We start from the raw sequence: 115,343 nt of genomic DNA, 5'->3' as shown, positions 1-115,343 counted from the left end.
CTGTAATCAAGAAGACGAAGACTGGTTACTCTACGGCAGCAGATGTTTTGGAACAGCTGGCAGATCAGCACGAAATAATTCCTAAATTACTTTTGTACCGTCAGTTAGGGAAGCTGCAATCAACCTATATTGAAGGCTTGCAAAAGGTGGTCCGTAAAGATACGCATAAGATTCATACACGCTTTAATCAGGCTTTAACACAGACAGGCAGATTGAGCTCAGTTGATCCCAATTTGCAAAATATCCCTATCCGTCTGGAGGAAGGCAGAAAGATACGGCAGGCGTTCGTCCCATCTCGAGAAGGCTGGAAAATGTTTGCTGCTGATTATTCGCAAATCGAATTACGGGTACTTGCCCATATTGCAGGGGATGAGAAATTGATTGCTGCCTTTAAAAATGATTTAGATATTCATACACAGACAGCAATGGATGTATTTCATGTCGAGAGAGACGAAGTCACCTCGGGTATGCGCCGGCAGGCAAAGGCTGTCAACTTTGGGATTGTATATGGAATCAGTGATTATGGACTATCCCAGAACTTAGGGATTACTCGGAAAGAAGCGAAACAATTCATCGAACGGTATTTTAAGAGCTATCCAAGCGTTAAAGAATATATGGATGACATTGTTGTTGAAGCAAAGCAAAAAGGCTATGTATCCACACTGATGAACCGTCGCCGTTACTTGCCTGATATTACGAGCAGGAACTTTAATGTACGCAGTTTTGCGGAAAGAACAGCGATGAATACACCTATTCAGGGAAGTGCAGCGGATGTAATCAAAAAAGCAATGATTGATTTAGACCATCGAATGAAACAAGAAAAACTGCAGGCCAAGCTTTTATTACAGGTCCATGATGAATTGATATTAGAAGCACCGGAAGACGAGATTGAAATCTTAAAGGAAATCGTTCCAGAAATGATGGAAAAAACGGTTGACATTTCTGTTCCGCTCAAGGTCGATTATTCTTATGGAGAAAGCTGGTTTGACGCGAAGTAAGGGGAAGGGAAAATGCCGGAATTACCAGAAGTAGAAACCATTAAAGAGACGTTAAAATTGCTTGTTCAAGGAAAGACGATTGAAAAAGCAGATGTTCTTTGGGCAAATATAATAAAACAGCCGGATGATGCGGAGATATTCAAGCATCTGCTGGAAGGACAAACCTTTCAACAAATAAAAAGAAAAGGGAAGTTTCTGCTTTTTTATCTAGATGAATATGTGCTTGTATCCCATTTACGAATGGAAGGAAAATATCGGTTGCATCAGCCGGGAGAAGAGATAGAAAAGCATACGCATGTTGTCTTCCATTTAAAGAATGGAGAGACATTGCGTTATAACGATGTTCGTAAGTTTGGAACCATGCATTTATTGGCCAAAGGGAGTGAATTCACGCAGGCTCCTTTAGCTGCGCTTGGCCCCGAGCCGTTTGAAGAAGCATTTACGACGGATTATTTTTACGAAAAGCTGAAAAAATCCTCCCGGTTTATTAAAACGGCGCTTTTGGACCAAAATCTGGTCACGGGGCTTGGAAATATTTATGTTGACGAGACGTTATTCCGTTCCGGGATCCACCCGTTAACAAAATGCAATGAACTGACCAAAAAAGAAGCGTCTGTTATTCGTTCTGCAGCCATTGAAACTCTTCAAGAAGCTGTGAAAGCTGGTGGTACGACCATCCGAAGCTACGTAGACAGCCAAGGGAATATGGGAATGTTTCAACAGGTTTTATATGTTTACGGTCAAGATAAGAAGCCATGTAAAACCTGTGGGGAAGAAATTATAAAAATGAAGGTTGGCGGACGGGGAACGCACCTATGTCTTCATTGCCAGCCGCAAAAAAAGGTGAATGTTTTATGAGTTTAGTGATTGGATTGACCGGAGGCATTGCCAGCGGGAAAAGCACGGTAGCGAAAATGTTTACAGCATTAGATATCCCGGTAATCGATGCGGATGTGATAGCGAGAGAAGTCGTGGAGCCTGGAGAAGCATCTTATAAAAAGATTATCGAGGTATTTGGCAAAGACATAGTAGGCGCAGATGGGTCGATTGATCGCCCGAAGCTGGGATCTATTATTTTTTCAAATGAAGAAAAAAGAGAACAATTAAACCAAATTGTTCACCCGGCTGTCCGCCAACGGATGCTGGCGAAAAAAGAAACGTACACAGAGCAGGGAGAAAAATGCATTGTGCTGGATATCCCGCTGCTGTTTGAAGGCAAGCTGGCTTCTTTAGCGGATAAAACAGTCGTCGTGTTTGTAGATGAAGCAACACAGTTAGAGCGTTTAATGGAAAGAAATCAGCTTCGTGAACAGGAAGCAATGGACCGGATTAAATCACAGATGCCATTAGCAGAAAAGGCAAAGCTTGCTGATGAAGTAATTGATAATAATCATTCCGTGGAAGAAAGCAAGAAGCAATTATTTGATTTGCTGAAAAAATGGGAAGTAATGGAATAGGTGAGTGAAAAGACACTATCTGAACGGTAATTTACACCGTTCAGATAGTGTTTTTTTATATCAGAAAAAGAAATGCTGAAAATGGTTCTGGAAAAAAGAAGATAAAAAAATCTTTGTCATGGTCAAAATATGTATCCCCCTGTTTAAATGGACATCCATCTGTTCCTTACAAAGGATATTCAAAAAATGTGTGAAACATTTTAATATTTAATGACACACTTTCTCTTATATGTGTTATACTAATTACAACAAAAGATAAAAAGTATAACATTTTCGGGAGGAAGATAGTGCTTATGGAAAAAACGCGTATTGCAATTACAGGTTTTGGTCGAATTGGTAGAATGGTTTTTCGTCAAGCAATGGAAGAGGAGCATTTAGAAGTTGTTGCCATTAATGCGAGCTATCCTTCAGAAACGCTTGCTCACTTAATTAAATATGATAGTGTCCATGGTCCTTTTAATGGAGAAGTGCAAGCGCTGCCGAATAAATTGATTGTTAACCGGAAGGAAGTTCTTTTGGTGAATTTCAGAGAACCGGACAAATTACCATGGGAAGACCTTGAAATTGACGTTGTTATCGAAGCAACTGGCAAATTTAACACAAAAGAGGCAGCTGGGCGTCATCTGCAGGCTGGAGCAAAAAAAGTAGTCATCACCGCTCCTGGAAAAGAAGTGGATAAGACAATTGTTATTGGTGTAAATGAAAATGATTACAATCCAGAATTAGATGATGTTATCTCGAATGCATCTTGTACAACCAATTGTTTAGCTCCTGTGGTTAAAGTAATTGATGACCACTTTACGATAAAGAACGGATTAATGACGACTGTTCATGCATATACAAATGATCAAAAGAATATTGATAATCCGCATAAAGATTTACGCCGGGCAAGAAGCTGCACGCAGTCTATCATTCCGACAACGACCGGGGCTGCTAAAGCGCTTGCAGAAGTGCTGCCTCAGACGAAAGGTAAATTACATGGAATGGCATTGCGTGTACCAACACCTAATGTATCATTGGTAGATTTAGTAATTGATATTGAAGAAGATGTTACGATAGAAGAAGTGAATGCTTTATTCAAACAAGCATCAGAAGGAAGTATGCGTGGGATTATTCAATATTCGGATGAACCTCTGGTTTCTATTGATTATACTACAAGCACTTATTCTGCAACCATTGATGGGCTCTCCACGATGGTGATGGATAATAATAAATTAAAGATTATTGCTTGGTATGATAATGAATGGGGCTACTCTAAACGTGTTGTCGATTTAGTCAGCTATGTAGGTTATAGACTGGAACAGAAAGTGCGTTTAACATCATAGAACGATAAAAAAGGGAAGCAGGCTTCTATATCAGCTTCCTTTTTCCCGAAAAGAGATTCTTATAACAGCAGAAAAACATCCGCTTGAGCGTTTATGCGGATGTTTTTCTGTCTTATACTTTAAATTTCTGTGTCTCCTCCTGCAATCCTTGAGCAGTTTCACTTAAGGAGGTGGCGACATGGGCAACTTCATTCATCGTTGCAGATTGTTCTTCCATTGAAGCGGCAATCGTGTCAATATTGCCAGACATGACCTGTGATCCGGTTGAAATTTCTGTAACGGAGGCAGAAACTTGTTCTGCGCTTGCTGAAAGCTCCTGTGAGGTTGCTGAAACCTCCTGGATTTCGTGTGTCATTCCTTGGACAGCAGTCACAATCGCTTCAAAAGATGTTCCGGCCTCAGTAATAACCTCTACTCCTTTTTGAACAGCAGGTAAAGCAGTTTGCATGGCTTTCTCCACATTTTCTGTATCATTTTTGATTTCTGTGGTTAACAGACTAATAGAGCTGGCTGATTTTTTGGATTGCTCAGCTAGCTTGCGTACTTCATCTGCTACAACTGAAAAACCTTTTCCTTGTTCACCTGCACGGGCTGCCTCAATCGCTGCATTTAATGCTAATAGATTGGTTTGATCTGTGATATCAGTAATGACCTTCGTAATATTTTCAATTTCTTCGGTTTGTTTTGCCAGTTTCAGCACAAGATCATTGACAGAAGAAGCAGATTCATTTATGTGATTCATTTGCTGCTGAGCGTCCCCGATAACCAATGTTCCATTTTGTGCGGCTTCACTTGTTTCGCTGGAAGAAGCATGAAGTGACTGCGCAGCTTCAGCAATTCGCTGAACACCCTGAGCGGTTTCTCCCATTGCAATGGAGCTTTCATTTGCGGCGTGTGCTGCAGTTTGAGAAGTTTCCGCAGTCTCCGCAGCCTGCTTCGTCACTTCTTCCGTTGTTGCAGATGCTTCTTCAGCGCTTGCTGAAAGCTCTTCGGATGATGCACCCAGCTGTTCCGCATTGTGTTGAATACGCATAATTAAGTCCGGGTATTATTTTTAGAAGCATTGAAAATTGCAGCCAGCTGACCTAGTTCATCTTTAGATTTAACAGCTATATCCTCTGCAGATAGATCACCATCACCAAATTTCCTTGCAACATCCATGACACTTACTAATGGGGCTGTGATAGAACGGCGAACATAGAACATTAAACCAATACCAATGAGTATACTTGCACCCAGAACAACGAATGAAATAACCTGGGCAGTAACAATGGCAGAGCTTATTTCGCTATCGATATTATCCATTTGTCCAGTTTGATAGATTTCCATTTCTTCAGCTGCATCAAGCATAGCAGTATTGATATCCTGTACAGTTGTATTGACGATTTCTGTCGCCTCTTCGATATTCCCATTTTCCACATCAGCTATAATATCTGGCATTGCCTCATTGAAATCATTATTCGGGGCATTAGCCTGATCCCAATATGATCTCATTTCCTCAGATGCTAAATAGCCTTGTAATTCATCTAAATTGCCGTCAAGGTCTGCAGCGACAGCTATAAGATTCTCTCTATGGATATCTTCCTCCGGTTCTAAAATCATTGAACGGGTATGGAGCGCCTGCATCGCAACATCATAGCGGATATTTTCAATTAATATAAGCTGCTCCAGGCGTGAATCCATTGCCTCCCCTACATCATTTTCAATGTTTTTCAAATTCATGATGCTGCTTCCAACAGAAACAGCCAATAAAACAATTAATACAGTAAAAGATAAATTCAATTTCTTTCCTACACTCATTAAAACATACTCCTTCTTTTTTAAAATGACATCTTTATGGATAATGGCTTTCTTAATTACTTTATCGGTTGTTGTTGAACAATATGTAATAAGTCTTTATGACTATTTCATGAGAATAATACCAAGAAATTTAAACGGGTTTATGTTCTATAAATGTCTTTTTAATGTGCTTATATTAAATCCGCAGTTTACTCTATTTTGGGAAAGTAGTTTAAATGTACAAATCATGTTAAAATAATATATACATATATGTATGTATTTATATGTTTAAAAGAATTGGAAGATACGGTAGAATAAATACGCTGCAATGCTGTTTACAGAGAAAAGAGATGCTTGTAGAATAGTTTTTTATAGCGATAAATATAGGATGTGTATGTTTATGTCAATAGGGTATAAAATGAAACGTTTTTTTAGTAATCATGCAGAAACAAGTGATCATCATATAGATGCAAGCTTAAAAACCAGATATTATAAAGCGAGTAAGAATACTGTTATTCAGGAACTAGAGACGTATTTTAATGGAAGCTCTGACTTTTCGATTCATGCCAGCTCGGAGCAGCATGGGGAGATTAGTGCTGTCAGTAAACGAGGTAAAAAAGTTTTCATTATTGCTACAGTCATTATGGTCCGGCCGTATTATACAGCGCTTGACTTTTCAGTGACTACAGAAACACCTCTCCAGATAGATTTTGGTTACAGTAATAAAATCATAAAAAGAATGTATCAGCATGTGAATGAACAATTACCATTAATAGAAGGGTAAATGAAGAAGGAGTGAACGAAATGCGTTGTTCTAACTGCAATAATAAAAATACGAAAGTGTTAGATTCTCGTCCAATTGAAGAGGGAGCAGCTATACGCAGACGCCGGGAATGTGAGAAGTGCGGATTTCGTTTTACCACTTTTGAACGGATTGAAGAAGTACCACTCATTGTTGTGAAAAAAGATGGCATGCGTCAGGAGTTTTCAAGGGAAAAACTTACCAGAGGGATTATCAGAGCTTGTGAGAAACGCCCTGTGGCGATAGATACGATAGAAAATATTGCTTTAGATGTAGAAAAGAAATTACGGAATGAAGGGAACTCAGAGGTTTCCAGTCATAATGTAGGCGAAATGGTGATGGAAAGACTTGCTGAGGTGGATGAAGTATCTTATGTCAGGTTTGCTTCTGTCTATCGTCAATTTAAGGATATAACTGTTTTCTTGGATGAGTTGAAAGAAATTATCAAGACAGATAAACAAACACAGGAAGAATAAAATAAAGGATGGGTTGAAATGAATGTAATCGGAAAAATCCTTCCTATTGATGGGTACCATGTTGTTATGGATGAACAGCCTTTCATTGATTTTAATGCATCATTGACGCATTTTTATCAGCCGTTGATTGGGGTTCAGGCAATTTCGTTATACTATACATTATTTTATGAGGTAGATTATGCGCAAAAAGCGCAGACACATCATACATTAATGACATATTTGAATTTAACGCTGGATAATATTTACCGTGCACGTATAAAATTGGAAGCTATCGGGTTATTAAAGACCTATAAACGAAGAGAGGACAACAGAGATTATTATACTTATAGTGTGCAGCGTCCTTATTCCCCCAATCAATTTTTTGGAGAACCTATGCTGTCCCAGCTATTATTACATCATATAGGAGAACAGAAATATAATGAGCTTTATGCTCGTTATGTAAAGGACAGCATCGCTTATGGGGAAGAGGTAACAGCTGATTTTAATGAAGTGTTTGATACGATTACACCTTCTTCGTCTGCTGTTCTGAATATGGAAAATGAAAAAGAAAATAGAGAAACGGATTTAATGGATTTTTCATGGATAGAACAGTCGCTTCGTCAGCGGTTTATTCCGGCTGAAAAAGTTTTACATTCTGTAAATAAAAAACTCATTTATCAGATGAAGGTATTATATGATGCAGAAAGTATAGAAATAGAAAAAGCACTTTTATGGGCACTTGATGAAGATAACCAACTGAATCAGGAAGAATTTAAATCTGCTTGCCATGATATGTTTATCTCCCGTAATAATGGACAGGCTATCCGTTTAAACGAAAAAATGGCAGCTGTTGATACACAAGTTTCTATGAAGCAGCCTGCGACAAAAGAAGAGCAGCTGATTCACGAGCTGGAGAACATATCACCAAAGCAGTTATTGGAGGATTTATCTGACGGAAACCATGCTTCGGAGCAGGATATTAAAGTAGTCCGGGAAGTGATGACTAAACAGGGGCTGCCAGCTCCTGTCATGAATGTACTGATTCATTATGTTCTGCTGCAATCCAATATGAAGCTGTCTAAAGCGTATATGGAAACCATTGCGGGCCATTGGTCAAGAGTTGGATTGAAAACAGCAAAAGATGCCATGAACTTTGCTAAACAAGAACAGGAAAAATATAAATCATCCAAAAGTAAACCAAGGAAAAGTAATAATTATAATTATAATAACAACTATAAAAAAGAAGTTGTTCCGGACTGGTTTAATAACCGGAAAAAGACACCATCAAAAAATACAACAGACAGCAATATAAGCGAACAAGAGCAGCAGGAAATTGAAGCTAAGCTGCAAAAATATTTAAATGAAAGCTGAGATGAAAAGGAGGGATAATAGGTGAAACCGATACAATCCGAATTAAAAGCATGGATGGACAAAAATGAGAACTTCAAAACCAATTACACTAGAATAAAAAATGAAATTCTAAGTGATCCCTCTGTTAAAGCATTTTTGCGTGACCATCCGGAACTGACTGACCACGATATTGAAAAGAATTTAATGCGGCTCTATGAATATAAATCACAATCGAAACAATGTGACCGTTGTGCATCTTTCGGAGAGTGCCAGAATTTGATGCAGGGTTACTCTCCGGTATTAAGTATGGATAAAAATGAAATTAGACTGAGCTATGAAAAATGTCATTCACGTATTCAGGTTGAGGAACAGGAAGCACAACAGAAGCTTTTTCAGAGCCTTTATATGCCGAAGGAGATTTTAGAAGCAAAAATGTCAGAAGTGATCCAAGATAAGTCAAGAATTTCAGCTATTGGTGAGATTATCAGCTTTTTAGAAGAAGCAAAAAGCGGGCTGCCGAAAAAAGGATTGTATCTTCATGGATCATTTGGAATTGGAAAAACCTATTTGCTCGGCGCGATAGCAAATGAGCTGAAAAAGAGAAATTACTCTACTACCTTGATTTACATGCCAGAGTTTGTCCGGGAAATAAAAGGTTCCTTTAAAGATGATTCATTTAACGAAAAGATAGATTTCTTTAAGAAAGCGGATGTGTTAATGTTAGATGATATTGGAGCGGAATTGCAATCTGCCTGGTTTCGGGATGAAGTGTTGGGCTCCGTACTGCAATACCGGATGATGGAAGGATTGCCTGTCTTTTTCTCCTCCAATTTTGATTTGAATGAACTGGAGAAAGAATTGGCAAGCACCAGAAACGGTGTGGAAGAAGTGAAAGCCGGCCGGATTATTGAACGGATTAAGCAGGTTAGCAGTGTGGTAAAAATGTCCGGTAAAAATAGAAGAGACGAATAACGATTTGAACACACATGATTCACAATCTGCCTTCATAAAAAAGATTTCCGCTCAGATACGGAAATCTTTTTTTATGAACAGGAAACGTAGGTAAAAAGCTAGAGGGTTTCATGGGGGAGTAAACCTAACAATATTGTCAGGTTAATGAATTTTATTAAATTTGATATAGATAGTAATAAAACCTGTCTAGCGGAGGAAAAACACGTAGACTCCTATGGGAAAGCGTAGTGTTTTTCCGTAGCGGCCGCACTAACCTGACAACATTGGTAATCCTGAACCCCAGAAATATACACCGTTTTCCGCAGCCCCCAAGCTCATTTCCTTTAAAGAAAACTTGCTGACTGGCAGGGTTATCAAACATGGTTTGGTTTCAACTTTTCTTATACTACATGACTTTCATTTGCTAGTCTGACTAGTTTACGCATTTTTATATAACCTTGTCCATATAATTGTAACAGTTTGTAAGTGGATGAGGGTGATATGTATTGTTGGAACTGTATTTTGAATCGGATAAAGAAGTAACGGTTTTTCGTAATCAGTTGACTCCATATAAAAAGCAGATCAGAGTACATCAACAAACAAATGCCTGGAGCAGCAGATTAAGGCTGGAAGGTGATTTAGCAGAGAAGGAGTTCATCCATGTGATAAGCTCCGTGATGGCAGAGGTTTTTATAGAAGAGCATCTTTCTGACATCATTATTGGTAAGATTACCGATAATTATTATTTTTCAGATCCGGATGAAATCAACCGTATTTATGATTTTTCTATGTGGATTTTGTTTGAAACAGATTCAGACAATCAGTATTTGCGAGAACATGTGAATACTATAAAGCTTTTGCAGGATATTTTTTTTCGTCATTTAAAAGAACATAAAAGCATTCATTTTAGTGCAATATTGCATTTTCGGCTTGCTTCCTTTTTAGAATTTGTCCACGAATGTGTCGGGAAAGCAATTGAAGAATTTAAACGGGAAGAGGATCATCAGGCATTTATAGATATGCTCCGTCATTATATCGAGAAAAAAGATCCCTGTGTTGATTTGGTTTATATCGAACAGGGAGAGAATTTTATTTTTTATAATGATAAAGGAGAAGTAATTTCTAAAGATATGCTGCGTATGTGGATGTTTCAAGCACCGTTATATGCATTGGGCCTGCATGAAAATGAATTTAATTTAAGTCCGCTTATTGCCATGTCGCCAGCAAAAATAAAAGTGTATGGAAATGATCCGGACGATCCGAAAATCATGACAATAACAAATATCTTTCAAGAAAGGGTGGAATTTGAAACGGAAGGAACTTCTATCCTGTCTCGCGGAGAATAATCCATTGGACTTGCTTTTCAAACCTGAAAGGAATATAATACGAATAGAGTTTGAAAATAAGCTGCTGAGATGAGGACAACATTATTTCCTGATTACGTACTCAGAGAGGGAAGTCATTTGGCTGCAAGCTTCCTTTCGTGAAGAAATAATTACCGCCTCGGAGCATTGCTGCTGAAACGATTGAAAGTAGGCAGTAACGTCCTATCTGCGTTAAAGATCAATGAAGCTGAGGATAAGAGGATTCGTTTATCTTCAGGAATTTGGGTGGAACCACGGCATAAAACGCTCGTCCCTTTGCATAGCGCAAAGAGATAGAGCGTTTTTTTACATTTGATAAAGGAGTTCGATGAACATGGCTGATTTAACAATTATTTTTCCAGATGGAGCTGAAAAAGCCTTTCCGGAGGGAACAACAGGAGAAGATATTGCTGCTTCTATTTCTTCAGGTTTAAAAAAGCAGGCACTTGCAGTTAAATTGGATGGAGAGCCTGTAGATTTACGCCGTCCTCTTCCAAAGGGCGGAAAAATTGAAATTATTACGTATCGTGACCAAGAAGGCTTGGAAATAGCACGTCACTCTACAGCTCATTTATTAGCGCAAGCTGTAAAACGCTTGTACCCTAATGTGCAATTAGGTGTCGGTCCAGTGATTGAGGAAGGCTTCTACTATGATATTGATATGGAGCATACCTTAACTCCGGAAGACCTTCCGAAAATAGAAAAAGAAATGAAACGGATCGTGGACGAGAACTTAGAAATAACTCGTGTAGAAGTATCTCGTGATGAAGCAAAAGCCCGCTTTGCAGAAATTGGTGATGACTTAAAATTAGAATTGCTGGATGCAATCCCTGAAGATGAAACAGTAACCATATACGAACAAGGGGAGTTCTTTGATTTATGCAGAGGAGTGCATGTTCCTTCTACCAGTAAAATCAAAGCATTTAAATTATTAAGTATTTCTGGCGCTTATTGGCGTGGAGACAGTAATAATAAACAGCTGCAACGTATTTATGGAACCGAATTTGAGAAAAAATCACAATTAGAGGAATATCTGCAAATTTTGGAAGAGCGTAAAGAAAGAGATCATCGGAAGCTTGGGAAAGAGCTTGGTATTTTCACCGTGTCGCAAAAAGTAGGACAGGGTCTGCCATTATGGCTGCCAAAAGGAGCAACTATTCGTCGTAACGTGGAGCGTTATATCGTTGATTTAGAAGAACGCTTAGGTTATGACCATGTGTATACACCTGTTCTTGGTAATGTAGAGTTGTATAAAACAAGCGGACATTGGGACCATTATCAGGAGGATATGTTCCCGACTATGGAAATGGATAATGAAGAGCTTGTATTGCGTCCAATGAACTGTCCGCATCATATGATGGTTTTCAAAAATCAACTATGGAGCTACCGTAACCTGCCTGTCCGTATAGCAGAGTTAGGAACCATGCATCGTCATGAGATGAGCGGGGCGCTTGCCGGTCTGCAGCGTGTCCGTGCAATGACATTAAATGATGCGCATATTTTTGCTCGCCCGGATCAGTTAAAAGAAGAATTTATCCGCGTGGTAGAACTGGTTCAGCGTGTTTACAAAGACTTTGGAATCGATGACTATTATTTCCGTCTTTCCTATCGTGACCCAGAAGATAAGGAAAAATATGTAGATAATGATGCCATGTGGGATAAAGCGCAGGCAATGCTGAAGGAAACCATGGAAGATATGAACTTGGAATATGTAGAAGCAGAAGGAGAAGCTGCTTTCTATGGTCCGAAGCTGGATGTGCAGGTGAAAACAGCATTAGGAAAAGATGAAACATTATCTACAGTGCAATTGGACTTTCACTTGCCAGAACGTTTTGACTTAACGTATATCGGAGAAGACGGAAAAGAACATCGTCCCGTTGTTATTCACCGTGGTGTTGTTTCTACGATGGAACGCTTTGTTGCATTTCTTATTGAAGAGTACAAAGGGGCTTTTCCTACTTGGCTTGCTCCCGTACAAGCAAAAATCATTCCGGTATCTTTGCAGGCGCATCTTGATTTCGCTAAAGAGGTGGAGGATAAATTACGCCAGGAAGGTGTCCGTGTTGAATTAGACAGCCGTGATGAGAAGCTGGGCTATAAAATACGTGAAGCACAGACACAAAAAGTTCCATTTGCCCTTGTTCTGGGAGATAAGGAATTGGAAGCAAACAGTGTGAACTATCGCCGTTACGGTGAACAAGATACAGAAACACTTCCGTTTGATCAATTTGTTGATTTTATCAAGGAAGAAATTAATCAGAAGAAATAAGCAGTAATCATGATTTTTAAAAGGGAAAAGCTATTTTCATATTTAATATGAAAATAGCTTTTTTGTGGAATAAGAAAGTATAAGCGGAGATCGCTTCGGCGAGGACAACGATGTTTTAAAGACCAAGCGGTATTCTTGGTTTTTCTTGTGAGAGAGCATTTCCACGTTAACCGTCTTACTTCTATTTTGCTAAAAACATTGACACTTCAAAATAACCGTGCTATGATTCAATAGTTGTTTAAAACAAAAGGATACAGTCCTTGACAAAAAAACGATAAAATGCTATATTATAAAAGTTAATGATATGATCTAACGACAAGCAGAAGCACCCGCTTCTCACCTGTTTGACGTCCCTGGAGGATAGTTGACTGGTTCATCACGATTCATGTTTACGAATGAGGAGATGTGTGGGTGCAAGTATGTACCGACACTTTTTTTATGTATTGAAATGACTTGTCCAGATAGATCAGTAACAAAATTTCGGAGGTGGCTGGCTATTAGCAAGGATATGAATGTTAACGAAAAAATTCGTGCAAGAGAAGTTCGTCTCATTGATTCAAATGGGGATCAGCTTGGAGTAAAATCTCGTAACGAAGCATTAGATATTGCTCAGAAACGAAACCTTGATCTAGTATTAGTTGCTCCAAACGCAAAACCACCGGTATGTCGTATTATGGATTTCGGGAAGTATCGTTTTGAGCAGCAGAAGAAAGAGAAGGAAGCTCGCAAGAAGCAAAAGGTTATTAATGTGAAGGAAGTGCGTTTTACTCCTGGAATTGGTGACCATGACTTTGAAACGAAGCTTAAAAATGCACGTAAGTTCTTGGAAAAAGGGGATAAAGTTAAAGCTGCGGTTCGTTTCCGCGGTCGTGCGATTACCCATAAAGAACTAGGGAAAGAAGTACTGGACCGTTTCGCTGAAGAAGTGAAGGATCTCGGAACAGTAGAAACAAAACCGAAAATGGAAGGCCGTAATATGTTTATGATGGTCGCTCCATTGAATGAAAAAAAATAAGCTTTTTATTGCAATGACTGGAGGAAAAAATCATGCCTAAAATGAAAACTCATAAAGGTTCAGCAAAACGTTTCAAAAAAACTGGATCTGGAAAAGTAAAAAGATCTCATGCATACACTAGCCATATGTTTGCACACAAATCTCAGAAGCAAAAACGTAAATTACGTAAGAGTACTTTAGTTTCTTCTGGGGACTATCAACGCATTAAACAAATGCTGCCAAAATAATAAATTTAGATATGTAATTGAATACAGGAGGGATTTCTTATGCCACGTGTTAAAGGTGGAACAGTTACGCGTCGTCGTCGTAAACGCGTCTTAAAATTAGCAAAAGGTTATTACGGTTCGAAACGAACTCTATTTAAAACAGCAAAACAACAGGTTATCAAATCAGGTCAATATGCTTATCGTGACCGCAGACAGAAAAAACGTGATTTCCGTAAACTTTGGATTTCTCGTATTAACGCTGCTGCTCGTTTAAACGATATGAGCTACAGCAAATTAATGCACGGTTTGAAGCTTGCTGGTATCGATATTAATCGTAAAATGCTATCTGATTTAGCTATTAATGACGAACAAGCATTTTCTCAATTAGTATCTCAAGCAAAAGAAGCTTTAAAATAATAGGAAGAATGAGAGATCGCATCCAAATTGGATAGCGATCTTTTTTTATCTTTCGAACCAAGGCGCTCAGTGTTGCAGGAAACAGAGACTTTCTTTATGATGAAAAGGTATCATTCATGAAAACAGGAGGAAGAAATGGAAAACATATCATCATGGCTTCTATATATACTTATTGCGAATACGATTGGGTTTTATTTGATGTTTAAAGATAAACAAAAGGCAAAGCAGCGAGCATATCGAATTCCTGAACGGACCTTTTGGCTGCTGGCTATTTTAGGAGGAAGTGCCGGTGTATATATTGGCATGCAGACTTTCCGGCATAAAACAAAGCATAAGAGCTTTACTATTGGTATTCCGGTATTAATCGCGATTAATATAATCAGCTTTATTAGCCTGACTGTCTATTTCTAGGGGGGGGAGTGCTTCATTTTAATGGAGCATTTTTTTAATAGAAAAACCAGCGTAATTCTTTTATCATACACAGCTCGTCTTGAAACATATATATAAATAGAAATTAAACCAGCTTCCTCAGAGGAGGGGTAGCCATGGAATACGTTGGGAATTATTTGCTGGTGATTGTTGAGATGGGAGGCGTGCTTTCTCCGCTGCTGTTTATTATTCTTCATCTCATTCGGCCCATGTTATTCTTACCAGTTGTGTTTATTTGTATTTCTGGCGGTATCTTATTTGGTCCAATTGCAGGAAGTGTTTATTCTATTATCGGGATAACAATGGCGAGTTTGCTTTTTTATATCATGGCAGGCTGGATGCCGAAATCTATTGATAAACTCATTATTTTGAAGCAGCGGTTACTTGGCAAGCATACAGAAATGACAACCGCTCAGATTACGCTGTTACGCCTTGTTCCATTTATTCATTTTCACTTATTATCTTTATGCTTGATTGAAACGAATCAAACCTTTAAAGGATATATAAAATCTTCCTTTATCTCAAACATACCTCTGGCAATTGTCTACACAAGCATCGGCGGTTGGATCTCTCAGCTTTCTCCGGTATATATCGCTGCATTTATCATCGCCTTACTCCCATCCCTGTACCTGTTAAGGAGAAAAGAGATTATTATTAAATGGCAGGAGTTTTTTGCTTCGCCAACGTCGGGTACGGAGCATCGGCATCATGGATTATCAAAACCTCTTACACCAAGTAAAACAACCAGCTCTTGAGCATAAGAGCTGGTTGTTTTAAAATAAAAGTAAGAAAAAGGGGTTAAAAGAGGTGATGTATGATATAGAACTCCCGTCGTGCTGGAATTGTGAGCATGAATTTAAACTTCGTGAGCTTGTCTGGAGCTGGAGAATGCGCTGTCCAAGCTGTAAAAAGAAGCAATTTTTAACAAAAGAAAGCCGGTTTAATACATTACTTTTCAGTCCGATTCTAATGATTGTTATTTTCATCATGAATGTATGGAACTTTTCTTGGGTGATTATTATTCCAGTAAGCTTTTGTTTATTCCTTATTTTTATGTTAATTATCCCTTATTTTTACCGTTTTACCGACAAAGAAGCTCCTTTTGTATAGAAAAATAACCAGTCCTGTCCGGGCTGGTTAGTCTTTTGTAATCTCCGTTATAATCAACTCATTAATCGGATGCTTCCACGTAATGGAAGCGTGCGGATAGTGAATTAATATTTCCTGCTCCAGAAAATACAAATCCTCTCTCGTCAATCCCCGAAGCTCTAATGGATTTTTAACGGTAACATGAATATCCACGACTTCAAAAGCATCTTCGGTGGTCCCTAAGTATTTTTCACCGATAAAAAGGCAGCCTTTATAAGTTAATTGGAAATTTTTCTTATTGTTATTTTGTTCATCTAATAAATAAAAACCCTGATTTTCCTGAGAAAGACGCAGCTTTCGCTCAGGATTTTTTAAGTATTGAATCCATGTATAAATTAATAGTGCAATTGCAATCACTAATAATATTCGAAAGAGAATGATGGCCATAATTATCTACTCCTTAGAACGTCCTGTTACCCCTTCATACGGATGAGATTCAAAAAAGTTTCAGAGAAATATTATTTTATTAAAAAAATGTTGAAATTTAATATTTCCTGCCTTTCCTGATTGTCATACTGGGATCTTCTCTGATTTTAAATCCTTATATTATTTTATTGACTTAAACTAATTCGATTAGTTATAATGTTAATAACATTAGTTGAGGTGATTAAATGATAATTAAACGATATCATAATTTATATCAAATTACTTTTCTGCCGTATCTTTTTCCAATTAACTGCTTTGTTGTAGAGCAGGAAGCAGATTTAATCTGTATCGATATGGGAGTGGGGAAGTTTGCTGATACGGTAAAAGAAATGGTTCATCAAACTGGAAAGCCATTGAATACATTAATTTTGACCCATGCACACGGAGATCATGTAAACGGGATACCCTATTTTAAAAAAGTCTTTCCTGAAGTACTGGTGGGAATTTCAAAAAGAGACAGTTATTTATTAAAAAAAGATTTTCGCTTGCAGGAAGACGAGCCGGATAAACCTGTAAAGGGAGGCTTTCCTAAAAACATTATCCCGATTGATTTTACTTTTGAAAGCGGAGAATTCATTGATTCTTTGGAGGTAATTTCGAGTCCGGGGCACACTCCGGGAGCTGTATCTTTTTTTGAACCGCAGCATCGAATGCTTATTGCCGGAGATGCATTCCAAACAAGGGGAGGCCTTGCTGTTTCCGGGGTCTTAAAGTGGCAGTTTCCTTTTCCTAAAATAGCAACTTGGGACAGGAAAATGGCTGTAGAGAGTGCAAAAAAATTACTGGATTTAAATCCCGAATTACTTGCAGTAGGACATGGTAATATGCTCGTCCAGCCAGAGGAGCAGATGAAAAAAGCGATAAAAGTTGCAGAAAGAGGCATGGAAAAATGAGAAAAAAGATAACCCAGGAAAGAATCATTGATGCAACGCTAGAAATTGTGGAAGAGAAGGGAATAGCCGGTGTAACCATAAAAAATACAGCCATACAATTAGGCATCAAGCCGCCATCCCTATATAATCATGTGGAAAATTTAGAAGACCTATTAGATATAGCAGCTAATAGGAGTATGCGGAATTTGTATGAGAAACTGCTCACAGCCAGTATTGGATTGGAAAAGAAAGAAGCGCTGTGGGCGATTGCGCAGGAGTATCGAAATTTTGCAAAAAACAATCCGGGACAATATGAATTAGCGCAAAAAGTGAATGTTTGGAATAGCGAGGAAACGAAACAAATATCTGAGCAGATTGTAGCTATCTTTCTAAAAATACTGCAAAAATATACGTTATCCGAAGAGGAAGCGATTCATTTTATTCGGGTATTACGAAGCTATCTGCATGGGTTTACGCTGTTAGAGATAAATGAAGGATTTGGGCTTCCGCAGGAGCTGGAAAAAAGCTTTACAATCGGATTGGAACTGGTTTTGACAAATTTGGAAAGCCGTTCAAATCAAGATGGTCAATGGGAATAAAAAGATTTTCTAAAAGGTCTGTGATAAAATGGAAGAGAACATGGAAGAGGAGGCGTTACGTTGGATTGGAATCAGCTATTTGATATGCAGAAGCAACTAGATACATATATTGAAAATAATCATGATTTGTCAAATGTAAATTTATTTCGTGAAAAGCATCTTGCCTTGCTGGTAGAGCTTGGAGAGCTTGCAAATGAGACAAGATGCTTTAAATTTTGGAGTACCAAACCAAGAAATAGCGGGCAGGTTATTTTAGAAGAATACGTAGATGTTCTGCATTTTTTAATGTCCATTGGTATAGAAAAGGATCTTATTTATCAACCAGCGGATAAAACACAATTGGAAGAGGACATTACCGAATCAGAATGTTTTTATCACGTATATGAGAAGGCGATTACCTACCGGGAAAACCCGGTAAATGAAAATTATCAGCAGCTGTTCAGCTGGAGTCTGCGATTAGGAAATCAGCTTGGGTTTACGGATGAGGATATCCAGCAGGCTTATTGGGAGAAAAATAAAATTAATTATGAGCGTCAGGATCAAGGTTATTAAATCTTTTCCATACGTTGGGGAAGAGTAAGCTTATAGCAAATGATTGAAAGCGGCGAGTCCTCGTGTTGTATTTGTTGTTGATGAATGCAAAACAAAGGAAATTTGAAGCTTTATTACACCAGGCAAGCCAATTTTCTTTAAAGGAGAGATTTTGAATATGGAAAAATTAGACAACACCTTAACAATGCTTAAAGATTTAACGGACGCAAAGGGAATACCAGGAAATGAAAAAGAAGTGCGTGACGTATTTGAAAGCTATATCAAGCCCTTTGCGGATGAGCTGACAACAGACAATTTAGGCAGTGCCATCGCAGTGAAAACCGGAGATGAAAATGGACCGAAAATTATGGTTGCAGGGCATTTGGACGAAATTGGCCTGATGGTTACACGCATTGATGAAAATGGCTTTTTATATTTCCAGACAGCTGGCGGCTGGTGGAATCAGGTTATGCTGGCACAGCGTGTAACGATTATGGGTTCGGATGGAGATGTGACAGGGGTTATCGGTTCCAAGCCTCCGCATGTACTTAGTCCGGAAGCCAGAAAGAAACCATATGAAATAAAAGATATGTTTATCGACATTGGTGCTACTAGTAAAGAAGAAGCAGAATCGTTCGGTGTAAAACCTGGAGATTCGATTGTTCCTTATTTTGAATTTACCCAATTAAAAAATGAAAAATTATTGATGGCAAAAGCTTGGGACAACCGTATCGGTTTAGCAATTGCCATTGATGTATTAAGGGCATTAAAAGATGAAGCACATCCTAATACCGTCTATGGAGTCGGTACGATTCAAGAAGAGGTCGGTCTGCGCGGGGCAAAAACATCCGCCCATCTGATCCAGCCGGATATTGGTTTCGGTGTCGACGTCGGCATTGCAGGAGACACACCGGGGATTGCGAAACAAGAAGCGGACAGCAAGCTTGGCGAAGGACCGCAAATTGTGCTGTATGATGCTTCCATGATTTCACATAAAGGACTTCGTGATTTGGTTGTGGATACAGCAGAGGAGAATAATATTCCTTACCAATTTACCTCGATGTCTGGCGGAGGTACAGATTCAGGCTCCATCGACTTAACGGGCAATGGTGTTCCATCTCTGTCTGTTACAGTAGCAACCCGCTATATTCATTCCCATGCAGGGATTCTTCATCGGGATGACTATGAAAATGCGGTGAAATTGCTGACAGCTGTCATAAAGAAATTAGACCGGGAAACGGTAGATGCTTTAATTAAAGCTTAATAATGATAAAAAAATCGTGCCTTTAATCAATTTAAAAGGTACGATTTTTTATCAAAGAGGGTGCTATAAGATGCCCATTATTGACAGATAGAAAAAGCTATGGTAAATTATATTTAATTAAAAAATATTTAATTAAATATAAAAGGAGTTTTTACAATGAATCCAATCCGTGGAATGCACCACGTTACAGCAATTACAAGCAGCGCAGAAAAAAACTATGAGTTTTTCACTTATGTACTCGGTATGCGATTAGTAAAGAAAACAGTCAATCAAGACGATATCCAAACGTATCACTTATTCTTTGCGGACGATGAAGGCAGCGCCGGAACAGATATGACATTTTTTGACTTTCCAGGTATTCCGAAAGGTTCTCATGGAACAAATGAAATCTATAAAACATCTTTACGTGTTCCAAGTGATGCGGCGCTCGAATACTGGGTGAAACGTTTTGATCGCCTGGGAATTGCACATACAGGAATCAAACAGCAATTTGATGTAAAAACATTATCCTTCGCTGATTTTGATGATCAACAATATCAGCTCGTTTCAGATGAGAATAATAATGGAAGAGCATCCGGTACACCATGGAAAAATGGCCCAATACCAATAGAATTTGGAATTACTGGACTTGGCCCTGTTGTGGTACGTGTGGCAGATTTCAACTTTTTCAAGCAAGTGCTGGAAAAAGTATTTATGTACAAGGAGATTGCAGACGAGGGAGCATTCCATCTATTTGAAGTGGACGAAGGAGGAAACGGCGCCCGAATCATTGTAGAGCATAATGAAGAATTGCCTCCTGCAAGACAGGGCTATGGTACCGTGCATCACGCCGCATTATGTGTGGACGAACGGGAAGATTTAGATACATGGCAGCAAAGAATAGAACAATTTGGTTTTAACACCTCTGGATTTGTGGAACGCTTCTATTTTGGTTCCCTATATACGCCAGTTGCGCCACAGGTATTATTCGAAATAGCCACCGCTGGTCCTGGATTTATGGAGGATGAGCCGTATGAAACAGTGGGAGAGAAATTAGCCTTGCCGCCATTTCTTGAGCCGCAGCGTGAACAGATTGAAAGTCAGGTAAGAGAAATCGATACGGTCCGCAGTACAAAAACCATTGAAAAAGAATATGAATAAAATAAAAAGATTCGTTTATCTGTCCATTGATAAACGAATCTTTTTTTGTACAATTTAAGAAATATATCTTAAATTAACGTTAAATCTATTTTTAAGAACGGTATGTACCCATTACTTTAGATACATAAGCTGTTGTTTCCTTAAACGGCGGAATACCCTGATGTTTATCTACGTTGCCCGGTCCGGCGTTATACGCAGCCAAAGCTAATTCTATATTTCCGTTATACCGGTTAAGCATCTGACTTAAGTATTTTGTGCCGCCTTCAATATTTTGGCGGGGATCATACGAATTCGTAACACCTAAACCTGAAGCTGTTCCCGGCATTAATTGCATTAAACCTTGCGCGCCGGCATGGCTTCTGGCGTTCGGATTAAAATTAGATTCCTGCTGAATAACAGCATTGATTAATCGTTCACTTACATTATATTTGTTTGCCATTTCCTGAACGATACCTTGATAATTTGATGCCTCCCCACTGACAGGCTGACTTGCAGCTGGCTGTGCAGAAGAAGCCATTTGTGCCATAGGAGAAGAAACAACTTCAGGATTTTGAATATTCGATCCAAAATCCTGTGCTGTTCGTTCTTCTGCCTCCCGGATTCGTTCTAAAAGCAGCTGCTGAAAAGACTTTCCGCCGAAGCCTGTATTTTCTTCCACATTTCCTGCTTCTGGAGCAGAACCTAGCATGCCTAAAGGGTTTGTAAGTTGATTCGTATTGATTTCCATTCGCATTCACCGTCCGTATTTTACTGAAAAATAGATTCTTTATCCTGCGTAATCACGATATAAAATGAATAATTATTACTAAAAATTTTTAGTTTCACGCACATTAACTAATTCTATTTTATCTGTTTTACAATTTTTAAGCAATATTATATAGAAATTATTTTCATGTTTGTTTCTCGCAATAAATTTTCGTAGAATGGATCATTTCCAATACACACGACAGCGTCACAGATACTTTGAATTTCATCCATATCATGAGAGGTATACATAATCATTTTATGGTCAACCTTCGCTCTTTGTTTCAGATAACCAGCTATTTCTTTTTTGGACCGTAAATCAATACCCACGGTCGGCTCATCCAGCAGCAGCAATTCCGGATTATGGATCAGACTGATAGCCATGTTTAATTTACGTTTCATTCCGCCGGATAATGTATGAACAGGTTCATTCCATTTAAATAGCTCCATATCCTCGCAAAGCTTTTTTAATTCTTCTTTTGAGCGATGGACCCATGAAAGTTTTTCGAAAAACATCATGTTTTCCTTCACAGTCATGTCTTCCCACAAAGCAATATCTTGAGGGACAAATCCTACAATTCTGCGAAGCTGTTTTCGATTTTTTCCGTATGTCCATTCACCTAAACGTATACTGCCTGAATTTGCTTTAGAAATTGTTGCTAAAATACGGAGCAGAGAGGACTTTCCCGCGCCATTTTCTCCAACCAAACCGATGATTTCGCCGGATTCTACCTGGAAGGATACATTTTCAAGCACCTTCTTTTTTCCGAATGATTTAGATACTTTTTCAATTTCCAGCTGCATTGCCAAAAACTCCTTTCACATACCAGACGATGAGACAAATTGGTGCTATAAATGTCCAGCCGCTCCATATCTCTTCATAAACAATCTGTCTTAACGGGTTTGCATATGCAACCCAAGGGAAATGTTTATAAACCCCATCCATGGGTAATATAATTCCGCTGATGATTATCGTTACTAAAATAATCAAAACAGCAGTTATATAATAGGGGAGCAGCTTTTTAAAAGCTAATCCTGTCAAAAAAACAAGCATACAAACCGTTACACGAAAACTGACTAGATAAACTAATTGCGATATACTAAAGCCTTCGTCATATAAAATATGGAAAATGCCCCATGTCAGCATATCTAATACAAATAACCCCATACTGTAAAGAAGGAGGTTGGACAGCAAATAGGTTGGAAAAGAAAAACGATTAAATATGAAACGGATGCGGGTTGTTGCATTTTTTTCTTTTATCAGCCAATCAAATAAAAAGAAGGTAGATAAAAGTGAAAAAACGGACCATAAGCCCCATGGGTTTTGGAATAAAGAAAACCCTTCATCGGTTTCAGTGTCTTCTCCAAGCAAAGTGAAATTAGTGAAAATCAGATTCTCACTTTCTTCAATAGAATAAATTTCATTCATTATTTCATCAAAAGAGAGAATGGATGAACTGTTTAAAGCCTCCCCTAAATCCATAATGGTATATGCTGTTTTGGCTTTTCCGCTATCCTCTTGAACAAAGGAAGCAATCATTTCTACAACCGGTGTATAACCCATAGATAAATCTGTCTGGTAACTTGTAATCAGCCGGTTGCGCTGACCAGCCTGAATAGCATCTTCATATCCTTCTTCAATAATAAATGCACTATCCAGCTCATGCGTCGCTACCATTTGTCTTGCTTCTGTTTCATTCTCTATGTCTACTACACGAATGAGATCGGAGGAATCGAGCTTTTCTCTTAACTGCATTGCCATCTCTGTTTCTTCCTCCAGTATAACTCCAACTGGAATCGAGCTTTGGTTTTGAATAAGCTCTGTACCAGAAAGAAGCAGCCAGGTGAAAAGGATAGGTGAGATTGCCCAAAATAATATAGATACAAGCTGCTTTTTCAAATGCAGCCAACGTGTCGTCAGAATATCCATCATATGCTTCTGCGCTCCTTCCAGCTTAAAAGTCCCAGCAGTATAAATAACAAAACTCCAATTAGCAGAAGGCTGGAAGTATATTCGGCATAATGTCTCCCGTTAAGTACAATTTCCTGAAGCCAGTAAAGACTGTTATAAGCATAAGAGTAGGGAAGATAATCCTGAACTCCTAATGGAAAGTATAGCGTCGGAATCAGTGCGCCGCTAAATATTATCAAAATGGATGTAAATAATATCTGTGTGAGCAGTCTTAATTTTAAAGAAGAAATAAGCACTTCAAAAATGGCCAAACAGATAATAAACCCAACTTGATACAAAATAATAAGTATGAAAGAGCGAACAATATTTTCTTGATTCAGCTCTATATTTAAAAAAGAAAGTAATGCCCAAAAGGACAGACAGGCTAACATAAGGGAGAGTACGAGCGTAACCATTATCTTAGCGAGCATTTGCCTGAGCTGTGTAGCTCCATACAAACGAATACGCTGACTAATCAATGCCGGATTTTCTTTTGTGAAAAAATAATATAACGAAAAGAGCCAGAGACTGCTGATAATAAACCAGCCTCCCAAGCTAAAATAAGCAACAGGGGAGGAACTTGCCTGATTGGACAAGGTTCGTTCCCTTATGACCTGGTCTCTGCCGACAGTATACATTAAAAACTCTTGGAACTGCTCGAAAACAAAGTCATTTCTTTCTTCATCGTCCATTTCAAATTGTTTTGCATAATAATTGATTGCCAGAATATTAGCTTGCGAGGAACGAATGTGACGGACAACGCTCTGCAGCGTTTCATTCATCATGTAGCTTTCCAGCAGCTGTTTTTTATTGCCGACGATGGGAACTTCCACAGAGTATCCTTGATATAAATCCTGAATAAAGCCTTCCGGAAAAGCGATATATGTACTTAAATTGTTTAATTCAATCTGTTCAATAGCTTCTTCCTCGGATAATTGATTGACTTCTAAAAAATCAATAAAGCCTGAGGACTGTTCTAATAATTGCACCATCATTTCTGTTTCTGTTGAATTATCTAAATCAACTAAACCTAATTGGATGGCTTCATTTTCATCCTGGGAAAAAAAACTGACAACAATCACCATCATAAGACCCGCCAACGCAAGCGGAAATATGAAAAGAAGAGGAAGTGAATACCACTTCCTCTTAAGCTGCCGTATATGATTTTTGATAAAAAGCCCAGTTTGCTTTAGAAAAATCATGATCATGCACACTCTTTTCTTTCTAATTCAGTCTTTCAAATACTGGCTTAGAGGCCAAACTGCATTAACCATTGTTCAAGCTGACTGCTGAAGTCACCTTCGAAGTATTGCTGCAGTTCTTCGGCAGACATGGCGCCGAGGTCAACGACATTTGATGTATCAACACCTTCTACCGCATCGATAACTGCACCTTCAGAATTAATGTCCATGGAAACATTTTCAACATATCCAGGGAAATCTAATGCAATATTATTGTTTGAGCTCATTTGGTCGCCATCGTAGGTAGAGTCACCAGTCCAGCCAAGATTTATTGTTTCATTTTCTACTGTGAATTGCAGTTGACGGTCAAAATCACGAGTAGACCCATCTAACGATTCATCGCCAGTATACGTACCAGCGAATTCAACTGGCATGTAGCCATCGTCAAATGAAAAGCTAAAGTTAGCATTATCTGTTACAGAGTCTCCAGTTCCTTGGAAATCTCCATCGAACGCCATCGTTACATCTTCAGATCCATCGCCCATTGTTAATGTATGGTCAAAATAAATCTGATCATCATTAAATAATTGGCCGCCGGATAAATTGAAAGTAACAGGATCTTCGTTTTCAGGTGCTAGACTGATAGAGAAGTCGCGTTGGACAACTTTATCATCAGATACCCAAAGTGTAGATTGGACGCCATCAGGGAATTGGAAGTTTTCTACTGCTTCAATGCCTTGATCCATGGCGCTGTCAAATTCTCCTAATACTTCATCAATCTGCTGTTGGAAGACTTCGGGGTCTTCTAATGGAGTGCTTCCAGCTCTTTCAAGCTGATTGCTTAAAATTTCCTGAAACTGTTCGTCACCTTTCATTTTTTCTAAAACAGAAGTGATTAGAGATTTAAATTGATCTTCAGAAAGATTCATCGTGATTTTCTCAGCGCTGATTGAATCACCATTTACTTCTACGTCTTCATTTTCACTTTCAAATGCATCGTCTGGAAGCTCATCATAAATGAACATGACATATTCATCCTGAAGGTATTCTTTCTCTTCATCTGTTAATAGCTGACCATCATTTTCAAACATCAGCTCTTCAATTCCTAGTTGCTCATTGCCTGTGAATGTGTAAGGATCTATTTCAGCCAATACACTGCCGATATCCTCATCAGAAATCTTAAGTACTTCTTCCAGGAAAGGAAGTTCTGCATACACATCAGAGCCTTCTACATAACCTGCCAGCCCATCGAAGTTCATGCCAGCAACATTTACGGATAATTCCGTAGAAGCCTGATTGTTTTCCATATCTGTCTCTGAATGGAATGCAAGCTCAGCGTTTGAAAGCATCGCTGCAATTTGCGGGTCTATATAGCCTTGATTTTCAAGTCCTTCCAGGTTTAAACCGAGGCTCACGTTTTGGGAAACAGGATTTTCCATGGATTGTTCATACCAATTATATTCATCCTCATATCGTGTTTCCATAAAATCTTGCAGTTGTTCAATTGAATTTTTCTCAGCTTGGAAATAGGTTGCTTTAGGTGTAGATGTTGTTAGGAAAAATGCAGCTGCACCACCGCCGGCGAGGACGATTACAGCAATAATAATAGCAATAATTCCTTTTGAAATTCCTTTTTTCTTTGGTTGTTCCTCATTATTTTCTACCAAAGTTCATGCTCCTTTCTTGAAACTATATTTGCGCAATTTGCACAATTTAGAATGGTCAATAAAAGCTCAGCGTATGTAGTTTTGCCAGGCTACTGTATCTTTTTCATACTATAAATTATATTCATCAGCTGAGAATTAGAATCAAAAATTTATACGATGAAAAATGACCCTAACCTGTTATAACATTAAAGAAATAAGTAGTCAATCGGTTTCAAGCCTTGGTTCTTAAGACTAAATATCGACTGAGCTTGATTTCCTATTCCCTAAATAGGATAAAAATAAACAGGCTGGAAGCAGTTTTTGTCAAAACATGCTGTCTTTTATTCTACTATTTTCTACGGAACGAAACAGGAAAAGGTTTCAAAGTTTGCTAAATTTGTCGAATTATATGTTTTAAAAATCAAGTGGTGTTCTTGTTTTTTCTCGAAAAAACAAGAAAGTATATAAAAAATGCTGAATATATCCGCTCCAATGGGTTTCATTGAGGGAGTAATCTTCAATGTTGTCAGGTTCATACGACCGCTGCGACGGGTTATGGTGGGGTGAGTAATCGCAACCCCAGAAAAACACTACGCTTTCCATAGGCCCCGAGCTCATCTCCTTTAAAGAAGACTTGCTGATTGGCAAGCCGACAGGCGCAGACAGAAGCAAAGTCGCACTTATGCCCTGCGGGTGAAAAGAAGACTTGCTGATTGGCAAGCCGACAGGCGCAGACAGAAGCAAAGTCGCACTTATGCCCTGCGGGTAGAAAAAAAGAAGTACGCTTTTTTTCTGCGGGGTCTTCCCACTGGGACTGCGATTACTCGTCCCACCGAAAACCATTGCGATTACTCGCCCCATCAAAACCGTCACTAGAATTTGCGTTATTTCCTTGTAAAATAGCAAATAAAATATAATTCCACTTAGATGGGAGCGGATGTTGTCGACTCCTGCGGGAAAAGCAACAGGTAGACCTGAGCAGGAAGCGTTTTTCTTACCGTGCGGCTGAACGTTGCCCGCGGAAATCGACTTCCCGCAGCGGACATCTCTTTGGCAAGAACACCGATATTTTAAAGACCAAGCGGTATTATTGGTTTTTCTTAATGGATTAAAATTTTTGAAACATCCTAAAAAGCATGCCGGCTTCTCATTCAGAGAGCGGCATGCTTTTTAGGATGACATAATAAAGATATAACTGATGTCAATTAGGATAAATCGCTTTGAATTCCATCCTCTAAGGAAGATATCATTTCCTGTTTTTTACTTTCATCTGAATGATTCCAAATCAATTCAAAAAGAACCCCGAGACCAGGAAGCATTTTTTCTTCTCCATTATTAATGGCATCCACAATGGTTGCTTCTAATTGTTCTTGATTATTATTTGATATGTTAGCGTAAATTGCTTTACGGATATTTAAATCCATTCCTGTTCACTCCTTTAATTGTGATATTAAAAGTAGTTTGACCATAAGTTGTGAATTTATGTATGATGTAGTTAGAATTTAAAATTGGATAGGATGAATAAAGTGATTACATCTGTGAAGAATGAGAAAATAAAGGGTTTAAAAAAGCTGCACCAAAGAAAATATAGAAAGCAAATGAATGCATTCTTGGTTGAAGGGGAGCATTTAATAGAAGAAGCGCTGACGAGCGATTGGGAAGTAAAGGAGCTTATTGTTTCCGAAGAGGTTGCTGTGCCGGATATGGCAAAGCATCTTCCTGTTACTGAGGTCACCAAACAGGTGTTTAAAGAACTTTCTTTTACTGCTTCGCCTCAAGGGATGATGGCTGTCGTTGAAATAAAGAAAGAAGAAGCAGTGAACGGAGAGGTAGTTGTTTTATTGGATGCAGTCCAAGACCCGGGGAATGCAGGGACAATCATACGTACTGCGGACGCTGCGGGTGCAGATGGAATTATCCTTGGCAGCGGTTGTGTCGATTTGTATAATGATAAAGTGATTCGTGCCACACAAGGGTCCATTTTCCATTTACCAATTATACATGCTGATCTGGAAGAGAAGCTGTTGCGGCTGAAAGAAGCTGATTACCGTGTTTGGGCTACAGCATTAGAAAAAGCGGAGAATTACAAAGATCTCCCAATCCCGCAAAAAACAGCGCTTATTTTTGGGAATGAAGGAGCCGGCGTAAAGGAATCCTTGTTGGAAAAAGCGGATGAACGGGTAACCATTCCCATCCTCGGAAAGGCAGAATCATTAAATGTCAGCATCGCAGCAGGCGTGTTGCTATATTATTTAAAGAATTAACCTTGCAATGCAGCGATAATTTTTCTATAATAACTGTAATACATCATAAAGTAAATGATACGTTCTTTTGTTATGAAAAGAACAAACAACTAAACGCAATGAAAGAGCAAGTAACTGCCTGTATAAATGATTTAGGGAGGAGATGCCTTGACTGGAAGCATTTCTATCATGTCGGCAATTACGTTTCACTCTGGAGCGGACACTTGGACCATATCAAAATGTAAAGGTGATTCGGACGCCATCCGTTATGAGGCAAGAGTTGGATTGGATAGGTTTATCCAGTCAACAAGGGTGGTACCGCGACCATATAGCTTCGTCCCTTTTTGGGAGACGGGGCTTTTTTATGTTTAAAAAAGTCCATCAAACACAGGAAATGATTAAAAGGAGGTATTTCGGACGATGAAAGAAGAATTGCAGGCGATAGAGCAGGAGGCTCTCGCAGCTATTGAAAAGGCAGAAAACAGCCAGGCTGTACAGGAGATGAAAGTGAAATACTTAGGAAAAAAAGGTTCTCTGACGACCGTTCTTCGCGGTATGGGAAAGTTATCAAAGGAAGAACGCCCGGTTATCGGCGAGCTTGCTAATAATGTTCGGGAATCCATTACAGAGGCATTGGAAGCTAAAACAGAAAAATTAGAAAGAGAAGCTTTAAATGAGCAGCTGGAAACAGAAACCATCGATGTGACACTGCCTGGAAATCCGGTTCATGTCGGCGGCAGACATTTATTAACAAGCATTATGGAAGAAATTGAGGATTTGTTTATCGGCATGGGCTATGAAGTGAAAGAAGGGCCCGAGGTAGAAACAGATTATTACAATTTTGAGAAATTAAATTTACCGAAAAACCATCCGGCGCGGGATATGCAGGACACCTTCTTTATTACAAATGAATTGCTTTTGCGTACACAGACCTCACCTGTGCAGGCACGTACGATGGAAGCATATCAAGGAAAGCGCCCAATCAAGATGATTTGCCCGGGCAAGGTGTATCGCCGGGATACGGATGATGCGACACATTCTCATCAATTCAGACAAATCGAAGGGTTAGTAGTAGATAAAAATATTACCTTGAGTGATTTAAAAGGTACATTAGATGTGTTTGCGAAAAAAATGTTCGGGAAAGACCGCGAAATCCGTTTGCGTCCATCTTTCTTCCCATTTACAGAGCCCTCTGTTGAAATGGATGTATCCTGTAAGGTTTGTAATGGAAAAGGGTGCTCGGTTTGTAAGCATACCGGCTGGATTGAAATCCTGGGCGGCGGAATGGTCCATCCACGTGTATTGGAAATGAGCGGTTATGATTCCACTGTTTACAGCGGGTTTGCATTCGGAATGGGACAGGAGCGCATTGCGATGTTGAAATATGGTGTGAACGATATTCGTCATTTTTACACCAATGATGTCCGTTTCTTATCACAATATCATCAAGCGTAAGAGAAGAAGGAGGAGAGTACATGCTTGTTTCATATAATTGGTTACGAAACTATGTCAATTTAGATCATGTAACACCAGAAGAATTAGCAGAAAAAATAACACGATCCGGGATTGAAGTAGAGGGAGTGGAATATCTGGCCCCTGCTGTAGAAAATATTGTCGTGGGATATGTGAAATCCTGTGAGAAGCATCCGGATGCAGATAAATTAAATCTTTGTCAAGTAGACGTCGGGGAAGAATCCCTGCAAATCGTCTGCGGGGCGCCGAATGTTGGAGAGGGTCAGAAGGTTGCTGTTGCAAAACCTGGGACTAAGCTTCCAAATGGGATGAAAATCAAAAAAGTTAAGCTGCGCGGAGTGGAATCAAATGGGATGATTTGTTCCCTGCAGGAGCTCGGATTGGATGAAAAATACATTCCTACCGACGTCGCAGAAGGGATTTTTGTTTTTCCAGAAGATGCAGAGGTTGGTACACCTGTACAGGAGCTGTTAAATCTAGATGATGCGGTGTTAGATTTAGATGTTTTAGCGAACCGTCCAGATGCATTAAGCATGCTTGGTGTAGCGTATGATGTAGCAGCTGTTTTAGATCAGCCAATCCATTTACCAGATGAAAACCTGAATGCAGATGAATCTATCCAGGCTGAGGATTATATTGATGTGAAAATTGATTCCATTGAAAATAACCCATATTACGGAGCATTTGTTATAAGAGATGTGGAAATTAAGCCGGCGCCACTATGGATGCGGAATTATTTAATGGCATCTGGTATCCGTCCGATCAACAATGTTGTAGATATTACTAACTTTGTATTATTAGAGTACGGACAGCCGTTACACGCGTTTGACTATGACCGGTTTGGCTCCAAAGAGGTCGTTATCCGACAAGGAAAAGAAAACGAGACAATGATTACCTTAGATGATCAGGAACGTCAATTAAATGAGAAGAATCTTGTTATTACGAATGGCAAAGAGCCGGTTGCTTTAGCCGGGGTCATGGGTGGCGCAGATTCTGAGGTGACCGATGAAACCACGAATATCCTGCTGGAGGCTGCTTATTTTGATGCCGCTTCTGTTCGCCATACGGTCAAACAGACCGGCCTGCGCAGTGAATCCAGCACGCGTTTTGAAAAAGGGGTTGACCCAAATCGCGTGAAACGCGCCGGTATCCGGGCATGCAGTCTGCTTCAAAAATATGCTGGCGGAAAAGTAGCAGCTGGTGTTGTAGAAGTAGATGAATTGGATAAATCGGAGAAGTCTGTGACCATTACAACTTCGAAAGTGAACCAGCGATTAGGAATGGAGTTAGATGAAAAAGACGTGACCTCTGTCCTCGCACGGCTGCAATTTGAATTCAGTAAAAATGGAGAAGAAATTGTTGTTCAAGTTCCAACGCGCCGTCTGGATATATCTATTTTTGAAGATATTTTAGAAGAAGTTATTCGTATTTATGGTTATGATCATCTGCCATATACGATTCCGCAAGGCTGGGTACAGGCAGGAGGATTAACAGATGTCCAATTGCTGCAGCGGGAAATCAAAAATTACTTATCCAGCGCCGGATTGATGGAAACATTAACCTACTCCTTAACAAATAAACAGGATGCATCGCGATTCCTGACACCTGATATGGAGGAAGGGACTGCTAATACAGTCGGTTTAGCAATGCCGATGAGTGAGGAGCACAGCCATCTCCGCCTAAGTCTTATTCCAGAGATGCTTCGCGTACTCCAGCATAATGTAGCGAGAACACAAACAGATTTAGCGTATTATGAAATTGGAAAAGTATTCATTTCTGAAGAAGAGCAGATAACCAAACAGCCGATTGAGAATTTGCATGTTGCCGGCGCGTTAACTGGTTTATGGCATAATCACCCATGGCAGCAAGAGAAGAAGCCGGTTGATTTTTATGTAGCAAAAGGAATCGTGGAAGGCTTATTCGCACATTTAGAATTAGATGTTACCTTTGTACAGACTAAAATGGAAGATATGCACCCGGGACGTTGTGCAGAAATCAGATTAAATGGCAAAGGAATCGGCTATGTCGGCCAAATTCATCCGCTTGTTGCCAAAGATTTTGATGTAAAGGAAACCTATGTTTTTGAAATAAATCTGGAATCTGTATTTTCTGTACATCAAGCAACACCTTCCTTTACGGATATTCCGCGTTATCCATCTGTAACAAGAGATATCGCCTTTATCCTGGATAATGATGTTCCTGCTGGAGAGGTTCAGGCAGTGATTAAGGAAACAGGAGCTCCGTTAGTAAAAGAAGTCTCTATATTTGATGTATATCAGGGAGAGCATATGGAAGAGGGCAAAAAATCTGTAGCTTATCGTCTTCTGTATCAGGACCCAAGCCGTACGTTGAAAGATGATGAAGTGGAGACATCTTATCAGGCGGTTGTTGAAAAAGTAAATAATCAATTTGGATCGTATGTCCGTTCCTGATCATGATATAAAAAGCCGCTGGCACAGATTTTGAAGCTGTGCCAGCGGCTTTTAGCGTAAATAGACTTGATTTATTTATCAGGATTTACCGTCAAAGAAAGCTGCCAATTAACAGGAGTCAGATTTTCCTGCTTTAAAATAGCGTTTGTTTTTGAAAAGTGACGGCACCCGAAGAAACCCCGGTGTGCAGATAAAGGGCTTGGATGTGGCGCTTTTAAAATATAATGCTTATCGGTATCGATCAACTCTATCTTCTTCTGTGCTGCTGCGCCCCATAATAAGAAGACAACCGGGTGATCCTTCTGATTTAAAGCATCAATTACTTGATTCGTGAACCGCTCCCAGCCTTGATTTTTATGAGAATGTGCTTGATGTGCCCGGACAGTCAAAACATTGTTAAGCAAGAGCACCCCTTGATCAGCCCATTCTTTCAGATAACCATGGGAGGGAATCTTGAAATCAACATCAGCTGCCAGCTCTTGATACATATTTTTTAAGGAAGGAGGCACTGGCACACCAGGCTGTACGGAAAAGCTCAGGCCATGTGCCTGATTAGGGCCGTGATAAGGATCCTGACCTAAAATGACGACCTTCACTTCCTGGAAATCTGTAAAGCGAAGAGCATTAAAAATATCGTACATATCCGGATATATCGTGTGAGAACCGTATTCTGTTTTTAGAAATTCCCGCAAGTGTTTATAGTAGTCTTTTTCAAATTCTTGCTCTAAAACTTGTCCCCAATCGTTTTTTAAAGGTATATTCATTGTAGCACCTCATTTAGTGTAAATATTTCTTTGCTTTATTTGTATTGGCAAAATGAAGCTTAGCAACATGTCCCAGCTGCTGTTCGCCATGAGCTTTTATATAATTGGCTGCTGCCTTATCCACTTTACCGGACGCACCTTTTGGTAAGGTAATGCCTGCTTCTTGGGATAATTTATCCATTGCTGTTACGAACCGGGCTCTGGCTAAAATAGAAGCAGCAGCAACATTAATTGAATGGCTTTCTGCTTTTGTAATAAAAGTAGTTTTTTCATGAAGCTTTAATGCTTCTGATTGCAGATAGCGTTTGTAAACGGCAGGCTCACAAAATTGATCAATGACGATTCCATCATAATCTGTACCATCTAATTTTTTAATTAATTTGTCAATGGCATGATGATGCAGCATTGCTTTCATCTTCCCCTGCGACCAGCCTTTAAGCTGCAGGCGATTATATTTCTCATTCTCCAGTTTAAGGATGGTATATGAAATAGGAAGCTGTATGATCTCTTGTGCAATACGGTGGATGGCGTCATCTTTTAAGTGTTTGGAGTCTTCCACACCCAGCTGCTTTAATTGAACTTGCTGCGCTTTGTCTGCAAAAACAGCCGCAACGGTTATCGGTCCAAAATAGTCGCCGGTTCCTGACTCATCGGACCCTATATGACTTTTTTGAAAAATAGCTGTGTCCACACTTGAAGAGGGCTTCGCTTTAGCTGCTTGTGTCGAAGCAGATGCATCCTTCCATTGGGTGCTTTCCTTCTCTGGCTGGCTGCCCTGAAAGAGAACCTTCCCAGAATGATATGCTGTGATGACAGCATAAGGTGTTTTTGCCCGGAAAACAGCCCCCTGCGGTGTTTTTTGTAAGTAAGTATGATAATGCTTTTTCATTTGTTTGATTTTATCAGCAGATGTTGTTAATACTTCTTGGCCCAAAGCTTCATTCCTCCAATCATCGGATACCTAAGACTATAGCAAATATAACGGGATTTTGAAATACTTCTTTTTCCGCAAAGTTCATGTTAATATATACTAGAATCAACGTTACACAGGAGGAAGTTAAAATGACAGACAATGAAAAACAGCGCGTAACAGTTGAAATATACAATCGGACATACCATGTTATCGGAACGGAATCAGAACGCCATGTTCAGCTAGTGGCTAATTTAGTTGATCAAAAAATGAATGAAATTCATGATGCCAATAAACAATTAGATACAGCCAGCTTAGCAGTATTAACGGCTGTGAATACAATGAACGATTATTTAAAACTAAAAGAGGATTATGCAACACTTTTAGGTTCATTACGAAAGAAAGAGGACTAACAAACATGATTAACTTAATTATAATTATTCTTCTATTATTTGGGATTATGATGGGATTAAAAAGAGGATTTGTTCTTCAGCTATTTCATTTAACAGGGTTTATTGTTGCTTTTATTGTAGCAGTAATGTACTATAACCCGGTTGCAGAAAGACTTTCCTTATATATTCCTTATCCAGACCTCTCAGGTGATGGAGCCTGGTCAGCGTTTTTAGAAAACCTGCCAGTCGAATCGGCATTTTATAATGCGATTTCCTTTGCGCTTATCTTTTTTGCGGTGAAATTTATTCTGCAGATTATTGCTTCTATGCTGGATTTTGTGGCGGCAATACCCATCATCAGCTTTATCAATAAAATTTTAGGAGCCGCGCTGGGGTTTGTTGAGATATATCTCATCAGCTTCATTATTTTATATATCCTGGCGTTAACGCCTGTCGGCGGAGTGCAGGAAGCAATCCAAGGTTCTTCTCTGGCAATGCGGATTATTGAACAGACACCATATTTCTCAGATCGTATTTTTGAATTATGGTTTAACTTGACAGAATCTCTGACCAAATAATATAACAGGTCATTAGCAAGTATAGAAAGCAAAACTGACTCAAACTAACATGGATAGCTTGAGTCAGTTTTATCACGGCATGAGTGTCCGTAATTCGCCCTAACTATATATGGAACAATTATTTTAATATGTATGGGCGAAAACGGTCACTTCATCTCCTGATTAACTAACCTTCCGTGGAAAAGGAAAAATCTCCACGGAAGGAAGTTTCGTTTTATGTAAATAGTGACAGAATAGGGTGAAAGAAAATGAATAAGAAAGATATCATTCGTTTGCTGGAGAATATAGCTGTTTATATGGAGCTGAAGGGAGAAAATCCATTTAAAATAAGCGCTTATCGAAAGGCTGCGCAAGCGATTGAAACGGATGACCGCAGCTTAAATGAGATAGATGACTTTACAAAGATGAAAGGGATTGGAAAAGGAACTGCAGCAGTAATTACCGAGTTTATCGAAGCTGGACATTCAGAAACCTTAGCGGAATTGGAGAAAGAAGTACCGGCCGGGCTTGTACCGTTATTAGATTTGCCAGGTTTAGGCGGGAAAAAATTATCCAAGCTCTATCAGGAGCTGGGCGTCATAGATGCGGAAACGTTAAAAGAAGCTTGTCTGTCTGGAAAGGTAGAAGAGTTACCTGGATTTGGAAAAAAATCTGTAGAGAAAATCGTTGCAGCAATCGAGGATGCGGGGAAGAGACCGGAACGGCTTCCGGTAGCAATGATGCTTCCGATTGCTGAGAAGATAGAAGCTTACCTGGAGGATATTCCGGGTATTGTCCGTTACTCTCAGGCAGGGAGCATCCGGCGTATGCGTGAAACTGTAAAGGATCTTGATTTTATCATTGCTACGGATGATGCAGGCGAGGTAAAAGAAGCTTTAATCGCACTGCCTTCTGTCAAAAATGTTATTGCAAGCGGAGATACAAAGGTTTCTATCACTTTAGAAGAAGCTTATGATATCAATGTTGATTTTCGTATGGTTTCTGACGGGGAATTTGCTTCTACTTTACATCACTTTACCGGTTCAAAGGATCATAATGTAGCTATGCGGCAATTGGCAAAGTCGCGCGGTGAAAAAATCAGTGAATATGGTGTAGAGGTGGAAGAAACAGGAGAGACGCTCCAGTTTGAAACGGAAGAAGCCTTTTTTAATCATTTTGATCTGCATTTTATTCCTCCGGAGGTTCGTGAAAATACAGGAGAAGTAGACCTGTTTACAGAGGAACAGAAATTAATCCGGCTATCCGATATTCGCGGAGATTTGCATATGCATACCACCTGGAGTGATGGAGCACAGTCTTTAGACGAAATGGCTGAAAAGGTAAAAAGTATGGGCTATTCCTATATGGCGATTACAGACCACTCTAAATACTTGCGCGTAGCAAATGGATTAAATGAAGAACGCCTTCGTAAGCAGCGTCAGGAAATTAATGCATTAAATGAAAAGTACGCTGATTTCCATATCTTTTCGGGTGTGGAAATGGATATCCTGCCAGATGGCAGCTTAGATTTTGAGGACGACTTTCTTAAAGAAATGGACTTTGTTATTGGTGCGATACATTCCAGTTTTCAACAATCGGAAGAGGAAATCATGCACAGGCTGACTAACGCCTTAGAAAATCCATATGTTTCGATTATTGCTCACCCGACAGGAAGACTAATCGGAAGAAGAGATGGATATAAAGTGAACCTGGAAAAATTGATTGAAAAAGCAAAAGAAACAAATACCGCATTAGAAATTAATGCTAATCCCAATCGCTTAGATTTATCCCACGAATGGGCTAAAAAAGCGCAGGAAGCAGGCGTAAATCTTGTCATTGATACTGATGCGCACAACTATCAGATGCTTGAGCATATGCAATATGGCGTAGCTACAGCCCGAAAAGGATGGATCAAACCGTCCACGGTAATCAACACATGGACAAAAGAAGAATTAGCCGCATTCTTTAACCAGGGGAAATAAGTGAGCCAGTGTTCTCATACGGAAACTGGCTCAAAGCATAGATTTTAATTTTTAATAAAAGAGGGGTTAAAATGAACGAACGTGTATTAAAAACGCTTGAATTTCACCGCCTTGTTGAAAAGGTTCGTGATCAAGCAGAAACCTCTATAGGAAAGGATTTAGCATCTAAGATACAACCCAAGTCGACGCTTGATGAAGTGGAGGAACTCCAAGCGCAGACAGACGAAGCCGTTCAAATTTTCCGGCTGAATAAAGTGATTCCTTTAGGTGGTATATCTGATATACGACCGAGTGTGAAACGCAGTGCAATAGGGAGCATTCTTTCGGCGGATGAGGTTTTACGCATTGGGGATACGTTATATGGAGGCAGACAGGCCAAAAGTTTTTTAGAACAGGTCGAGGATGTAGAAATACCAATTCTTCAATCTGCCGCAGCAAATATTATCGCAATCCGGGATTTAGAACAGCATATTAACAGCTGCATCGATGATCATGGCCAGATAATGGATGGTGCTTCATCAGCTTTACGTTCTATCCGCAGCTCTATACGGACATATGAAAGCAGTGTCCGCAGCAAGTTAGAAAGCTATACACGCTCTAACAGTAAAATGCTTTCCGATTCGATTATCACGATTCGGAATGATCGTTATGTTTTGCCGGTAAGACAGGAATACCGTGCTGCCATTGGCGGAATTGTCCATGATCAGTCATCATCCGGTCAGACATTATTTATGGAGCCAAAAGCGGTAGTGGATATGAATAATAAATTACAGGATTTATTTTCTAAAGAAAAACAAGAAATAGAACGGATTTTAAAGGAACTCAGCAGGCACATCGCTTCCTATGAACAAGAGCTTTTAAATAATGTCTATTGGCTTTCGGAAATTGATTTTATCAGCGCCCGGGGAAAACTTGCTCAAAAAATGCATGCGGTAAGACCTAAAATGAATATACATGGTTATATAAAGATGCAGCAGGCAAGACACCCATATATTCCAGATGATCACGTTGTTCCAAATGATGTGGAAATGGGCCAGGACTATCAGGCAATTGTTATTACAGGACCAAATACAGGCGGAAAGACGGTTACTTTGAAAATGGTTGGGCTTTGTACATTGATGGCTCAATCGGGTTTACAGGTACCCGCACTCGATGGCTGTGAAATGCCGATATTTGATGAGGTTTTCGCTGATATAGGTGATGAACAGTCGATTGAACAAAACCTGAGTACCTTTTCCTCTCATATGACAAACATTGTGGAAATTATGAAGCATGTCACGGATCAGTCGCTGGTTTTATTTGATGAATTAGGCTCTGGTACAGATCCGCAAGAAGGAGCTGCTTTAGCAATGTCGATCCTGGATGAGGTGCTTTCTAAAAATGCAAGTGTTATTGCGACGACCCATTATCCGGAATTAAAAGCTTATGGATATAACCGGACGCAGGTGGTCAATGCTTCTGTAGAATTTAATGTAGAAACATTGCGGCCGACCTACCGGTTACTAATTGGCGTTCCAGGACGAAGCAATGCATTTGACATTTCGAAGCGGCTAGGGCTTGACGGAAATATCATTAATCAAGCGAAGCAGCTGATTGGTGTGGATTCTCACCAAGTAGAAAATATGATTGCTTCCTTAGAACAATCCCATACAGAGGCAGAGCGAGACTATGAAAAAGCGCATCAGGTACTGGAAGAGAGTGAAAAACTGCATCAAGAATTAACAAAAGCAATGAACCGATGGGAAGATAAGAAGCAAAAGATTTATGAAAAAACGGAAGAGAAGGCTGAAAAAGCGTTGCTGAAAGCGCGTCAGGAAGCAGAAGAAATTGTGCAGATGATGCGCAATATGAAAGACCAGTCTGGCATGAAGGAACATGAGTGGATTGAAGCCAGAAAGATGCTTGACGAGGCAATGCCGAATCTAAGCAGGGATAAATCAGCTGTCCAGCCTGAGAAGAAACAAGAGCAGAGCGAGCTGAAGCCGGGAGACGAGATTAAGCTGCTCACCGTAAATCAGCTCGGCGAGGTTGTTGAAAAGGTAAATGACAGGGAATATATGGTGCAGGTCGGCATTATGAAAGTAAAAGTAAAACGGTCTGATTTAGAGCTTGTCAAGAAGAAGAAAAAGAAGCAGGCTGAGCCAGTGGCCACGGTTAGAGGCAATAATCAGCATGTGAAAACAGAATTGGATTTACGCGGCGAACGTTATGAGGACGCGATGCACAAGCTGGAGAAGTATGTGGATGATGTATTGCTATCCGGTTACGCTCAAGCATCTATTATTCATGGGAAAGGGACTGGCGCCTTGCGAAAGGGTGTTCAGGAATTTGTGAAGCGGCATCCGCATATTAAAGGCTCAAGGTCAGGCGAAGCAGGAGAAGGCGGAAGCGGCGTTACAGTTATTCGCTTTGAATAAGTAATCGAATTAAATGTTTTGTAAGATCGGAAAAAGGGATGGATTTAATATTGGCAACAAATCCCTTTTTCCAAATGAAGGAGCGAGAAAAATGGAAGGCTTTTGGGAAAATATTTTAGTAATCACTGCAGCGAGGTATAGTGTATTTATTTTATCCACTCTGCTCTTTTTAGCAATTGCTGAACTGGTAACCTCCTATAAAAACTGGGAGGAAATAAAAAAAGGGAATCTGGCCGTTGCGATGGCTACCGGAGGAAAGCTATTCGGCATAGCCATGATTTTCAGATTCTCCATTGAGCATAACGATAGTTTAATGGTATCGATGGGCTGGGGGATTTTTGGTTTTGTATTATTAATAGCAGGATATTTATTTTTTGAATTTTTAACTCCATTTATGAAAGTGGATGAAGAAATCGGCAACGGCAATAAGGCTGTCGGCTTTATCTCGATGGTCATCTCTGTCGGGTTAGCCTATGTTATCGGAGCAAGCATCGTTGGTTAGGAGGGCAATGAGTGATATTTGAACGTTTAGCAAAAATATTAATGGCAGTTGGAATTATTTTTTTCATCGTAGGATTGGTTTATTTATTTCTCTAAATATTAGATAATATTTTCAAAGTTAGCAATTAACCGTTATAATAGGTATAGACTAAATTGAAGGAGGAATGATTTATGTTGGAAAAAAGGGCTTGGCATGATCGCTACCCTGAGGATTTACCTAAAACACTGGAATATGATAAGTGCGCTCTGTATCAATATTTAATTGATGCGGCGAAGCATCACGGAGAAAAGAAAGCGCTTTACTTCATGGGTAAGGAGATGACTTATAAAGAGCTGTATAAAGAGGCGAAAAAAACAGCGAATTATTTGCAATCTATTGGAATCAGAAAAGGAGACAGGGTTGCTATTTTTTTGCCAAATACTCCTCAAACGGTGATTAGCTACTATGGTATCCTGATGGCAGGAGCAATAGCTGTTCCAACAAATCCGCTTTATACGGAAAGAGAATTGATTTTTCAAATGAATGATGCGCAGGCTAGAGCAATTATTTGTTTAGATATTTTACTTCCGCGTGTAAACAGCGCCCGTTCACATACGACATTAGAGCATGTTATTGTAACCGGCATCAAGGATTATCTTCCTTTCCCTAAAAATATGATTTATCCATTTATACAGAAGCGAGAATACAATTTGGTGGTGAAGGTAGAGCCCAGCAATGATACCCATGTATGGAAAAAGATGATGGAGCACTCGGTTGCTGATTATTTAGAATCCCCTATTAATCCGGAAGAAGACCTTGCACTTTTACAATATACCGGCGGGACAACAGGCAGTCCTAAAGGAGTAATGCTGACGCATTATAATTTAAGTGCCAATGTGCAAATGTGCGAAACATGGCTTTCGCGCAGCGAAGAACAAAAAGGTCAGGATGTAGTTCTAGGTATTCTTCCATTCTTCCATGTATACGGGATGACAGCTGTGATGAACTTTGCGATAAAAAAAGCCTCCAAGATTATTCTGATACCAAAATTTGATGCGGGTGACTTATTAAAAGTAATAGATAAACAGAAACCTAATCTTTTTCCAGGCGCCCCAACGATTTATATCGGTCTGTTAAACCACCCGGAATTAGAGAAATATGATTTATCCTCTATAGATGCGTGTATTAGCGGGTCAGCCCCATTGCCAGTTGAGATTCAGGAGCGCTTTGAAAGAATTACCGGTGGAAAGCTGGTTGAAGGATATGGATTAACAGAAACTTCCCCTGTAACACATGCAAATTTTGTATATGCTGAACGTATTAACGGCAGTATCGGCGTCCCTTGGCCGGATACAGATGCTAAAATTGTTCAAATGGGTGAAGCGGGATTAGAAGAAGTTCCGGTTGGAGAAATCGGCGAAATCGCTGTAAAAGGACCGCAAGTAATGAAAGGGTATTGGAATAATGAAGAAGAGACGGCGAGTACCCTGAAAGATGGCTGGCTTTTGACCGGCGATTTAGGATATGTTGATGAATCCGGGTTTTTCTATGTCGTGGACAGAAAGAAGGATATGATTATTGCAGGCGGTTTTAACATTTATCCAAGAGAAATCGAAGAGGTTTTGTATGAGCATGAAGCTATCCAGGAAGCGGTAGCAGCAGGTATACCGGATCCATACAGAGGAGAGACAGTAAAGGCTTATATTGTGTTGAAAGAGGGAGCGGCTCTTACGGAAGAAGAGTTAAATGAATATGCAAGAAAACATCTCGCAAGCTACAAAGTCCCGAGAATTTATGAATTCCGTGATGAATTGCCAAAAACAGCAGTCGGGAAAATCTTAAGAAGAAAACTGATTGACGAAGAGAAACAGAAACAAGAAGCAGCATCTGTTTGAGCCTCGTGCTCTTTTTTTCTTTTCCAAAGCAGCTTGACAGGTAATTTAATTAAGCAGAGAATCGGAATGTATTTATATCGAAAACGTTTTAAATAAAACAGCTTTTCATTGACATTAAACTTCAAGAATTGTATATTAAAAATATGAATGACCATTCACTCATTTTTAATTATGTAATCAAGGAGTAAATCATGAATAATCAAAAACCAAAATATCATCAAATTATTGAAGCTGCTGTAAAAGTGATTGCCGAAAATGGATACCATGGGTCACAGGTTTCCAAAATAGCAAAGGAAGCGAATGTTGCTGACGGTACCATTTATTTATACTTTAAGAACAAAGAACATATTCTTGTTTCTTTATTCGAAGTGAAAATGGGAGAATTTATCGATCAAATAGCAAAAGCAATCGAAGAAAATGATTCTGCTTCTAATCAGCTGTATACCTTAATAAAAATGCATTTCACGCAGCTGTCTTCAGATTATTATTTAGCTATTGTGACCCAGCTGGAGTTAAGACAATCAAATATTTCTTTAAGACTGCAGATTAATCAAGTTTTGAAGCCTTACTTAACCGTGATTGACGGTATTATTCAAAAAGGAATGGAGCAGCAGCATTTTAGAGAGGATTTGAATATTCCTCTGGTCAGGCAAATGATTTTCGGTACACTTGATGAGATTGTTACGAATTGGGTGATGAAGGAACAGAAATATCATCTTGTTGACATGGCGCCTGAGATTCATAGAATGCTCGTTAGTGCTTTAACTTCAAAATAAACAGATAATGAAATATAAAAAAGAGGTGATTGATTTGTCCGTTTTGGAATTAAAAGTAGAGGAGAAGGTTGCTTATTTAACAATCAAAAGCCCTCCTGCTAATGCATTATCTTCTAAGCTGATCGCAAAATTAGATGAACTGTTAACACAGATTGAACAAGAAGGGGAAGCCAAAGTGGTTGTCCTGCAGGGAGAAGGCAAGTTTTTCTCAGCTGGGGCAGATATTAAAGAATTTACCGCTCTTCAAGAGGCATCAGAGTATGAAACTTTAGCTAAGGACGGCCAGAACATTTTTAACAGGATAGAGCATTTTCCGCTTCCTGTTATTGCATCCATACATGGCGCTGCATTAGGCGGAGGATTAGAGCTCGCAATGGCTTGTCATATAAGGTATGCAACGGCTGATGCCAGAATAGGGCTTCCAGAGATGAATTTAGGCATTATTCCTGGTTTTGCCGGTACACAGCGTTTGCCGCGATATATAGGTAATGCCAGAGCATATGAGATGATTTTAACCGGAGAACCGATTTCCGGAAGGCAGGCGGAAGAATGGGGGCTTGTTAACCGGATTGTGGAAGAAGATGAGCTGGAAAATGAAGTTCGTCAATTAGCCGGAAAAATTGCTGCTAAAAGCAAGCCTGGAATCAATCGGATTATGCAATTGATTCCTTATGCAAATACAAGCCAATTTGCAGAAGGAGCTGACAGGGAAGCGGGCTTGTTTGGTGAAATTTTCGGGTCATATGATGCGAAAGAAGGTGTAAGCGCTTTTAAAGAAAAAAGAGCAGCAAACTTTCAGGATAAATAGATTTTCTGGCGGTTCCCAAATTACTCGAATGATAAGAGGATGAAGTATTATTGACTGCTTTTTAAACATACATTCTAGTTTGTGACAAGGAGGAAAAAGAATATGAATATTTATGTATTATTGAAAAAAACGTTTGATACAGAGGAAAAAATTGCTGTTCAAAATGGGAAAATTGAAGATGATGGTGCAGAATTCATCATTAATCCTTATGATGAATATGCAGTAGAGGAAGCGATTGTACAAAGAGATAAGCATGGCGGAGAGGTCACAGTGGTTACCATTGGTGACGAAGACTCTGAGAAGCAGCTTCGGACAGCTCTTGCTATGGGAGCGGACAAAGCAGTTCTAATTAATACAGAAGAAGATTTGGAAGAAGGAGACCAGTTTACAACTGCCAAAATTTTAGAAGCATTTTTTGAAGACAAGGAAGCTGATTTGATTTTGGCAGGGAATGTTGCTATTGATGAAGCAAGCGGTCAGGTCGGTCCGAGACTTGCCGAGCTTTTGGGAATATCCTGCGTTACAACGATAACGAGCCTGTCTATCGATGGGGATACTGCTTCGATAGAAAAAGACGTTGAAGGAGATGTTGAAATCATCGAAACCAGCCTTCCTGTACTAGTTACTTGTCAACAAGGCTTAAATGACCCGCGTTACCCTTCACTGCCGGGAATTATGAAAGCGAAGAAAAAACCGCTTGAAGAATTAGAAATCGATGATCTGGACCTAGATGAGGATGACGTAGAAGCAAAAACGAAAACAATCGATATTTATCTTCCGCCTGAAAAAGAAGCAGGTAAAGTGTTAGAGGGAGAGGTAGCGGATCAGGTGAAGGAATTGGTATCTTTATTGAAAAATGACAAAAAGGTACTTTAAGAGAAAGTTTGTATGATAATGCAGCTGATAGTGAAAGGGGATAATAATAATGAGCGATAAATTACTAGTGATTGGTGAAGTAAGAGATAATGATATAAGAAATGTTTCCTTTGAGGCAATTGCAGCGGCGAAGCAAATTGATGCGGATGCTGAAATTGTGGGTGTTTTATTCAGTGATAGTGATTTAACCAGTGCAGGTGAAGAACTAATTGCTTATGGGGCGGATAGTGTTGTTACAGTCACGCACGACAATTTGAAAACGTATACATCAGAAGGGTATGGACAGGCGGTTTTAGAAATTATCGATGAATTATCTCCAAAAGGAATTGTCATGGGGCATACCTCTATTGGAAAAGACCTGACACCAAAGGTTGCAAGCAGGCTGTCAGCAGGACTTATCTCTGACGTAGTAGACATTGAAAAAAATGGCGATGACAATGTATTTATTCGTCCTATCTATTCTGGAAAAGCATTTGAAAAGAAGACATTTGCAGATGATTTTATATTTGTAACGATTCGCCCGAATAATATAGCTGCTCTTGAAAAAGATGCTTCAAGATCTGGCGAAGTAAATACCAAGGATATAGATATTAAAGATTTACGTACCATTGTGAAGGATGTTGTCCGAAAAACCTCGGAGGGGGTTGACCTCTCAGAAGCAAATGTTATTGTAGCAGGCGGAAGAGGAGTGAAAAGTGCAGAGGGATTTAAACCGCTTTACGAGCTTGCAGATGTACTGGGAGGTGCTGTAGGTGCATCCAGAGGTGCCTGTGATGCTGACTATTGTGATTATGCGCTGCAAATTGGGCAGACCGGAAAAGTGGTAACTCCTGATTTATATATTGCGGTAGGTATTTCCGGTGCAATTCAGCATTTAGCCGGAATGTCTAATTCCAAAGTAATTGTTGCTATAAATAAAGATGCTGAATCAAATATCTTTAATATTGCTGACTATGGAATTGTTGGTGATTTATTTGAAGTCATCCCGCTGCTTATTGAAGAAATTAAAAAAGTAAAGGCATAAAGGAAATAAAAGGTCTGTGAGAAATGCTGAGACACAGGCCTTTTGAAAGTAATTTTAATCAATTCAAGCAAACTATTAGGAAGTATACTTATACGATGATATACTCATACTAAGCTTATGATAAGCTGCATGATGTTTTAAGGAGGTAAAAATAATGGCAATTAAACATGTAACGGATCAAAACTTTACAGACGAGACATCAAAAGGTCTTGTACTTGCAGACTTTTGGGCTCCATGGTGTGGACCTTGTAAAATGATTGCTCCTGTTTTAGAAGAAATTGATGGAGAAATGGAAGAAAAAGTACAGATCGTCAAATTAGATGTGGATGAAAACCAGGAAACAGCTGGGAAATTTGGTGTAATGAGTATACCGACACTTCTTTTATTCAAAGATGGAGAAGTGGTAGACCAGGTTATTGGTTTCCAACCTAAAGAGGCATTAACAGATTTAATTAATAAACATGCCTGATAAAGTCACGTTTTCGTTCTGTGGTGATACCTTATCACAGAACGGATTCTTTGATTTCTATTAGAAAAAAGAGAATCCCTTTGTCATCAAGCAGATGAAAAGGGATTTTCTGATGTATAAAGGGCTGGTTATAGATGAAAGAAGCAATTGAAAAAAAGTTGGCTATTCTTCCAATGCAGCCTGGCTGTTATTTAATGAAGGATAAGCATGGGACAATTATTTATGTAGGAAAATCTAAAAAGTTAAGAAATCGCGTTCGTTCTTATTTTCGCGGGGCGAATGACAGGAAAACGCAGCGTTTAGTCCAGGATATTGCAGATTTTGAATATATGGTTACGTCATCAGAGATTGAAGCACTTATTTTAGAAATGAATTTAATAAAAAAATATGATCCTAAATATAATGTAATGCTGAAGGATGATAAATCGTATCCTTATTTGAAGATTACATCTGAGCGGCACCCGAGGTTAATTGTCACAAGACAGTTAAAAAAAGATAAAGGAAAATATTTTGGTCCTTATCCTAACGTGATTGCGGCAAGGGAAACCAAAAAGCTTTTAGACCGAATCTATCCGCTCAGGAAATGTAATAATCCTCCCGGCAGACCGTGTCTTTATTATCATATGGGGCAATGCTTAGCCTGTGGTAAAAATCCGCCTTCTAAAGAAACGTATCAGCAAATTGTTCAAGAGATAACCTCCTTTTTACATGGTGGGTTTAAGGATATTCGCAACCGTTTGACAAGAGAAATGACAGAAGCAAGTGAAGTGCTGAATTTTGAAAGAGCAAAAGAACTTCGAGACACTATCCAATACATCGATGCAACGATGGAACAGCAAAAAATGGCTGCTAATGATTTAGTGAACAGGGATGTTTTTGGTTACAGCTATGATAAAGGCTGGATGTGTGTACAGGTTTTCTTTATCCGGCAAGGAAAGCTGATAGAACGCGATGTCAGTATATTCCCATTTTATGATAATGCGGAAGAAGCAATCGTCAGTTTTATTGCACGATTTTATTTGCAGGAAAACCATCTGAAGCCAAAGCAGGTATTAGTTCCGATAGGCATTGATGATGAGATATTGGAAAAATTACTTGAAGTCAATGTCCATACACCGCTTCGTGGCAGAAAAAAAGAAATGGTAGAATTAGCTGAAAAAAATGCAAAAATCGCTTTGAACGAGAAATTTCAATTAATTGAGCGGGATGAGGAAAGAACCTACCAAGCAATGGAGGATTTAGGAGATTACTTAAATATAGAGACACCTCGCCGGATTGAAGCGTTTGATAATTCGAATATTCAAGGAACAGATCCTGTATCGGCAATGATTGTTTTTGAGGATGGAAAACCGAATAAAAAAGAATATCGCAAATATAAAATCAAAGATGTCAAGGGACCAGATGATTATGAAACCATGCGGGAAGTAATACGCAGACGTTATACAAGAGTACTTCGCGAGGAGCTTCCTTTACCTGATTTAATTATTGTTGACGGGGGAAAAGGCCAGATGACATCAGCATCAGATGTGCTGGAAAATGAACTTGGTTTAAGTATTCCGCTTGCTGGACTTGCTAAGGATGACCGGCATAAAACCAGCGAATTATTATATGGGGAACCTCCAGAGGTCATTCCGTTAAAACGCCAATCGCAGGCCTTTTATTTAGTGCAGCGGATACAGGATGAGGTGCACCGCTTTGCCATTACCTTCCACAGGCAATTAAGAGGAAAAGGACTGTTTCAATCCGAGCTTGACCGTATCCCGGGGGTTGGAGCGAAGCGGCGCAAGCTTTTATTGACGCATTTTAAATCAGTAGAAGAAATTAAAAATGCCTCTTTAGAAGATATGCGTAAAATTGGCATACCCAAAAATATAGCTACAGAGGTTATCGGACATTTAAAGAAGCAGGAAGCAGAACAAAACGATCGTGAAATCGAATAAGTTTCGCGATCGTTTTGTTCAGTTTTAAAGATTATTAATCCTGTATATAAACCGTAAATTCAACTTGTTTCAGGCGACGGTGAACAGATTCAAGGCATTCACAATCTACGTCTTCCAGCTGCTGCAGCGCCTCTGCTATTATTCCGGCTTCTAAACGGAAATCGGTCTCCATATTTGATTTTAATTTCGCAACAATTGTATCGGATAGAAGGTAAAAGGTTTTTACGTTCTTTTTATCTTTTACTAAATCCAGGGTCCCTAAACCCATTTTTTCAAAAAATAAACTTAAATCTTCCAGACTGCTGAACTCAAATTTCCGTGCCAGATTTCTGCCTAAAAAATAAAGAAGTGTATCTTTTTCTTCCCCAAAAAGCTCCGGCAGACCAATATAGCGTAAAATATCATATCCCGCGCCGTCACTATATAATTGCTCTAACTCAGTTACATCTAATTTTTGATTGCTGCCATACTTTGACACTATTTTCATCCTTTCCTTCACGTCTCGCTCGTGTTACATGTCTATGGTTATTATGTATTGTTGTCTGTTGATTAGCAAGTATAGGAACTAGATAATTTAACTTTACTTGCGTGTTCATACAGGTCTCAGCCTGAGCAGGAAAAGGGGACTCCTTCACCGCCTGTCGTCCGGTCATTCGGTTATTTTTCCTGTCAGCTATATTTCGAGATTTTTGAACACTGCCATTAAATTAATAGATTATCCAAGAGATTAACATCATCTGGAACCGCAAACGAAGTTAAATATCTCTATTATAATAACATTCTCTGCGACTTTTCTAAATCTTTTTCTTGGTTTTCGTATGGTTTTGTTTCATTTTGATGTAAAAACGGCGATTATCTTATAGAATGATGCAATAATATAATTCAATTTCTCATGTAATAGACTCAACTATAGCACCTAAGAATAAGCATATATATCTTGTTGTTTCAGGATTATCAAGTTCTTCTTTATTGTGCTTGCTTTTTAGTTAAATCTGCTTTTTTGAACTAATGATAGTGCATAGCTCCGCTCCGTCCCCATGGAAAACAAAACAGTCCGCCGCAGCGGTATTTTACACTCCACCTTCTATTCTTTGTCAAGGGTGTTTTCGAAGGAACGGCCAACTCCTGTTTCTATGGAAATGAAGTTTCTTTTTAAGGTGCGAAAGTTGAGTAATAGAGATTTTAATAAATACTTTTCATTTTCTTAAAGAAGCCGGTCGGGAATTCTTGACGCTTTACAATGTAAGAAGTACAATAATAGATGTTATTGGCTGTACTATAAAAATAAATATTTACAATTTTGTAAAGCGCTTTATTTTTATAGTATACATATTATAGGGATTACGTTTCAAAAGGGGGGTAAACATGGCAGAACAACGTGAGTTCTTCTTTAGAAGACTACATTCGCTGCTGGGAGTTGTGCCGATTGGTATTTTCCTAGTACAACATTTATTTATCAATCATCTTGCTGTGTATGGAGAAGAAGTATTTAATACAGCAGCTGGTATTATGCACGAATTACCATTTGTATTGCTGCTGGAGACATTAGTAATCTATCTACCAATTTTGTTCCATGCGATTCTGGGTGTTTATATTGTTTTTACATCTAGATACAGTACACGACGTTATGGATTCTTCCGTAACTGGATGTTCGCACTACAGCGGGTTACTGGAATTATCCTTGTTATCTTCATTGCATGGCACGTATTTGAAACACGCGTTCAGCTTGCTTTAGGAAATGTGGATATCAACTATAGCTTGATGGAAGGCATCCTTTCCAGCACGCCGATGTTTTGGTTCTATGTGGTAGGGGTTCTTTCGGCTGTATTCCACTTCGCAAATGGATTGTGGAGCTTCATGGTAACATGGGGTATTACACAAACACCGAAATCACAGCGCATTTCTACGTATGTGTGTCTGATTGTATTTTTAGCAGTCGGCTATCTAGGTATAAGATCATTACTTGCATTCGCATATGGTGTATAAATAGTAATGGAATGAAAGAAGGAGTGAGCTAACGAATGAGTAAAAAAGTTGCTGTAGTCGGCGGCGGTCTGGCCGGTTTGATGGCTACGATCAAAGCCGCTGAAGCAGGAGTAAATGTAGATTTATTTTCTATCGTACCTGTAAAACGTTCTCACTCTGTATGTGCACAGGGCGGTATCAATGGAGCTGTTAATACAAAGGGAGAAGGGGATTCTCCAGATTTGCATTTTGATGATACAGTTTACGGCGGAGACTTTCTCGCCAATCAGCCGCAGGTAAAAGCAATGTGTGATGCTGCACCAGGTATTATACATATGTTTGACCGTATGGGAGTCATGTTTAACCGTACGCCGGAAGGGCTATTAGATTTCCGACGTTTTGGCGGTACGCAGATGCACCGTACAGCATATGCAGGGGCAACGACAGGACAACAATTATTATATGCATTAGATGAGCAGGTTCGCCGTTATGAGGTGGAAGGACTGGTCACTAAATTTGAAGGCTGGGAATTCCTTGAAGCGGTTATTGATGAAAACGGTGTAGGAAAAGGAATTGTGGCTCAAGATGTGAAAACACATGAAATTAGAGCATTTCGTTCAGATGCAACCATCTTTGCAACTGGAGGACCTGGTATCATTTTCGGGAAATCAACAAATTCCATGATCAATACAGGCTCTGCAGCAAGTAAGCTTTATTTGCAAGGTGCAAAATATGCAAATGGAGAATTTATCCAAATCCATCCGACTGCTATTCCGGGAGATGATAAACTAAGATTAATGAGTGAATCAGCTCGTGGGGAAGGCGGACGAGTTTGGACGTATAAAGATGGAGAACCTTGGTACTTCCTTGAAGAAAAATATCCGGCATATGGTAACCTTGTTCCTCGTGATATCGCAACACGTGAAATTTTTGATGTTTGCGTAAACCAAAAACTTGGTATCAATGGGGAAAACATGGTTTACCTTGATTTATCGCATAAAGATCCAAAAGAGCTTGATGTAAAACTCGGCGGAATTATTGAGATTTATGAGAAATTTGTCGGTGAAGATCCTCGTAAAGTGCCGATGAAAATCTTCCCTGCAGTTCACTATTCCATGGGTGGATTATGGGTTGATGAGAAGCAAATGACAAGCATTCCTGGAATTTTTGCTGCAGGTGAATGTGATTATTCACAGCATGGCGGAAATCGCCTGGGTGCGAATTCCCTGTTATCCGCAATCTATGGCGGTATGGTGGCAGGTCCAAATGCTATTGAATATATTGATGGGCTGGAGGAGCATGTGGAAGAGCTTCCGGATGAACTCTATCAATCTCGTGAAGAAGCAGAACAAAGCGATTTTGAAAAGCTGATGAATATGCAGGGAACAGAAAATGCATATCAAATCCATAAAGAGCTTGGAGACTGGATGACAGATAACGTAACAGTGGTACGTGAAAATGAAAAGCTGTTAAAAACGGATGAGAAAATCGTCGAATTGATGGAGCGCTGGGAAAATATCAATATTAATGATACGACCCGCTGGAGCAACCAAGGAGTTATGTTCACCCGTCAATTAAAGCATATGCTTCAATTAGCACGAGTGATTACCATTGGTGCATATAACCGGAACGAAAGCCGCGGAGCACATTATAAACCGGAGTTTCCGGAACGAAATGATGAGGAATGGTTAAAAACAACTGTTGCTGAATACAATGCGGAAAAGAATGAGCCTGTATTTAGTTATGAAGATGTAGATATTTCCTTGATTCCCCCTCGGAAACGAGATTATACAACAAAACATTAGAAAGGAGTAAACGAAATGGCTGAACAAAGTAAAGTTACCTTTATTATAACTAGACAAGACGGTCCGGACGCTGCTCCTTATGAGGAAACGTTTGAGATACCTTATAGACAGAATATGAATGTTATTTCTGCTTTAATGGAAATCCGAAAAAATCCTGTAAACAGCAAAGGAGAGCAAACCACACCAGTCATGTGGGACATGAACTGCTTAGAGGAGGTTTGCGGCGCTTGTTCAATGGTTATTAATGGAACAGCAAGGCAGTCCTGTGCGGCATTGGTTGATCAGCTGGAGCAGCCTATCCGTTTAGAGCCGATGGCCACATTCGATGTTGTCCGTGACCTTATCGTCGACCGTGATCGCATGTTTGAAGCTTTAAAACAAGTAAAAGCATGGATTCCAATCGACGGTACGCATGATTTAGGTCCTGGACCGCGCATGCCGGAGAATAAACGCCAATGGGCATATGAGCTGTCTAAATGTATGACATGCGGTGTTTGTCTGGAAGCTTGTCCGAACGTAAATGACAGTTCCAATTTCATTGGTCCTGCTGCTATTTCCCAAGCACGTTTATTTAACGCGCATCCAACTGGTGAAATGAATGCCAGTGACCGTTTAAACGGTTTAATGGAAGACGGCGGAATTGACGGCTGCGGAAATTCTCAAAACTGTGTACAAGTTTGTCCAAAAGGAATTCCTCTGACAACTTCTATCGCAGCAATGAACCGCGCGACCAATATCCAAGCATTTAAAAACTTCTTTGGAAGCGACACAGCACTTTAATAGGTGATGGATAACAAGCGAAAAACCCTAACCACTAATCCGGTCAGGGTTTTTCTTCAACTGAAAATGAAAACGTTTTAATTAAAAGATAGAGATTGATATAAAATTGTACAAGAGAGAGGAAAAAGTTGTATGCCCCGTATTCCTTATATTGAAGATTTTTCGGCATGGGAGAAAGATTTTTCTTTCTATATCCCTATATCTGTCCGATTTTCTGAAACAGATATGTATGGTCATGTGAATAATGTTTCCCCATTTATTTATTTTGAAGAAGCGCGTATTGCCTATTTAAACAGTATCGGTTTTTTATCAAAGGATATGCGTCAAAAAGACGGAATTATTGTTGCTGATTTGCAATGTAATTATCTGAAGGAGCTCTATTTTGGCGATGATATTCGTGTTTATGTAAAAACAGCATCTGTCGGCAATACTTCTTTTGATATTCACTATAAGGTGATGAGAGAAGAGGAGGCCATCCTGACAGCTCGAGGAAGGCTAGTTTATATTGATACAGAAAAGAAAGCCCCAAAAAAGCTGTCTGATGCATTAAAGCAGAAGCTGCTGGAGACATGATCTATATTAATCGCGTTCAAACTAGATGGACACGAAGAGAATGAATAGCCAGGCTGAACGTCTAAATAGAAAAAGCTGGATGGATGATAGTTTTTTATCGTCCATCCAGCTTGCGCATTATTTAGCTCTTCTGTTTTCGCTGCTTTCAAAGAGCTTTCTTAGTTTTTAATTCCTTTCTTCTAGTTAGTAGCTAATTTTTTCTAAATGAATTTAAACTACTACTGAAGCAAGAACTTTTTGAATATCATAAATATTAGTGTCTTTCTTAAATGTTTTAGAAACAAGCGGATTGACTCCGCCTGAAATCTATATTTTAAGTTCCGCATCCATATCAAAATGTCCGGCAGTCTCCACGCTGAAATGGGAGATGCTTTTATACAGTATGGAATGATATTCTGTTTTCTTGCCGGTTAAACCTTGTTTGTCAACCAAAATCAGACGTTTATTGGTGAAAATAAATAAATCACGAATAACTTTAAAAGCTGCGCTTACTTCTTCCCCTTCAATAAATAATTGCTCGTATTCTTTCATGATTTCCTTTTCATCTACGTTTGAAGCATTTCCCATTAAACCATCTAAAATTCCCATCATTTCGTCCCCCAGTTTTATAGTTTATTTATTATACTTTTGTTTCTTCATAGCCATATCTGTAATGTATGTAAAATATTTCTCTAATTCTTTCATTTCATCCGAGCCCATTGCCTCCCATCGATCAATTTCGTGGAATCTCGAACACTCCACCCTATATTCTTTAATCAAACGACTGATTTCCGAGATTGGATTGAATTCATTTTCTAAATTTCTATTATCTGTCCTGCCTAGCAGGTAGTCCACACTTACTTCGAAATAGTCAGCTAATTTAACTACTAAATTATAATCTGGTGTTCTTGTTCCTTTTTCATAAGCAGTATATGCAGGGCGAGTGACACCAATAATAATTGATATTTCTTGTTGGGTATTTTTCTTTTCATTCCTTAATGCTGCTAATCTTTGATTAAGCATTTATTTTTATCCTCCCTATAACTATATTTTACAGTAACAATGTGTTACTTGAAATGGAATGTAACAAATAGCGACTATTCATATAAAAATCTATAAAAAAGTAACAATATGAAACTGTAATCAATTGTAACCTTAATAAGGGAGACGTGAAAAACTAAAAAAGTCAAAATACATTTCTTGAAAGCCTGTAGCAGCAAATTTAGATGTTGGATAGGAATAGAAAAGAAATGGTTTAATAAATAGGTGAGATATTCTCTGGAGCTAAAGAAAAATGAAAAAGAAATGCAGAATAAGGAAAGGATATTCCTATTCATATGTAATGTAATTTAATTAATTTAAGAAAATTTTTTAGTTATAAAAAAGATAAATACTATCTATTACTATTTGATTATATATGGTAAAATTTACTTATTACATATACAGGGGTGATCAATATGTCAAAAGAAAGAAAGCGTGTTTTGAAAAAATGGCAGTTTTTTCTAATCGCGATAATCGCAGCCGCAGCAATTTTAAGCGGTTGCGGGGATGAAGGAGAGGCAGCAGAAGAACCGGATCAAGATGAAATGAATAATGAGGAGGAGACTAAAGAAGCAGAGGAAGAAGCTGCCGAGGAGGAAGAGTCTGAAGAAGCAGAAGAACTTGCTGAAGCGGAGGAGCTTGAAGAAACGGAAGAAATAGAGGAAGAAACGGTTGAAGCGGAGGAGCCTGAAGAAGCAGAGGAGAATCCGGCTGAAGTGGAGGAATCCGAAGAGGCAGAAGAGGATCTGGCTGAAGTGATAGAACCGGAAGAAGTTGAAGAAGAACTTGTTGAAGAGGAAGCATCTGGAGAAAGCTTCTCTCAACAAAATGCAGTGAGCGCAGCTGGCGATTATTTAAATTTTACAGCTTTTTCAGAAAGCGGTTTGATAGAACAACTGGAATTTGAAGGATTTACAAATGAAGAAGCTGTTTATGCAGTCAATCAATTGGATGCAGATTGGCAAGAACAAGCAGTTTTATCGGCAGAGGATTATATAGCATTTACTAGCTTTTCAGAAAGCGGCTTGGTAGAACAGCTGGAATTTGAAGGATTCAGCAATGAACATGCGGTGAATGCAGTCAGTCAATTAGATGTAAATTGGCAGGAGCAAGCAGTATTAACAGCAGAAGATTATTTGTCTTATTCCAGTTTTTCCAAAAGCGGCTTGATTGATCAGCTCGTGTTTGAAGGGTTCAGCAATGAGCATGCTACGTATGCTGCAGAGCAAGTAGGCTTTTAAAAAGATAAATAGTATAAAAGTCACCCTGAAAATAGGGTGGCTTTTTCTTATATAAAATCTGAAGGGGCAGATTTATTATGCGGCGAGCATTTGATTGTTAAACCTTTCATTACTTTTAAAAATAAAAAGTCTGAGCTCTTTTTTCAAAGCTCAGACTAAAAAGCACCTTCATATAGCCTTAGTTTATACCTGTAAGGAATGACGATAAAGTATACGATTGTATGGTGAGTCCTGCCGTAGCATCTCACCACTGAATGCATGTATTGATTTGAGTTCAAAACAAAAATAGAATAAAAAAGAAAATAAATGTATTTTGATCTCGAACGACATGCTGGTGTATCATTTTTTCTTTTTTGTGTGTTTACAGTTTTAATTCGCCCATGCGAAGCAATTCAACAACAGCCTGTGAACGGCCTTTTACCCCCAGTTTTTGCATCGCGTTTGAAATGTGGTTCCTCACAGTTTTTTCTGAGATGAATAGCTCTTGGGCAATCTCTTTTGTTGTTTTATCTTGTACCAATAGTTCAAACACTTCTTTCTCGCGTTTGGTCAGCAGCTGCTTCGGTTTATACCCATTATCCTTCAAATGTTACCCCCTCCTTGCTTTATAGAACTGCATCATGAAGGGAAATTATTTAGTCGATATAGCTTATGAAGGCTGAAACAAAAGAGTGCGTACATTTTTAAAGGTATTTGCCTTGGACGGCTTTAAAAAAGTTTTCAAGAAGCGATTTTTAGTTTACTATGTAATACAAGCAGCAAGAAAATGACTTCATAACCATTGCTATTTAATTAGTGTTAAAATACCAGGAGCAATTCTTACTTTTAGGGGGTATCAATGTGGAAAAAAATAAAGAATTGGAAAAGAATAAAGATGTAGAAGCAGTGAATAAAATGGAAAAACAATTAAGGTATATTTCTGGCATGATTAAACAAAATGGCAGGAAAATATTACATCATTATCCGATTACTTCGCCGCAGTTTATTGCCTTGCAGTGGCTGCTGGAAGAAGGAGATTTGACCGTTGGCGAATTGTCGAACCGTATTAGCCATGCATTTAGTACGACGACAGACTTAGTTGACCGTTTAGAGAAAAATGAATTAGTAGAGCGTGTCCGTGATACAAATGACCGGCGCGTGGTGCGCATCCATCTTCTGGAAAAAGGGAAGCATATTATTGAAGAAGTAATCCAAAAACGTCAGGAATATTTGCAGGATGTTTTATCTTCATTTTCAGATGAGCAGAAAGAAACGTTGAATGATTTGTTAGGCTTTTTGCATGATGAAATGAAGCAAGTTAATGAGAAGTAGCAATAGCAAAAAGGGAGAGAGCGCTTTGGAACAGCCAATTGGTGTAATAGATTCAGGAGTGGGCGGGTTAACGGTTGTTCATGAACTAATGAGACAGCTGCCTAAAGAGCCGCTTATTTACTTAGGAGATACAGAAAGATGCCCATACGGACCGAGAACGAAAGAAGAGGTAAAACAATTCACATGGGAAATGGTCCGTTTTTTACTTAAAAAAAATATAAAAATGCTTGTGATTGCTTGTAATACGGCAACCGCATTTACAATAGAAGAGTTACAAGAAAAATTGGATATTCCGGTTATTGGCGTTATCAAGCCTGGCGCGAGGGCTGCAATCAAATCTACGGAGAATAATTATATCGGTGTAATTGGAACAGAAGGAACGGTGCAGAGCGGTGCATATAGTTATGCACTACGTCAAATCAAGTCTGATATTGAGGTTATTTCTTTAGCTTGCCCTGCTTTTGTTCCGATGGTGGAAAAAGGGATCCTGGACGGGCCGGAAGCAAAACAAGTAGTGGAAACAACCCTGGTGCCTATTTTAGAGCATGATCAAATGGATACATTGATTTTAGGCTGTACGCATTATCCACTATTAAAGGATACTATTCAAGCGGTGGCAGGAGAGAAAATTACTGTTATTTCTTCCAGTGAAGAAACGGCAAGAGAGACGAGTACAACATTAGATATTCATCAAATTGCGAATGGCGATGACCCGATGCCGCCCCATGAATTTTATGCGACAGGAGATTTGAATATTTTTATCGAAATCACACAGAAGATTTTTAAAGATAGTAATTTTGGTGTGCTGACAATTAAACATGCAGATTTGCGTCATGTTTAATCTCAGTAGCTTTAACTCCTATGCAGATGAGAGTGAATCTTTGCATAGGAGTTTTTTCTCACAGCTGCATATTAACCTGACAACATTGCTGCGATTATTCGCTCCATCGTAAAGAGCCATGCGTCGAAACCTCCACTGATTAAAGTTTCAGTTTATGTGGTCTTTTTTCAGATATAAAATGAAACTTCCTTTATAAACTATCTAAATCATGGTCTATTTCTCGGGGTGGGCTCGTATGATTAATAGTACAAACCATCTTGGGAGGTAGTTGCATGAGTAAAATGATAATCCGATTAATCGTGGCTTTTGGAATATTAGTCTTGTTGGCAGGATGTTTTAAAGGAGAACAGTCATCAAAAGAGGTGGATCCTCCGCAAAATGCAGAAGCAGTAAATGGGGAAGAAACAGCAGATGATGAAGCAGCAAACGAGGAAGATGCTGCAGCTCCTCCTGAGGAAGCAGAAGATACGGTTTCTAGAGAGTTGTATTTAATTGATTCAAACGGGATGGTTGCCTCACAAATGATTGAGCTTCCAATTCCTGAAACAAATCAAGTGGCGCAGCAAGTTATTGAATATATGGTTAAAGGCGGTCCAATCACTCCAATGCTGCCAAACGGCTTCCAAGCTGTGCTTCCGGAGGATACAGAGGTCCTTGGCATTGATCTTCAAGAAGACGGTACAATTGTCGTAGATTTATCCGGAGAATTTTCCGATTATGAAGCAGCATCTGAGCTTCCTATTTTAGAAGCTGTTACACACACGCTGACACAATTTGAGAATGTTAATAAGGTCAAGCTTCGGGTGGATGGAGTCGATTTAAAGGAAATGCCAGTAAATGGTACACCGATCAATAATGGTTATACACGGGCAAAGGGAATCAATTTGACCAATAATGATACATTAGACTATTTTAACAGTAGTCCAGTTACCATGTTTTATCCGGTAGAACAGGAAAATAACCGTTATTATGTTCCTGTTACACAATATGTCGAGATGGATGATGAAAATGATTTAACAGGCGTTGTGAATGAACTGGTAGACGGTCCAGGCTATCAAAATCATGTTGTGAATGTTTTTAGCCCGGAAGCAGCCTTGACAGCAGATCCGGTTATAGAGGAAGGAGTTGTCCATCTGACATTTAATGAAGGTATCCTGATGGATTCCGAGCAAAATATTATCTCAGATGAAGTGATGGAGACTATGGTCAGAACGTTAACGCAGCGGCCAAACATCGATGCGGTAAATGTTCAGGTTGAAAATGTGGATGAAGTATTTAATGAAAATGGAGAGCCTTATTCTGCACCGGTGTCAGCAGATATATATACACCAAGTGAAGAATTATAAAAGGATTGCAATGTGCGATGAAGCATCTGGAGAGCAGTTTACCTGTTCTTGAGGTGCTTTTTTCTTTGAACGGATAATTTGAAGATACATACTTCTTTTAACAGCATTCTCATGTTTCTTTTTTCGAAAATATGATAAGCTATGTAATGTGAAATAAGGAGGAAAATAGATGGAAAGACAGGATAATCGAAAACCAAATGAATTGCGGCCGATAAAAATAACACCGGGCTATATTACACATCCGGAGGGGTCTGTATTAATTGAAATGGGCCAGACAAAGGTTATTTGTAATGCGAGTATTGAAGATAGAGTGCCGCCATTTATGAGAGGCCAGGGAAAAGGATGGATTACAGCGGAATATGCAATGCTGCCGCGTGCAACAGAGCAGCGTAATATTCGTGAATCTTCTAAAGGAAAAGTGAGCGGCAGAACGATGGAGATTCAACGTTTGATTGGACGAGCACTACGTTCAGTTGTTGACCTTTCCAAAATCGGGGAACGGACCATCTGGATTGATTGTGATGTTATTCAAGCGGATGGCGGAACTAGAACAGCTTCCATTACAGGTGCTTATGTCGCTATGGCAATTGCACTTCATCAGCTTGTTGAAAAGAAAGTGCTGAAGGAGCTTCCTTTAACTGATTTCTTAGCGGCAATTTCAGTTGGTGTATTGCCTGAGGGATGTGAGGTACTTGATCTGAATTATCAGGAAGACAGTACAGCGGATGTCGATATGAATATTGTGATGACTGGTAAAGGGGAATTTGTAGAACTGCAGGGAACTGGAGAAGAAGCTACATTTAGTCCAAAGCAATTACAAGCGATGCTCGGTTTAGGTGAGCAAGGTATTCAGGAATTGATCAGCCAGCAGAAAGAAACGCTTGGCTCTATTGCAGATTTGGTTAACCAAGACTGATTTCATTGGGGGAGATACCATGAAGAAGATTATTATTGCAACAAAAAATAAAGGAAAAGTAAAAGAATTTAGAGATTTCTTTGCTCCTCATCATATTGAGGTAGTTTCCCTGCTTGATTTAGACGAGGACATTCCAGATATTGAGGAGACAGGGGAGAGCTTTGTAGAAAATGCAGCTATCAAAGCGGAGCAAATTTCTAATCGTTTCCAAAAGACAGTGCTGGCTGATGATTCAGGGCTGGTTATTGACAGTTTAGAAGGAAGACCCGGAGTGTATTCCGCCCGTTATGCCGGCGAACCGACAGATGATCAAGCGAATATTGATAAGGTTCTGGAGGAAATGAAGGAAATTCCTGAAGGCGAACGCGGAGCCCGCTTTGTCTGTGTCTTAGCAATTGCTCAGCCTGGTCAGGAGCCGTTGTTTGTAACTGGGTATTGTGAAGGTCATATTCAAACGGAACAGAGTGGAGAAAATGGTTTCGGCTACGATCCTATTTTTGTACCGGAGGGTTATGAAAAAACAATGGCAGAGCTGGATCCGGCTGAAAAAAATCAAATCAGCCATCGGAAAATAGCGATGAATCAATTGGAACAAAATATACATTTGCTCTAAGGAATAAAGAGGAGGAGTATAATGACAAGCGTACTGATTACAAGTGACAGTCACGGGTTGACGAAAGAACTGGAAGAAATGACGGAAAAGCATGCTGCAGATTTATACATCCATTGCGGTGATTCGGAGCTGGATTTTGATGCGGCAGAGTTGAGCGCTTTTTATAAAGTTGGAGGAAATTGTGATTTTGATTCGCTTTATCCAGAACAAGAAATGTTAGATTTAAATGGTCTTCGTTTCTTTGTAACGCATGGTCATCTTCACCAAGTGAAAGGAAGCTTGACCAACCTATCCTATGCAGCAGAAGAGTATGCTGCAAATGTCGTATGCTTTGGTCATACCCATATTGCCGGTGCTCAAAAAATGGGGAATCAATTATTTATCAATCCAGGGAGTATTCGTATGCCTAGAAATCGTGTGGAAAAAACATACGCTGTTTTAAGCTGGGAAAATACAGATGAAGTGCAGGTAGACTTCTACACTTTAAAAGATGGAAAAATAGAAGATATGAGCTATCGTACTTCTTTGTAAAACGAAACTTCATACATTGATAATGTTATGGACGACTCTCCGTGATAAATAAGATAAAAGCAGTTCATATTTTTCTGAAAAGAGAATGTGAACTGCTTTTATTGCTTTCACTAGAGAATTTTCAAGCTGTTTTTCCCTTGTGTACCGAGGGTTTTCGTCATTTTTATGAAGCCGAGAAATAAAAATTAAAAATCTGTTGACAAAAACTTCTATCCCACATATAATATTACTTGTCCGTTAAAAACGGTGCACATCATTTCATACATAAAACACGGTAATTGCGGGTGTAGTTTAATGGTAAAACCTCAGCCTTCCAAGCTGATGACGAGGGTTCGATTCCCTTCACCCGCTCCATCATGTCCCAGTAGCTCAGCAGGATAGAGCAACAGCCTTCTAAGCTGTGGGTCGCAGGTTCGAATCCTGCCTGGGACGTAAACAGTTTAAAAAGCTCAAAACCTCAATTAATAAGGTTTTGAGCTTTTTTGGTTTCTAGAAAAAGATAATTGGCTCTATATTAAAAACTGGGCTTGCAGGGATATGAATAAATTCAGTTAAGAAAGAAACTAGCTGACGTTATTTTTCGGGTGCAGCAGCTTACATCTATATCACGAATGATTTATAATGCATAGATTTTGATGAAGTGCCTAAAATGAATTTAACTATCTTTTGCAAATTAATATAGACCCGCTGCTTTTTTAAGGGTAACATGATAATGAGACAGGAAGGTTAAACCTGCTGCAGATATAATCTGAAAAAAATAGTTTAAATAGTGCAGGATAGGGTATAACAGATTTGAAGAAAATTTTTGGAAACCCAGAATAGAGGTGAACAAATGAAAGATAGTGCTAAAGTGATATTATTTCCGAATACGAAAAAACAATTGGAAGAAGAAGGTTTGCATGCATTAAAGGAAAAAAGGTACAAAGAGGCATTAGATAAATTAAACAGTCTGATTGCATATCATGAAGGAAGCCATGAAATATACATTGGTAAATTAATGTGTTTGATGGAATTAGGAAAGTATAAGGATGCAGAGCAGCTCAGTGAAGAACTGCTGGCCAGAAAAGACGCACATTATTATCATTACTTCCATATTTATTTAACCATTCTTTTTCAAACAAGCCAGTATCAGCATTTGATGGATTTGTTAGAAATAGAATTTGAGCATAATATGATTCCTGACATGCTTCAAGAGCCTTTTCAGCAGTTATATGAAATGAGCGGCAATATGAAGATTGGGATCGATGAAGATAATGCCGTCAGTTTTATGAAAGAACTTAAGGAAGCTGTAAGGGATGATGATTATCTGAAGCAATGGAATATCATTGATAACCTTCGGCGGATACAGGCAAATCCGGAGGAAGAAAATATCAGACTGCTTGAAAATCCTCAAGTGCATCCTGTTATTAAAACTGCTTTATTAGAATGGTTCAAAGAAACAGGCGTAGAAAGATCTGTCTACATACATAAATTTGAGGCAATGATGGTTACTCAGCCGACGGAATTGATCCAGATATCTGAAGAGAAAAGCTATATAGCTATAACGGAAGAATTAGAAAAAAGGGCAGAAGCCAATCCATCTCTATTAAATTTGATTGAGCAGCTTGTATATCGATACTTTTACGTGACTTATCCATTTACACCGAAAGAGAGTGATATGTTTTCTTTTGCAGAAGCCGTCTATATTCTTGGAAATGACTATTTACAGCTGGATTTGCAGCTGGACGAATTGAATGAAACTGCCCAATCATGGATAGAGTCTATAAAAATTTGTAACTCGCTTTATTTAAGTATCATTGAAGAGTAGGTAGTAAAATGCTTGAAACACAAAAGATATGTGTTATAATGAGGTGGTTGTAAATCAGGAAAAATGATTGATCAAATGAATAATGAAATGCAATGATAGATTTGATTTTGGAGGGAATAATAATGACAACAAAATGGGAAAAACAAGAAGGTAATAAAGGAGTATTAACGTTTGAAGTATCTGTTGAAGACTTTGATCAAGCGTTAGACCAAGCGTTCAAAAAGGTATCGAAGGATGTTCAGATTCCTGGTTTCCGTAAAGGGAAAATTCCACGCAGTATTTTTGAAAAACGCTTTGGCGTAGAATCTCTATATCAGGACGCAGTAGATATTGTACTTCCTAGTGCTTATTCTAAAGCAGTTGATGAAGCTGAGATTTTCCCAATTGCACAGCCTTCTATCGACATTGATCAGATTGAAAAAGGACAACCGCTTGTTTTCACTGCGGAAGTAGAAGTGAAACCAGAGGTGAAACTTGGTGAATATAAAGGTTTAGAAGTGGAAGAAAAATCTGTAGAAGTAACTGATGAAGATGTAGAACAGGAAATCGAAAATCTTCGTGAACGCCAAGCAGAATTAGTTGTAAAAGAAGATAGCGAAATCGAAGACGGCGATACTGCTGTTATCGATTTTGAAGGATTCAAAGATGGCGTTGCTTTTGAAGGCGGACAAGGTGAAAATCATTCACTGGAAATTGGTTCCGGACAATTTATCCCTGGCTTTGAAGAACAATTGATTGGTAAAAAAGCTGGTGATGAAACAGAAGTAGAAATCACTTTCCCTGAAGAGTACCATGCGGAAGATTTAGCTGGTCAGGACGCAGTCTTTAAAGTGAAAATTCATGAAGTAAAAGCAAAAGAATTACCAGAACTGGATGATGAATTTGCAAAAGATGTTGATGAAGAAGTAGAAACACTTGATGAATTGAAAGCAAAAAAACGTGAAGAACTGGAAACAAACAAAAAACAACAAGCTGAAAATGAACAGCGTGAAGAATTACTTCAACAAGCTTCAGATAATATCGAGGTAGAGATTCCAGAAGCAATGGTAGACACAGAAGTAAATCAGATGGTTCGCGAATTTGAACAACAGCTTCAAATGCAAGGCATGACATTAGAAATGTACAGCCAATTCTCAGGACAAGATGAGAATGCTTTGAAAGAACAAATGCGTGAAGATGCTGAAAAGCGTGTAAAAACTAACTTGACGTTAGAAGCAATTGCTGAAGCTGAAAATCTTGAAGCTACAGAAGAGGATATCGATGCAGAGCTTGAAAAAATGGGCTCTATGTACGGAGTTGAGAAAGAACAGCTTCTACAAATGCTTGGCGGTTCCACAGAAACATTAGAAAATGATTTAAAAATGCGTGCTGCAATTGAATTCTTAGCTGAAAACAGCAAAACAAAATAATTTTTATAAACAAGTGAAAAAAGAGGATAAATAAGACAAGGTGCGCCGAGAGACGTGCCTTGTCTTTCCTGTTAATTAGGACAGTGTCGAATAAACGAAGATTTTGTCAAAAGCGGTATTTGTTCCAGGATATAAAGTATACTATACAGATGGAATTGCAAATAGTTGACATTTAAAAGAATTGATTCATACTGTATAGACACACTTATCATAGGATTATCTTTAGAAAATATAAAAAGTATATTGTTTTGTATTTCTATTTGTATCTGATATGATGAATTATAAAGCTGACTGCTAATCCGATACGGCACATGTAGGAGTGAATGAATATGTTGAATTTAGAAGCCGGGATGGGACAATCAAATTGCTCTTTTTGTGGGAAGAACGAAAAAGAAGTTCAGAAATTAGTAGCTGGCCCTGGCGTTTATATATGTAACGAATGTGTTAGGAAAGTCTCAGAGATTGTTGAGGAAGGCGGCGAAAAGTAATGTTTAAATTTAATGAAGAAAAAGGACAATTAAAATGTTCTTTTTGTGGCAAAGGCCAAGAACAAGTACGAAAGCTGGTAGCTGGTCCCGGTGTTTATATATGTGATGAATGTATTGAATTATGCACAGAAATCGTTGAGGAAGAGCTTGGCACCGAGGAAGGCATGGAAATGAATGAGATTCCAAAGCCAAAAGAAATCTGTGATACACTTGATGATTACGTAATTGGTCAAGATAAAGCCAAAAGAAATCTTTCTGTAGCAGTATATAACCATTACAAACGTGTTAATTCCGGCATGCATAATGGGGATGTAGAAATCTCTAAAAGTAATATTGCCATGATTGGGCCTACAGGAAGCGGTAAAACACTCTTAGCTCAAACATTAGCAAGAATTATTAATGTACCATTTGCAATGGCTGATGCAACATCATTAACAGAAGCAGGATATGTAGGAGAGGATGTAGAAAATATTCTTCTCAAACTGATCCAAGCTGCTGATTATGATGTAGAAAAAGCAGAAAAAGGAATCATTTATATTGATGAGATTGACAAAGTAGCAAGAAAATCTGAAAATCCATCGATTACAAGAGATGTTTCCGGAGAAGGCGTACAGCAGGCGCTTCTAAAAATCTTAGAAGGAACAGTAGCAAGCGTACCTCCTCAAGGTGGAAGGAAGCATCCGCATCAAGAATTTATCCAAATCGATACAACCAATATTTTATTTATTGTCGGCGGTGCATTTGACGGTATTGATCAAGTAATCAAGCGTCGTATAGGTAAAAAAGTAATTGGTTTTGGTGCAAATGAAGAGCAGGAAGAATTGGATACAGCACAATTGCTGTCTAAAGTTCTTCCGGAAGATTTATTACGCTATGGTTTAATCCCAGAATTTATTGGACGTATTCCGGTAATTGGCAGTCTTACTCCGCTGGATGAAGATGCCCTGATTGAAATTTTGACTAAACCAAAGAATGCACTTGTTAAACAGTATCAAAAGCTGTTTGAAATTGATAATGTCGAGCTTGAATTTGAACAGGATGCGCTTATCGAAATTGCTAAGAAAGCTATTGAACGGAAGACTGGTGCACGCGGACTTCGTTCTATCATAGAAGGAATCATTGTAGATGTTATGTTCGACCTTCCTTCTAGAGAAGACGTAGAAAAATGCATCATTACAAAGGACACTGTTATCCAGGAAGATGGAAGTCCAAAACTTGTTTTCCAGGACGGTACCGTTCAAGAAGGAAATGAGAAGTTACCAAAGGAAAGTGCATAAGCATAAACGGTTGAGGAATGCAGATTCTGGTCAGAATCTGCATTCTTCCTCTTTTCTGCTGGTATAGGACGTGCTTTCAGTAAAATCTTCTTTTATCACGATGCCCGATTGGCGAAACTCCTGATGAATAAATGTTTCGTTTTATAAAATGACTATAATAATCATAGATACCTGAATACTTGTTTATAATAAAAGAAGGTATGATGGTGTTTACATTTTGTTGATTTTTTTTTACACTTAGAAAGAGCCTTACAGAGAAAATACATAAAAAATGAAAATAGGGGGTGAATGTATGACAGCAAACTATTTAAAAATGCCGCTGCTGCCTCTGCGGGGGTTGATTGTGTTTCCGTCGATGGTATTACACCTTGATGTAGGAAGGGATAAGTCTATTGCTTCTTTGGAACAAGCTATGTTAGCTGATCAATACATATTTTTAGCTTCACAGAAAAAAATGAATTCAGATGATCCGAGTTCTGCTGACATCTACAATATTGGAACCGTTGCAAAAATTAAACAGATTACGAAGCTGCCGAATGGAACACAACGAGTACTTGTAGAAGGGTTCTATCGGGCGGAGGTTATTCGTTATCTGGAAGAAGAAGAAAACTTTATTGTAGAGGCAGAAGAAAAAGAGGAGATTGTTGGAGACAGCTATGAAACTGAAGCTTTAATGCGTACGCTGCTTGAACAATTCCAACAGTACATAAAGGTTTCACGTAAATTAACGGATGAAACATTTGAAACCGTTGGCGATATTGATCATCCGGGCCGCTTAGCGGATATGATTACCTCACATCTTTCTTTAAAGCTGGATGACAAGCAGGAGATATTAGAATGCTTTGATGTCACGGAAAGAATACATAAGCTTCTGGATATTATTGCGGATGAGCGGAAGATTTTATCCATTGAAAAGAAAATCGGTCAAAAGATTAAAACTTCCATGGAAAAAACTCAGAAAGAATATTATTTAAGAGAGCAATTAAAGGTGATACAAAAAGAATTGGGAGACCGTGACGGCAGAACTGGCGAATTGGAACAGCTCAGAACAAAAATTGAACAGTCTGATATGCCTGAAAGAATTACCACCGTTGCGATGAAGGAATTAGGACGTTACGAAAAGGTCCCGCAGTCATCTGCTGAAAGCTCTGTCATCCGAAATTATATTGAGTGGCTTGTTGCGCTTCCATGGCAAACCAAAACAGAAGATAATATTCAAATGAAGAAAGCTGAAAAAGTGTTAAATGCAGATCACTATGGATTAGAAAAGGTGAAGGAACGCATTTTAGAATACTTAGCTGTTCAAAAGCTTACTAATACGATAAAGGGGCCGATTTTATGTCTGGTCGGACCGCCTGGAGTCGGGAAGACTTCTCTAGCGAAGTCGATTGCCAACGCAATCGACCGGAATTTTGTCCGTATTTCTTTAGGCGGCATTCGGGATGAAGCGGAAATTCGCGGACATCGCCGAACTTATATCGGCGCCATGCCGGGAAGAATTATGCAAGGAATGCGGCGGGCTGAAACGGTTAATCCGGTATTTTTATTAGATGAAATTGAGAAAATGTCCAATGATTTTCGGGGCGATCCTTCTTCAGCTATGCTGGAGGTACTGGATCCAGAACAAAATCATAACTTTAGTGATCATTACATTGAAGAGACCTATGATTTATCTAATGTATTGTTTATTGCTACTGCAAATAACATCAACAGTATTCCAGAGCCGTTATTGGATCGGATGGAATTAATCTCTATCCCGGGGTATACAGAGGTTGAAAAGCTGCATATCGCGAAACGTCACCTTATACCAAAACAAATTAAAGAAAATGGACTGACTAAAAGTAAAATACAAATTCGTGAGTCTTCTATCATGAAATTAATCCGCACATATACGAGGGAGGCAGGCGTCCGCGGTTTAGAAAGACAAATTGCGACGCTTTGCCGGAAAGCGGCTAAAGAGCTTGTCTCTGATGAAAGCAAGGACAGGATTATTATAACCGATCGCATTGTAGAAGAATATCTGGGCAAGCCGGCATACCGATATGGATTGATTGAAGAGGAAAATCAGGTTGGAGCGGCAACAGGGCTTGCATATACAACAGCTGGCGGAGATATTTTATCGATAGAGGTAACGCATTATCCGGGGAAAGGGAGCCTAAAGCTGACTGGTAAACTTGGCGGCGTTATGCAGGAATCGGCGCAAGCTGCGTTTAGCTATGTGCGTTCTCGTACAGAACAGTTGAATATAGAACCCGATTTTTATGAAAAATACGATATTCATATCCATGTTCCTGCCGGTGCAACACCTAAAGATGGTCCGTCAGCCGGAATTACCATTGCAACAGCCCTCGTATCTTCCTTGACAGGGCGTCCTATCAAAAGAGAAGTAGGAATGACCGGTGAAATTACACTTCGCGGGCGTGTCTTGCCTATTGGCGGATTAAAAGAAAAAGCATTAAGTGCACATCGCGCCGGATTGACGACGATTATTCTTCCGGAAGATAATGAAAAAGATATAGAAGACATTCCAGAAAGTGTCCGTGAGGGGCTTCAGTTTATCCCGGTGAAGCATTTAGATGAAGTATTAGAAATCGCGTTGGTAAAGGAGGATGAACCAAATGAAAGTTAATCAAGCAGAAATTGTAATCAGTGCTGTCAGTGAGAAGCAATATCCGCAGGAGCAATATCCTGAGTTTGCGCTGGCTGGCCGTTCAAATGTCGGAAAATCTTCCTTAATCAACAAGCTGATTAACCGGAAAAACTTGGCAAGGACTTCTTCCAAGCCGGGAAAAACACAAACGTTAAATTTCTATCTGATAAATGAATCTCTTTATTTTGTCGATGTTCCGGGTTATGGATATGCACAGGTATCTAAGAAAGAACGGGCAAAATGGGGCGGCATGATGGAAGAGTATTTTAAAAACAGAGAACCGCTCCGGGCTGTTATTTTAATTACTGATTTACGCCATGAACCGACGACTGATGATGTTCAGATGTATGATTATTTGAAGTTTTTTGAGCTTCCGGTCATCGTAATCGGGACAAAGCTGGATAAAATCCCAAAAACAAAGAAGGACAAGCATATTAAGCGATCTAAGAAGGTTTTAGAAATAGATCCAGATGATATTTTTATTCCTTTTTCCGCAGAAACCGGCGAAGGCAAGGATGCGGTTTGGGGAGCGATAAAATCTTTTATCGCGGAGGAGCGTCCGTAAAACTTCCGCCTGAGTGAAGTTTTCTTATAAGAGAAGATAAAATAAGGATACAGCCAGAAATTAAAATTTCTGGCTGTATCCTTATTTGCGTTTGAGCATAAACATACCTAAGAGAATAAGCAGAATCGGCCAAAATCGTTCTAAGAGCGAAACAATCGGTTCAAGCCAGCTGGTGTATATAGAAAGCTGTTCCGAAAAAAGAAATAGCAGGCCTAATAAAATAGAGAAAAGACCTAAGAAAAATCCTTTTTTTGTTTTGGTATAACGGATAATAAAGGCAAGTCCTATAATAATGAAATAAACAGACCAGTCATCGATCCAAAAAGAGTAATGTTTGACTCCATGAAGATGAATGCCGATTCCAAAAAGTAATGTACCTATAAATAAATTCTGGTATGTTTTTGTTGTATAGCTATGAATGATGATACCAATTCCAATTACAATCAGGAAAGATTGCCATGAATAAAGGTCAACAAAAAAAGGAACCCGAAGCTCCCGCAGTAAAAGAAAAATACCGATTCCGATACATAAATAAGCAAGCAGTGAATGCTTTCTTTTCATCGAAAAACCTCCCAAATGTCTCTGTTTCTGTGCTGCAAATGATGATACCTGTTGTAACAGACACCCCCTTAAAAAGCAAGTACATTGTCTCTTAAAGTGAGTTCCTTGCTATAATGGGTCAGTTATGTTACATTACAGTCGGAATAAGTTGTTGCAGCGGTCGTTTTTATTTAGCTGGAATGAATCATTTTATCATACATATCTTTATGTTACGTACGAATTGTTTCAGATTCTGTTCACATTTTAGCACGAAAAGCACTTCATGACATGTTATAATGATTATTAGATAATAATCATAAAAAGTTTGAATCATTTAATCATAATGGGGGTAGTACGGTGCATATTTTAAAGGTTGGTTTTAATTACAAAACAACCCCTGTAGAAATTAGGGAAAAGTTTACATTTAATGAAGAAAAATTGTCAGAAGCAATGATTGTATTGAAGGAACAGAAGAGTATTCTGGAAAATGTAATTGTTTCAACATGTAATCGGACGGAAGTATACGCAGTTGTTGATCAGCTTCATACTGGCAGATATTATATTAAACAATTTTTAGCAGATTGGTTTGGAGAAGAAAAAGAAACCTTTTCAACTTACTTGCACATTACGGAGGATGATGGTGCAATGGAGCATTTGTTTCGCGTGACGACTGGACTCGATTCCATGGTTCTTGGCGAAACACAGATTCTTGGCCAGCTGAAGCAGGCTTTTTCAAAAGGACAACTGGCAAATACAACGGGTACCATTTTTAATGAACTGTTTAAGCAGGCCATTACATTCGGGAAGCGGATGCATAAAGAGACAGGTATCGGTGAACATGCTGTCTCCATCAGCTATGCAGCTGTGGAATTAGCAAAAGAAAAGTTCGGAGACTTGAGTAATAAGCATGTAGCTATTTTAGGCGCCGGTAAAATGGGCGAATTAGCAGCGAAAAACATTCAAGGTGCTGGAGTAAAGGATATCACTGTCATTAATCGCACACAGGAGAAAGCAAAAATGATGGCAGAGAAATTTGAAGCTAAGGTTGCCGGGATGGATGAACTATCTGTTGTATTAGAAGAAGCGGATATCCTGATTAGTTCTACCGGTTCAGAGTCTGTTGTTTTATCAAAAGAAGATATTGAAAAGGTACAAAGTAAACGGCAGGATAAAGAACTATTCTTAGTAGATATTGCGGTTCCCCGGGATATTGATCCGGAAATTGCTGAAGTTAATCAAGTTGCTTTATTTGATATTGATCACCTGCAGAATATTGTGGATGAACATCTGGAGTCTCGAAAAGCAGCAGCAGAACAAATTGAAATATCCTTAGAGGAAGAAATTGTCCAATTCAAGGAATGGATGAAAACATTAGGTGTTATCCCGGTTATATCTGCTCTAAGACAAAAAGCGCTATCTATCCAATCCGAAACAATGCAAAGTATTGAACGGAAAATTCCAAGCTTAACGGATCGCGAGAAAAAAGTGCTTAATAAGCATACGAAAAGTATTATAAATCAGTTACTGAAAGAGCCGATTACGCAGGCGAAAGAATTGGCAGGTGCTGAGCAGGCAGATGAGGCGTTGCAATTATTTATTGATATTTTTGGGATTGAGAATGAGGTAAGAGAAGAATTTGCGAAACAGCTGAAAAAGAATGATGCATTCACCAAATTTACGCAAGAGGAAGCCTCCTCATTCAAGGTTATTGAACGAGTAACCACTGCCTAAGCAGGATGGATTCATTCTGTTTACATCATTCACATCCAACCAGAAGGTCATTTCATTTACTTTCTGGTTGCTTTTTATTGTAGAAGAAACCTGGAAAGGTCGAGGAGGACACATCATGCGAAAAATAATTGTTGGTTCGAGAAAAAGTAATTTAGCCATGACACAAACGAAATGGGTTATTGATCAGCTGAAAAAAGCTGGTGTAGAAAATGAATTTGAGATTAAAAAGATTGTTACAAAGGGAGACCAAATCCTGGATGTAACCCTATCGAAAGTTGGTGGAAAAGGTCTGTTTGTAAAAGAAATTGAAAAAGCGATGTTTGACAAAGAAATTGATTTTGCCGTACACAGTATGAAGGATATGCCTTCTTCTCTTCCAGAAGGGCTGGAGATTTCCTCTATTCCTGACAGAGAAGACCACCGCGATGCTTATATTGCGAAAAATAATATCAAATTAGCAGACCTGAAAGAAGGCTCGATTATCGGCACAAGCAGCTTACGCAGAGGGGCACAAATTCTTGCAGCCAGACCAGATTTAGAGATTAAATGGATTCGTGGAAATGTGGAAACACGTATCCGAAAATTAAATGAGGAAGACTACGATGCCATTATCTTAGCTGTATCCGGTTTGAAGCGGGTTGGTTTAAGTGAGAATCTGATTACAGAATACCTGGATCCGGAAATCTGTGTACCTGCTGTAGGACAGGGTTCGCTTGCCATTGAAAGCCGTGAAGATGATACAGAATTAAAAGAAATCGTTCAAAGGATCCATAATGAATATACAGCCAAAACAGTATTAGCGGAACGTACTTTCCTGCATTTATTAGAGGGAGGGTGTCAAGTTCCAATCGGCGGCTATGCTTATTTAGATGGCGAAGAAATCGTCTTAACTGCTTTAGTAGGAACCCCTGACGGAAAAACAATCCTGAAAGAAGTCGTCCGCGGTAATGACTCTGTTCAAGTTGGTAAGCAGGCGGCTGAAATATTAATAAATCAGGGAGCTAAAGATATCGTTGACCGTGTCAAAGAGGAGATGGAATAATCATGGGAAAGCCGCTTCACGGGGAGCGCATATTGATTACGAGAGAAGAGACAAAAGCTGCTGAAATGGCTGACAAAGTCACGAAGCTGGGCGGTAGTCCAGTTATTGTCCCAATGATTGAAATAAATTTTCCAGAAAAACTTGAGGATACTGCTATACTGGAACGCCTCTCGGATTTCAGCTGGGTATTCATGACAAGCGCTAACGGTGTGGATGGTTTTTTTCAGCTGCTCCGTAAACAGCAGATAACGTTTCCGGAAGGATTGAAGATAGGAATCGTCGGCAAGAAAACAGAAAAGGTATTGCATCGATATGGTTATGCTGCTTCCTTTGTTCCGGAAACCTTTGATGCGCAGGCGATGGCAGAAGCGTTTATCTCTTTTTACACATCGGATAAGCCGGTGCTGCTGATACGGGGTAATTTATCAAGGCCGACGCTTCCAGAAAAGCTAAAAGAAGCCCAGATTGCTTATGAAGCATTGGAAGTGTATGAGACAACGTATTGTGTGGAATCAAAACAGAAGTTGAATCAAGAGCTTCCAACTGTTGATTATATAACGTTTACAAGCCCATCAACAGCAGAGGCGTTTGTACAATTAGCGGAATGTATACCGAATAATGCAACCTATATTTGTATCGGTAATACGACGGAAGATAAGGCAAGGGAATTAGGGATTCCTGATGTATATACGTCCATACCATATACAACAGATGCGATGTTGGATTTAATTTCAACGATTGCAAACGAAAGGAAGATAAATCATGAGTGAATTCACATTTGACAGACATCGGCGTTTGCGTTCATCCGTTTCGATGCGCGCACTCGTTCAAGAAACACACTTACGGGCAACGGATTTTATTTATCCGATATTTGTTATTGAAGGAGAAGACATCCGTAATGAGGTTTCGTCAATGCCGGGAGTTTTCCAGGTTTCTTTTGATCATTTATTGAAAGAAGTGGAGGAAGCGTATCAATTAGGAATCCGTTCGCTTATTTTATTTGGCGTGGTAGAAGAAAAGGATGAAATCGGATCCGAGGCTTTTCATGATCATGGAATTATTCAGGAAGCAACAAGAATCGTGAAACAGGCGTATCCGGAAATGCTTGTTGTTGCGGATACCTGTTTATGCGAGTATACCTCGCATGGACATTGCGGCGTGATTGAAAACGGAGATGTAGCCAACGATGCTTCTCTGGAGCTGTTAGCTAAAACAGCTGTATCTCAAGCAAAAGCAGGTGCCGATATTATTGCTCCTTCCAATATGATGGACGGATTTGTAACTGTCATCCGCCATGCTTTGGATGAAGCCGGTTTTCACCATATTCCGATTATGTCCTATGCGGTGAAATATGCTTCCGCTTATTACGGTCCTTTCCGTGATGCAGCAGACAGCACACCTCAATTTGGAGACAGGAAAACCTACCAGATGAACCCGGCTAACCGTTTAGAGGCAATTCGTGAAGCGAAATCGGATATTAAAGAAGGCGCTGATTTCTTAATTGTCAAACCGAGCCTGTCTTATATGGATATTATGCGGGAAGTGAAAGATAATTTTGACGTGCCCGTCGTTGCATACAACGTGAGCGGGGAGTATTCCATGATTAAAGCGGCTGCTTTAAATGGCTGGATTGATGAGAAAAAATTAGTAACAGAAACCCTGCTATCGATGAAACGTGCAGGAGCAGACTTAATTATTACCTATTTTGCAAAAGATGTGGCAAAATGGTTGCAAGAAGATAAATAAGGGAGGAAGAGCATGGTAAACACAAGATCAGTAGATGCATACAAAGAAGCTGTTGATTTAATGCCCGGCGGGGTAAACTCTCCGGTACGTGCATTTAAATCAGTGGGGCTTGATCCGATTTTTATGGAAAAAGGAAAGGGCTCTAAAATTACCGATATTGACGGCAATACGTATATTGATTACGTACTAAGCTGGGGACCGTTAATTTTGGGACATGCAGATGAGCGTGTGACGAAAAGTTTAAAGGAAGTTGTTGAAAAAGGGACAAGCTTTGGAGCACCTTCATTATTAGAAAATCAGCTGGCTAAGCTCGTTATTGACCGTGTTCCATCGATTGAAATGGTTCGGATGGTCAACTCTGGGACAGAAGCAACGATGAGTGCGATTCGTCTGGCGCGGGGTTATACAAACCGGGATTTGATTATTAAATTTGAAGGAAGCTATCATGGCCATGGGGATTCCCTGCTGATTAAAGCCGGCTCTGGTGTTGCAACACTTGGTCTTCCAGACAGCCCGGGGGTACCAGAAAATATCGCTAAGAATACCATTACCGTTCCTTATAATGATGTAGAGAGCTTAAAGCTTGCTTTTGAGCATTATGGTGATAAAATCGCAGCGGTGATTATGGAGCCTGTATGTGGAAATATGGGAGTCGTGCCTCCAAAAGAAGGCTTCTTACAGGCTGTACGCGATATTACCGAGCAAAATGGTTCGTTGCTTATCTTTGATGAGGTAATGTCAGGCTTCCGCGTCGGTTATTACAGTGCGCAGGGACATTTTGATGTTACGCCTGATTTAACCTGTCTGGGTAAAGTCATCGGCGGCGGTCTTCCTGTCGGCGCATACGGCGGAAAACGGGAAATTATCGAACAGATTGCACCGACTGGTCCAATTTATCAAGCCGGTACATTATCCGGTAACCCGTTAGCCATGACAGCGGGCTATGAATCGTTAGCTTCCTTGACAGAAGCGTCTTATGAAGAAATTAATAAGAAAGTAGACCGTCTTACAGAAGGGTTCCGCCAGGCGGCAGACAAATATGATATACCGCTTCATATTAATCGTGCCGGTTCCATGGTCGGTGTATTCTTCACAGATCAGGAAGTCGTTGATTTTGAAACGGCGCAATCCTCTAATTTAGACTACTTTGCGCAATATTACCGTGCGATGATTGAAGAAGGCGTATTTTTACCGCCATCTCAATTTGAAGGATTATTCTTATCTACTGCACATACAGATGAGGATATTGAAAAGACAATTGAAGCGGTGCATACTGCTTTTTCTAAGATTGAAAAATAATGATAAAGAGAAAATAAAAGAGAAATCCATGCGGGTTTCTCTTTTTTACTGACAGAATATTACTTTCTCAAATTCAAGTGGAGGTCATACAAAGATGCTGTTTCAAAATAATAAGCTAACTGTTCGTGAATTAACAAAAGAGGATAATTATTTACTGGCAAAGTGGCTTTCCGATCCGGCAGTTCTTCAATTTTACGATGGGAGAGATAATCCATTTGATTTAGAAAAAGTGAATGAAAAATTTTATCCGCTTCAAGACAATGTAGTCAGATGTATCATAGCTTTTGATAATATTGAAATCGGTTATATTCAATATTATCTATTAAATGTAGACACGAGAAAAAAGTATGGTTATTTAAATGATAATAATGTTATTTAGGGAATAGACCAATTTATAGGAGAAACGCAATACTGGGATAGAGGTATTGGCAAACTCCTGATCCAGTCTATGGTTGCTTATTTAATGAATACGAAACATGTAAATAAAGTCGTCATGGACCCCCAAGCCTGGAATAAAAGAGCGATTCGCTGTTACGAGAAAAGTGGTTTTAAGAAAATAAAATTACTTCCTTGCCATGAACTGCACGAGGGCGAGTATCGGGATTGCTGGTTAATGGAATACCCGGAAACAGAGTGATTTCTTGAAGCGCGTTTAACATAAACGATACCCCTGCTTTTCTTGTTTGCTTTAAACCAATCTTCCTCCTTAGCATATTCCAATGTTTCTTATCATATAAATGATAACGAATGATTCGCATCTGGACTGTTTGCGAGAGGAGGAATACATTTGTCAGTAGATTCTAATTCATTTGTTTTTGAACTGGAAGAATCACTGTTTTTTGAAAAAGGACAGGAAGTAGAAGAGCTCAGAGGAATTTCCATTGAACCAGAAATAACAATCGAATCATTAGATAACTATATTTCTATCCATGGCAATCTTGAACTGCAGGGAGAATATCAAAAAGTAAATGGTGAAGAAGAAGGAGAAGAGATTTTTGACTTTGATCAAATTCAGGCTAAGCGTTATGTCGAAAGTATTAGAGAGGTAAATGGACTGTATGTATTCACCCATAAATTTCCTGTAGATATATCTGTGCCGCCTCATCGGGTGAATAAAATAGAAGATGTCACGGTACAAATTGAATCCTTTGATTATGATTTATTAGGTGCAGATAGTTTAAAAATTACTGCTGCAGTTGAGATTCAAGGGATTTTACAGGATGAAGCATATCGTCCGTCAGAAGAAAATTGGGAAACAGCAGAAGCGGATCAAGAACAGGTAGGAGATACATTTTCCTTCGAAATAGAACTTCCGGAAGAAGCATTGACCCGCAATGAACAAACGATATCGGAAAATCAGCAAAAATTAGAAGAACTGCTAGCGTCAGAAGAAGAAATTAAACCGGAAGTTGAACCGATATTGGAAGAAAGCCCCCCGGAAGAAGCATTAATTCGTAATGAGCAAGCGATATCGAAGGATCAGAAAAAAATGGAAGAACTATTAACATTGGAAGAAAGCTATTCAGAAGAGGAGCCAGAAGATGACCCGGATCGATGGAAAGTAAAGTCACAGCCTCTTTCTGAATATTTCGAGTCTCTTTCGAAAGGAAAGGCTTCAGAGGATGAGTCGGAAGAAGAAGAGCAGGTGGAAGAGGTATTAGAGGCTGAGGAAGATATGGAGATGACAGGGGAGGAGCCAGGCTGGGATGTCGCTGATGAATCCGAGGTGATTGATTATATAGAAGATACCTTCTATCCAGATACACCCAGGGAGGAAGAAATACTGGTGGCTGAAGAACCGAAAAAAGAGGAGGAACGAACAGAAAGCGAATCGTTACTATCTCAGATTTTCCGCGAAGCAGACGAGGATCATTATGCCAAAATGCGTCTGTGCATTGTTCAGGAGAATGATACGATCGATACCATAGCAGAACGGTTTGCAATCAGCCCGCTGCAATTAATCAAGCATAATCAATTAGAAGAAGAATTAGAAGTAAATGAAGGACAGCTGCTTTATATTCCGTCTAAACAATAAATAAAGACTCTGCACAAATAATGAATAAGATTATTTGTGCCGGAGTTTTACATAATCTATGTTTTTAATTATTTTATGCAGGTTAATATTCAGATGTAATGCAGATTTGATATACACGAGCAATTTCAAGTTTACAAATAAGGGGTGACATGTGGTGAATATATGGAAGAAGGTCCTGGAAGCATATCATATCTATCCCGTCAGTATTGAAAAACAGACAGAGCGTGTTGTAAAAGTATTTGACGGTATGCAGGAATATGCTTTGAAGCGCAGTTTTTTAACAGAACAGACGATGGAGAATTGGCAGCATGTCTACCGTATTGCTCGTGAAAAAAATGTGACAGAGATTTTACCTGTGTATTTAACCCGGGACAATGCATTTTTTCATAAGGAGGAAAATTTTTACTATTATTTAACACCTTGGATTGACTCTCCGGAGGTCACAGATTCCGCGTATAACATTGAGCGAACATTGCAGACACTTGCACAAATTCATAAAAAGACAAGGCAGACCAGCCGTATTAAATCTGATCGTCTCAAAGAATCCTTTCAAGGGTTTTCAAGCTTTTGTAAACAATCCTTAGATCAGCTCCATGCCCGTGTCACCGATTATGAAAGCAGAAAATATATGTCGCCGTTTGAGCTGCTTTATTGCACGCATTATAAAGGGGTTTGCCATGCTGTAGGGCTGCTGCAAGATAAACTGTATCAAATCTATGGAGAGGAAGAAACGGAGATTTTATGGTCTTCCAGCTTATGTCATCAGCGAGTCGACGATACGCATTCAAAGGGGGGCTATTTAATTAATTGGGAATCAGGAGGATTCGAGCATCCGGCACGTGATTTATCACATTATTTCCGGGGCTTGACAGGAGCTTATAACCAGCCTGAGGAAACAATACAGCAGGCATTTACGGTCTATCAAAAAACAAATCATCTGACTGTAAAGGAAATGCATCTTGTTTCTGTCTATTTGTTAAATCCATCATTCTATTTAAGTGTACTTAAGAATTATACAGACCGCCGCACAAAGAAATCGATGGTTAATCAGGTCAAAGAGCTGCAGCAGCAATTCCGCCGTTTAGAATTTGGGATGAATTGGGTGGAGTTTATTCAAGAAACATATGAGTCCAAAGAAGAACAGCCAGACTAAATCCATTGCATGTAAAAAGAAAGGGCAAGGCCAATTAGTACAGCTAGTATTAAAATATCAAATGCTGTTGGTATTAAAAGCGTTCGGATAATCTGAAAGACCAGAATTGGTGTGACGCAGGCTTCTACAACGAAAATACATTTTCTGGCCCAAAGCGGTATACGATAACGATAATAACGGGACATTTATTTCCCTCCTTTTTTGAATGAAGTGTGACTTCAGGAATGATATATAATATGTTATGTATAAATGCTCGAAAAGTGTGTCAATAATATAGATACACTTTTTAATGAACTGGGAACAAGCCTATTTATCGGTAAATATATGAAAATCTAGTTGACGTTCTTAAGCGGAAACGATAAAATAAATGTTACTAAGAAAACATACGAATACGTGGAAGAGAAGTAGTAAAGAGTAAACGCTCTTAGAGAGGGAAATCCTGTGCTGAAAATTTCCCGGGAAGGTTGTTCTTGAAGTCGTCTCTGATGTAGAATCTCTGAAAAATGAAGTAGGAGGTTCCGGTTGTCAGCCGATATCCATGACCTTGAGTGTGCTTTAATGAAGCTGCAGCAGCTTTTATTGATCAGCAAACAAAGGTGGTACCACGGAAATATACCTTTTCGTCCTTTATGTATAAGGATGAAAAGGTTTTTTTAGTTGAATGAATGAAGGAGGTTTTTTAACATGTCAGATAAACAAAATCAGCTTCCTCCTAAATATAATCCACAAGAAGTGGAAGCAGGAAGATATCAATTTTGGTTAGATGGGAAGTTTTTTGAAGCAAAAGATGATCCGGAGAAGGAGCCGTATTCCATTGTGATTCCGCCGCCAAATGTAACAGGACGATTGCATTTAGGGCATGCATGGGATACCACGATGCAGGATACAATCACACGTATGAAGCGTATGCAGGGCTATGATGTATTATGGCTTCCTGGAATGGATCATGCGGGGATTGCTACCCAGGCGAAGGTAGAAGCAAAATTAAAAGAATTGGGAACCAGCCGCTATGAGCTTGGACGGGAGAAATTTCTTGAAAAATCCTGGGAGTGGAAAGAGGAATATGCAAGCTTTATCCGCTCGCAGTGGGAGAAACTTGGACTTGGATTAGACTATTCCCGGGAACGTTTCACGTTAGATGAAGGTTTGTCTGAAGCTGTTCGGGAGGTATTTGTCCGTCTTTACGAAAAAGGATTGATTTATCGCGGCGAATATATTATTAACTGGGATCCCTCCACGAAAACAGCTCTTTCTGATATTGAGGTGATTTATGAAGAGATTCCAGGGAAATTTTATCATATGCGCTACCCGATAAAGGATAGTGATGAAACAATTGAGATTGCGACAACCCGGCCGGAAACTATGCTCGGTGATACGGCGGTTGCGGTGCATCCAAAAGATGAACGCTATCAGCATTTAATCGGAAAAACGGTTATCCTGCCGATTGTAGGAAGAGAAATGCAAATTGTTGCAGATGATTATGTAGATATGGAGCTTGGCTCCGGAGCAGTTAAAATTACACCTGCTCATGATCCGAATGACTTTGAGATTGGGAACCGTCATAATCTAGAGCGTGTGCTTGTGATGAACGAAGATGGTACCATGAATGAAAATGCAGGGAAGTATCAGGGATTAGACCGTTTTGAATGCCGGAAGCAGCTGGTTAAAGACCTGCAAGAGCAGGGTGTGCTCTTTGAAATCGAAGAACGTCCGCATCAGGTCGGGCATTCGGAGAGAAGCGGTGCAGTGGTAGAGCCTTACTTATCTACACAATGGTTTGTAAAAATGGAGCCGTTGGCAGAATCAGCTTTGAAGATGCAGGATTCTGACGCGGAAAAAGTCAACTTTGTACCAGAGCGATTTGAAAAAACATATTTCAACTGGATGGATAATATCCGTGACTGGTGTATTTCCAGACAATTATGGTGGGGGCACCGGATTCCGGCCTGGTACCATAAAGTAACAGGTGAAATTTATGTAGGTAAAGAAACGCCGGAGGATGTTGAAAACTGGGAGCAGGATGAGGATGTATTGGATACATGGTTCTCATCTGCCTTATGGCCGTTCTCTACCATGGGCTGGCCGAATGAAGAATCCGCTGATTTGAAACGTTATTTCCCTACCAATGTTTTGGTAACAGGCTATGATATTATTTTCTTCTGGGTATCCCGGATGATTTTCCAATCAAAGGAATTTATGAATGAACGTCCATTTGAGGATACATTGCTGCATGGCTTAATTCGTGATGCTGAAGGAAGAAAAATGAGTAAATCCCTGGGGAACGGTGTAGACCCGATGGATGTCATTGATAAATACGGTGCCGATTCGCTGCGTTATTTCTTAATGACTGGTTCTACACCTGGTCAGGACCTGCGTTTTCATTGGGAACGAATCGAGTCTACCTGGAATTTTGCCAATAAAGTATGGAATGCCTCCCGTTTTTCTCTGATGAATATGGAAGGGTTCCAGTATGAGGATATTGATTTAACAGGGGACTTAACGGTTGCAGACAGATGGATTTTATCCCGATTGAATGAAACAATTGACCATGTAACGAGAAATGCAGATAAATATGAATTTGGCGAAGCAGGAAGATATCTCTACAACTTTATTTGGGATGAATTCTGTGATTGGTACATTGAAATGGCTAAGCTGGCGCTGTATGGTGAAGATGAAGCCAAGAAAAATACAACCCGTTCTGTATTGGCACATGTATTAGACCAGACGATGCGTATGCTGCATCCGTTTATGCCTTTTATTACAGAGGAGATCTGGCAGCAGCTTCCGCATGAAGGAGCATCTATTACAGTCAGCGAATGGCCAAAAGTAAATCCGGCATTTGATGATAAAAAAGCAGTTTCTGAAATGCAGCGCTTAGTTGCTATTATCAAATCTGTACGTAACAGCCGGGCAGAGGTAGATACACCGATGTCTAAGCAAATTGAGATACTTATCTCCGCAGAAAATGAAGAGCTTGTGCAGGAATTAGAAAAGAATCGGGAGTATTTAGAGCGTTTCTGTAACCCGAGCTCTCTGCAAATTGCAGAAGATATTGCAGCACCGGACAAAGCGATGACCTCTGTTGTGACAGGTGCAGAAATCTTCCTTCCTTTAGAAGGCCTGATTGACTTTGATAAAGAAATCGCACGTTTGGAAAACGAACTCGCTAAATGGAACAAAGAAGTAGAAAGAGTGCAGAAAAAGCTCTCTAACCAAGGCTTTATCAGCAAAGCACCAGAATCCTTAGTGGAAGAAGAAAAACAAAAAGAAAAAGATTATCTGGATAAACAGGCGAAAGTAAAAGCCCGTTTAGCAGAATTAAAACAGTAATTAAAAATGCTATGAGACAATTTCTCATAGCATTTTTTCTTTTATATACGTTACATATTCTTCTAATATATTGATATCGCTGAGTTTGCTCAACGTACGCGAACCAACGGCGTCTTCAATTTCATTAAATATAAATTCTCCATTTTCCGTGAACATAAAATCAATACCGGCAAGGCCGAAATCATAAGCATTTATAATTGTTTGAACGATACTTTTTTCTGTTTCATTTAACGTATACAGAGATGCTGTTCCGCCAAGAGAGTAGTTTGCTCGAAAATCGTTTAAGTTCTCACGTAAAACAGCTGCTATAATCCTTGTACCAATCACGAACACGCGTAAATCCTTGCCCGGCTGAATATGTTGAGAAGACTGAAGTACATAGTCTTCGGTCAGGCTCTGGCGGTATGCTTCCCATTCTTTTTGGCTATGAAGCATCGCAACCTGCTTTCCTCCTTTCCCATTAGCTGTTTTGGCAACAAAAGGGAAGTTAAAAGGCAAGGAGGGAGGGGCTATCTTTCCGGGGAAAAAATAGGTTTCCGGAACAGGAATACCTAGTTGCTGGATAGCGAGATAGCCATATGCTTTATGATTAAATGTTTCTGAGATTATAGAGTGATTAAATACGGTAATTCCCATTTGTTCTAATTGTTTATTGAGCAGAGGTTCCATTGTCCGGATAACTGCGAAATCTGCATAGATTTCTTCTCCATTCGCATAGATAACCTGTTTATTTTGATTTATGCCAATCGATAGATCTTCCCTGATCAATAATCTGAGATAGATGGATTGCTTTTTAGCTTCATCTATAAACCAGTCGATATAGCTTTTATTTCTTATTGAATCTGCTTTCGTATATATCAGCCATCCATTCATCGGGAAAGCTCCTTTTTTATATAAGTTATCATGTAATCAGCGGCGTTGACGCCCGTACACTCATAAAGATTGCGGATATGTGCATTCGCATTTATTTCACAAATCAGCAGTTCACTGTCTTGGCCAAACAATAAATCGACACCGGCAAAATCAGCTCCAATGGCTTTAGCTGCTGCTACAGCCAGCTTTTCTGTATTCTCATTAAGGGGAAAGGGCAGCATTTTGCCTCCATTAGTTACATTTGCCCGAAAATCTACTTCGTTTTGCCGTTCCACAGCAGTTATCGCTTTGTCACCAACTACCTGAACGCGAATATCCCTGCCTCTGCTTTCCTCTATATAACGCTGAAATACGAAGGGGCGCTCGCCAATATTCGAGATAATATCTGTTAAGCTCTGTTGATTGTCGATTAAATGAACCTGTTCACCAAAGGAGCCATATGCTTCTTTCACAATCAGCGGAAATCCAAAATGATTGATTATTTCCTGGATATAGTCGGATGGCAGATTATCTGCATGATATTTTTTAGGAGCAATAACCGTTTCCGGAATAGGAAGCTGATTTCTCATGAGCATTTGATAGGTGTAGATTTTATCGTCGCTGATTTCGATAGCAAGTGAACTATTAAAGACACGAACCCCCAACTGCTCCAGCTGTCTTGCCAGATAAATATCCTTGTCGATAAAAAAAGCAAAATCAGGCAGTTTATTATGGTTTGGTATAGGTGACACCGTTCCATTTTTCGGGCATAATAAAGTTAAAACCGCATCATTTTTTAAACAAATGGTTTTCATTTTTTGTTTTGCAGCGGCTTCTTCAATCATAGTTGCATAATCGATAAATTTATCCGTTGCGATACTTCCATTAATAATAATCCAGCCAGTATAATTCAAAGTTGTACATCCTTTCTGCTAAAGGGTGAAAATTTAGCTATTGGTCAATTTCTCCTGATAACCTTAAGGCAGTCACTGAGGAGATGAAGCGGCCACTTCCCTGTATAAAAAAAATTTTTAGCTGTATGTAATATAGCAGGGAAAAGCACAGACGCTTATGCTGTGATAATTAGTATACGATGAAATAGATAAAGGAGGAAAGAAAGATGCGTACGAACATCCATGAATTTTTTGAAAAACGTCAGCAGCTTGGTGTACAGCCTGGACTAGACCGGATAGAAGCATTATTAGAAGCTTTAGATCATCCGGAGAAGAAGTTTACTTCGGTCCACATTGCCGGTACAAACGGAAAAGGGTCCACAGGAGCTTTTTTGCAGGCTGCTTTAAGAGCAAATCGTTATCGGATTGGAACCTTTACATCACCGAGTTTAAACGGTTTAACCGGGTTTATCCTTTACAACGGGGAATTTATTTCAGAAGATGTATTTGCAGAGTTGTTTGAGGAAATAGAACCGGTCATTGAACAAATGGATCGAGAAGGCAAACCGCCAAGCCATTTTGAAATTATGACAGCAATGGCATTTTTATATTTCTCCAGAAATGTTGATATAGCTATTATTGAAGCTGGTATGGGCGGAAGAGACGATACGACCAATGTGATACAACCAGTTTTATCCATTATTACCACGGTTTCCAAGGACCATACTGCTTTTTTGGGAGATACACTTGTGGAAATCGCAGCGCATAAAGCTGGAATTATAAAACCTCATACTCCGATTATAACAGGGGTAGAGGGAGAGGCACTCACTCCAATTGTTAATGAAGCAAATAAAAATAGAGCAGTATTATATCGTTTTGGGATGGACTTTACGATGGAAAATATCCAGATAGATGAATTTGAATGGAAAAACCTTGGCTCACGTTACCGAGTAAAGCTTCGGACAATTGGATTACACCAGCATCATAATGCTTCCGTAGCGATACAGGCGTTAAAAGTGTTAAAAAATCGATTCGGTCATCTGGATATGCACACGTCCATCGAAGCAATCCAAAAAGTGACCATCCCCGGCAGAATGGAAAAGATTCATGATAACCCGTTTATTCTAGTAGATGGTGCTCATAACGAAGCAGGAGTAAGAGCTTTTATTAAAACTGTGAGAGCTATTTATCCAAGAAGAAAAGTACATGTACTGTTTGCAGCTTTTAAAGATAAGGATATAGAAGAAATGCAGCGTCTGCTGGCAGATGTCTTTCCAAACTTATATATAACATCGTTTGATCATCCCCGGGCAGCTGCCCTAACCGATTATCCGCTGCAAGATAAGGGAGAGCAGGTCGAGGACTGGCAGGCATGGATGAAAGAAAAAATAAAAACGTCAATGGCACCGATCCTGATAACAGGTTCCTTTCATTTTGTTGATTATATCCGTTCTTTTGTGAAGTCACTTGAAGCGTCTGAATAGAGGGAGGATTATTAAGAAAATTGTAGAACGATTATAATAGATAGTGTCATGATTCGCCTTACTTTTTACAAGGGCTGTGCTAGAGTGAAACAAAACTGGCACTGGAGGGCTGGATGAATGACAAAACATAAACTGCATAGAATAAAAGATACGAAAGGTACTTGGACATACAAAGTCCATACATCCTCCAAAGATGATAGTGCAGAAAGAACATCGGCAGCAACGCTGGAGAACGAACCAGAAGAAACAGACATCACCACGCTGACAGCCGTTAAAGGCACGAATAAGGGGAAATTAAAAAGAAATCCTGTATGGAAAACAATCCTGATTAGTGGGGGAAGTGCTGTGCTTGTCGGTACCTTGATTGGTTTTTTAATTTTCCGGATGTTTCTGCAGGTTGATACACCGACAAGTGCTGAAAATCCATCCCAAACAACCCCAGCGGTAACGCCGGCAGAAAAAGAAGAAGCCAGTCCAGATGTTATTGCTGTCACACTCGCTTCGTTAGAAACCTATATCCTTCAAGCAGGTGTTTTTTCAGATCAAGAAAATGCTGACCCATTAATCGCCAGCTTGAAGAATTTAAATATTCCATCTGTATTTTTTGACAGGGATGGGGAGTTTTATCTAATGGCAGGAGTTGCATCGTCAGAGGATGCTGCACAGGCTCTTGCTGCATCCCTTTCCGATAATCAAGCAGAGCTTTATGTGAAGGCATGGGGAACGCAGACAAAGGACATAGAAATGACCGAAGCAGAAAGGGAATGGATCACAGCGTTTCAAGCTTTTTTTGAGGAGCAGCTTCAGCAGACAGAGTCCAATCAGCCGATTCCTGAGGAAGAGATAGCTGCTCTAGTGGACAAGGCTCCTGCAGAGACTGTGGCGATTGATGAATTATTAAGCAGCATAACCGAAATGCAAGGAGAGCCTTCTTTTTACCAATTGTTGACCTGGATGAAAATCTATGACGAATTATAGGGAGCAGACGTTATAAAACCCTTAGAAAGCTGGATTGAGATGCCCGCTTTCTAAGGGTTTTATAATGAACTGCTGATTTTACATAAAATTTATTTTTATAGTAGTACAAGGTTATCAAAACAACAATTTTTTATTAGAAAACAACGATTATTACTAGATAATTCTTATTGAAAATGGATAATTGTCAAGTTGTAGGAAAAGTGTGTTCTCGCTATGATATAAAGGAAACTTCATTCAGCGAAAGTTTTATCTCCGTTGAAGAAGGAACAAAGGCTAAGTTTACGCCGTCTCCGGGACATTTGTGACCAACAGCCAGTTGAACTGCAATAAATAAACGAAAGGCGGGATACCCGTGGCAAAACCAATTTTTATACGAGATTTACCTACAGAAGACAGACCGAGGGAGCGTTTGTTAAAGCATGGAGCGGATAAGTTGAGCAATCAGGAAATACTTTCTATTCTAATCGGCAGCGGCTCTAAAAATGAACCTGTCCAATTACTAGCAGACCGTATTTTGATGCATTTTGAAGGAATTAAACTGCTAAGAGATGCCACCGTGGAAGAATTGACAGCGATTAAAGGGATTGGAACGGCAAAAAGTTTAAATATACTGGCTGCCATTGAGCTTGGAAAGCGAATCAGCAGCTATAAGCCGGTGGATGCCTATGTAATCCGCTCTCCAGAAGACGGCGCGAATTACGTTATGGAAGAGATGCGTAATTTATCACAGGAGCATTTTGTAGCGCTTTTTTTAAATACTAAAAATCAAATCATTCACCGGCAGACTATCTTTATCGGTTCGTTGAATGCTTCTATCGTCCACCCCCGTGAGCTGTTCCGGGAAGCTGTAAAACGGTCAGCCGCCTCCATACTAGTTTGCCATAACCACCCCTCCGGAGATCCAACCCCCTCACAAGAAGATATTCTTGTTACAAAGCGTCTTGTCGAATCTGGAGATATCATTGGAATAAAGGTTATTGATCATTTAGTTATTGGGAATGAGTGTTTTGTTTCATTAAAACAAAAAGGATACTTATAAATACTATCTATTTTAGCGTTTTTTTCGTATAATTATATTTGGAATTAATTTTCAGCGCCATTTTTCGGAAAATATAAAAGTGGCGCTTCTTAGAATTGTATAAAGTATCACTCCATTCTGCAGGGCGGTTCTTTTCATCCCCTGCAAACGAAGCTTTACTGCGAAAGGAATACATTCTAGAGTGCTGATATAAAACGAAATTGCCTTCCAAGGGAATTTTACGGATGGCTATCCGTGATAGAGGAACAGCTAAAAATTAATATTTGATGGAAGAACGGAAAGGATGAAATTTATGGGGATATTTAACTTTTCACAGGATTTAGGAATTGATTTAGGAACAGCAAATACATTGGTTTATGTAAAAGGTAAAGGAGTTATTGTCCGGGAGCCTTCTGTTGTAGCTAAAAATTTGGAGACTGGGGCCGTCGAGGCTGTTGGAAGTGATGCAAGAATGATGATTGGGCGTACACCCGGAAATATTTCTGTTGTCCGCCCGATGAAGGATGGGGTAATTGCAGATTACGATACTACTTCCATCATGATGAACTACTATATGAAAAAAGCAATGAAGAAACGTTCTCTTTTTGCTAAGAAACCTAATGTAATGATTTGTGTTCCATCTGGCATCACCATGGTGGAGGAACGGGCAGTTATTGATGCAACGAAGCAAGCCGGTGCGAAAGAAGCCTATCCGATTGCAGAGCCCTTTGCAGCGGCAATTGGAGCAGGGCTTCCTGTCTGGGAACCGACAGGAAGTATGATCGTTGATATCGGCGGAGGAACGACGGAAATCGCTGTTATTTCATTGGGAGGAATTGTAACGAGCAGCTCCATTCGAATTGCAGGAGATGATATGGATGAAGCGATTATCTCTTACATAAGAAAAAAATATAACCTAATGATTGGAGAAAGATCCGCTGAATCGATTAAAATGGATATAGCAGCAGCGAAAAAAGGCATTGTTGGAGAAGAACGGGATATTAGAGGGCGTGATTTGTTGACGGGATTGCCAAAAACAATTACAGTTACATCGGAAGAAATTTCTGGAGCTTTGGATGATAATATTGATGCAATTGTGAATGCTGTCAAAACAACATTGGAAAAAACGCCGCCAGAATTATCGGCTGATATCATGGATAGAGGAATCGTCTTATCCGGAGGCGGTGCTCTATTAGAAAATCTGGATAAAGTCATTAGTGATGAAACGAAAATTCCTGTATTTGTTACAGAGGAACCATTGGAAAGCGTGGCAATTGGAACTGGAAAATCACTAGATTACATCGAACAATTCCGTTCAGCTCCGAGTGTGTCTTCACGCGCGTTAAATTAATAAGTAGGTGTTTGTATGAATTTTTTTCGAAGCAAGAAATTATTTATAATCCTTATCGGATTTATTGTACTCGTCGTATTAATAGGATATTCTCTAAACAATCGCGGACATTTAAACGTTGGTGAAAAGATTGTCAGTGATGCCGTGGGGTGGGTGCAGAATGTTGCACAGGCTCCAGTAACGTTTGTCACTGATATTGCTTCCAATATCAGTGATTTCAAGACAACATATGAAGAGAACCAGGTATTAAGGGAGCAGCTTTCTCAACAAAAAAGTGTAGCCTATGACCTGCAAAATCTGGAAGAAGAAAATGAAGAGCTGCGTTCCATGATTGATATGACGGAAACAGCTCGAGACTATGAACCAATCTATGCAACAGTGATTGCCCGTTCGCCGGAGCAATGGGTTAATCAGGTAACCATTAATCGCGGAGAGAATGACGGGGTACAGGAAAATATGGTTGTGCGTACAGCTGAAGGAATGATTGGAAAAGTGCTTCATACATCAGGGGGTACGGCCACGGTACAATTACTGACAGGTTTTGACGAGTTCAACCGTGTTTCTGCAACTGTATTGAGAGAAGACGACAGTGATATTTTTGGAATGATAGAAGGGTTCGATGAAGAGACAGAGATGCTCTTATTCCGCATTATTGAAGAATCGGATACAGATATCGAGGAAGGAGATACCGTATATTCCTCAGAACTTGGCGGAGAGTTTCCTGCTGGCATAACCATTGGTGAAGTAAATGAAGTAGTTGCCGACCAATATGGATTGACCAGAATCGCAATGGTCGAACCGGCGGCGGATTTATTTGACATCCGCAATGTTATTGTTGTGAACCGTTCTATTGACCAGCCGGAAGACGATGTTGAAGAAGGGGATGACGAGTCTTGACTAGACGTGTGATATTCCCTTTGATTCTGTTCGTCGTCATGGTACTCAGCGGCGTGGCTTTAGAGCTTTTACCTCAACAGTTATTAATGGGTACATATATGATTGTGCCGCACTGGCTGTTTATTATGCTCATTTACATTGCCATATTCTACGACCGTAATGATACTTATTATGCTGTTTTATATGCACTTATTTTTGGATTGCTTTTTGATATTGTGTATACAGGTATTTTAGGTGTTTATATGTTTTCTTATGCACTGGTAATTTACATTGTCCGCGGTTTAAAGAAAATGCTGCAAGGTAACTTTTATGTGCTGTTAATCCTTTCCGCTTTTGGAATAGCTTTGGCTGATCTAAGTGTCTATACGGTTTTCACTGTGATTGGATTAGCAGATATGCCGATAGAAGTATACTTATTGAATCGATTAGTGCCTACTATTCTTTTGAATCTTTTATTCCTGGTATTAATCTATCCGCTAATAATAAAACCGATACGGAAATGGGGAAGAGAATTAACCTGATCTGACCGTTTGAAATAAATCTGTTCAAACGTATATTTATGAAAGAGCGGCGGACTCTGCTCAGTCAGTAATCTGCTTTTATGCTGGCTGTAGAAAAAAGAGGTGAATATATCGTGCAAGAAACCAAACCGACCATCACGATTAAAGGGACAAGAGATGGTTTGATTTTATTTATAGATGAAAATTCTTCTTTTGAAGAAATTGTCCAAGATTTAATCAAAAAGCTTGATGAAAGCAGCCCGAAAAAAGAGGAACCTGTAGTTTCTGTAAAAGTAAAACTCGGACACCGTTATTTAACCGAGGAACAGCGCAATCAATTAAAGAAAATTATTGAAGAGAAGAATCGTTTCCAGATTGAAGCAATGGAATCCGAAGTTATACCAATCAAAGATGCAAAAACTTGGCTGGATCAGAGTAAATTAAAAGTAGTTAACCAGATTGTCCGATCTGGACAAGTTCTTGAAACAGAAGGCGATTTGCTGCTGATTGGTGATGTGAACCCTGGAGGCAGAGTAAGAGCCAGAGGAAACATCTATATCATGGGGAACTTATTAGGAATTGCACATGCTGGCACAGAAGGGGACCAAGAAGCTTTTATAGCTGCTTCTTATATGAAACCGGCACAGCTTCGAATTGCAGAATATATCAGTCGGGCACCTGATTATGAAGCAGATGGAGTATACATGGAATGCGGAATCATTGATCCGGATCAGAACAAGATTGTAATTGATTCTATCAAAATACTTTCTAAACAGAGAAAGGTGATTAGCGCATTTGAGAGGAGAATGAATAATGGGTGAAGCGATTGTAATTACATCCGGGAAAGGTGGAGTTGGTAAAACAACGACAACTGCAAATATTGGGACATCTTTAGCATTAATGGATAAAAAAGTTTGTTTAATCGATACAGATATCGGCCTTCGTAATCTCGATGTAATTATGGGGCTGGAAAATCGTATTATTTATGATATTGTTGACGTTATTCAGGGACGCTGTAAGCTGCAGCAGGCTTTAATCAAAGATAAACGTTTTGATTACCTTTCTTTACTTCCTGCCGCACAGACAAGCGATAAGTCATCTGTCACCACAGAGGGAATGAAAGAGATCGTGACAGAATTAAAGCAAGAATACGATTATATCATTATTGATTGTCCGGCAGGTATTGAACAAGGCTTTCAAAATGCCATTGCTGGTGCGGACAGAGCGATTGTAGTCACAACACCTGAAAATTCCAGTGTACGCGATGCAGATCGAATTATCGGATTGATTGAAAAAGAAGATATGATCGAACCGCCGAGACTCGTCATTAATCGAATCCGTAATCATATGATGCAGAATGGCGATATGCTCGATGTAGACGATATTGTTCAGCTCTTAGCAATTGATTTAATTGGGATTGTAGCGGATAGTGAAGAAATGATTAAAGCTTCTAATAAAGGAGAACCCATTGCGCTGCATCCAAATTTTAAATCCTCTATCAGCTATCGCAACATAGCCAGAAGGATTTTAGGCGAAACCGTTCCGCTTCAGTCGCTCGAGGAAGAAAAAAGTTTTATGCAAAAGGTAAAAGCATTCTTTAAAATATAATAATCTTATAAATAAAACATCCGCTGCGGAAGTACCGTGGCGGATGTTTTATTTATTCAGTAGCCAGTAAAAGCTTCTCCAATCGTTTTTCGATAAGGTCTCTCATTAAAATAGAAATCCAAGCATTCATTATCCTCCACAGAAATGCGTTCTCTATCAGGGTATTCAATATAAATAGTATGTTTTTTTTCACGATGAAACCGGGCTAATACATCCAAAAAGCTATCTTGAGGAGAGGCATAAATCGGTTGGATAGCACGTACAAAATGTCCGCTCTCATATCTCTTTAAAAGGAAACGGATAAATACATAAAAGCGATATTTCCATTCTTTTCGATTTTCATGTATTAAAAAGAGCCAAATAAGAAAACTGCTCAGTGTAAATGGAAAGAAAAGAAGCTGAGCGAGAATAATCAGGGCACAAATTACTAAAGAGCTGATGATAGTTACATAATACGCCTTTTTAAAGGTTAAGAAAGTAGTTAAAGCTAAGAAAACAAGTTTTCCGCCATCCAGCGGCCAAATAGGCAGCAAGTTAAATAAGAGGATGATTGTATTATAATAAAGAATTAATCCGTAGTAATAGTCTGGTATCATTCCAAAGGAAAATGCGCTATAAAGGAAGCCAAATATGAAAACTTGTACCATCGGACCTGCCAGTATAACAATTACTTCTTCACGGACGGGGCGAGTCCCGTGTTCATCTGTCTTCATGACGCCGCCGAAAGCCCAAAGAATAATAGCGGAAATTCGCCATTTAAAGGAAGAAGCAGCAATATAGTGCCCTAATTCGTGAAGAAAAACAAGGCTGAATATAATAGCAAGTTCAGTAAAAGAACCTGTTAAAAAGGAAATGACAAAGAATATCCAAAGAATCGGATGTAGATGAATAAGCTGTACGGAATTTTTAAGGCTGTTGATCAACCAGAATCACCTGCTCAGGATCAATATATTGGTTTTCTTGCTCAATTGCGAAAAAAACAGATGAACTTTCGCTTTCCATTTCCATTCCTGAGGTTCCCAGAACTTGCCCATTGGCAATATGCTGATATAAATGAACCTCGATGGAATCTAAAAAGCCATATTGTGTCGTGGTTCCATCTGCATGCTGAATCTTGACTGTTTTTTCTGTGGAACGGTCGTTGCCGGCAAACACAACAATACCTTCTTGGACAGCTGCTACATTTTCTTCTCCCTCCGGTTCAATATAGATGCCTTGCCCATTTTCATGGAAATGCTCTGAAATGATGCCGTTGACTGGAAGATACCCTGCATCGTTGGTTACTTCTTCTGAAACTGTACTCGGCCTGAATGACAGGGGAGCACCAAATGCATCAGAATACCATGCATTTACTTTTGCAAAAGGAAATTGATTCGTTAAAGTGGAAGTAAGCCACTCTTTAGGCTGTTGCATAAATGGCCTGTCTATTTCTGTAACGAATGCGGTCCCCAGAAACAGTGAAACGGACAAAAGAGCCTTCACAGCAATACTGGTAATACGGGAATTGTTCTCAGGACTTGCTGAATTTGTATGGCTGGCGGATATAGAAGGATAAAAACCGTGAGACTCTTCCATTTCCGGTAACGCGTTACTTTGCAGATAATCTTCTTGCTGGCTCCGATTTGTTCGATTTAATCCTTTTGCTTTTTGACGCATTTCAATGGCTTTGCGAATTCTTTTTAAGTTTTTATCCATACATCTCACAATCCTTTATAGCGTGGTGTGATTCATTATATGTGGAACAAGCTGTATATATGAGTAAATGGAAGAAAGATAAATGACAGACTGTGCAGGCTGAAGATGATTGATATTTATCCCTTTATCAACGGATATATCGCAGTGTAATTAAAGGTAAGGTTCTTGCAGAAGGATGCATTATTTTATATAATTTGAAAGACACTCCGTCTAAATGGACGAATATAAAGGTATTTTTTAAAAAAGGTTGACAATGAAACCTGTAAAATGATAAGATTTATCTGTTATGCAAAGTAGCACCCGTGCTACAACCGCGCAGAACAGGTTTTAAAACTGCTGTCTGCAGTACCTGAATGGCGAGTCTGAGTTTAAAGAGGAGGTGCATATAAATGTACGCAATTATTGAAACTGGTGGTAAGCAAGTTAAAGTAACTGAGGGACAAGAAATTTATGTAGAGAAAGTTACTGGTGAAGTGAATGACACGGTGACTTTTGAGAAAGTCCTATTCGTCGGCGGAGACGATGTGAAGGTTGGTGCTCCATATGTGGATGGCGCATCTGTAACAGCTAAGGTTGAAAAACATGGCCGTCAAAAGAAAATTGACGTTGTGAAGTTCAAGCCTAAAAAGAACTATCATCGTAAACAAGGTCATCGTCAACCATATACGAAACTTGTAATCGATAAAATCAGCTTATAAGGATCTGTTGTTCATAATGATTCAGGTAACGGTTTTTCAATCTGACAATCAGGTTACAGCATTTAAACTTACTGGACATGCAGAGAGTGGTCCTTATGGGTATGATCTTGTCTGTGCAGGAGTTTCAGCTGTGACATTTGGTGCTGTGAATGCAATTATGAAGCTATGTGAGACAGACCTCGATATTGATCAGGGAGCTGACGGCGGTTATCTTGCTGTGAAGCTTCCAACAAATATAAGCTCCGAAAAACTTGAAAAAATACAGTGGCTGGTAAAAGGGATGATTGTCTCTTTAGAAACCATTGAAGAAAGTTATGGGGAGCATATTGAACTGAAATTTTCATAAGGAGGTGCATTTTCATGTTACGTCTTGATTTACAATTTTTCGCATCTAAAAAAGGTGTAGGTAGCTCAAAAAACGGTCGTGATTCAGAATCAAAACGACTTGGATCTAAACGTGCTGATGGACAGTTTGTAACTGGCGGTTCTATCCTTTATCGTCAACGCGGTACAAAAATTTATCCAGGTGAGAATGTTGGCCGCGGCGGGGATGACACGCTTTTTGCTAAAATCGATGGTGTTGTGAGATTCGAACGCTTCGGTAGAGATCGTAAAAAAGTCAGTGTTTATCCTGTAGCTAAAGAAGCATAATGCTCGGATAACAGTATAGTTAAGAAACGAACAAGACAGGCTGTCGAGATAATCTCTCGGCAGCCTTCTTTGATTTCTAAAGTATAGCCGGATTCTGCTGTTTACGGCTCTATACTGAATGTGGTGGTGTCCTCCGTTCCATCGCCAGATGGAACGGAGGCAAAAAAATACACTCCTTTTCCTCTCTCTGATAACCTTGAGTTGTCGAGACAAAAGGAATGGGAGAGGAAAAGAGTGCAACATCATTTTATCACAGAGTTATTAGGAATTAAAGATACACATGTAGATGTGTGGGATATCAGAGAAGAAGAAAGTTATTTGATTGCGGAATTATTCACGAAACAGCGTATGCAGAAATGTCCTTGTTGCGGGAAAAGAACGAAACGGATACACAGTTACCGCTGGCAAAGCATCCAAGGACCAGTGTTAACGACAAAAGAAGTTCATATATCTCTGCGAAAGAGACGTTATATTTGTATGTCGTGTCACCACACATTTTATGAGCGTCTCCAAATGATCCATCGGTATCAACGGTGTACGGCGAGTGTGCAAACGGCAGCGATGATGCATGCCGCTGTAAGTTCCTTTCGTACAGCGGCGCTGGTAACGGGAGTAACAGTGAATCGTGTGTTACGGTGGTTTGATCAGAAGGAACTGCCCACCAGCAAAGTGTTACCGCGAGTCATTGCGATCGATGAGTTTAAAGGCGACGCAGATGGAGAGAGGTTTCAATTGAATGTGGTCGATGTGGAGAACCGAAGAATTATCGATATCTTGCCAGATCGAAAAGTGGAGACCATTGAAGCGTACTTAAATTCCTGCGATACAGGTAAAGTGGAAATGGTAGTAATGGATTTATCTCAAGCGTTTAAACAAGCGATTCGAAAAGCGCTGGGAAACCCATTGATTATCGCTGACCGTTTTCACTTTATGCGTCAGGCCTACTGGGCTTTGGATGAGGTCCGCCGTGAAGTTCAAAAGCAATTGCCCAAGAAAGATCGAATTCGAATGAAACGCTCCAAAAAACTTCTGTGGAAATCATGGACAACCTGTTCGGATGATCAGAAGAAGAAAGTCCAGGAATTATTAAAGATAGATCTCCGTTTAAAGGAAGCCTATGATTTAAAGCATGAACTGGATACGTGGTTTAAGGAAAGTGATGCGCACAATGCCACAGCGGGATTAGAAGCATGTCTGGAAAAGTTGAATGCATCCAGATTAGAAGGATTTCATCGTGTCGCACGTACATTTAAAAGATGGCAACAAGAAATTCTGCATTCTTTTATGTATCCTTTTAATAATGGCTACATAGAAGGCGTTAATAATACGATTAAAGTATTAAAAAGATTATCTTATGGAATTAAACAGTTTGATCGAATGAGAAAGAAAATTCTATGGCAACAAGAGGTAAAGCTTGTGTTAAAGCAAGCTTATAAATAAAGAGGTGGAGGAATGATATTCCACCACCACATTTGACATAGAACCCTGTTTACGACTTTTGATTTCCTCTGATTTCTGCTATACTCAATTTTAATGAGGTGAAGGAATGGACGAAAAGGAGACAGTTGGTTTAATCCAGAAGTATCGACATGATCTAATGAACCGATTACAAATTGTTTCCGGTTATTTGAGTATGGGAAAAGCAGATAAAGCAAAAAAGAATTTAGATGATGTAATCAAGTTTTATGAAGAGGAACGAAAACTGATGCGGTTGAATGCTGATGCATTTATGATCTGGGTATTGCGGTTTCAGGATAACTACCCTTCTTTTGCATTAACCTATCGTATAGATTTGCTGGAATCAATGGAAAAATCCATTGACGGGCAAAAGCTTCTCTCTGCTTGTGAAGCATTATTAGCTGTTTTATCAGATGCTGCAGAAGCGTTCCATGTGCACGAACTCTTTCTCCATATGAAAGAAAAAGAAACCCATTGGGAAATCGGGATGAACATAAATGATGTCGTACTTGAGAAAATAAATATGAATAACGTAGAAAAACAATATGGGATTTCTATGACGAATGAAAAAGAACAAACAAGCTTTAATTGGAAAATAGCAAAGGAAGAAAGAGGTGAATAGCCATGTTTGTTGATCAGGTAAGTGTCTATGTGAAAGCCGGAGACGGCGGTAATGGACTTGTTGCATACCGCAGGGAGAAATATGTTCCAAAAGGCGGCCCCGCAGGTGGAGATGGCGGTAATGGAGCGGATATCGTCTTTAAGGTAGATGAAGGTTTAAATACATTAATGGATTTTCGCTACAATCGTCATTTTAAAGGTAAACGCGGTGAAAACGGAATGAGTAAAACCCAGCACGGTAAAAATGCTGCTGCTTATGTGATTCCAGTACCACCCGGAACAACTGTAATCGATGAAGATACAGAAGAAGTAATAGCCGATTTAACAACTCACGAGCAAGAGGCTGTTATCGCAAAAGGCGGACGGGGAGGAAGAGGTAACACAAGGTTTGCCAGTCCGCGTAATCCAGCTCCCGATATGGCAGAAAACGGTGAACCGGGGCAGGAGCGTAATATTAAAGTAGAGCTGAAGCTGATTGCTGATGTGGGATTGGTCGGTTTTCCAAGTGTTGGAAAGTCTACATTATTGTCTGTCGTCAGTGCGGCTAAGCCAAAGGTTGCTGCTTATCATTTTACAACGATTGCTCCAAATCTGGGTGTTGTGGACACAGGAGACCAGCGCAGCTTTGTGATGGCCGATTTACCCGGTTTAATAGAGGGCGCCTCCCAGGGGGTTGGATTGGGCCATCAATTCCTGCGCCATGTGGAGCGTACAAGAGTTATTGTTCATGTGATTGATATGGCAGGGACAGAAGGACGCGACCCTTATGAAGACTATATTAAGATTAATGAAGAGCTGGCGGCGTATGATAAGAAGCTTTTAACAAGACCGCAAATCATCGCTGCCAATAAAATGGACATGCCGGGTTCAGAAGAGAATTTAGCAGGGTTCAAAGAAAACCTTGGGGAAGAAGTTCTGATATATAAAATTTCAGCTGTTACCAAGGATGGTCTGAGAGATTTATTATTTGCAGTGGCAGATAAGCTGGAAGAGATTCCAAAATATGAGCCAGAGATAGAGCAGGCGGATGAAACGGTTGTTTATCGTTACCAGAAGGAAGAGGATCCTTTCCATATCACAAGAGATCCGGATGGTGCATACGTACTCTATGGACATCGAATCGAAACATTATTTAAAATGACTGATTTCCAACATGATGAAGCTGTTCAGCGTTTTTCACGCCAATTAAGAGGAATGGGTGTAGATAAAGCGCTTCGTGAGCGCGGAGCACAAGACGGTGATACGGTTCGGCTGTTAGATTATGAATTTGATTTTATTGAATAGATTTTAATTTTCAGTTCCAAGCGCCAAAAACGAAGAAATAACACATGAGCCCCGGCGGAAAAACTTAGCAGCCTGCAAGCCTGCAGGTGCGGACAGATCAAAGTTAAACCGCTCTAAATGAACAGGGGCTCAAGTTTCGGCGTTGTTTAACAGGTGCTTTGCATTTTTCTATTTAGGAGGAAATGAAGTTGACGAGTATTGGTTATTTAGGCCCCAAAGGAACATTTACAAAATTAGCAGTAGATGCAACGTTTAACGGAGAACATAAAGAAGCTTTTAAAACAATCCCAGAATGTATCGATGCCGTAGATAAAGGAGAAATTGATATTGGAGTTGTTCCGTTAGAAAACGCTATTGAAGGAACTGTACAATTGACGGTGGATTATTTGATTCATCAAGTGCGAATCCCTGTAGTGGGAGAAATCGTTGTCCCGATTCAACAGCATTTATTGGTGCGCAGTGATATAGTTCAAAAAGAATCCGATATAGAAGAGGTACATTCGCATAGTCATGCTATTGCTCAGTGCCATCAATATTTGCACCAGAATTTACATAATGCCAAAATTGCTTTTACTTCCTCAACGGGGAAAGCGGCTGAAATCGTAAGCAATTCTGATCAGCCCATTGCAGCTATCGGAAATCGGGCAGCAGCTTCAGAGTATGGCTTGGAAATAATGAAAGAAAATATTCATGATTATCCAAATAACCATACCCGATTCCTGGTCCTTTCTCACCAGCCGGAGAAGGTTAAAATCAAAAGCGAAGCCAAGGGTGATAAAACAACGCTTTTAATTACGCTGCCAAGTGACCAGGCAGGAGCACTGCATCAAATTCTTTCTGCCTTTGCGTGGCGTAAATTGAATTTATCTAAGATTGAGTCCAGGCCTACGAAAACAGGATTAGGCAATTATTTCTTTATTATTGATGTGAATCAAGCCTATGATGACGTTCTTCTTCCCGGTGTAAAGGCTGAACTGGAAGCATTAGGATGCCAGGTTACAATTTTGGGATCATATTCTGTTTATGATATCTTATAAGTTAAAAGTCCTGTCCCTATTTGAAGTTTAGAAGTGATAACAGCGATAATATAATATTTTAAAATAAAAGATAGGTAACAATTTGCAAACAGAATATAGGAGAACAAAAGAAAAAAGTGCTGAGTGATTACGCCCAGCACTTTTTTCTTGCTTATATACCTTTTGTATCGTCTTTTTGCTTTTCTCTGTACGTTTCTAATTTTTTCTCATATTCCTCTGGCGATGTTTCCAGATAAGTTTTCACCCGCTGTTTGTTCGGTGTAATCGTTAGCCCCAGGAATTTTCTTTCTTCATTAGCAATTTTGAAGAAGGATATAACCAGCAATATGACTACAATACTAAATGGCAGAGCAGCTGTTATCGCAGCTGATTGTAATGCGTCAAGACCAGTTTCTCCTCCCGCTAATAAAAGAATAAATGCAATAGCTGATAAGGAAACTCCCCAAACAATTTTCACTCTTCCAGGCGGTGTCAGAGACCCGAAGGAGGTTTGCATTCCTAAAACGAAAGTTGCCGAGTCGGCAGAGGTTATAAAGAATATGGATACAAGCAGAATCGCAATAATTGATAGTATCACGCCCATTGGAAGTTCGTTGAAAATTCCAAACAATTGTGTTTCGGGCGGCATATCAAATATATGTGGAGTACTTTGACCGATAGAGATGCCAGTGACTCCAAATACGCTGAACCATATAATACCTATTACTGTAGGAACCAGCAATACAGCAAGAATAAATTCACGTACTGTACGACCCTTGGAAACACGTGCAATGAAGATTCCCACAAACGGGCTCCAGCTCATCCACCAGCCCCAATAGTAAATCGTCCAGTCGGACATCCAATCACTTTTTTGCTGATTCAGCGGTGCGACATCTAAAGCATTATATACGAAATTTTGCAGATAGCCGCCAGTGCCGGAGGTCATAATATTCAAGATTAAAATAGTCGGTCCGACAATTAATATGATTAGAAATAAAATTCCGGCCAATACCATGTTTGCATTACTTAAATATTGGATTCCTTTGCTTAAACCGCTCCAAGCGCTGATTAAGAACAGCACTGTTACCACAGCTATAATAATTGCTTGTACGAATATGTTATTAGGTATACCGATTAAGTAGTTTAAACCGCCATTAATCTGCAAAGCACCTACACCAAGTGAGACGGCAACACCGATTACGGTTGCAAAAACTGCAAGAACGTCTACCACGGTGCCCAATGGTCCATCAACGCGATCGTGGAATATCGGGCGTAATGCTTTGGATAAAAGTCCAACTTCCCCTCTTCTAAATTGAGAATATGCGAGTGCCAATGCTACAACACCATATATAGCCCATGCATGGAAGCCATAGTGTAAGAAAGTAGAGCGCATCGATTCAAGCATCGCTTCGTTCGTCTCTGGATCCGCTGTTGGCGGAGCAAGATAATGCGAAACAGGCTCAGACGCACCATAGAACACTAACCCAATTCCCATCCCGGCACTAAATAACATAGCAAGCCAAGAAACGGTATTGAATTCTGGTTTATCTTTTGGTTTTCCTAACTTTAACGTTCCGATTGGACTGAAAATAAGAAAAATACAGAAGAAAACGAGGATGGTTGTAAGAATCATGTAATACCAGCCAAAATATTCTGTAATCCAATCTGATAAATTACCTGCAATGTTTCCAAATCCTTCTGGAAAAACTGCTCCAAGTATTACTAAAATGCCAATAACAATAGAGGCGTAAAGAAAAACGTTAGACATTTTTCTTTTTGATGAGTTTTTACTCATAATTTGCTCCTTCCCGTATTTAAAACAATCCTAAATACAAATTTGAATTTTGTATTTTATAGACTTTCATATCCTAACAAGGAACCATCATAAAATCAACTGCAATCTGGATAAAAATAAAGCGAAAGCCTTATTGTACAGCGGTAAGAATGGATTTTAAATTTTATTAAGCTTCTTGTTTCAGGATATCCCCTTATATCTATATACCTCTATAAGATAAAAGAAAACATTTTTATATCAAAATGCGCCTTCAACAGAATAAATGAACTGTCCAATGAAAAAAGAAAACCATTTTTAAGGTGCCTGTTGTTTGCAGGTTCTGTTCAGGCGGACAGCCCGGGATAAAATAAAACGGTACAAGAAAAAGCGCTGAGTTATTTTCTTCCCAGCACTTTTTAAGCATCTAATCAGTGTTCAAAAATCTTTCATAACAGAACCTGTCCCTAAGCATGCAACAGCACAGAGTCTGACGGAGAAGCAAGCTGAGAGGCGTCCACAGAATTTAATTTGTTTGCATACTTATTTACCACGGAGAACCGTCCGTAAAACTCCCGCTGAGTGAAGTTTTATTTTATATTCCTTTGGTATCGTCTTTTTTCTTTTCCCGGTATGTTTCTAAATTCTTTTCGTATTCCTCTGGGGAATTTTCCAGATATGTCTGCATTCTTTTTTTGTTAGGAGTTATAGATAAACCTAAAAATTTCCTTTCCTCGTTAGCAACTTTAAAGAAGGATATCACCAGCAATATAACCACGATGCTGAATGGCAAGGCAGCGGTTATTGCGGCGGACTGCAGTGCATCGAGGCCATTTTCTCCGCCTGCCAAAAGAAGGATATATCCAATGGCTGATAATGCAATCCCCCAAATAATTTTTATCTTCCTATCTGGAGTTAAAGACCCAAAGGATGTTTGCATCCCTAAAACGAAAGTTGCTGAATCCGCAGAAGTTATAAAGAATATGGTTACGAGCAGAATTGTAACAATGGATAAAATGGTGCCCAGCGGCATTTCATTGAAAACTGCAAATAATTGCGTTTCCGGGCCCATATTAAAGATTTGCGGAGCACTTTGGGCAATCGAAATACTTGTAACGCCAAATACACTGAACCATAAAATACTAATGATTGTAGGAACAAGCATTACAGCCAAAACAAATTCTCGAATTGACCGGCCTCTGGAAACACGGGCGATGAAGATGCCGACAAATGGACTCCAGCTCATCCACCAGCCCCAATAATAAAGCGTCCAGTCAGCCATCCATTCACGCTTTTGAGCATTTAGCGGCGCGACGTCTAAAGAATTATACAAAAGATTTTGCAGATAGGAGCCTGCTCCGCTTGTCATCATATTTAAGATTAGAATAGTTGGTCCAACAATTAATATAGTAAGAAAGATGATGCCGGCTAACACCATGTTTGCATTGCTCAAATATTGAAGCCCTTTATTTATTCCGCTCCAGGCGCTGATAAGGAATAGCACCGTTACAATAGCGATAATGATCCCCTGAACGATTGAGTTATTAGGCACACTGAACAGGTAGTTTAACCCGCCATTGATTTGTAAAGCTCCGACACCGAGCGATACGGCAACACCAATTACAGTTGCAAAAACGGCTAATACATCTACGACAGTGCCGAATATACCGTCCACACGATCATGGAATAATGGACGCAGGGCTTTAGATAATAGTCCGACCTCTCCTTTTCGAAACTGGGAATATGCGAGAGAAAGAGCAACTACGCCATATATCGCCCAGGCATGAAACCCATAATGTAAAAAAGTGGAGCGGATCGACTCAAGCATCGCGGCATTGGTTTCTGGATCTTCTGTAGGTGGAGCAATATAATGTGAAATTGGCTCAGAGGCACCATAGAACACTAATCCAATCCCCATCCCGGCACTGAATAACATGGCAAGCCAAGAAATTGTATTGAATTCTGGTTTATCTCTTGGCTTCCCTAATTTTAAAGTTCCTATAGGACTGAAAATAAGAAATAAACAGAAGAAAACAAGAATCGCAGTAAGAATCATGTAATACCAGCCAAAATAGTTCGTGATCCAGGAGGATACGTTTCCGGAAATTTGTCCGAATTGATTTGGAAATACTGCACCAAGTATCACTAAAATACCTACAACAATAGAGGCATAAATGAAAACATCAGATATTTTCCTTTTTTTAGAGGGGTTGCTCATAATTTTCTCCTTCCAGTATTTAAAAAATACCTACAATGATTTTTATTATTTTTTAGAATCCAGTTTCCTAAGCAAGCATAAAAAATAATCTCTGCCATGAACGACTCATCTCAGACGCTATAACATTTACGGCCAGCATGAAAACAGACTCCAGACTAAAACAAAACCTATGATTGGAGCGTGTCCAAATAAATACCCGACACAAGAAACGTTATTTAAACGATGCTTTCTCTGGTTAGTATGTACAAATCAGATTGAAACATTTATGGATATGGACACTATTTTGACAGGTCGTCTCTTCTGTGAGGAATATGAAATAAAAAATTTGGCATATTTCTTTATCAATATAAAATGCTGGATTGAAAGCTTGAAAATGAACAAGCATGTAACCATACATGTGCAACTTTTTTCTGTTTCATGCATATGCTGATATAGAGCATTAGCCCATTTCAATCATGAAAGGGAAAGGAGTTCGTTATTTTTGAAAATACACATTGTGCAGCTTGGAGATACGTTGTGGAAATTGGCTGAGAAGTATAATGCTTCTTTTGAGGAATTAAAAAAGGTAAATTCACATTTGGCTGACCCGGAGAAACTAATGCCTGGAATGAAGATCAAAATACCCGGATCAAAAAAAGCGGTACAAAAAAGTACATCTAAAAAAGAAGAGACAGCACCACTATCTAAGGAAGAAAAGAAATCCAAGAAAGAACAAATGACGCCGGTTTCCAAAGAAGAGACAAAAACAACCAAGAAAGAACAAAAAAAACCGGTGCAAAAAGAAGAAAAGAAAAAAGAAGAGCATCCTTATAAGCATAAAACACCGACACCAATTGCTGTTTTAAAAGAGGATGATCAAAAAGAAAAGAAAAAGGAACAATTTGAAGCAGTGATGCCCAAAATGCCTCAAATGCCACAGGCGCCTGCTATGCCTATTTTAGAAAAGGAAATGAAAACAGAAAAGAAACCAGCTAAAATGCCAAAGCCGCCGAAGCCTAAAGAACATAAGCAAGAAAAAACAGCACCAGCTAAAGAGCAGCAGCCAGCAAGTAAGACCGAACCGCAAACACAAGCGCCAGAACAGCAACAGCCTGTATTTGACTTTGATTCTTACCAGCAGCCGGCAGCGATGCCTTGTGAACCTATGCCGTTTTTACCGCAGATGATGCCAGTATTTTATATACCTTGTCCGCCAATGCATCCGCCGGTACATCCGTATCACCCGTATCCTGTTCATCCGGGAATGCAGCATGGATTTTCAATGATGCCGCCGACGGGAGACTGCGGCTGTGGAGGACAGCAACCACTACCGCCGATGCAAGGGAACTTTACCCCAATCCCGGCTGGTTTTAATGAATCACAGTTTGAAGCAGCTCCTCAGCAGTTTCAAGAAATGATGCCTTATCAGCAGCCGTCTGTAAATGAAGCAAGTCAGCAAACGCCGATGCCTGAGTCTTATCAGTCAGTAACGAACCGAGCATTGCATTCTAAACAACAGTCCGATAATGATAAACCGTTGTCTTCTAATAAAGCTAATCATCTGCCAACATCAGCATCATTTTTGGAGCAGCCACCGGAACAGAGTCCGAAATTCTCTGAAAATCGACACTATTTTCAGCCTCATCAGACGCCGTTATCTAATTCACATGGAAATACATTCTATCCAAAGCCGCCATTTTTTCCGGAACAGCCTGACGATAAACATGATTCCAGCTCGTAAAAGTTTTGATAAAAAAGGTGTAAAAAATCCTTCCTTATCCATACTAAAGTATAAGGGAGGATTTTTATTATGTTTAAAATACAATATATAGTTTATGCAGTGTTCACCATGATAATATTAACAGGCTGTTCAGATACCGATACAGCTACAGAAAAAAATGCAGGCAATGACCAATCTGTTCAGCCAATTCATTATGAGGAAAACAGAAACCGAACAACCTCGGAGAATGATGCTGAAAAGCAAACAAAGGCCCCGTCATTAGAGAATTTTGACCGGGAAGAATCAGCTGCATTTCAAAAATTGGTCAGCGAGCATGTTGATGCAGAAGATGTTCGGATTGTTACAGGAAGAGATCGAGTGGTTGTTGCTGTTCAAATGAAGAAAGGGACAGATCAGCGTGATTTTGAAGAAATAAGTGAGGAAATCGAACAAATTCTGGATACAGATAAACAGCTTTTTATCTATAATGATGTGGCAAAGTGGGAGCAAGTTAAAGATTTTTATGCACGTGATGAAGCAAACCAAATGGGAGAAGATATGGAACGTATGTTTGAAAATCTGTTCGAGTAGCTAAGGAAAAAAGACGGTTTTCCTTTTCTGATGGGACTTTTTTTGATATAGTAAAAAAAGAGTTTCGAGAGAGGAGTATGTCTAATGGCTGGACATTCCAAATGGAAAAATATACAGAAGAGAAAAAATGCACAGGATGCAAAAAAAGGTAAAATTTTTATGAGGCATGCGAAGGATATCTATCTTGCTGCGAAAAGCGGCGGCGGAGATATGGATACCAATGCTGCTTTAAGAACAGCTGTGGATAAAGCAAAGGCTGATAATATGCCTAATGATAATATAGAGCGAAATATAAAAAAAGCAACCGGCACGCTGGATGGCGCCACCTATGAGGAAATTACCTATGAAGGCTACGGCCCCGGCGGTGTTGCGGTTATTGTAAATGTGTTAACAGATAATAAAAACCGTACTGCGGCTGAAATCAGACACGCTTTTAAGAAAAATGGCGGAAATCTTGGTGAAAATGGAAGTGTATCTTTTATGTTTGATCGTAAAGGCTACATTGTCGTTGAAAATGAAGATGATACTATCGATGAAGATACGATGACTTTAGATGCACTGGAAGCCGGTGCAGAAGATGTCAGTATAGAGGATGGAGCTTATGAAATCTATACGAGCCCCGAGGATTACCAGGATGTTGTCTCTTATTTGGAGGAGCAGTCTTATAAGTTAGCTGATGCAGAAGTCACTTTCATTCCGCAAAATTATAATTCTTTATCTCCGGAAGATGAAGAGAAGATGATGAAGTTAGTGGATGCATTAGAAGAAAGTGAAGATGTTCAAGATGTTCATCATAATCTGGAGTCGAATGAATAAACTTCTATTTAGGATAAATAGAAGTTTATTCATTGATTCTGTTTAAAGAGGATGTTCAAAAAGTCCATAAAAAATGACACGGCGGGGAAAAGATTTTTTGCTATGAACACCTACGTTCTGGCACATTATTAGACGACCTGTTCTTATTTATTGGTCTTTATGAACACGCACTTAAAATAAAGGGAGCTCAATATGATTGCATATATAAAAGGAAAGCTTACGACGATAAAAGATAATGCTGTCATTGTGGATGTACATGGGATTGGGTATGAGCTGATTTGCCCCAATCCCTACGTATTTGAACCGGAAATGAATCAGCAAGTCCAAATACATACGCATCATCATGTCAGAGAAGATGCACAAATTTTATTCGGCTTTCGGAATACAGATGAGAAATATTTATTTACGAAGCTTATTTCAGTGTCAGGCATCGGTCCTAAGGGAGCTTTGGCGATTTTAGCCGGCGTGAATATTCAAGGCTTTATTGCGGCGGTTGAAAATGAAGATGAAAAATTTTTAACAACCTTTCCAGGGGTCGGAAAAAAAACAGCGCGCCAGATTATTTTAGACTTAAAAGGAAAGCTGGTTCATGATTTTGCAATAGAAAATACAGAGGAACAGACTTCCGGAGAAGCAGCAGGCACTAGCGGGCGTGAAATTGTGTCTGAAGCATTGGATGCCTTAAAATCATTAGGCTTTACCACAAGTGAGCTGAAAAAAATCACACCGCAGCTGAAATCAGATAAGACGCTCACGAATACAGACGAGGTTATTCGCAAAGCATTTAGTCTGTTAGCAAAATAATAGAAAGGAGTGTTCCTTTTGGATGAACGTATGATTGACGGAAACCTGCATGATGAGGATGTGTCGATAGAGCAAAGTTTAAGGCCGTTACAGCTAGAGGACTACATTGGTCAGCCAAAGGTAAAAGAAAATTTAAGTATTTTTATCCAAGCAGCTAAAATGCGTGAAGAGCCGCTGGATCATGTATTGCTGTTCGGGCCGCCGGGGTTAGGTAAAACGACACTGGCTTCTATTATTGCTAATGAGATGGGTGTGCAATTCAGGTCTACTTCTGGCCCGGCAATAGAGAGAGCCGGAGATTTAGCAGCAATTCTATCTTCTTTGGAGCCTGGAGATGTATTATTTATTGATGAAGTGCATCGTCTCCCGAGATCTGTGGAAGAAGTGCTTTATCCTGCTATGGAAGACTTCTTTATTGATATTGTAATTGGGAGCGGGCCAAGTGCGCGCAGTGTCCGGATTGATTTGCCGCCTTTTACACTGGTAGGAGCAACAACACGATCTGGGCTCTTGAGTGCGCCGCTGCGTGACCGGTTTGGTGTACTCAGCCGTCTGGAATACTATGATGTGGCGGATTTACGTCAAATTGTTATGCGTACAGCCGATATATTCCATATGACGATTTCAGAAGATGCGGCTATAGAGATTGCCCGCAGATCGAGGGGAACGCCGCGTATTGCAAACCGTTTATTAAAAAGAGTACGTGATATTTCACAGGTAAAAGGAGAAACAGAAATTAGCTTTGAAACGACCAGACAGGCTTTAAAAATGCTGCAGGTGGATGACGCCGGTTTGGATCATATTGATCATAAATTGTTAACGGAGATTATAGAAGGCTTTAATGGCGGGCCAGTCGGGCTGGATACCATTGCGGCAACGATTGGTGAAGAATCGCAGACGATTGAAGAAGTATATGAGCCGTATCTGCTTCAATTAGGTTTTATCCAGCGTACACCCAGAGGGAGAAAAGTAACACCCAAAGCCTATGAACATTTTGGAATACCAATGATAAACGGGGAAGAGTAATGGGTAAATTATTTATTATTGCTGGAATCGTGCTAATTATCATCGGCTTGATTTGGACCTTTATCGGGAGGCTGCCGGGTGATTTTACGTTTCAAAAAGGAAATATGACCTTTCATTTTCCGTTAATGACTTCTATTCTTGTTAGTGTCATATTAACGCTGATTTTATTTATTATCAGCAGATTTAGATAGGTTTTAATGATAAGAGGAAAGTAAGGGATGGACATGAATATTGAAGATTTTGATTTTGATCTGCCTGAAGAATTAATTGCGCAGACACCGCTGAAGGATCGGACTGCATCCAGGCTTTGTGTGCTGGATAAACAGACAGGCCGAATACAGCATCAGCATTTTTCAGATATAATAGATTACCTTCAAACTGGAGATTGCCTTGTTTTGAATGATACAAAGGTGTTGCCTGCCCGCCTGTATGGTGTAAAAGAAGATACAGGTGCGAAGCTGGAGGTTCTTTTACTGCATCAGGAAGAAGGCGACAGTTGGGAAGTGTTAGTAAAGCCGGCGAAAAAAGTAAAAAAAGGGACAGTCATTGATTTTGGAGATGGGCTGTTAAAGGCTGTTTGCACAGGCACGAAAGAACATGGCGGACGTACAGTCGAATTTTCTTACCAGGGTATTTTTTATGAAATATTAGATGAACTTGGAGAAATGCCATTGCCGCCATATATTAAGGAGCAGCTTTCTGAAAAAGACCGTTATCAGACGGTTTACGCAAAAGAAAAAGGATCTGCTGCTGCTCCGACTGCCGGTCTTCATTTTACCGATGCATTATTACAGCAGATAAGGGAAAAAGGCGTCCAGATTATTTTTATTACGCTTCATGTTGGTTTGGGGACATTTCGGCCGGTAAGTGTTGATTCTGTTGAAGAGCATACGATGCATAGTGAATTTTACCGTATGTCCGAAGAAGCGGCTGACACTTTGAATCAAGCCAAAGTAGAGGGCAGAAGGATTATTTCAGTAGGAACCACCTCCACTCGGACACTGGAAACAATTGCCCGGGATTATGATGGTTCCTTTGCAGAAACGAGCGGCTGGACAGATATTTTTATTTATCCGCCATATCAATATCAGGCGATTGATGGATTAATTACAAATTTCCACCTTCCCAAATCAACACTTATTATGCTTGTAAGTGCTCTGGCCGGGAAAGATGAGGTGCTTCATGCATATCATGAGGCTGTAAAAGAACGTTATCGTTTCTTTAGTTTTGGAGATGCGATGCTAATTATCTAGCCTAACGAGGTATAAATACGTTATGATATGTTTAGGCTGAAGAAAAGGGAAGATAAATGATGACACCGATAACGTATGAATTAATAAAGACAGATAAACAGACAGGGGCAAGACTTGGCCGTGTCCATACACCGCATGGCTCGTTTGATACGCCTACTTTTATGCCGGTGGGGACACTGGCAACAGTAAAAACAATGAGTCCGGAAGAATTGCATTCGATGCAGGCAAATATTATCTTATCGAATACCTATCATTTATGGCTGCGCCCCGGAGAAGATATTATTGAAGAGGCTGGCGGCCTGCATAAGTTTATGAACTGGGATAAAGCCATTTTAACAGATTCAGGCGGTTTTCAAGTGTTCAGCTTAAGCGATATGCGTCAAATCGAAGAGAAAGGTGTACACTTCCGAAATCATTTAAATGGAGAGAAGCTGTTTCTTTCACCTGAAAAAGCAATGCATATTCAAAATGCATTGGGATCAGATATTATGATGGCATTTGATGAGTGTCCTCCGTATCCGGCGACCTATGATTATATGAAGTCATCTGTTGAACGGACCTCCCGATGGGCAGAGCGCTGCCTGGAGGCGCATAAGCGTCCGGATACCCAAGGTCTTTTTGGTATCGTTCAGGGCGGTGAATATGAAGAATTACGAAAACTAAGCGCTCAAGATTTAGTTTCTCTTGATTTTCCCGGCTATGCAATTGGCGGATTATCTGTTGGGGAGCCAAAAGATGTGATGAATCATGTCTTGGAATTTACTACACCTCTATTGCCGTCGAATAAGCCAAGATATTTAATGGGAGTCGGTTCCCCGGATGCACTGATCGATGGGGCGATTCGTGGCGTAGATATGTTTGATTGTGTTCTGCCGACCCGGATTGCCAGAAATGGAACGTGCATGACTTCAAACGGCCGATTAGTAGTTCGGAATGCGAAATATGCACGTGATTTTTCACCGATAGATGAGCATTGCGACTGTCATGTTTGTAAGAATTATACAAGAGCTTACATCCGACATTTAATAAAATGCAATGAAACATTCGGATTCCGACTTACGACTTATCATAACCTGCATTTTCTGTTAAAATTAATGGAGCAAGTCCGAACTGCTATAAAAGATGATCGACTTGGTGATTTCAAAGAGGAATTCTTTGAACAATATGGATTGAATCAAGAGAATCCAAAGAACTTTTAGGAAGGAGTTGGAACATATGGAAATGGTTACACCTATTTTATGGATCGTACTTATGTTTGCTATTTTTTATTTCTTACTTATTCGTCCGCAGCAAAAGCGTCAGAAGCAAGTAAGAGAAATGCAAGATAGCCTGCAAAAAGGTAATGAAATCATAACAATCGGTGGATTACATGCGAAAATCCATGCGATTGACGAAGGCACCATTGTGTTAATTACTGAAGAAGGTACAAAATTAACATATGACCGTTCAGCAATCAGAGAAGTAAAACAAAACGCATAATCAATGAAAAAAGCTAATGAGTAACATTCATTAGCTTTTTTTTATGGATTACTATCGTTTACGAATCAATTTTCTTCAGCCGGACTTGAAAAGTTAACCCCGATAATCCCGCCTAATATGGCTGCAATCAGATAAAACCCGTGATACATTGCTTGTGTCCATGTAAAACCCTGCTGGTAGCCGAGAAATTGCACCAGAAAAACAAATCCGGTAAATCCTAAACCAACCAGTACTCCTAAAAGCCAACCCTTTGCTTTTCCTTTTAAACCAGTAATTATTCCGCAGGTGAATAAAATAACCAGACCAATGACAAAGGTTGCCCATGATAAAGTTGATTCTGTCATGTCCACGAATTTTAATAACAAGCCCAATGCAAAGCTCGTGAGAAAAAGTAAAACGAATAATATAATCCAACCGTAGAGTAAGGATGTCCATTGAATTTTTACCATTGATTCATCTCCTCTGAGTTTGTCCCTTAATTAAATTTATGCCCGGACATTTTATTTAGAAGAAATATTTATAGGAGAATGACAGATAAATTCTCTAAATTTATTTCTTTTTAGAGAAAAACGGCAGCTGTCTTAATTCTTCTTTTCGAATAAATCGTAATAGAATCAGCAATATCATATAAATTAGAGCAATAATGATGAGCAGCAGGATAAACGAGATTAAAGTTGTATCGGCTGTGTAAAATTGGTTTTTTATATAAAACGTCAGCAGGAAAGTAGTTCCGCATAAAATAATCATGCGGATAATCTCCTTCCAGGCAGGAAAATAATTTATTTCCTTTTTTAATACCATAATATGGAGAAAAGTAACGAGAACAACATTTGCGCAGATAGCGATTGCTGCTCCTTGGATTCCTAAATTGGAACTGGTTGCCAGCAGTATCATCGCTCCGAATTTTAAAATGACTCCAATCAATGAGTTCCACATTGCCGGCCGGGCTAAATCAAGTGCTTGCAGTGCTGCCTGCAATGGGGCTTGAATATATAAAAATAAGAAAAAAGGTGCCATAATAATCAACAACGGGGCAGCGGAATCCGAACGATACATAAGATTTAGCAGATCAGCAGCGAATAAAGTCATTACAATGGTGGCTAATGCCCCTGAAGCAAAGGAAATTCGGATGGATTGGTGAATACGGCTATGAATCAGTTCCTTTTGGTTCTTGGCAGCAGCTTCCGAAATAGAAGGAACAAGTGCTATTGACAGGGAGCTTGTTATAAAAGTCGGTAAAAATAATAAAGGCATGGTATAGCCCATTAATTCTCCGTATTGTTTCGTTGCAACAGCTGTAGTTACTCCAGCCAGCGCAAGAGATTGGACAATAATGATTGGGTCGAGAAAATTAGAAATCGAACCAATCATTCTGTTCCCCAGGGTAGGCATAGAAATAGATAATAGTTCTTTTGCGGTTTCTTTTCCGGATAAAACTGTTTCTGTAAAGTGTTTGCGTATTTTCAGCTTTCTTTTTTGACGAAATTTTCGAATCATGTATAAGAGAGAAGCGAATTCACCAATAATAATACTGAACATAGCGCCTGCCGCTGCATATTCCACCCCGTAAGGTAAAAGGATATATATGAATATACCGACGAAGGCAATCCGTACAACTTGTTCAAGAACTTGTGCGATACTTTGCGGCTTCATATTCTGTTTTCCCTGGAAATATCCCCTTAATACTGCGGAGACAGCAGCTATAGGGATAATCGGGCTAATCACCACTAGAGGAAGCAGTACACGTTTGTCCGTGAATAAGGTATCCGATAAAATGGGTGCTGCGAGAATCAAGATGACAGTAAACAGGATACTTGCACTTAAAGTTATCGCAAGGGAGACGGCAACGATTTGTTTTATTTTTTTCGAATCATTTTGAGCATCTGCTTCGGCTACACGCTTGGAAATAGCCACAGGAAGACCGAATTGCGTCAGCGTCATTACCAGAAATAAGGTAGGCAAAGCCATCATATAGAGACCGACACCTTCTTCACCCATAAAGCGTGCGACGACCATACGGTTAATGAAGCCCATAAAACGGGTCAGCATCCCGGCGATAATTAGAATCAATGCTCCTTGGATAAAGGATTGTTTTGTCATTTGTGTTGCCCCGCCTTCTCAAAAAAATAAATTTGATATACAATGATATATATGCTGTATAATGGACAAACCATGACAGTTGAATAAAAAAGTCGTACAATAAGAAAGTACTTCATGGTGATTAACAAGGATGCTTAAGAAGAAATGGTGGGATGAAATGGACAGCCGACATGTAGACACATGGAAAGAAATGATTTATCCGGCACTGAAAAGCAAACAAGAAGAATTAGAAATGCTAGGTTATGAACAAGCGACTCCAGAGGGCGTGTGGAAGTGTCTTTGTGTAAAAATCTGGAACGGAGAACCGGAAAAAAGGTTACATGAAATCGTTCAAGATATTTTTCATTTGAAATCATCTGTTTATTTAAGCTATTTAACGATTCAATCCTATGAAAATGATGATTTAGCCGCTTCAATCGAAGCACTTATAGGCAATTCACCAGATAACGGGTAAATAATACTCGTTTGAACACGTATGAAATGGTTGATATATGAAGGAGGAAGTGCAAACGATGAAAAAAAGAGGCAGAATCGTTGCCTTTTTTCTTGTCATCGCAATTTTGGCAGGAGTAATTGGAACAACGTTTAGTAATCTGGCAAGCAATGTGAACCTTGGCTTGGATCTGCAGGGAGGCTTTGAGGTTTTATATGAAGTAGAGCCTGTTGAAGATGGTCAGGAGATTTCAAGTAGTTTACTGGAAGGGACGGTCCAGACGCTGAATGACCGGGTGAACCGACTGGGAATAAGTGAAGCGGTTATCGATATAGAAGGAGATGACCGGATTCGAGTGCAGCTTGCAGGTGTTGACAACCAAGCTGAAGCAAGAGAATTGCTGTCTACATCCGCACAATTGTCTTTCAGGGATGTTGATGATGAAGAATACCTTGATGGATCTGATATTGTAGAAGGAAGCGCCAGTCAGGATTATAATCCGAATACCAATGCGCCGATTGTTACCTTGCAATTACAAGATGCATCTAAGTTCGGTGAAGTAACCGAAGAAATTAGCCAAATGACAGATAACCGTTTAGTAATCTGGATGGATTATCAGGAAGGTGAGGATTCTTTTTCAGAAGAGGTGACGAAAGAAGATCCTAAATTTGTCTCTGCGCCGGCAGTAAGCGAGCCCATTCATTCTCGTGATGTCATGATTGAAGGAGACTTTACGGTAGAGTCGGCTCAGCAAATGGCAGATATCATTAATTCTGGTTCACTGGATGTACATATGAATGAAATTTTCTCTACATCTGTAGGTGCACAATTCGGCGAACAGGCATTAAATGAGACAGTTATTGCAGGACTGATTGGGATTGCTTTAATCGTTCTTTATCTCTGTGTAGTTTATCGCTTCAGCGGGATTATTGCTTCCATTAATTTGGCTGTATATGTATTCTTAGTTGTATTGATTTTTGAATTACTGAATGGCGTATTGACATTGCCGGGAATAGCAGCCCTGATTCTGGGAGTAGGAATGGCAGTTGATGCGAACGTTATTACGTTTGAACGTATTAAAGAAGAGCTGCGTGCCGGCAAGTCGGTGAAAGCTGCCTTTCAATCTGGAAATAAAAGCTCTTTTGTAACGATTTTAGACGCTAACATAACAACCTTAATTGCAGCTGCTGTGTTATTTATATTTGGGACAAGTTCTGTTAAAGGCTTTGCAACGATGCTGATTATCAGTATTTTAGTCAGCTTTATCACTGCAGTATTTGGCACAAGGGGACTTCTGGCTTTATGGGTCCAAAGCGGCTTCTTGAAAAAAAGAAAGACATGGCTTGGTGTCAATAAGAATCAAATCAAAGATATTGCAGAGGGCGAAGAAGCAGAGCCGACCGTTTTAGGAAAACAGGTTAACTTTACAAATCATCGCAGGAAGTTCTTTGCTGTAAGCTTAATACTTGTAATTATTGGAGCTCTCGTTATTGGCATCTTTCGAATTAATCCGGGTGTTGATTTTACAAGCGGCTCGCGAATAGAAGTAGTAGCTGACCAAAGCTTGACAGAAGAAGAAATAGAATCGGAATTTGCAACGCTTGGTTATGAAGTCAGCTCCGTGAATTTATCAGGTGAAAATAACGATATCGGAGTTGTCCGGTTTGACACGGTTCTTGACGAAGGGGAAGTGGATACCGTACAGCAGCACTTCCTGGAAATCTATGATCATGAGCCTAGTGTGAGTGTTGTATCACCAATTGTCGGTCAGGAGCTTGTGAAAAATGCAATCTATGCAGTTGCTATCGCATCCATATTTATTGTTGCGTACATTGCCATACGTTTTGAATTCTTCTTTGGGGTTACAGCAATTATTGCCCTCTTGCATGATGTCCTGTTTATGCTGATGGCTTTCAGTATCACGCAAATTGAATTTGATGTCACCATTGTAGCGGCAATTCTGACGATTATCGGTTATTCCTTGAATAATACGCTCGTTATTTTTGACCGAATCAGGGAAAACATTCGTCAGGAGAAAAGAGTCAAATCCTTTAAGAAGCTTGCAGAAATTGTGAATAAGAGTATTGTTCAATCATTTATCCGAACAATGAATACATCGATCACTACTATTATTGCTGTTGTTGCGTTCCTAGTACTTGGAGCTGCGTCTATATGGGCTTTTGCTTTCGCTCTCTTAATTGGATTGATTGCCGGAACTTACTCTTCTCTATTCCTTGCTTCCCATATCTGGTTAGTATGGAGAGGCAGAAAAGTGAAGGATAAGCCGGTAGACTTTAGAAAGAAAGAACGAGTGGAAGGACCGCAAGTATAAATACCTTAGAGTGCGTATTCAAAAAGCCCGAAGTACGGACACTC

At 39.5% G+C, this 115,343-nt stretch carries 115 protein-coding genes, 2 tRNA genes, 1 pseudogene and 3 other annotated features (1 of these 121 running past the window's edge); of the genes and pseudogenes, 92 read left to right on the top strand and 26 right to left on the bottom strand.

Features of this window, described 5'->3' with window-relative positions; genetic code table 11:
- The 4 genes from polA to BN997_RS18750 form a co-directional block, all read left to right on the top strand.
- Positions 1-998: the 3' portion of a DNA polymerase I gene (polA, locus tag BN997_RS18765; RefSeq protein ID WP_042534516.1), read on the top strand. Its footprint begins 1,639 nt before the window's first position; only the last 998 of its 2,637 coding nucleotides appear in the window; the start codon falls outside the window, past its left edge; the stop codon is at positions 996-998.
- Between the two features lie 12 nt (positions 999-1,010).
- Positions 1,011-1,856: a DNA-formamidopyrimidine glycosylase gene (mutM, locus tag BN997_RS18760; protein WP_042534514.1), complete on the top strand. Its 846-nt coding sequence runs from the start codon at positions 1,011-1,013 to the stop codon at positions 1,854-1,856.
- Positions 1,853-2,455 (top strand): dephospho-CoA kinase, encoded by a 603-nt coding sequence (gene coaE, locus BN997_RS18755; RefSeq protein WP_042534512.1) that lies wholly within the window; start codon positions 1,853-1,855, stop codon positions 2,453-2,455. The genes mutM and coaE overlap by 4 nt, the downstream gene beginning before the upstream one ends.
- Before the next feature lie 293 nt (positions 2,456-2,748).
- On the top strand, positions 2,749-3,780 hold the full coding sequence (locus BN997_RS18750) for a glyceraldehyde-3-phosphate dehydrogenase (RefSeq protein ID WP_042534510.1): 1,032 nt from the start codon (positions 2,749-2,751) through the stop codon (positions 3,778-3,780).
- A 112-nt stretch (positions 3,781-3,892) separates the two neighbouring features.
- Here the strand turns inward: BN997_RS18750 and BN997_RS22360 are convergent, their stop codons facing one another.
- Positions 3,893-4,813, bottom strand: coding sequence for a methyl-accepting chemotaxis protein (locus BN997_RS22360; RefSeq protein ID WP_052485085.1), 921 nt, complete (start codon positions 4,811-4,813; stop codon positions 3,893-3,895).
- Between the two features lie 2 nt (positions 4,814-4,815).
- The gene (locus BN997_RS22355; protein ID WP_052485084.1) at positions 4,816-5,580 is read right to left on the bottom strand and encodes a HAMP domain-containing protein; all 765 of its coding nucleotides are present in this window, start codon (positions 5,578-5,580) and stop codon (positions 4,816-4,818) included.
- A 379-nt stretch (positions 5,581-5,959) separates the two neighbouring features.
- Here BN997_RS22355 and BN997_RS18740 point away from each other — a divergent pair, with 379 nt between their 5' ends.
- The 12 genes from BN997_RS18740 to BN997_RS18685 all read left to right on the top strand — a co-directional run bounded on the left by BN997_RS18740 (position 5,960) and on the right by BN997_RS18685 (position 15,927).
- Positions 5,960-6,343, top strand: coding sequence for a hypothetical protein (locus tag BN997_RS18740; protein ID WP_042534508.1), 384 nt, complete (start codon positions 5,960-5,962; stop codon positions 6,341-6,343).
- 20 nt (positions 6,344-6,363) lie between these two features.
- Positions 6,364-6,837 carry a transcriptional regulator NrdR gene (gene nrdR / locus BN997_RS18735; protein ID WP_042534507.1) on the top strand — a complete coding sequence of 158 codons (474 nt, stop codon included), beginning with the start codon at positions 6,364-6,366 and terminating at the stop codon, positions 6,835-6,837.
- A gap of 18 nt (positions 6,838-6,855) precedes the next feature.
- Positions 6,856-8,187, top strand: a complete 1,332-nt coding sequence (locus BN997_RS18730; protein WP_042534505.1) for a replication initiation and membrane attachment family protein — start codon at positions 6,856-6,858, stop codon at positions 8,185-8,187.
- Between the two features lie 21 nt (positions 8,188-8,208).
- Positions 8,209-9,138 carry a primosomal protein DnaI gene (dnaI, locus tag BN997_RS18725; RefSeq protein ID WP_042534503.1) on the top strand — a complete coding sequence of 310 codons (930 nt, stop codon included), beginning with the start codon at positions 8,209-8,211 and terminating at the stop codon, positions 9,136-9,138.
- A gap of 485 nt (positions 9,139-9,623) precedes the next feature.
- A complete protein-coding gene (ytxC, locus tag BN997_RS18720; RefSeq protein WP_042534502.1) occupies positions 9,624-10,463 on the top strand; it encodes a sporulation protein YtxC in 840 nt (279 codons plus the stop codon).
- Positions 10,464-10,815: 352 nt separating this feature from the next.
- Positions 10,816-12,750, top strand: a complete 1,935-nt coding sequence (gene thrS / locus BN997_RS18715; RefSeq protein WP_042534500.1) for a threonine--tRNA ligase — start codon at positions 10,816-10,818, stop codon at positions 12,748-12,750.
- Positions 12,751-13,061: 311 nt separating this feature from the next.
- Positions 13,062-13,193 (top strand) — a sequence feature (ribosomal protein L20 leader region).
- Between the two features lie 65 nt (positions 13,194-13,258).
- Complete coding sequence (gene infC / locus BN997_RS18710; RefSeq protein ID WP_042534499.1) at positions 13,259-13,765, top strand: translation initiation factor IF-3; 507 nt, start codon at positions 13,259-13,261, stop codon at positions 13,763-13,765.
- Between the two features lie 32 nt (positions 13,766-13,797).
- The gene (gene rpmI, locus BN997_RS18705) at positions 13,798-13,992 is read left to right on the top strand and encodes a 50S ribosomal protein L35 (protein ID WP_042534497.1); all 195 of its coding nucleotides are present in this window, start codon (positions 13,798-13,800) and stop codon (positions 13,990-13,992) included.
- Between the two features lie 39 nt (positions 13,993-14,031).
- On the top strand, positions 14,032-14,388 hold the full coding sequence (rplT, locus tag BN997_RS18700; RefSeq protein ID WP_042534495.1) for a 50S ribosomal protein L20: 357 nt from the start codon (positions 14,032-14,034) through the stop codon (positions 14,386-14,388).
- Between the two features lie 135 nt (positions 14,389-14,523).
- Positions 14,524-14,799 (top strand): DUF1294 domain-containing protein, encoded by a 276-nt coding sequence (locus BN997_RS18695; RefSeq protein ID WP_042534493.1) that lies wholly within the window; start codon positions 14,524-14,526, stop codon positions 14,797-14,799.
- Between the two features lie 134 nt (positions 14,800-14,933).
- Complete coding sequence (locus BN997_RS18690) at positions 14,934-15,572, top strand: TVP38/TMEM64 family protein (RefSeq protein ID WP_042534491.1); 639 nt, start codon at positions 14,934-14,936, stop codon at positions 15,570-15,572.
- Between the two features lie 55 nt (positions 15,573-15,627).
- Positions 15,628-15,927 (top strand): TIGR04104 family putative zinc finger protein, encoded by a 300-nt coding sequence (locus BN997_RS18685; protein ID WP_052485083.1) that lies wholly within the window; start codon positions 15,628-15,630, stop codon positions 15,925-15,927.
- Between the two features lie 27 nt (positions 15,928-15,954).
- Here BN997_RS18685 and BN997_RS18680 read toward each other — a convergent pair whose 3' ends face one another.
- Positions 15,955-16,353: a hypothetical protein gene (locus BN997_RS18680; RefSeq protein ID WP_042534489.1), complete on the bottom strand. Its 399-nt coding sequence runs from the start codon at positions 16,351-16,353 to the stop codon at positions 15,955-15,957.
- Positions 16,354-16,577: 224 nt separating this feature from the next.
- Between BN997_RS18680 and BN997_RS18675 the strand changes: the two genes are divergently transcribed.
- From BN997_RS18675 to BN997_RS18655, 5 genes are all read left to right on the top strand, one after another.
- Positions 16,578-17,285 (top strand): MBL fold metallo-hydrolase, encoded by a 708-nt coding sequence (locus BN997_RS18675; RefSeq protein ID WP_042534487.1) that lies wholly within the window; start codon positions 16,578-16,580, stop codon positions 17,283-17,285.
- On the top strand, positions 17,282-17,863 hold the full coding sequence (locus BN997_RS18670) for a TetR/AcrR family transcriptional regulator (protein WP_042534485.1): 582 nt from the start codon (positions 17,282-17,284) through the stop codon (positions 17,861-17,863). Before BN997_RS18675 ends, BN997_RS18670 begins: the two co-directional genes overlap by 4 nt.
- A gap of 60 nt (positions 17,864-17,923) precedes the next feature.
- A complete protein-coding gene (locus BN997_RS18665) occupies positions 17,924-18,415 on the top strand; it encodes a dUTP diphosphatase (RefSeq protein ID WP_042534483.1) in 492 nt (163 codons plus the stop codon).
- A gap of 157 nt (positions 18,416-18,572) precedes the next feature.
- The gene (locus BN997_RS18660) at positions 18,573-19,658 is read left to right on the top strand and encodes a M42 family metallopeptidase (protein ID WP_042534482.1); all 1,086 of its coding nucleotides are present in this window, start codon (positions 18,573-18,575) and stop codon (positions 19,656-19,658) included.
- Positions 19,659-19,814: 156 nt separating this feature from the next.
- Entirely contained in the window at positions 19,815-20,798 is a 984-nt protein-coding gene (locus BN997_RS18655; RefSeq protein ID WP_042534480.1) for a ring-cleaving dioxygenase, read from the top strand.
- 91 nt (positions 20,799-20,889) lie between these two features.
- On the opposite strand, the gene BN997_RS18650 is transcribed toward BN997_RS18655, so the two are convergent.
- The 7 genes from BN997_RS18650 to sspI form a co-directional block, all read right to left on the bottom strand.
- Positions 20,890-21,525 (bottom strand): lytic transglycosylase domain-containing protein, encoded by a 636-nt coding sequence (locus BN997_RS18650; protein WP_052485082.1) that lies wholly within the window; start codon positions 21,523-21,525, stop codon positions 20,890-20,892.
- Positions 21,526-21,671: 146 nt separating this feature from the next.
- Positions 21,672-22,346: an ABC transporter ATP-binding protein gene (locus tag BN997_RS18645; RefSeq protein WP_042534478.1), complete on the bottom strand. Its 675-nt coding sequence runs from the start codon at positions 22,344-22,346 to the stop codon at positions 21,672-21,674.
- A complete protein-coding gene (locus BN997_RS18640; RefSeq protein ID WP_042534476.1) occupies positions 22,330-23,475 on the bottom strand; it encodes an ABC transporter permease in 1,146 nt (381 codons plus the stop codon). Before BN997_RS18640 ends, BN997_RS18645 begins: the two co-directional genes overlap by 17 nt.
- Positions 23,472-24,695, bottom strand: coding sequence for an ABC transporter permease (locus BN997_RS18635; RefSeq protein ID WP_042534473.1), 1,224 nt, complete (start codon positions 24,693-24,695; stop codon positions 23,472-23,474). The genes BN997_RS18640 and BN997_RS18635 overlap by 4 nt, the downstream gene beginning before the upstream one ends.
- Positions 24,696-24,742: 47 nt before the next feature.
- Positions 24,743-26,341 carry a DUF6583 family protein gene (locus BN997_RS18630; RefSeq protein ID WP_042534472.1) on the bottom strand — a complete coding sequence of 533 codons (1,599 nt, stop codon included), beginning with the start codon at positions 26,339-26,341 and terminating at the stop codon, positions 24,743-24,745.
- A gap of 393 nt (positions 26,342-26,734) precedes the next feature.
- Positions 26,735-27,163 carry a hypothetical protein gene (locus BN997_RS18625; protein ID WP_139089142.1) on the bottom strand — a complete coding sequence of 143 codons (429 nt, stop codon included), beginning with the start codon at positions 27,161-27,163 and terminating at the stop codon, positions 26,735-26,737.
- 362 nt (positions 27,164-27,525) lie between these two features.
- Positions 27,526-27,744 (bottom strand): small acid-soluble spore protein SspI, encoded by a 219-nt coding sequence (sspI, locus tag BN997_RS18620; RefSeq protein WP_042534468.1) that lies wholly within the window; start codon positions 27,742-27,744, stop codon positions 27,526-27,528.
- A gap of 102 nt (positions 27,745-27,846) precedes the next feature.
- Between sspI and BN997_RS18615 the strand changes: the two genes are divergently transcribed.
- The 4 genes from BN997_RS18615 to pheT all read left to right on the top strand — a co-directional run bounded on the left by BN997_RS18615 (position 27,847) and on the right by pheT (position 32,468).
- Positions 27,847-28,584 carry a TrmH family RNA methyltransferase gene (locus BN997_RS18615; RefSeq protein ID WP_042534465.1) on the top strand — a complete coding sequence of 246 codons (738 nt, stop codon included), beginning with the start codon at positions 27,847-27,849 and terminating at the stop codon, positions 28,582-28,584.
- Positions 28,585-28,731: 147 nt separating this feature from the next.
- Positions 28,732-28,935 carry a hypothetical protein gene (locus BN997_RS18610; protein WP_042534463.1) on the top strand — a complete coding sequence of 68 codons (204 nt, stop codon included), beginning with the start codon at positions 28,732-28,734 and terminating at the stop codon, positions 28,933-28,935.
- Between the two features lie 48 nt (positions 28,936-28,983).
- Positions 28,984-30,018 (top strand): phenylalanine--tRNA ligase subunit alpha, encoded by a 1,035-nt coding sequence (gene pheS / locus BN997_RS18605; RefSeq protein ID WP_042534461.1) that lies wholly within the window; start codon positions 28,984-28,986, stop codon positions 30,016-30,018.
- Positions 30,019-30,038: 20 nt separating this feature from the next.
- Entirely contained in the window at positions 30,039-32,468 is a 2,430-nt protein-coding gene (gene pheT, locus BN997_RS18600; RefSeq protein ID WP_042534459.1) for a phenylalanine--tRNA ligase subunit beta, read from the top strand.
- 71 nt (positions 32,469-32,539) lie between these two features.
- Here pheT and BN997_RS18595 read toward each other — a convergent pair whose 3' ends face one another.
- Entirely contained in the window at positions 32,540-33,232 is a 693-nt protein-coding gene (locus tag BN997_RS18595) for a uracil-DNA glycosylase (protein WP_042534457.1), read from the bottom strand.
- A 13-nt stretch (positions 33,233-33,245) separates the two neighbouring features.
- Positions 33,246-34,166 (bottom strand): ribonuclease HIII, encoded by a 921-nt coding sequence (rnhC, locus tag BN997_RS18590; protein ID WP_042534455.1) that lies wholly within the window; start codon positions 34,164-34,166, stop codon positions 33,246-33,248.
- A gap of 128 nt (positions 34,167-34,294) precedes the next feature.
- Between rnhC and zapA the strand changes: the two genes are divergently transcribed.
- The 12 genes from zapA to uvrC all read left to right on the top strand — a co-directional run bounded on the left by zapA (position 34,295) and on the right by uvrC (position 47,759).
- On the top strand, positions 34,295-34,555 hold the full coding sequence (gene zapA, locus BN997_RS18585; RefSeq protein WP_042534454.1) for a cell division protein ZapA: 261 nt from the start codon (positions 34,295-34,297) through the stop codon (positions 34,553-34,555).
- 5 nt (positions 34,556-34,560) lie between these two features.
- Entirely contained in the window at positions 34,561-35,112 is a 552-nt protein-coding gene (locus BN997_RS18580) for a CvpA family protein (protein WP_042534452.1), read from the top strand.
- 248 nt (positions 35,113-35,360) lie between these two features.
- Positions 35,361-37,073: a DNA polymerase/3'-5' exonuclease PolX gene (gene polX / locus BN997_RS18575; RefSeq protein ID WP_042534450.1), complete on the top strand. Its 1,713-nt coding sequence runs from the start codon at positions 35,361-35,363 to the stop codon at positions 37,071-37,073.
- A 71-nt stretch (positions 37,074-37,144) separates the two neighbouring features.
- Positions 37,145-39,490 carry an endonuclease MutS2 gene (locus BN997_RS18570; RefSeq protein WP_042534448.1) on the top strand — a complete coding sequence of 782 codons (2,346 nt, stop codon included), beginning with the start codon at positions 37,145-37,147 and terminating at the stop codon, positions 39,488-39,490.
- Positions 39,491-39,581: 91 nt separating this feature from the next.
- Positions 39,582-39,992: a DUF350 domain-containing protein gene (locus tag BN997_RS18565; RefSeq protein ID WP_042534446.1), complete on the top strand. Its 411-nt coding sequence runs from the start codon at positions 39,582-39,584 to the stop codon at positions 39,990-39,992.
- Between the two features lie 170 nt (positions 39,993-40,162).
- Complete coding sequence (locus BN997_RS18560) at positions 40,163-41,866, top strand: long-chain-fatty-acid--CoA ligase (protein WP_042534444.1); 1,704 nt, start codon at positions 40,163-40,165, stop codon at positions 41,864-41,866.
- 191 nt (positions 41,867-42,057) lie between these two features.
- Positions 42,058-42,642, top strand: coding sequence for a TetR/AcrR family transcriptional regulator (locus tag BN997_RS18555; RefSeq protein WP_042534442.1), 585 nt, complete (start codon positions 42,058-42,060; stop codon positions 42,640-42,642).
- 34 nt (positions 42,643-42,676) lie between these two features.
- Positions 42,677-43,450 (top strand): enoyl-CoA hydratase, encoded by a 774-nt coding sequence (locus tag BN997_RS18550; RefSeq protein ID WP_042534440.1) that lies wholly within the window; start codon positions 42,677-42,679, stop codon positions 43,448-43,450.
- A gap of 102 nt (positions 43,451-43,552) precedes the next feature.
- Complete coding sequence (locus BN997_RS18545; RefSeq protein ID WP_042534438.1) at positions 43,553-44,326, top strand: electron transfer flavoprotein subunit beta/FixA family protein; 774 nt, start codon at positions 43,553-43,555, stop codon at positions 44,324-44,326.
- Between the two features lie 49 nt (positions 44,327-44,375).
- Entirely contained in the window at positions 44,376-45,350 is a 975-nt protein-coding gene (locus BN997_RS18540) for an electron transfer flavoprotein subunit alpha/FixB family protein (RefSeq protein ID WP_042534436.1), read from the top strand.
- A 154-nt stretch (positions 45,351-45,504) separates the two neighbouring features.
- Complete coding sequence (trxA, locus tag BN997_RS18535; protein WP_042534434.1) at positions 45,505-45,819, top strand: thioredoxin; 315 nt, start codon at positions 45,505-45,507, stop codon at positions 45,817-45,819.
- Between the two features lie 134 nt (positions 45,820-45,953).
- A complete protein-coding gene (gene uvrC, locus BN997_RS18530) occupies positions 45,954-47,759 on the top strand; it encodes an excinuclease ABC subunit UvrC (protein WP_042534433.1) in 1,806 nt (601 codons plus the stop codon).
- A gap of 34 nt (positions 47,760-47,793) precedes the next feature.
- On the opposite strand, the gene BN997_RS18525 is transcribed toward uvrC, so the two are convergent.
- Positions 47,794-48,237, bottom strand: coding sequence for a DUF2507 domain-containing protein (locus BN997_RS18525; protein WP_244882405.1), 444 nt, complete (start codon positions 48,235-48,237; stop codon positions 47,794-47,796).
- A gap of 887 nt (positions 48,238-49,124) precedes the next feature.
- Between BN997_RS18525 and BN997_RS18520 the strand changes: the two genes are divergently transcribed.
- The 4 genes from BN997_RS18520 (at position 49,125) to BN997_RS18505 (ending at position 52,882) form a co-directional block, all read left to right on the top strand.
- Complete coding sequence (locus BN997_RS18520; RefSeq protein ID WP_042534431.1) at positions 49,125-49,745, top strand: succinate dehydrogenase cytochrome b558 subunit; 621 nt, start codon at positions 49,125-49,127, stop codon at positions 49,743-49,745.
- 35 nt (positions 49,746-49,780) lie between these two features.
- On the top strand, positions 49,781-51,529 hold the full coding sequence (gene sdhA / locus BN997_RS18515; RefSeq protein WP_042534430.1) for a succinate dehydrogenase flavoprotein subunit: 1,749 nt from the start codon (positions 49,781-49,783) through the stop codon (positions 51,527-51,529).
- Between the two features lie 15 nt (positions 51,530-51,544).
- A complete protein-coding gene (gene sdhB / locus BN997_RS18510; RefSeq protein WP_042534429.1) occupies positions 51,545-52,309 on the top strand; it encodes a succinate dehydrogenase iron-sulfur subunit in 765 nt (254 codons plus the stop codon).
- Between the two features lie 132 nt (positions 52,310-52,441).
- The gene (locus BN997_RS18505) at positions 52,442-52,882 is read left to right on the top strand and encodes an acyl-CoA thioesterase (protein WP_042534428.1); all 441 of its coding nucleotides are present in this window, start codon (positions 52,442-52,444) and stop codon (positions 52,880-52,882) included.
- Positions 52,883-53,092: 210 nt separating this feature from the next.
- On the opposite strand, the pseudogene BN997_RS18500 reads toward BN997_RS18505, so the two are convergent.
- Together BN997_RS18500 and BN997_RS18495 are read right to left on the bottom strand one after the other, a co-directional pair.
- Positions 53,093-53,470: pseudogene (locus BN997_RS18500) on the bottom strand (PH domain-containing protein).
- Positions 53,471-53,494: 24 nt separating this feature from the next.
- Positions 53,495-53,884, bottom strand: coding sequence for a helix-turn-helix domain-containing protein (locus BN997_RS18495; RefSeq protein WP_042534427.1), 390 nt, complete (start codon positions 53,882-53,884; stop codon positions 53,495-53,497).
- 434 nt (positions 53,885-54,318) lie between these two features.
- On the opposite strand from BN997_RS18495, the gene BN997_RS23390 reads away from it, so the two are divergent.
- A complete protein-coding gene (locus BN997_RS23390) occupies positions 54,319-55,143 on the top strand; it encodes an Ltp family lipoprotein (protein ID WP_052485081.1) in 825 nt (274 codons plus the stop codon).
- A gap of 361 nt (positions 55,144-55,504) precedes the next feature.
- On the opposite strand, the gene BN997_RS18485 is transcribed toward BN997_RS23390, so the two are convergent.
- Positions 55,505-55,729 (bottom strand): helix-turn-helix domain-containing protein, encoded by a 225-nt coding sequence (locus tag BN997_RS18485; protein WP_040981732.1) that lies wholly within the window; start codon positions 55,727-55,729, stop codon positions 55,505-55,507.
- Positions 55,730-56,037: 308 nt separating this feature from the next.
- Between BN997_RS18485 and BN997_RS18480 the strand changes: the two genes are divergently transcribed.
- The 14 genes from BN997_RS18480 to yihA all read left to right on the top strand — a co-directional run bounded on the left by BN997_RS18480 (position 56,038) and on the right by yihA (position 68,897).
- A complete protein-coding gene (locus BN997_RS18480) occupies positions 56,038-56,454 on the top strand; it encodes a MarR family winged helix-turn-helix transcriptional regulator (RefSeq protein ID WP_175297093.1) in 417 nt (138 codons plus the stop codon).
- Between the two features lie 25 nt (positions 56,455-56,479).
- A complete protein-coding gene (racE, locus tag BN997_RS18475; RefSeq protein WP_042534426.1) occupies positions 56,480-57,295 on the top strand; it encodes a glutamate racemase in 816 nt (271 codons plus the stop codon).
- Positions 57,296-57,567: 272 nt separating this feature from the next.
- Complete coding sequence (locus tag BN997_RS18470; protein ID WP_042534425.1) at positions 57,568-58,641, top strand: GerMN domain-containing protein; 1,074 nt, start codon at positions 57,568-57,570, stop codon at positions 58,639-58,641.
- A 169-nt stretch (positions 58,642-58,810) separates the two neighbouring features.
- Positions 58,811-59,557, top strand: coding sequence for a ribonuclease PH (gene rph, locus BN997_RS18465; protein WP_042534424.1), 747 nt, complete (start codon positions 58,811-58,813; stop codon positions 59,555-59,557).
- Positions 59,558-59,576: 19 nt separating this feature from the next.
- The gene (locus BN997_RS18460; protein WP_042534423.1) at positions 59,577-60,170 is read left to right on the top strand and encodes an XTP/dITP diphosphatase; all 594 of its coding nucleotides are present in this window, start codon (positions 59,577-59,579) and stop codon (positions 60,168-60,170) included.
- A gap of 21 nt (positions 60,171-60,191) precedes the next feature.
- Positions 60,192-60,701: a metallophosphoesterase gene (locus BN997_RS18455; RefSeq protein WP_042534422.1), complete on the top strand. Its 510-nt coding sequence runs from the start codon at positions 60,192-60,194 to the stop codon at positions 60,699-60,701.
- Positions 60,702-60,981: 280 nt separating this feature from the next.
- Positions 60,982-61,055, top strand: a tRNA-Gly gene (locus tag BN997_RS18450).
- Positions 61,056-61,059: 4 nt separating this feature from the next.
- Positions 61,060-61,133: transfer RNA gene (locus tag BN997_RS18445), tRNA-Arg, on the top strand.
- Between the two features lie 400 nt (positions 61,134-61,533).
- Complete coding sequence (locus tag BN997_RS18440) at positions 61,534-62,508, top strand: tetratricopeptide repeat protein (protein ID WP_042534421.1); 975 nt, start codon at positions 61,534-61,536, stop codon at positions 62,506-62,508.
- 122 nt (positions 62,509-62,630) lie between these two features.
- Positions 62,631-63,917 (top strand): trigger factor, encoded by a 1,287-nt coding sequence (gene tig / locus BN997_RS18435; protein ID WP_042534420.1) that lies wholly within the window; start codon positions 62,631-62,633, stop codon positions 63,915-63,917.
- Positions 63,918-64,246: 329 nt separating this feature from the next.
- On the top strand, positions 64,247-64,405 hold the full coding sequence (locus BN997_RS22760) for a ClpX C4-type zinc finger protein (protein ID WP_139089140.1): 159 nt from the start codon (positions 64,247-64,249) through the stop codon (positions 64,403-64,405).
- The gene (gene clpX, locus BN997_RS18430) at positions 64,405-65,682 is read left to right on the top strand and encodes an ATP-dependent protease ATP-binding subunit ClpX (protein ID WP_042534419.1); all 1,278 of its coding nucleotides are present in this window, start codon (positions 64,405-64,407) and stop codon (positions 65,680-65,682) included. The genes BN997_RS22760 and clpX overlap by 1 nt, the downstream gene beginning before the upstream one ends.
- Before the next feature lie 292 nt (positions 65,683-65,974).
- Positions 65,975-68,311 (top strand): endopeptidase La, encoded by a 2,337-nt coding sequence (gene lon / locus BN997_RS18425; RefSeq protein WP_042534418.1) that lies wholly within the window; start codon positions 65,975-65,977, stop codon positions 68,309-68,311.
- A complete protein-coding gene (gene yihA, locus BN997_RS18420; RefSeq protein WP_042534417.1) occupies positions 68,301-68,897 on the top strand; it encodes a ribosome biogenesis GTP-binding protein YihA/YsxC in 597 nt (198 codons plus the stop codon). The genes lon and yihA overlap by 11 nt, the downstream gene beginning before the upstream one ends.
- Before the next feature lie 81 nt (positions 68,898-68,978).
- On the opposite strand, the gene BN997_RS18415 is transcribed toward yihA, so the two are convergent.
- Positions 68,979-69,458 (bottom strand): LiaF transmembrane domain-containing protein, encoded by a 480-nt coding sequence (locus BN997_RS18415; protein WP_042534416.1) that lies wholly within the window; start codon positions 69,456-69,458, stop codon positions 68,979-68,981.
- A 336-nt stretch (positions 69,459-69,794) separates the two neighbouring features.
- Here BN997_RS18415 and hemA point away from each other — a divergent pair, with 336 nt between their 5' ends.
- The 9 genes from hemA (at position 69,795) to ysxE (ending at position 78,443) form a co-directional block, all read left to right on the top strand.
- Positions 69,795-71,168 carry a glutamyl-tRNA reductase gene (gene hemA, locus BN997_RS18410; protein ID WP_042534415.1) on the top strand — a complete coding sequence of 458 codons (1,374 nt, stop codon included), beginning with the start codon at positions 69,795-69,797 and terminating at the stop codon, positions 71,166-71,168.
- 115 nt (positions 71,169-71,283) lie between these two features.
- A complete protein-coding gene (gene hemC, locus BN997_RS18405; RefSeq protein WP_042534414.1) occupies positions 71,284-72,210 on the top strand; it encodes a hydroxymethylbilane synthase in 927 nt (308 codons plus the stop codon).
- A 2-nt stretch (positions 72,211-72,212) separates the two neighbouring features.
- A complete protein-coding gene (locus BN997_RS18400; protein ID WP_042534413.1) occupies positions 72,213-72,980 on the top strand; it encodes a uroporphyrinogen-III synthase in 768 nt (255 codons plus the stop codon).
- Complete coding sequence (gene hemB / locus BN997_RS18395; RefSeq protein ID WP_042534412.1) at positions 72,973-73,956, top strand: porphobilinogen synthase; 984 nt, start codon at positions 72,973-72,975, stop codon at positions 73,954-73,956. Before BN997_RS18400 ends, hemB begins: the two co-directional genes overlap by 8 nt.
- Before the next feature lie 12 nt (positions 73,957-73,968).
- Positions 73,969-75,255, top strand: coding sequence for a glutamate-1-semialdehyde 2,1-aminomutase (hemL, locus tag BN997_RS18390; RefSeq protein WP_042534411.1), 1,287 nt, complete (start codon positions 73,969-73,971; stop codon positions 75,253-75,255).
- A gap of 94 nt (positions 75,256-75,349) precedes the next feature.
- Entirely contained in the window at positions 75,350-75,634 is a 285-nt protein-coding gene (locus tag BN997_RS23785) for a hypothetical protein (protein WP_306432730.1), read from the top strand.
- A 3-nt stretch (positions 75,635-75,637) separates the two neighbouring features.
- Positions 75,638-75,892 (top strand): GNAT family N-acetyltransferase, encoded by a 255-nt coding sequence (locus BN997_RS23780; protein WP_306432737.1) that lies wholly within the window; start codon positions 75,638-75,640, stop codon positions 75,890-75,892.
- 150 nt (positions 75,893-76,042) lie between these two features.
- Positions 76,043-77,290 carry a stage VI sporulation protein D gene (gene spoVID, locus BN997_RS18380; protein WP_042534409.1) on the top strand — a complete coding sequence of 416 codons (1,248 nt, stop codon included), beginning with the start codon at positions 76,043-76,045 and terminating at the stop codon, positions 77,288-77,290.
- A gap of 154 nt (positions 77,291-77,444) precedes the next feature.
- Complete coding sequence (ysxE, locus tag BN997_RS18375) at positions 77,445-78,443, top strand: spore coat protein YsxE (RefSeq protein WP_042534407.1); 999 nt, start codon at positions 77,445-77,447, stop codon at positions 78,441-78,443.
- Here ysxE and BN997_RS18370 read toward each other — a convergent pair.
- Entirely contained in the window at positions 78,440-78,628 is a 189-nt protein-coding gene (locus BN997_RS18370) for a hypothetical protein (protein WP_042534406.1), read from the bottom strand. The two genes, ysxE and BN997_RS18370, sit on opposite strands and share 4 nt — an antisense overlap.
- A 200-nt stretch (positions 78,629-78,828) precedes the next feature.
- Positions 78,829-79,074 (top strand) — a binding site (T-box leader).
- Between the two features lie 53 nt (positions 79,075-79,127).
- Here BN997_RS18370 and BN997_RS18365 point away from each other — a divergent pair.
- On the top strand, positions 79,128-81,773 hold the full coding sequence (locus BN997_RS18365; protein WP_042534403.1) for a valine--tRNA ligase: 2,646 nt from the start codon (positions 79,128-79,130) through the stop codon (positions 81,771-81,773).
- 24 nt (positions 81,774-81,797) lie between these two features.
- On the opposite strand, the gene BN997_RS18360 is transcribed toward BN997_RS18365, so the two are convergent.
- Together BN997_RS18360 and BN997_RS18355 are read right to left on the bottom strand one after the other, a co-directional pair.
- Positions 81,798-82,646, bottom strand: a complete 849-nt coding sequence (locus BN997_RS18360; RefSeq protein WP_042534402.1) for an ATP-grasp domain-containing protein — start codon at positions 82,644-82,646, stop codon at positions 81,798-81,800.
- Entirely contained in the window at positions 82,643-83,539 is an 897-nt protein-coding gene (locus BN997_RS18355; protein ID WP_042534400.1) for a RimK family alpha-L-glutamate ligase, read from the bottom strand. Before BN997_RS18355 ends, BN997_RS18360 begins: the two co-directional genes overlap by 4 nt.
- 206 nt (positions 83,540-83,745) lie before the next feature.
- On the opposite strand from BN997_RS18355, the gene BN997_RS18350 reads away from it, so the two are divergent.
- The 8 genes from BN997_RS18350 (at position 83,746) to minD (ending at position 91,354) form a co-directional block, all read left to right on the top strand.
- The gene (locus tag BN997_RS18350) at positions 83,746-85,002 is read left to right on the top strand and encodes a bifunctional folylpolyglutamate synthase/dihydrofolate synthase (RefSeq protein ID WP_042534398.1); all 1,257 of its coding nucleotides are present in this window, start codon (positions 83,746-83,748) and stop codon (positions 85,000-85,002) included.
- 117 nt (positions 85,003-85,119) lie between these two features.
- Entirely contained in the window at positions 85,120-85,980 is an 861-nt protein-coding gene (locus BN997_RS18345; RefSeq protein WP_042534396.1) for an SPOR domain-containing protein, read from the top strand.
- 352 nt (positions 85,981-86,332) lie between these two features.
- Positions 86,333-87,019, top strand: a complete 687-nt coding sequence (gene radC / locus BN997_RS18340; protein WP_084612981.1) for a RadC family protein — start codon at positions 86,333-86,335, stop codon at positions 87,017-87,019.
- A gap of 292 nt (positions 87,020-87,311) precedes the next feature.
- Complete coding sequence (locus tag BN997_RS18335) at positions 87,312-88,349, top strand: rod shape-determining protein (protein WP_042534394.1); 1,038 nt, start codon at positions 87,312-87,314, stop codon at positions 88,347-88,349.
- 15 nt (positions 88,350-88,364) lie between these two features.
- Positions 88,365-89,246, top strand: coding sequence for a rod shape-determining protein MreC (gene mreC / locus BN997_RS18330; protein WP_042534393.1), 882 nt, complete (start codon positions 88,365-88,367; stop codon positions 89,244-89,246).
- On the top strand, positions 89,243-89,767 hold the full coding sequence (gene mreD, locus BN997_RS18325) for a rod shape-determining protein MreD (RefSeq protein WP_042534391.1): 525 nt from the start codon (positions 89,243-89,245) through the stop codon (positions 89,765-89,767). Before mreC ends, mreD begins: the two co-directional genes overlap by 4 nt.
- Before the next feature lie 113 nt (positions 89,768-89,880).
- Entirely contained in the window at positions 89,881-90,567 is a 687-nt protein-coding gene (gene minC / locus BN997_RS18320; RefSeq protein WP_042536291.1) for a septum site-determining protein MinC, read from the top strand.
- Positions 90,560-91,354 (top strand): septum site-determining protein MinD, encoded by a 795-nt coding sequence (gene minD / locus BN997_RS18315; RefSeq protein ID WP_042534389.1) that lies wholly within the window; start codon positions 90,560-90,562, stop codon positions 91,352-91,354. The genes minC and minD overlap by 8 nt, the downstream gene beginning before the upstream one ends.
- Positions 91,355-91,410: 56 nt before the next feature.
- On the opposite strand, the gene BN997_RS18310 is transcribed toward minD, so the two are convergent.
- Together BN997_RS18310 and BN997_RS18305 are read right to left on the bottom strand one after the other, a co-directional pair.
- Positions 91,411-92,277 (bottom strand): M50 family metallopeptidase, encoded by an 867-nt coding sequence (locus BN997_RS18310; protein ID WP_052485080.1) that lies wholly within the window; start codon positions 92,275-92,277, stop codon positions 91,411-91,413.
- Positions 92,261-93,049: a M23 family metallopeptidase gene (locus tag BN997_RS18305; RefSeq protein WP_042534387.1), complete on the bottom strand. Its 789-nt coding sequence runs from the start codon at positions 93,047-93,049 to the stop codon at positions 92,261-92,263. Before BN997_RS18305 ends, BN997_RS18310 begins: the two co-directional genes overlap by 17 nt.
- Positions 93,050-93,348: 299 nt before the next feature.
- Positions 93,349-93,423, top strand: a sequence feature (ribosomal protein L21 leader region).
- A 15-nt stretch (positions 93,424-93,438) separates the two neighbouring features.
- Between BN997_RS18305 and rplU the strand changes: the two genes are divergently transcribed.
- The 7 genes from rplU to pheA all read left to right on the top strand — a co-directional run bounded on the left by rplU (position 93,439) and on the right by pheA (position 98,798).
- Positions 93,439-93,747: a 50S ribosomal protein L21 gene (gene rplU, locus BN997_RS18300; protein ID WP_042534385.1), complete on the top strand. Its 309-nt coding sequence runs from the start codon at positions 93,439-93,441 to the stop codon at positions 93,745-93,747.
- Positions 93,748-93,763: 16 nt separating this feature from the next.
- On the top strand, positions 93,764-94,093 hold the full coding sequence (locus tag BN997_RS18295) for a ribosomal-processing cysteine protease Prp (protein WP_042534383.1): 330 nt from the start codon (positions 93,764-93,766) through the stop codon (positions 94,091-94,093).
- A 14-nt stretch (positions 94,094-94,107) separates the two neighbouring features.
- On the top strand, positions 94,108-94,398 hold the full coding sequence (rpmA, locus tag BN997_RS18290) for a 50S ribosomal protein L27 (RefSeq protein WP_042534381.1): 291 nt from the start codon (positions 94,108-94,110) through the stop codon (positions 94,396-94,398).
- Positions 94,399-94,632: 234 nt separating this feature from the next.
- On the top strand, positions 94,633-95,838 hold the full coding sequence (locus tag BN997_RS18285) for an ISL3 family transposase (RefSeq protein ID WP_042529866.1): 1,206 nt from the start codon (positions 94,633-94,635) through the stop codon (positions 95,836-95,838).
- A 106-nt stretch (positions 95,839-95,944) separates the two neighbouring features.
- On the top strand, positions 95,945-96,478 hold the full coding sequence (locus tag BN997_RS18280) for a Spo0B domain-containing protein (RefSeq protein WP_042534379.1): 534 nt from the start codon (positions 95,945-95,947) through the stop codon (positions 96,476-96,478).
- A gap of 2 nt (positions 96,479-96,480) precedes the next feature.
- Positions 96,481-97,761, top strand: a complete 1,281-nt coding sequence (obgE, locus tag BN997_RS18275; RefSeq protein WP_042534378.1) for a GTPase ObgE — start codon at positions 96,481-96,483, stop codon at positions 97,759-97,761.
- Positions 97,762-97,943: 182 nt separating this feature from the next.
- Positions 97,944-98,798: a prephenate dehydratase gene (gene pheA / locus BN997_RS18270; RefSeq protein WP_042534376.1), complete on the top strand. Its 855-nt coding sequence runs from the start codon at positions 97,944-97,946 to the stop codon at positions 98,796-98,798.
- A gap of 151 nt (positions 98,799-98,949) precedes the next feature.
- Here pheA and BN997_RS18265 read toward each other — a convergent pair whose 3' ends face one another.
- Together BN997_RS18265 and BN997_RS18260 are read right to left on the bottom strand one after the other, a co-directional pair.
- Positions 98,950-100,572 carry a BCCT family transporter gene (locus tag BN997_RS18265; protein WP_042534374.1) on the bottom strand — a complete coding sequence of 541 codons (1,623 nt, stop codon included), beginning with the start codon at positions 100,570-100,572 and terminating at the stop codon, positions 98,950-98,952.
- Positions 100,573-101,143: 571 nt separating this feature from the next.
- A complete protein-coding gene (locus BN997_RS18260; protein ID WP_042534373.1) occupies positions 101,144-102,766 on the bottom strand; it encodes a BCCT family transporter in 1,623 nt (540 codons plus the stop codon).
- A 481-nt stretch (positions 102,767-103,247) separates the two neighbouring features.
- Here BN997_RS18260 and safA point away from each other — a divergent pair, with 481 nt between their 5' ends.
- The 9 genes from safA to yajC all read left to right on the top strand — a co-directional run bounded on the left by safA (position 103,248) and on the right by yajC (position 110,434).
- Positions 103,248-104,486 carry a SafA/ExsA family spore coat assembly protein gene (gene safA / locus BN997_RS22350; protein WP_052485079.1) on the top strand — a complete coding sequence of 413 codons (1,239 nt, stop codon included), beginning with the start codon at positions 103,248-103,250 and terminating at the stop codon, positions 104,484-104,486.
- Positions 104,487-104,555: 69 nt separating this feature from the next.
- Positions 104,556-105,056 (top strand): YhcN/YlaJ family sporulation lipoprotein, encoded by a 501-nt coding sequence (locus BN997_RS18250; protein ID WP_042534371.1) that lies wholly within the window; start codon positions 104,556-104,558, stop codon positions 105,054-105,056.
- A gap of 84 nt (positions 105,057-105,140) precedes the next feature.
- Positions 105,141-105,872 carry a YebC/PmpR family DNA-binding transcriptional regulator gene (locus BN997_RS18245; RefSeq protein WP_042534369.1) on the top strand — a complete coding sequence of 244 codons (732 nt, stop codon included), beginning with the start codon at positions 105,141-105,143 and terminating at the stop codon, positions 105,870-105,872.
- A 192-nt stretch (positions 105,873-106,064) separates the two neighbouring features.
- Positions 106,065-106,676, top strand: a complete 612-nt coding sequence (gene ruvA / locus BN997_RS18240) for a Holliday junction branch migration protein RuvA (RefSeq protein WP_042534367.1) — start codon at positions 106,065-106,067, stop codon at positions 106,674-106,676.
- Between the two features lie 18 nt (positions 106,677-106,694).
- Positions 106,695-107,702 carry a Holliday junction branch migration DNA helicase RuvB gene (gene ruvB, locus BN997_RS18235; protein WP_042534365.1) on the top strand — a complete coding sequence of 336 codons (1,008 nt, stop codon included), beginning with the start codon at positions 106,695-106,697 and terminating at the stop codon, positions 107,700-107,702.
- The gene (locus BN997_RS18230; protein WP_042534363.1) at positions 107,702-107,893 is read left to right on the top strand and encodes a DUF2905 domain-containing protein; all 192 of its coding nucleotides are present in this window, start codon (positions 107,702-107,704) and stop codon (positions 107,891-107,893) included. Before ruvB ends, BN997_RS18230 begins: the two co-directional genes overlap by 1 nt.
- Positions 107,894-107,926: 33 nt before the next feature.
- Positions 107,927-108,955 (top strand): tRNA preQ1(34) S-adenosylmethionine ribosyltransferase-isomerase QueA, encoded by a 1,029-nt coding sequence (gene queA / locus BN997_RS18225; protein ID WP_084613046.1) that lies wholly within the window; start codon positions 107,927-107,929, stop codon positions 108,953-108,955.
- 59 nt (positions 108,956-109,014) lie between these two features.
- On the top strand, positions 109,015-110,154 hold the full coding sequence (tgt, locus tag BN997_RS18220; protein ID WP_042534359.1) for a tRNA guanosine(34) transglycosylase Tgt: 1,140 nt from the start codon (positions 109,015-109,017) through the stop codon (positions 110,152-110,154).
- Positions 110,155-110,170: 16 nt separating this feature from the next.
- A complete protein-coding gene (gene yajC, locus BN997_RS18215) occupies positions 110,171-110,434 on the top strand; it encodes a preprotein translocase subunit YajC (RefSeq protein ID WP_042534357.1) in 264 nt (87 codons plus the stop codon).
- A 65-nt stretch (positions 110,435-110,499) separates the two neighbouring features.
- Here yajC and BN997_RS18210 read toward each other — a convergent pair whose 3' ends face one another.
- Both BN997_RS18210 and spoVB read right to left on the bottom strand, forming a co-directional pair.
- Complete coding sequence (locus BN997_RS18210; protein ID WP_042534355.1) at positions 110,500-110,883, bottom strand: TIGR04086 family membrane protein; 384 nt, start codon at positions 110,881-110,883, stop codon at positions 110,500-110,502.
- A 100-nt stretch (positions 110,884-110,983) separates the two neighbouring features.
- Positions 110,984-112,534, bottom strand: a complete 1,551-nt coding sequence (spoVB, locus tag BN997_RS18205) for a stage V sporulation protein B (protein ID WP_042534353.1) — start codon at positions 112,532-112,534, stop codon at positions 110,984-110,986.
- A gap of 130 nt (positions 112,535-112,664) precedes the next feature.
- Here spoVB and BN997_RS18200 point away from each other — a divergent pair, with 130 nt between their 5' ends.
- The gene (locus tag BN997_RS18200) at positions 112,665-112,988 is read left to right on the top strand and encodes a post-transcriptional regulator (protein ID WP_226894692.1); all 324 of its coding nucleotides are present in this window, start codon (positions 112,665-112,667) and stop codon (positions 112,986-112,988) included.
- Between the two features lie 58 nt (positions 112,989-113,046).
- Positions 113,047-115,299 (top strand): protein translocase subunit SecDF, encoded by a 2,253-nt coding sequence (gene secDF / locus BN997_RS18195; RefSeq protein WP_042534351.1) that lies wholly within the window; start codon positions 113,047-113,049, stop codon positions 115,297-115,299.
- The last annotated feature ends 44 nt before the right edge of the window (positions 115,300-115,343 follow it).

Source organism: Oceanobacillus oncorhynchi (assembly GCF_000821065.1).
GTDB classification, from domain to species: Bacteria; Bacillota; Bacilli; order Bacillales; family Amphibacillaceae; genus Oceanobacillus; species Oceanobacillus oncorhynchi.
The sequence above is the reverse complement of the archived record's forward strand: the minus strand, read 5'-3'. Positions and strand labels throughout refer to the sequence as shown.

What these genes read in the sequence shown, in the direction of transcription:
- BN997_RS18650 (WP_052485082.1), bottom strand. Translation starts at nt 21,525, where the DNA reads ATGGAAATCAATACGAATCAACTTACAAACCCTTTAGGCATGCTAGGT.
- BN997_RS18470 (WP_042534425.1), top strand. Translation starts at nt 57,568, where the DNA reads ATGAGTAAAATGATAATCCGATTAATCGTGGCTTTTGGAATATTAGTC.
- BN997_RS18555 (WP_042534442.1), top strand. Translation starts at nt 42,058, where the DNA reads ATGAATAATCAAAAACCAAAATATCATCAAATTATTGAAGCTGCTGTA.
- BN997_RS18250 (WP_042534371.1), top strand. Translation starts at nt 104,556, where the DNA reads ATGTTTAAAATACAATATATAGTTTATGCAGTGTTCACCATGATAATA.
- BN997_RS18370 (WP_042534406.1), bottom strand. Translation starts at nt 78,628, where the DNA reads ATGTCCCGTTATTATCGTTATCGTATACCGCTTTGGGCCAGAAAATGT.
- rpmI (WP_042534497.1), top strand. Translation starts at nt 13,798, where the DNA reads ATGCCTAAAATGAAAACTCATAAAGGTTCAGCAAAACGTTTCAAAAAA.
- BN997_RS18230 (WP_042534363.1), top strand. Translation starts at nt 107,702, where the DNA reads ATGGGTAAATTATTTATTATTGCTGGAATCGTGCTAATTATCATCGGC.
- BN997_RS18495 (WP_042534427.1), bottom strand. Translation starts at nt 53,884, where the DNA reads ATGCTTAATCAAAGATTAGCAGCATTAAGGAATGAAAAGAAAAATACC.
- clpX (WP_042534419.1), top strand. Translation starts at nt 64,405, where the DNA reads ATGTTTAAATTTAATGAAGAAAAAGGACAATTAAAATGTTCTTTTTGT.
- mutM (WP_042534514.1), top strand. Translation starts at nt 1,011, where the DNA reads ATGCCGGAATTACCAGAAGTAGAAACCATTAAAGAGACGTTAAAATTG.
- zapA (WP_042534454.1), top strand. Translation starts at nt 34,295, where the DNA reads ATGACAGACAATGAAAAACAGCGCGTAACAGTTGAAATATACAATCGG.
- BN997_RS18570 (WP_042534448.1), top strand. Translation starts at nt 37,145, where the DNA reads ATGAACGAACGTGTATTAAAAACGCTTGAATTTCACCGCCTTGTTGAA.
- hemC (WP_042534414.1), top strand. Translation starts at nt 71,284, where the DNA reads ATGCGAAAAATAATTGTTGGTTCGAGAAAAAGTAATTTAGCCATGACA.
- obgE (WP_042534378.1), top strand. Translation starts at nt 96,481, where the DNA reads ATGTTTGTTGATCAGGTAAGTGTCTATGTGAAAGCCGGAGACGGCGGT.
- ruvA (WP_042534367.1), top strand. Translation starts at nt 106,065, where the DNA reads ATGATTGCATATATAAAAGGAAAGCTTACGACGATAAAAGATAATGCT.
- BN997_RS18645 (WP_042534478.1), bottom strand. Translation starts at nt 22,346, where the DNA reads ATGCAGCTGGAAATTGAAAAAGTATCTAAATCATTCGGAAAAAAGAAG.
- BN997_RS18460 (WP_042534423.1), top strand. Translation starts at nt 59,577, where the DNA reads ATGAAGAAGATTATTATTGCAACAAAAAATAAAGGAAAAGTAAAAGAA.
- mreC (WP_042534393.1), top strand. Translation starts at nt 88,365, where the DNA reads ATGAATTTTTTTCGAAGCAAGAAATTATTTATAATCCTTATCGGATTT.
- BN997_RS18415 (WP_042534416.1), bottom strand. Translation starts at nt 69,458, where the DNA reads ATGAAAAGAAAGCATTCACTGCTTGCTTATTTATGTATCGGAATCGGT.
- BN997_RS18730 (WP_042534505.1), top strand. Translation starts at nt 6,856, where the DNA reads ATGAATGTAATCGGAAAAATCCTTCCTATTGATGGGTACCATGTTGTT.
- BN997_RS18595 (WP_042534457.1), bottom strand. Translation starts at nt 33,232, where the DNA reads ATGAATATACCTTTAAAAAACGATTGGGGACAAGTTTTAGAGCAAGAA.
- pheS (WP_042534461.1), top strand. Translation starts at nt 28,984, where the DNA reads ATGAAAGAAGAATTGCAGGCGATAGAGCAGGAGGCTCTCGCAGCTATT.
- BN997_RS18365 (WP_042534403.1), top strand. Translation starts at nt 79,128, where the DNA reads ATGTCAGATAAACAAAATCAGCTTCCTCCTAAATATAATCCACAAGAA.
- BN997_RS18580 (WP_042534452.1), top strand. Translation starts at nt 34,561, where the DNA reads ATGATTAACTTAATTATAATTATTCTTCTATTATTTGGGATTATGATG.
- BN997_RS18350 (WP_042534398.1), top strand. Translation starts at nt 83,746, where the DNA reads ATGCGTACGAACATCCATGAATTTTTTGAAAAACGTCAGCAGCTTGGT.
- lon (WP_042534418.1), top strand. Translation starts at nt 65,975, where the DNA reads ATGACAGCAAACTATTTAAAAATGCCGCTGCTGCCTCTGCGGGGGTTG.
- trxA (WP_042534434.1), top strand. Translation starts at nt 45,505, where the DNA reads ATGGCAATTAAACATGTAACGGATCAAAACTTTACAGACGAGACATCA.
- BN997_RS18565 (WP_042534446.1), top strand. Translation starts at nt 39,582, where the DNA reads ATGGAAGGCTTTTGGGAAAATATTTTAGTAATCACTGCAGCGAGGTAT.
- infC (WP_042534499.1), top strand. Translation starts at nt 13,259, where the DNA reads ATGAATGTTAACGAAAAAATTCGTGCAAGAGAAGTTCGTCTCATTGAT.
- sdhB (WP_042534429.1), top strand. Translation starts at nt 51,545, where the DNA reads ATGGCTGAACAAAGTAAAGTTACCTTTATTATAACTAGACAAGACGGT.
- minD (WP_042534389.1), top strand. Translation starts at nt 90,560, where the DNA reads ATGGGTGAAGCGATTGTAATTACATCCGGGAAAGGTGGAGTTGGTAAA.
- BN997_RS18740 (WP_042534508.1), top strand. Translation starts at nt 5,960, where the DNA reads ATGTCAATAGGGTATAAAATGAAACGTTTTTTTAGTAATCATGCAGAA.
- yihA (WP_042534417.1), top strand. Translation starts at nt 68,301, where the DNA reads ATGAAAGTTAATCAAGCAGAAATTGTAATCAGTGCTGTCAGTGAGAAG.
- rpmA (WP_042534381.1), top strand. Translation starts at nt 94,108, where the DNA reads ATGTTACGTCTTGATTTACAATTTTTCGCATCTAAAAAAGGTGTAGGT.
- queA (WP_084613046.1), top strand. Translation starts at nt 107,927, where the DNA reads ATGAATATTGAAGATTTTGATTTTGATCTGCCTGAAGAATTAATTGCG.
- sspI (WP_042534468.1), bottom strand. Translation starts at nt 27,744, where the DNA reads ATGGATTTAAATATCCGTAAAGCAATTTACGCTAACATATCAAATAAT.
- BN997_RS18750 (WP_042534510.1), top strand. Translation starts at nt 2,749, where the DNA reads ATGGAAAAAACGCGTATTGCAATTACAGGTTTTGGTCGAATTGGTAGA.
- hemL (WP_042534411.1), top strand. Translation starts at nt 73,969, where the DNA reads ATGGTAAACACAAGATCAGTAGATGCATACAAAGAAGCTGTTGATTTA.
- BN997_RS18545 (WP_042534438.1), top strand. Translation starts at nt 43,553, where the DNA reads ATGAATATTTATGTATTATTGAAAAAAACGTTTGATACAGAGGAAAAA.
- tgt (WP_042534359.1), top strand. Translation starts at nt 109,015, where the DNA reads ATGACACCGATAACGTATGAATTAATAAAGACAGATAAACAGACAGGG.
- BN997_RS18670 (WP_042534485.1), top strand. Translation starts at nt 17,282, where the DNA reads ATGAGAAAAAAGATAACCCAGGAAAGAATCATTGATGCAACGCTAGAA.
- BN997_RS18685 (WP_052485083.1), top strand. Translation starts at nt 15,628, where the DNA reads ATGTATGATATAGAACTCCCGTCGTGCTGGAATTGTGAGCATGAATTT.
- BN997_RS18660 (WP_042534482.1), top strand. Translation starts at nt 18,573, where the DNA reads ATGGAAAAATTAGACAACACCTTAACAATGCTTAAAGATTTAACGGAC.
- BN997_RS18345 (WP_042534396.1), top strand. Translation starts at nt 85,120, where the DNA reads ATGACAAAACATAAACTGCATAGAATAAAAGATACGAAAGGTACTTGG.
- BN997_RS18455 (WP_042534422.1), top strand. Translation starts at nt 60,192, where the DNA reads ATGACAAGCGTACTGATTACAAGTGACAGTCACGGGTTGACGAAAGAA.
- BN997_RS18655 (WP_042534480.1), top strand. Translation starts at nt 19,815, where the DNA reads ATGAATCCAATCCGTGGAATGCACCACGTTACAGCAATTACAAGCAGC.
- BN997_RS18625 (WP_139089142.1), bottom strand. Translation starts at nt 27,163, where the DNA reads ATGGTTTTCGGTGGGACGAGTAATCGCAGTCCCAGTGGGAAGACCCCG.
- BN997_RS18265 (WP_042534374.1), bottom strand. Translation starts at nt 100,572, where the DNA reads ATGAGTAAAAACTCATCAAAAAGAAAAATGTCTAACGTTTTTCTTTAC.
- BN997_RS18210 (WP_042534355.1), bottom strand. Translation starts at nt 110,883, where the DNA reads ATGGTAAAAATTCAATGGACATCCTTACTCTACGGTTGGATTATATTA.
- BN997_RS18690 (WP_042534491.1), top strand. Translation starts at nt 14,934, where the DNA reads ATGGAATACGTTGGGAATTATTTGCTGGTGATTGTTGAGATGGGAGGC.
- BN997_RS18295 (WP_042534383.1), top strand. Translation starts at nt 93,764, where the DNA reads ATGATTCAGGTAACGGTTTTTCAATCTGACAATCAGGTTACAGCATTT.
- pheT (WP_042534459.1), top strand. Translation starts at nt 30,039, where the DNA reads ATGCTTGTTTCATATAATTGGTTACGAAACTATGTCAATTTAGATCAT.
- BN997_RS18335 (WP_042534394.1), top strand. Translation starts at nt 87,312, where the DNA reads ATGGGGATATTTAACTTTTCACAGGATTTAGGAATTGATTTAGGAACA.
- BN997_RS23785 (WP_306432730.1), top strand. Translation starts at nt 75,350, where the DNA reads ATGCTGTTTCAAAATAATAAGCTAACTGTTCGTGAATTAACAAAAGAG.
- BN997_RS18280 (WP_042534379.1), top strand. Translation starts at nt 95,945, where the DNA reads ATGGACGAAAAGGAGACAGTTGGTTTAATCCAGAAGTATCGACATGAT.
- uvrC (WP_042534433.1), top strand. Translation starts at nt 45,954, where the DNA reads ATGAAAGAAGCAATTGAAAAAAAGTTGGCTATTCTTCCAATGCAGCCT.
- BN997_RS18360 (WP_042534402.1), bottom strand. Translation starts at nt 82,646, where the DNA reads ATGAATGGATGGCTGATATATACGAAAGCAGATTCAATAAGAAATAAA.
- spoVB (WP_042534353.1), bottom strand. Translation starts at nt 112,534, where the DNA reads ATGACAAAACAATCCTTTATCCAAGGAGCATTGATTCTAATTATCGCC.
- sdhA (WP_042534430.1), top strand. Translation starts at nt 49,781, where the DNA reads ATGAGTAAAAAAGTTGCTGTAGTCGGCGGCGGTCTGGCCGGTTTGATG.
- yajC (WP_042534357.1), top strand. Translation starts at nt 110,171, where the DNA reads ATGGAAATGGTTACACCTATTTTATGGATCGTACTTATGTTTGCTATT.
- BN997_RS18505 (WP_042534428.1), top strand. Translation starts at nt 52,442, where the DNA reads ATGCCCCGTATTCCTTATATTGAAGATTTTTCGGCATGGGAGAAAGAT.
- BN997_RS18520 (WP_042534431.1), top strand. Translation starts at nt 49,125, where the DNA reads ATGGCAGAACAACGTGAGTTCTTCTTTAGAAGACTACATTCGCTGCTG.
- tig (WP_042534420.1), top strand. Translation starts at nt 62,631, where the DNA reads ATGACAACAAAATGGGAAAAACAAGAAGGTAATAAAGGAGTATTAACG.
- BN997_RS18680 (WP_042534489.1), bottom strand. Translation starts at nt 16,353, where the DNA reads ATGGCCATCATTCTCTTTCGAATATTATTAGTGATTGCAATTGCACTA.
- rplT (WP_042534495.1), top strand. Translation starts at nt 14,032, where the DNA reads ATGCCACGTGTTAAAGGTGGAACAGTTACGCGTCGTCGTCGTAAACGC.
- BN997_RS22360 (WP_052485085.1), bottom strand. Translation starts at nt 4,813, where the DNA reads ATGCGTATTCAACACAATGCGGAACAGCTGGGTGCATCATCCGAAGAG.
- BN997_RS18560 (WP_042534444.1), top strand. Translation starts at nt 40,163, where the DNA reads ATGTTGGAAAAAAGGGCTTGGCATGATCGCTACCCTGAGGATTTACCT.
- rplU (WP_042534385.1), top strand. Translation starts at nt 93,439, where the DNA reads ATGTACGCAATTATTGAAACTGGTGGTAAGCAAGTTAAAGTAACTGAG.
- BN997_RS18400 (WP_042534413.1), top strand. Translation starts at nt 72,213, where the DNA reads ATGGGAAAGCCGCTTCACGGGGAGCGCATATTGATTACGAGAGAAGAG.
- BN997_RS18640 (WP_042534476.1), bottom strand. Translation starts at nt 23,475, where the DNA reads ATGATGGATATTCTGACGACACGTTGGCTGCATTTGAAAAAGCAGCTT.
- secDF (WP_042534351.1), top strand. Translation starts at nt 113,047, where the DNA reads ATGAAAAAAAGAGGCAGAATCGTTGCCTTTTTTCTTGTCATCGCAATT.
- BN997_RS18480 (WP_175297093.1), top strand. Translation starts at nt 56,038, where the DNA reads ATGGAAAAACAATTAAGGTATATTTCTGGCATGATTAAACAAAATGGC.
- pheA (WP_042534376.1), top strand. Translation starts at nt 97,944, where the DNA reads ATGAAGTTGACGAGTATTGGTTATTTAGGCCCCAAAGGAACATTTACA.
- BN997_RS23390 (WP_052485081.1), top strand. Translation starts at nt 54,319, where the DNA reads ATGTCAAAAGAAAGAAAGCGTGTTTTGAAAAAATGGCAGTTTTTTCTA.
- BN997_RS18695 (WP_042534493.1), top strand. Translation starts at nt 14,524, where the DNA reads ATGGAAAACATATCATCATGGCTTCTATATATACTTATTGCGAATACG.
- thrS (WP_042534500.1), top strand. Translation starts at nt 10,816, where the DNA reads ATGGCTGATTTAACAATTATTTTTCCAGATGGAGCTGAAAAAGCCTTT.
- hemB (WP_042534412.1), top strand. Translation starts at nt 72,973, where the DNA reads ATGAGTGAATTCACATTTGACAGACATCGGCGTTTGCGTTCATCCGTT.
- nrdR (WP_042534507.1), top strand. Translation starts at nt 6,364, where the DNA reads ATGCGTTGTTCTAACTGCAATAATAAAAATACGAAAGTGTTAGATTCT.
- BN997_RS18260 (WP_042534373.1), bottom strand. Translation starts at nt 102,766, where the DNA reads ATGAGCAACCCCTCTAAAAAAAGGAAAATATCTGATGTTTTCATTTAT.
- BN997_RS18245 (WP_042534369.1), top strand. Translation starts at nt 105,141, where the DNA reads ATGGCTGGACATTCCAAATGGAAAAATATACAGAAGAGAAAAAATGCA.
- BN997_RS18305 (WP_042534387.1), bottom strand. Translation starts at nt 93,049, where the DNA reads ATGGATAAAAACTTAAAAAGAATTCGCAAAGCCATTGAAATGCGTCAA.
- polX (WP_042534450.1), top strand. Translation starts at nt 35,361, where the DNA reads ATGAATAAGAAAGATATCATTCGTTTGCTGGAGAATATAGCTGTTTAT.
- BN997_RS18540 (WP_042534436.1), top strand. Translation starts at nt 44,376, where the DNA reads ATGAGCGATAAATTACTAGTGATTGGTGAAGTAAGAGATAATGATATA.
- BN997_RS18200 (WP_226894692.1), top strand. Translation starts at nt 112,665, where the DNA reads ATGCTTAAGAAGAAATGGTGGGATGAAATGGACAGCCGACATGTAGAC.
- coaE (WP_042534512.1), top strand. Translation starts at nt 1,853, where the DNA reads ATGAGTTTAGTGATTGGATTGACCGGAGGCATTGCCAGCGGGAAAAGC.
- BN997_RS22760 (WP_139089140.1), top strand. Translation starts at nt 64,247, where the DNA reads ATGTTGAATTTAGAAGCCGGGATGGGACAATCAAATTGCTCTTTTTGT.
- BN997_RS18675 (WP_042534487.1), top strand. Translation starts at nt 16,578, where the DNA reads ATGATAATTAAACGATATCATAATTTATATCAAATTACTTTTCTGCCG.
- BN997_RS22355 (WP_052485084.1), bottom strand. Translation starts at nt 5,580, where the DNA reads ATGAGTGTAGGAAAGAAATTGAATTTATCTTTTACTGTATTAATTGTT.
- rph (WP_042534424.1), top strand. Translation starts at nt 58,811, where the DNA reads ATGGAAAGACAGGATAATCGAAAACCAAATGAATTGCGGCCGATAAAA.
- BN997_RS18635 (WP_042534473.1), bottom strand. Translation starts at nt 24,695, where the DNA reads ATGATTTTTCTAAAGCAAACTGGGCTTTTTATCAAAAATCATATACGG.
- BN997_RS18440 (WP_042534421.1), top strand. Translation starts at nt 61,534, where the DNA reads ATGAAAGATAGTGCTAAAGTGATATTATTTCCGAATACGAAAAAACAA.